Origin of the sequence: Paraburkholderia largidicola (assembly GCF_013426895.1) — a bacterium.
GTDB classification, from domain to species: domain Bacteria; phylum Pseudomonadota; class Gammaproteobacteria; order Burkholderiales; family Burkholderiaceae; genus Paraburkholderia; species Paraburkholderia largidicola.
The window spans coordinates 1,712,099-1,821,893 of record NZ_AP023175.1 but is presented as its reverse complement, the minus strand read 5'-3'; the positions used below and the strand labels follow the sequence as shown (position 1 = coordinate 1,821,893).

At 62.9% G+C, this 109,795-nt stretch carries 119 protein-coding genes (1 of these 119 only partly in view); 65 read left to right on the top strand and 54 right to left on the bottom strand.

Annotated elements, in window-relative coordinates; translation table 11 throughout:
- From PPGU16_RS24860 to hpnR, 3 genes are all read left to right on the top strand, one after another.
- Nucleotides 1-568: the 3' portion of a sugar efflux transporter gene (locus PPGU16_RS24860; RefSeq protein WP_180723058.1), read on the top strand. The gene continues 734 nt to the left of window position 1, outside the view; the window shows 568 of its 1,302 coding nt (coding positions 735-1,302); the start codon falls outside the window, past its left edge; it ends in the stop codon at nucleotides 566-568.
- 212 nt (nucleotides 569-780) lie between these two features.
- Entirely contained in the window at nucleotides 781-1,263 is a 483-nt protein-coding gene (locus PPGU16_RS24855; protein ID WP_180723057.1) for a cupin domain-containing protein, read from the top strand.
- A gap of 261 nt (nucleotides 1,264-1,524) precedes the next feature.
- Nucleotides 1,525-3,066, top strand: a complete 1,542-nt coding sequence (gene hpnR, locus PPGU16_RS24850; RefSeq protein WP_180723056.1) for a hopanoid C-3 methylase HpnR — start codon at nucleotides 1,525-1,527, stop codon at nucleotides 3,064-3,066.
- A gap of 42 nt (nucleotides 3,067-3,108) precedes the next feature.
- Here the strand turns inward: hpnR and PPGU16_RS24845 are convergent, their stop codons facing one another.
- Nucleotides 3,109-3,849 carry an SDR family NAD(P)-dependent oxidoreductase gene (locus PPGU16_RS24845; protein ID WP_180723055.1) on the bottom strand — a complete coding sequence of 247 codons (741 nt, stop codon included), beginning with the start codon at nucleotides 3,847-3,849 and terminating at the stop codon, nucleotides 3,109-3,111.
- Nucleotides 3,850-4,217: 368 nt separating this feature from the next.
- On the opposite strand from PPGU16_RS24845, the gene PPGU16_RS42715 reads away from it, so the two are divergent.
- Nucleotides 4,218-4,766 (top strand): diguanylate cyclase domain-containing protein, encoded by a 549-nt coding sequence (locus PPGU16_RS42715; protein ID WP_243460610.1) that lies wholly within the window; start codon nucleotides 4,218-4,220, stop codon nucleotides 4,764-4,766.
- On the opposite strand, the gene PPGU16_RS24835 is transcribed toward PPGU16_RS42715, so the two are convergent.
- Nucleotides 4,763-5,047 carry a DUF6723 family protein gene (locus PPGU16_RS24835; RefSeq protein WP_405033030.1) on the bottom strand — a complete coding sequence of 95 codons (285 nt, stop codon included), beginning with the start codon at nucleotides 5,045-5,047 and terminating at the stop codon, nucleotides 4,763-4,765. The genes PPGU16_RS42715 and PPGU16_RS24835 overlap by 4 nt on opposite strands.
- 384 nt (nucleotides 5,048-5,431) lie before the next feature.
- On the opposite strand from PPGU16_RS24835, the gene PPGU16_RS24830 reads away from it, so the two are divergent.
- On the top strand, nucleotides 5,432-5,581 hold the full coding sequence (locus tag PPGU16_RS24830; RefSeq protein ID WP_165576559.1) for a DUF6496 domain-containing protein: 150 nt from the start codon (nucleotides 5,432-5,434) through the stop codon (nucleotides 5,579-5,581).
- Between the two features lie 73 nt (nucleotides 5,582-5,654).
- Here the strand turns inward: PPGU16_RS24830 and PPGU16_RS24825 are convergent, their stop codons facing one another.
- Nucleotides 5,655-6,056, bottom strand: a complete 402-nt coding sequence (locus PPGU16_RS24825; RefSeq protein ID WP_180723054.1) for a GFA family protein — start codon at nucleotides 6,054-6,056, stop codon at nucleotides 5,655-5,657.
- Between the two features lie 158 nt (nucleotides 6,057-6,214).
- On the opposite strand from PPGU16_RS24825, the gene PPGU16_RS24820 reads away from it, so the two are divergent.
- Nucleotides 6,215-8,002 (top strand): hybrid sensor histidine kinase/response regulator, encoded by a 1,788-nt coding sequence (locus PPGU16_RS24820; RefSeq protein ID WP_180723053.1) that lies wholly within the window; start codon nucleotides 6,215-6,217, stop codon nucleotides 8,000-8,002.
- A gap of 393 nt (nucleotides 8,003-8,395) precedes the next feature.
- A complete protein-coding gene (locus tag PPGU16_RS24815) occupies nucleotides 8,396-9,382 on the top strand; it encodes a zinc-dependent alcohol dehydrogenase family protein (RefSeq protein WP_180723052.1) in 987 nt (328 codons plus the stop codon).
- A 22-nt stretch (nucleotides 9,383-9,404) separates the two neighbouring features.
- Here the strand turns inward: PPGU16_RS24815 and PPGU16_RS24810 are convergent, their stop codons facing one another.
- The 4 genes from PPGU16_RS24810 to PPGU16_RS24795 form a co-directional block, all read right to left on the bottom strand.
- Nucleotides 9,405-10,274, bottom strand: a complete 870-nt coding sequence (locus PPGU16_RS24810; RefSeq protein WP_180723051.1) for a LysR family transcriptional regulator — start codon at nucleotides 10,272-10,274, stop codon at nucleotides 9,405-9,407.
- Nucleotides 10,275-10,608: 334 nt separating this feature from the next.
- The gene (locus PPGU16_RS24805; RefSeq protein ID WP_180723050.1) at nucleotides 10,609-11,136 is read right to left on the bottom strand and encodes a hypothetical protein; all 528 of its coding nucleotides are present in this window, start codon (nucleotides 11,134-11,136) and stop codon (nucleotides 10,609-10,611) included.
- Nucleotides 11,137-11,347: 211 nt separating this feature from the next.
- On the bottom strand, nucleotides 11,348-11,824 hold the full coding sequence (locus PPGU16_RS24800) for a nuclear transport factor 2 family protein (RefSeq protein ID WP_180723049.1): 477 nt from the start codon (nucleotides 11,822-11,824) through the stop codon (nucleotides 11,348-11,350).
- A gap of 22 nt (nucleotides 11,825-11,846) precedes the next feature.
- The gene (locus PPGU16_RS24795; RefSeq protein ID WP_180723048.1) at nucleotides 11,847-12,479 is read right to left on the bottom strand and encodes a TetR/AcrR family transcriptional regulator; all 633 of its coding nucleotides are present in this window, start codon (nucleotides 12,477-12,479) and stop codon (nucleotides 11,847-11,849) included.
- A 118-nt stretch (nucleotides 12,480-12,597) separates the two neighbouring features.
- Here PPGU16_RS24795 and PPGU16_RS24790 point away from each other — a divergent pair, with 118 nt between their 5' ends.
- Nucleotides 12,598-13,236: a YceI family protein gene (locus PPGU16_RS24790; RefSeq protein WP_091780846.1), complete on the top strand. Its 639-nt coding sequence runs from the start codon at nucleotides 12,598-12,600 to the stop codon at nucleotides 13,234-13,236.
- A gap of 30 nt (nucleotides 13,237-13,266) precedes the next feature.
- Here the strand turns inward: PPGU16_RS24790 and tdh are convergent, their stop codons facing one another.
- Both tdh and PPGU16_RS24780 read right to left on the bottom strand, forming a co-directional pair.
- Nucleotides 13,267-14,295: an L-threonine 3-dehydrogenase gene (gene tdh / locus PPGU16_RS24785; RefSeq protein ID WP_180723047.1), complete on the bottom strand. Its 1,029-nt coding sequence runs from the start codon at nucleotides 14,293-14,295 to the stop codon at nucleotides 13,267-13,269.
- Nucleotides 14,296-14,313: 18 nt separating this feature from the next.
- Nucleotides 14,314-15,513, bottom strand: a complete 1,200-nt coding sequence (locus PPGU16_RS24780) for a glycine C-acetyltransferase (protein ID WP_180723046.1) — start codon at nucleotides 15,511-15,513, stop codon at nucleotides 14,314-14,316.
- Nucleotides 15,514-15,656: 143 nt separating this feature from the next.
- Between PPGU16_RS24780 and PPGU16_RS24775 the strand changes: the two genes are divergently transcribed.
- The 3 genes from PPGU16_RS24775 (at nucleotide 15,657) to PPGU16_RS24765 (ending at nucleotide 17,971) form a co-directional block, all read left to right on the top strand.
- Nucleotides 15,657-16,271 (top strand): helix-turn-helix domain-containing protein, encoded by a 615-nt coding sequence (locus tag PPGU16_RS24775; protein WP_180723045.1) that lies wholly within the window; start codon nucleotides 15,657-15,659, stop codon nucleotides 16,269-16,271.
- 86 nt (nucleotides 16,272-16,357) lie between these two features.
- A complete protein-coding gene (locus PPGU16_RS24770; RefSeq protein ID WP_180723044.1) occupies nucleotides 16,358-16,756 on the top strand; it encodes a DUF2471 family protein in 399 nt (132 codons plus the stop codon).
- 156 nt (nucleotides 16,757-16,912) lie between these two features.
- Nucleotides 16,913-17,971: a tyrosine-type recombinase/integrase gene (locus PPGU16_RS24765; protein WP_180723043.1), complete on the top strand. Its 1,059-nt coding sequence runs from the start codon at nucleotides 16,913-16,915 to the stop codon at nucleotides 17,969-17,971.
- Between the two features lie 82 nt (nucleotides 17,972-18,053).
- On the opposite strand, the gene PPGU16_RS24760 is transcribed toward PPGU16_RS24765, so the two are convergent.
- Entirely contained in the window at nucleotides 18,054-19,259 is a 1,206-nt protein-coding gene (locus PPGU16_RS24760; RefSeq protein ID WP_180723042.1) for a DNA-binding protein, read from the bottom strand.
- 1,941 nt (nucleotides 19,260-21,200) lie between these two features.
- Here PPGU16_RS24760 and PPGU16_RS24755 point away from each other — a divergent pair.
- Complete coding sequence (locus tag PPGU16_RS24755; protein ID WP_180723041.1) at nucleotides 21,201-22,550, top strand: replication initiation protein; 1,350 nt, start codon at nucleotides 21,201-21,203, stop codon at nucleotides 22,548-22,550.
- A 44-nt stretch (nucleotides 22,551-22,594) separates the two neighbouring features.
- Here the strand turns inward: PPGU16_RS24755 and PPGU16_RS24750 are convergent, their stop codons facing one another.
- Nucleotides 22,595-23,659: a ParB/RepB/Spo0J family partition protein gene (locus PPGU16_RS24750; protein WP_180723040.1), complete on the bottom strand. Its 1,065-nt coding sequence runs from the start codon at nucleotides 23,657-23,659 to the stop codon at nucleotides 22,595-22,597.
- Between the two features lie 24 nt (nucleotides 23,660-23,683).
- Complete coding sequence (gene parA, locus PPGU16_RS24745; RefSeq protein ID WP_180723039.1) at nucleotides 23,684-24,346, bottom strand: ParA family partition ATPase; 663 nt, start codon at nucleotides 24,344-24,346, stop codon at nucleotides 23,684-23,686.
- Between the two features lie 695 nt (nucleotides 24,347-25,041).
- Here parA and arsC point away from each other — a divergent pair.
- Complete coding sequence (arsC, locus tag PPGU16_RS24740; protein ID WP_180725201.1) at nucleotides 25,042-25,413, top strand: arsenate reductase (glutaredoxin); 372 nt, start codon at nucleotides 25,042-25,044, stop codon at nucleotides 25,411-25,413.
- A gap of 54 nt (nucleotides 25,414-25,467) precedes the next feature.
- Here arsC and PPGU16_RS24735 read toward each other — a convergent pair whose 3' ends face one another.
- Nucleotides 25,468-26,433: a sulfonate ABC transporter substrate-binding protein gene (locus PPGU16_RS24735; RefSeq protein ID WP_180723038.1), complete on the bottom strand. Its 966-nt coding sequence runs from the start codon at nucleotides 26,431-26,433 to the stop codon at nucleotides 25,468-25,470.
- A gap of 259 nt (nucleotides 26,434-26,692) precedes the next feature.
- On the opposite strand from PPGU16_RS24735, the gene PPGU16_RS24730 reads away from it, so the two are divergent.
- Nucleotides 26,693-26,983, top strand: coding sequence for a DUF1272 domain-containing protein (locus PPGU16_RS24730; RefSeq protein ID WP_180723037.1), 291 nt, complete (start codon nucleotides 26,693-26,695; stop codon nucleotides 26,981-26,983).
- 256 nt (nucleotides 26,984-27,239) lie between these two features.
- Nucleotides 27,240-27,371, top strand: coding sequence for a hypothetical protein (locus PPGU16_RS43105; RefSeq protein ID WP_274599982.1), 132 nt, complete (start codon nucleotides 27,240-27,242; stop codon nucleotides 27,369-27,371).
- A 66-nt stretch (nucleotides 27,372-27,437) separates the two neighbouring features.
- Here PPGU16_RS43105 and PPGU16_RS24725 read toward each other — a convergent pair whose 3' ends face one another.
- Entirely contained in the window at nucleotides 27,438-27,644 is a 207-nt protein-coding gene (locus PPGU16_RS24725; protein ID WP_180723036.1) for a hypothetical protein, read from the bottom strand.
- 350 nt (nucleotides 27,645-27,994) lie between these two features.
- Between PPGU16_RS24725 and PPGU16_RS24720 the strand changes: the two genes are divergently transcribed.
- Entirely contained in the window at nucleotides 27,995-28,546 is a 552-nt protein-coding gene (locus tag PPGU16_RS24720; protein WP_180723035.1) for an NADPH-dependent FMN reductase, read from the top strand.
- An 85-nt stretch (nucleotides 28,547-28,631) separates the two neighbouring features.
- Here PPGU16_RS24720 and PPGU16_RS24715 read toward each other — a convergent pair whose 3' ends face one another.
- Entirely contained in the window at nucleotides 28,632-29,756 is a 1,125-nt protein-coding gene (locus PPGU16_RS24715) for a hypothetical protein (protein WP_180723034.1), read from the bottom strand.
- A 223-nt stretch (nucleotides 29,757-29,979) separates the two neighbouring features.
- Complete coding sequence (locus PPGU16_RS24710) at nucleotides 29,980-32,262, bottom strand: hybrid sensor histidine kinase/response regulator (protein ID WP_180723033.1); 2,283 nt, start codon at nucleotides 32,260-32,262, stop codon at nucleotides 29,980-29,982.
- A 724-nt stretch (nucleotides 32,263-32,986) separates the two neighbouring features.
- Between PPGU16_RS24710 and PPGU16_RS24705 the strand changes: the two genes are divergently transcribed.
- The 3 genes from PPGU16_RS24705 to PPGU16_RS24695 are packed head-to-tail and all read left to right on the top strand — an operon-like array spanning nucleotide 32,987 to nucleotide 34,906.
- Nucleotides 32,987-33,355: a response regulator gene (locus tag PPGU16_RS24705; RefSeq protein WP_180723032.1), complete on the top strand. Its 369-nt coding sequence runs from the start codon at nucleotides 32,987-32,989 to the stop codon at nucleotides 33,353-33,355.
- Entirely contained in the window at nucleotides 33,348-33,971 is a 624-nt protein-coding gene (locus tag PPGU16_RS24700) for a chemotaxis protein CheC (RefSeq protein WP_180723031.1), read from the top strand. Before PPGU16_RS24705 ends, PPGU16_RS24700 begins: the two co-directional genes overlap by 8 nt.
- The gene (locus PPGU16_RS24695) at nucleotides 33,968-34,906 is read left to right on the top strand and encodes a GGDEF domain-containing protein (protein ID WP_180723030.1); all 939 of its coding nucleotides are present in this window, start codon (nucleotides 33,968-33,970) and stop codon (nucleotides 34,904-34,906) included. The genes PPGU16_RS24700 and PPGU16_RS24695 overlap by 4 nt, the downstream gene beginning before the upstream one ends.
- Before the next feature lie 57 nt (nucleotides 34,907-34,963).
- Here the strand turns inward: PPGU16_RS24695 and PPGU16_RS24690 are convergent, their stop codons facing one another.
- On the bottom strand, nucleotides 34,964-35,386 hold the full coding sequence (locus tag PPGU16_RS24690; protein WP_180723029.1) for a nuclear transport factor 2 family protein: 423 nt from the start codon (nucleotides 35,384-35,386) through the stop codon (nucleotides 34,964-34,966).
- 546 nt (nucleotides 35,387-35,932) lie between these two features.
- On the opposite strand from PPGU16_RS24690, the gene hpnD reads away from it, so the two are divergent.
- The 5 genes from hpnD (at nucleotide 35,933) to PPGU16_RS24665 (ending at nucleotide 41,435) form a co-directional block, all read left to right on the top strand.
- Nucleotides 35,933-36,781 (top strand): presqualene diphosphate synthase HpnD, encoded by an 849-nt coding sequence (gene hpnD, locus PPGU16_RS24685; RefSeq protein WP_180723028.1) that lies wholly within the window; start codon nucleotides 35,933-35,935, stop codon nucleotides 36,779-36,781.
- Entirely contained in the window at nucleotides 36,781-38,067 is a 1,287-nt protein-coding gene (gene hpnE / locus PPGU16_RS24680) for a hydroxysqualene dehydroxylase HpnE (protein ID WP_180723027.1), read from the top strand. Before hpnD ends, hpnE begins: the two co-directional genes overlap by 1 nt.
- Nucleotides 38,064-40,097, top strand: coding sequence for a squalene--hopene cyclase (gene shc, locus PPGU16_RS24675; RefSeq protein ID WP_180723026.1), 2,034 nt, complete (start codon nucleotides 38,064-38,066; stop codon nucleotides 40,095-40,097). Before hpnE ends, shc begins: the two co-directional genes overlap by 4 nt.
- Entirely contained in the window at nucleotides 40,097-40,807 is a 711-nt protein-coding gene (locus PPGU16_RS24670) for a phosphorylase (protein WP_180723025.1), read from the top strand. The genes shc and PPGU16_RS24670 overlap by 1 nt, the downstream gene beginning before the upstream one ends.
- Nucleotides 40,808-40,952: 145 nt before the next feature.
- Complete coding sequence (locus PPGU16_RS24665; protein WP_180723024.1) at nucleotides 40,953-41,435, top strand: acyl-CoA thioesterase; 483 nt, start codon at nucleotides 40,953-40,955, stop codon at nucleotides 41,433-41,435.
- Nucleotides 41,436-41,544: 109 nt separating this feature from the next.
- Here PPGU16_RS24665 and PPGU16_RS24660 read toward each other — a convergent pair whose 3' ends face one another.
- On the bottom strand, nucleotides 41,545-42,510 hold the full coding sequence (locus tag PPGU16_RS24660) for an MlaA family lipoprotein (protein ID WP_180723023.1): 966 nt from the start codon (nucleotides 42,508-42,510) through the stop codon (nucleotides 41,545-41,547).
- Between the two features lie 10 nt (nucleotides 42,511-42,520).
- The gene (hpnN, locus tag PPGU16_RS24655) at nucleotides 42,521-45,133 is read right to left on the bottom strand and encodes a hopanoid transporter HpnN (protein WP_180723022.1); all 2,613 of its coding nucleotides are present in this window, start codon (nucleotides 45,131-45,133) and stop codon (nucleotides 42,521-42,523) included.
- A gap of 191 nt (nucleotides 45,134-45,324) precedes the next feature.
- Here hpnN and PPGU16_RS24650 point away from each other — a divergent pair, with 191 nt between their 5' ends.
- A complete protein-coding gene (locus PPGU16_RS24650) occupies nucleotides 45,325-45,930 on the top strand; it encodes an MlaC/ttg2D family ABC transporter substrate-binding protein (RefSeq protein WP_180723021.1) in 606 nt (201 codons plus the stop codon).
- Nucleotides 45,931-46,032: 102 nt separating this feature from the next.
- Here PPGU16_RS24650 and hpnH read toward each other — a convergent pair whose 3' ends face one another.
- The 3 genes from hpnH to PPGU16_RS24635 all read right to left on the bottom strand — a co-directional run bounded on the left by hpnH (nucleotide 46,033) and on the right by PPGU16_RS24635 (nucleotide 48,535).
- Entirely contained in the window at nucleotides 46,033-47,190 is a 1,158-nt protein-coding gene (gene hpnH, locus PPGU16_RS24645; protein ID WP_180723020.1) for an adenosyl-hopene transferase HpnH, read from the bottom strand.
- Between the two features lie 10 nt (nucleotides 47,191-47,200).
- Entirely contained in the window at nucleotides 47,201-48,145 is a 945-nt protein-coding gene (gene ispH, locus PPGU16_RS24640) for a 4-hydroxy-3-methylbut-2-enyl diphosphate reductase (RefSeq protein ID WP_180723019.1), read from the bottom strand.
- A 231-nt stretch (nucleotides 48,146-48,376) separates the two neighbouring features.
- Nucleotides 48,377-48,535, bottom strand: a complete 159-nt coding sequence (locus PPGU16_RS24635; protein WP_180723018.1) for a hypothetical protein — start codon at nucleotides 48,533-48,535, stop codon at nucleotides 48,377-48,379.
- Between the two features lie 92 nt (nucleotides 48,536-48,627).
- Between PPGU16_RS24635 and PPGU16_RS24630 the strand changes: the two genes are divergently transcribed.
- Together PPGU16_RS24630 and PPGU16_RS24625 are read left to right on the top strand one after the other, a co-directional pair.
- Nucleotides 48,628-49,806: a glycosyltransferase gene (locus PPGU16_RS24630; protein WP_180723017.1), complete on the top strand. Its 1,179-nt coding sequence runs from the start codon at nucleotides 48,628-48,630 to the stop codon at nucleotides 49,804-49,806.
- On the top strand, nucleotides 49,803-50,474 hold the full coding sequence (locus tag PPGU16_RS24625) for a lytic transglycosylase domain-containing protein (RefSeq protein WP_180723016.1): 672 nt from the start codon (nucleotides 49,803-49,805) through the stop codon (nucleotides 50,472-50,474). The genes PPGU16_RS24630 and PPGU16_RS24625 overlap by 4 nt, the downstream gene beginning before the upstream one ends.
- A 55-nt stretch (nucleotides 50,475-50,529) precedes the next feature.
- Here PPGU16_RS24625 and PPGU16_RS24620 read toward each other — a convergent pair whose 3' ends face one another.
- Nucleotides 50,530-51,060 carry a hypothetical protein gene (locus tag PPGU16_RS24620; RefSeq protein WP_180723015.1) on the bottom strand — a complete coding sequence of 177 codons (531 nt, stop codon included), beginning with the start codon at nucleotides 51,058-51,060 and terminating at the stop codon, nucleotides 50,530-50,532.
- 140 nt (nucleotides 51,061-51,200) lie between these two features.
- Nucleotides 51,201-52,211 carry a hopanoid-associated sugar epimerase gene (hpnA, locus tag PPGU16_RS24615; protein ID WP_042304378.1) on the bottom strand — a complete coding sequence of 337 codons (1,011 nt, stop codon included), beginning with the start codon at nucleotides 52,209-52,211 and terminating at the stop codon, nucleotides 51,201-51,203.
- 202 nt (nucleotides 52,212-52,413) lie between these two features.
- Here hpnA and PPGU16_RS24610 point away from each other — a divergent pair, with 202 nt between their 5' ends.
- Nucleotides 52,414-52,710 carry an acylphosphatase gene (locus tag PPGU16_RS24610; RefSeq protein WP_180723014.1) on the top strand — a complete coding sequence of 99 codons (297 nt, stop codon included), beginning with the start codon at nucleotides 52,414-52,416 and terminating at the stop codon, nucleotides 52,708-52,710.
- A 72-nt stretch (nucleotides 52,711-52,782) separates the two neighbouring features.
- Here the strand turns inward: PPGU16_RS24610 and egtD are convergent, their stop codons facing one another.
- On the bottom strand, nucleotides 52,783-53,763 hold the full coding sequence (gene egtD / locus PPGU16_RS24605; protein ID WP_180723013.1) for an L-histidine N(alpha)-methyltransferase: 981 nt from the start codon (nucleotides 53,761-53,763) through the stop codon (nucleotides 52,783-52,785).
- 476 nt (nucleotides 53,764-54,239) lie between these two features.
- On the opposite strand from egtD, the gene rarD reads away from it, so the two are divergent.
- Nucleotides 54,240-55,130: an EamA family transporter RarD gene (rarD, locus tag PPGU16_RS24600; protein ID WP_180723012.1), complete on the top strand. Its 891-nt coding sequence runs from the start codon at nucleotides 54,240-54,242 to the stop codon at nucleotides 55,128-55,130.
- Nucleotides 55,131-55,169: 39 nt separating this feature from the next.
- Here rarD and PPGU16_RS24595 read toward each other — a convergent pair whose 3' ends face one another.
- On the bottom strand, nucleotides 55,170-55,715 hold the full coding sequence (locus PPGU16_RS24595; protein WP_180723011.1) for an Mpo1 family 2-hydroxy fatty acid dioxygenase: 546 nt from the start codon (nucleotides 55,713-55,715) through the stop codon (nucleotides 55,170-55,172).
- Between the two features lie 98 nt (nucleotides 55,716-55,813).
- Here PPGU16_RS24595 and PPGU16_RS24590 point away from each other — a divergent pair, with 98 nt between their 5' ends.
- The gene (locus PPGU16_RS24590) at nucleotides 55,814-56,527 is read left to right on the top strand and encodes a Crp/Fnr family transcriptional regulator (RefSeq protein WP_180723010.1); all 714 of its coding nucleotides are present in this window, start codon (nucleotides 55,814-55,816) and stop codon (nucleotides 56,525-56,527) included.
- A gap of 32 nt (nucleotides 56,528-56,559) precedes the next feature.
- Here PPGU16_RS24590 and PPGU16_RS24585 read toward each other — a convergent pair whose 3' ends face one another.
- The 3 genes from PPGU16_RS24585 to PPGU16_RS24575 form a co-directional block, all read right to left on the bottom strand.
- A complete protein-coding gene (locus PPGU16_RS24585) occupies nucleotides 56,560-56,817 on the bottom strand; it encodes a hypothetical protein (RefSeq protein ID WP_180723009.1) in 258 nt (85 codons plus the stop codon).
- A complete protein-coding gene (locus PPGU16_RS24580) occupies nucleotides 56,810-57,559 on the bottom strand; it encodes a DNA/RNA non-specific endonuclease (protein ID WP_180723008.1) in 750 nt (249 codons plus the stop codon). Before PPGU16_RS24580 ends, PPGU16_RS24585 begins: the two co-directional genes overlap by 8 nt.
- 227 nt (nucleotides 57,560-57,786) lie before the next feature.
- Nucleotides 57,787-58,146, bottom strand: a complete 360-nt coding sequence (locus PPGU16_RS24575) for a DUF3564 domain-containing protein (RefSeq protein WP_180723007.1) — start codon at nucleotides 58,144-58,146, stop codon at nucleotides 57,787-57,789.
- A 220-nt stretch (nucleotides 58,147-58,366) separates the two neighbouring features.
- Here PPGU16_RS24575 and PPGU16_RS24570 point away from each other — a divergent pair, with 220 nt between their 5' ends.
- The 3 genes from PPGU16_RS24570 (at nucleotide 58,367) to PPGU16_RS24560 (ending at nucleotide 61,102) form a co-directional block, all read left to right on the top strand.
- A complete protein-coding gene (locus PPGU16_RS24570; protein WP_035998670.1) occupies nucleotides 58,367-58,789 on the top strand; it encodes a rubrerythrin family protein in 423 nt (140 codons plus the stop codon).
- Between the two features lie 371 nt (nucleotides 58,790-59,160).
- Nucleotides 59,161-60,498, top strand: coding sequence for a heterodisulfide reductase-related iron-sulfur binding cluster (locus PPGU16_RS24565; protein ID WP_180723006.1), 1,338 nt, complete (start codon nucleotides 59,161-59,163; stop codon nucleotides 60,496-60,498).
- 22 nt (nucleotides 60,499-60,520) lie between these two features.
- Nucleotides 60,521-61,102: a DUF3501 family protein gene (locus PPGU16_RS24560; protein WP_180723005.1), complete on the top strand. Its 582-nt coding sequence runs from the start codon at nucleotides 60,521-60,523 to the stop codon at nucleotides 61,100-61,102.
- Here PPGU16_RS24560 and PPGU16_RS24555 read toward each other — a convergent pair.
- Nucleotides 61,099-61,560: a GNAT family N-acetyltransferase gene (locus PPGU16_RS24555; RefSeq protein ID WP_180723004.1), complete on the bottom strand. Its 462-nt coding sequence runs from the start codon at nucleotides 61,558-61,560 to the stop codon at nucleotides 61,099-61,101. The two genes, PPGU16_RS24560 and PPGU16_RS24555, sit on opposite strands and share 4 nt — an antisense overlap.
- A 102-nt stretch (nucleotides 61,561-61,662) precedes the next feature.
- Between PPGU16_RS24555 and pdxR the strand changes: the two genes are divergently transcribed.
- The 6 genes from pdxR (at nucleotide 61,663) to PPGU16_RS24525 (ending at nucleotide 66,824) form a co-directional block, all read left to right on the top strand.
- The gene (gene pdxR / locus PPGU16_RS24550) at nucleotides 61,663-63,132 is read left to right on the top strand and encodes a MocR-like pyridoxine biosynthesis transcription factor PdxR (RefSeq protein ID WP_180723003.1); all 1,470 of its coding nucleotides are present in this window, start codon (nucleotides 61,663-61,665) and stop codon (nucleotides 63,130-63,132) included.
- A gap of 51 nt (nucleotides 63,133-63,183) precedes the next feature.
- Nucleotides 63,184-63,516, top strand: a complete 333-nt coding sequence (locus PPGU16_RS24545) for an ArsR/SmtB family transcription factor (protein ID WP_180723002.1) — start codon at nucleotides 63,184-63,186, stop codon at nucleotides 63,514-63,516.
- Nucleotides 63,513-64,049 (top strand): SRPBCC family protein, encoded by a 537-nt coding sequence (locus PPGU16_RS24540; RefSeq protein WP_180723001.1) that lies wholly within the window; start codon nucleotides 63,513-63,515, stop codon nucleotides 64,047-64,049. The genes PPGU16_RS24545 and PPGU16_RS24540 overlap by 4 nt, the downstream gene beginning before the upstream one ends.
- A gap of 83 nt (nucleotides 64,050-64,132) precedes the next feature.
- Complete coding sequence (locus tag PPGU16_RS24535; RefSeq protein WP_180723000.1) at nucleotides 64,133-65,221, top strand: alpha/beta fold hydrolase; 1,089 nt, start codon at nucleotides 64,133-64,135, stop codon at nucleotides 65,219-65,221.
- An 85-nt stretch (nucleotides 65,222-65,306) separates the two neighbouring features.
- Nucleotides 65,307-66,434: a 3-deoxy-7-phosphoheptulonate synthase gene (locus PPGU16_RS24530; protein ID WP_274599981.1), complete on the top strand. Its 1,128-nt coding sequence runs from the start codon at nucleotides 65,307-65,309 to the stop codon at nucleotides 66,432-66,434.
- A 66-nt stretch (nucleotides 66,435-66,500) separates the two neighbouring features.
- A complete protein-coding gene (locus PPGU16_RS24525) occupies nucleotides 66,501-66,824 on the top strand; it encodes a thioredoxin family protein (protein ID WP_180722999.1) in 324 nt (107 codons plus the stop codon).
- 255 nt (nucleotides 66,825-67,079) lie between these two features.
- Here the strand turns inward: PPGU16_RS24525 and PPGU16_RS24520 are convergent, their stop codons facing one another.
- The 6 genes from PPGU16_RS24520 to PPGU16_RS24495 form a co-directional block, all read right to left on the bottom strand.
- Complete coding sequence (locus PPGU16_RS24520; protein ID WP_180722998.1) at nucleotides 67,080-67,331, bottom strand: PAAR domain-containing protein; 252 nt, start codon at nucleotides 67,329-67,331, stop codon at nucleotides 67,080-67,082.
- Complete coding sequence (locus PPGU16_RS24515) at nucleotides 67,328-67,999, bottom strand: hypothetical protein (RefSeq protein ID WP_180722997.1); 672 nt, start codon at nucleotides 67,997-67,999, stop codon at nucleotides 67,328-67,330. The genes PPGU16_RS24520 and PPGU16_RS24515 overlap by 4 nt, the downstream gene beginning before the upstream one ends.
- Nucleotides 67,986-69,386, bottom strand: a complete 1,401-nt coding sequence (locus PPGU16_RS24510; protein WP_243460609.1) for an N-acetylmuramidase family protein — start codon at nucleotides 69,384-69,386, stop codon at nucleotides 67,986-67,988. The genes PPGU16_RS24515 and PPGU16_RS24510 overlap by 14 nt, the downstream gene beginning before the upstream one ends.
- A gap of 40 nt (nucleotides 69,387-69,426) precedes the next feature.
- Entirely contained in the window at nucleotides 69,427-72,255 is a 2,829-nt protein-coding gene (locus PPGU16_RS24505; protein ID WP_180722996.1) for a type VI secretion system Vgr family protein, read from the bottom strand.
- 724 nt (nucleotides 72,256-72,979) lie between these two features.
- Nucleotides 72,980-73,261, bottom strand: coding sequence for a hypothetical protein (locus PPGU16_RS24500; RefSeq protein WP_180722995.1), 282 nt, complete (start codon nucleotides 73,259-73,261; stop codon nucleotides 72,980-72,982).
- A gap of 53 nt (nucleotides 73,262-73,314) precedes the next feature.
- Complete coding sequence (locus PPGU16_RS24495) at nucleotides 73,315-74,295, bottom strand: glutathione S-transferase family protein (protein ID WP_180722994.1); 981 nt, start codon at nucleotides 74,293-74,295, stop codon at nucleotides 73,315-73,317.
- 161 nt (nucleotides 74,296-74,456) lie between these two features.
- Between PPGU16_RS24495 and PPGU16_RS24490 the strand changes: the two genes are divergently transcribed.
- The 5 genes from PPGU16_RS24490 (at nucleotide 74,457) to PPGU16_RS24470 (ending at nucleotide 79,835) form a co-directional block, all read left to right on the top strand.
- Nucleotides 74,457-75,371 (top strand): LysR family transcriptional regulator, encoded by a 915-nt coding sequence (locus PPGU16_RS24490; RefSeq protein WP_180722993.1) that lies wholly within the window; start codon nucleotides 74,457-74,459, stop codon nucleotides 75,369-75,371.
- 227 nt (nucleotides 75,372-75,598) lie between these two features.
- On the top strand, nucleotides 75,599-76,219 hold the full coding sequence (locus tag PPGU16_RS24485; protein ID WP_180722992.1) for a cytochrome b: 621 nt from the start codon (nucleotides 75,599-75,601) through the stop codon (nucleotides 76,217-76,219).
- A complete protein-coding gene (locus PPGU16_RS24480) occupies nucleotides 76,219-77,757 on the top strand; it encodes a glycosyltransferase family 2 protein (protein WP_238270181.1) in 1,539 nt (512 codons plus the stop codon). Before PPGU16_RS24485 ends, PPGU16_RS24480 begins: the two co-directional genes overlap by 1 nt.
- A gap of 283 nt (nucleotides 77,758-78,040) precedes the next feature.
- Entirely contained in the window at nucleotides 78,041-79,165 is a 1,125-nt protein-coding gene (locus PPGU16_RS24475) for an aromatic ring-hydroxylating oxygenase subunit alpha (RefSeq protein ID WP_180722991.1), read from the top strand.
- A 205-nt stretch (nucleotides 79,166-79,370) separates the two neighbouring features.
- Nucleotides 79,371-79,835 carry an SRPBCC family protein gene (locus PPGU16_RS24470; RefSeq protein WP_180722990.1) on the top strand — a complete coding sequence of 155 codons (465 nt, stop codon included), beginning with the start codon at nucleotides 79,371-79,373 and terminating at the stop codon, nucleotides 79,833-79,835.
- Between the two features lie 148 nt (nucleotides 79,836-79,983).
- Here PPGU16_RS24470 and PPGU16_RS24465 read toward each other — a convergent pair whose 3' ends face one another.
- Nucleotides 79,984-81,099, bottom strand: coding sequence for a porin (locus PPGU16_RS24465; protein WP_180722989.1), 1,116 nt, complete (start codon nucleotides 81,097-81,099; stop codon nucleotides 79,984-79,986).
- A gap of 596 nt (nucleotides 81,100-81,695) precedes the next feature.
- Nucleotides 81,696-81,881 (bottom strand): glycine zipper 2TM domain-containing protein, encoded by a 186-nt coding sequence (locus tag PPGU16_RS24460; protein WP_042304357.1) that lies wholly within the window; start codon nucleotides 81,879-81,881, stop codon nucleotides 81,696-81,698.
- 229 nt (nucleotides 81,882-82,110) lie between these two features.
- Here PPGU16_RS24460 and PPGU16_RS24455 point away from each other — a divergent pair, with 229 nt between their 5' ends.
- The 4 genes from PPGU16_RS24455 (at nucleotide 82,111) to PPGU16_RS24440 (ending at nucleotide 84,772) form a co-directional block, all read left to right on the top strand.
- Nucleotides 82,111-82,467, top strand: coding sequence for a YciI family protein (locus PPGU16_RS24455; protein ID WP_180722988.1), 357 nt, complete (start codon nucleotides 82,111-82,113; stop codon nucleotides 82,465-82,467).
- 139 nt (nucleotides 82,468-82,606) lie between these two features.
- A complete protein-coding gene (locus PPGU16_RS24450; RefSeq protein WP_180722987.1) occupies nucleotides 82,607-83,020 on the top strand; it encodes a YciI family protein in 414 nt (137 codons plus the stop codon).
- Between the two features lie 31 nt (nucleotides 83,021-83,051).
- On the top strand, nucleotides 83,052-83,471 hold the full coding sequence (locus PPGU16_RS24445) for a VOC family protein (RefSeq protein ID WP_180722986.1): 420 nt from the start codon (nucleotides 83,052-83,054) through the stop codon (nucleotides 83,469-83,471).
- Between the two features lie 8 nt (nucleotides 83,472-83,479).
- A complete protein-coding gene (locus PPGU16_RS24440) occupies nucleotides 83,480-84,772 on the top strand; it encodes an RNA polymerase sigma factor (RefSeq protein WP_180722985.1) in 1,293 nt (430 codons plus the stop codon).
- Nucleotides 84,773-84,789: 17 nt separating this feature from the next.
- Here PPGU16_RS24440 and PPGU16_RS24435 read toward each other — a convergent pair whose 3' ends face one another.
- The gene (locus PPGU16_RS24435) at nucleotides 84,790-84,966 is read right to left on the bottom strand and encodes a DUF1427 family protein (protein WP_180722984.1); all 177 of its coding nucleotides are present in this window, start codon (nucleotides 84,964-84,966) and stop codon (nucleotides 84,790-84,792) included.
- A 30-nt stretch (nucleotides 84,967-84,996) separates the two neighbouring features.
- On the bottom strand, nucleotides 84,997-85,953 hold the full coding sequence (locus PPGU16_RS24430; RefSeq protein ID WP_180722983.1) for a quinone oxidoreductase family protein: 957 nt from the start codon (nucleotides 85,951-85,953) through the stop codon (nucleotides 84,997-84,999).
- A gap of 170 nt (nucleotides 85,954-86,123) precedes the next feature.
- Here PPGU16_RS24430 and PPGU16_RS24425 point away from each other — a divergent pair, with 170 nt between their 5' ends.
- Nucleotides 86,124-86,858 carry a DUF429 domain-containing protein gene (locus PPGU16_RS24425; protein WP_243460608.1) on the top strand — a complete coding sequence of 245 codons (735 nt, stop codon included), beginning with the start codon at nucleotides 86,124-86,126 and terminating at the stop codon, nucleotides 86,856-86,858.
- Nucleotides 86,859-86,915: 57 nt separating this feature from the next.
- Here PPGU16_RS24425 and PPGU16_RS24420 read toward each other — a convergent pair whose 3' ends face one another.
- From PPGU16_RS24420 to PPGU16_RS24410, 3 genes are all read right to left on the bottom strand, one after another.
- Nucleotides 86,916-87,209, bottom strand: coding sequence for a DUF1330 domain-containing protein (locus PPGU16_RS24420; RefSeq protein WP_180722982.1), 294 nt, complete (start codon nucleotides 87,207-87,209; stop codon nucleotides 86,916-86,918).
- Between the two features lie 128 nt (nucleotides 87,210-87,337).
- Nucleotides 87,338-88,141, bottom strand: a complete 804-nt coding sequence (locus PPGU16_RS24415; protein ID WP_180722981.1) for an AraC family transcriptional regulator — start codon at nucleotides 88,139-88,141, stop codon at nucleotides 87,338-87,340.
- 3 nt (nucleotides 88,142-88,144) lie between these two features.
- Nucleotides 88,145-88,609: a low affinity iron permease family protein gene (locus PPGU16_RS24410; RefSeq protein ID WP_180722980.1), complete on the bottom strand. Its 465-nt coding sequence runs from the start codon at nucleotides 88,607-88,609 to the stop codon at nucleotides 88,145-88,147.
- A gap of 177 nt (nucleotides 88,610-88,786) precedes the next feature.
- Between PPGU16_RS24410 and PPGU16_RS24405 the strand changes: the two genes are divergently transcribed.
- The 13 genes from PPGU16_RS24405 (at nucleotide 88,787) to PPGU16_RS24345 (ending at nucleotide 96,680) form a co-directional block, all read left to right on the top strand.
- Entirely contained in the window at nucleotides 88,787-89,089 is a 303-nt protein-coding gene (locus PPGU16_RS24405; protein ID WP_180722979.1) for a YXWGXW repeat-containing protein, read from the top strand.
- Nucleotides 89,090-89,111: 22 nt separating this feature from the next.
- The gene (locus tag PPGU16_RS24400) at nucleotides 89,112-89,216 is read left to right on the top strand and encodes a lipoprotein (RefSeq protein ID WP_180722978.1); all 105 of its coding nucleotides are present in this window, start codon (nucleotides 89,112-89,114) and stop codon (nucleotides 89,214-89,216) included.
- A gap of 177 nt (nucleotides 89,217-89,393) precedes the next feature.
- A complete protein-coding gene (locus PPGU16_RS24395) occupies nucleotides 89,394-89,960 on the top strand; it encodes an RNA polymerase sigma factor (protein WP_180725196.1) in 567 nt (188 codons plus the stop codon).
- Entirely contained in the window at nucleotides 89,957-90,400 is a 444-nt protein-coding gene (locus tag PPGU16_RS24390) for a hypothetical protein (protein ID WP_180722977.1), read from the top strand. The genes PPGU16_RS24395 and PPGU16_RS24390 overlap by 4 nt, the downstream gene beginning before the upstream one ends.
- A complete protein-coding gene (locus tag PPGU16_RS24385) occupies nucleotides 90,397-90,894 on the top strand; it encodes a periplasmic heavy metal sensor (protein ID WP_180722976.1) in 498 nt (165 codons plus the stop codon). The genes PPGU16_RS24390 and PPGU16_RS24385 overlap by 4 nt, the downstream gene beginning before the upstream one ends.
- A gap of 94 nt (nucleotides 90,895-90,988) precedes the next feature.
- Nucleotides 90,989-92,506, top strand: coding sequence for a DUF1800 domain-containing protein (locus PPGU16_RS24380; RefSeq protein ID WP_180722975.1), 1,518 nt, complete (start codon nucleotides 90,989-90,991; stop codon nucleotides 92,504-92,506).
- Between the two features lie 2 nt (nucleotides 92,507-92,508).
- Entirely contained in the window at nucleotides 92,509-93,669 is a 1,161-nt protein-coding gene (locus PPGU16_RS24375) for a DUF1501 domain-containing protein (protein WP_180722974.1), read from the top strand.
- A 54-nt stretch (nucleotides 93,670-93,723) separates the two neighbouring features.
- Nucleotides 93,724-93,957 carry a YXWGXW repeat-containing protein gene (locus tag PPGU16_RS24370; protein ID WP_180722973.1) on the top strand — a complete coding sequence of 78 codons (234 nt, stop codon included), beginning with the start codon at nucleotides 93,724-93,726 and terminating at the stop codon, nucleotides 93,955-93,957.
- A gap of 149 nt (nucleotides 93,958-94,106) precedes the next feature.
- Nucleotides 94,107-94,595 carry a VOC family protein gene (locus PPGU16_RS24365; RefSeq protein WP_180722972.1) on the top strand — a complete coding sequence of 163 codons (489 nt, stop codon included), beginning with the start codon at nucleotides 94,107-94,109 and terminating at the stop codon, nucleotides 94,593-94,595.
- A gap of 93 nt (nucleotides 94,596-94,688) precedes the next feature.
- Nucleotides 94,689-95,165, top strand: coding sequence for a VOC family protein (locus PPGU16_RS24360; RefSeq protein WP_180722971.1), 477 nt, complete (start codon nucleotides 94,689-94,691; stop codon nucleotides 95,163-95,165).
- 107 nt (nucleotides 95,166-95,272) lie between these two features.
- Nucleotides 95,273-95,797 (top strand): GNAT family N-acetyltransferase, encoded by a 525-nt coding sequence (locus PPGU16_RS24355; protein ID WP_180722970.1) that lies wholly within the window; start codon nucleotides 95,273-95,275, stop codon nucleotides 95,795-95,797.
- Nucleotides 95,798-96,054: 257 nt separating this feature from the next.
- Nucleotides 96,055-96,327 (top strand): AbrB/MazE/SpoVT family DNA-binding domain-containing protein, encoded by a 273-nt coding sequence (locus tag PPGU16_RS24350; protein WP_180722969.1) that lies wholly within the window; start codon nucleotides 96,055-96,057, stop codon nucleotides 96,325-96,327.
- Between the two features lie 8 nt (nucleotides 96,328-96,335).
- Entirely contained in the window at nucleotides 96,336-96,680 is a 345-nt protein-coding gene (locus tag PPGU16_RS24345) for a type II toxin-antitoxin system PemK/MazF family toxin (RefSeq protein WP_180722968.1), read from the top strand.
- 22 nt (nucleotides 96,681-96,702) lie between these two features.
- Here PPGU16_RS24345 and PPGU16_RS24340 read toward each other — a convergent pair whose 3' ends face one another.
- Entirely contained in the window at nucleotides 96,703-97,422 is a 720-nt protein-coding gene (locus PPGU16_RS24340) for a GNAT family N-acetyltransferase (RefSeq protein WP_180722967.1), read from the bottom strand.
- A gap of 222 nt (nucleotides 97,423-97,644) precedes the next feature.
- Here PPGU16_RS24340 and PPGU16_RS24335 point away from each other — a divergent pair, with 222 nt between their 5' ends.
- From PPGU16_RS24335 to PPGU16_RS24325, 3 genes are all read left to right on the top strand, one after another.
- On the top strand, nucleotides 97,645-98,859 hold the full coding sequence (locus PPGU16_RS24335; protein ID WP_180722966.1) for a DUF2252 domain-containing protein: 1,215 nt from the start codon (nucleotides 97,645-97,647) through the stop codon (nucleotides 98,857-98,859).
- 248 nt (nucleotides 98,860-99,107) lie between these two features.
- A complete protein-coding gene (locus tag PPGU16_RS24330) occupies nucleotides 99,108-99,434 on the top strand; it encodes a hypothetical protein (protein WP_180722965.1) in 327 nt (108 codons plus the stop codon).
- Between the two features lie 166 nt (nucleotides 99,435-99,600).
- A complete protein-coding gene (locus PPGU16_RS24325; protein WP_180722964.1) occupies nucleotides 99,601-100,185 on the top strand; it encodes a flavin reductase family protein in 585 nt (194 codons plus the stop codon).
- An 8-nt stretch (nucleotides 100,186-100,193) separates the two neighbouring features.
- On the opposite strand, the gene PPGU16_RS24320 is transcribed toward PPGU16_RS24325, so the two are convergent.
- The 10 genes from PPGU16_RS24320 to PPGU16_RS24275 form a co-directional block, all read right to left on the bottom strand.
- Nucleotides 100,194-101,039: an AraC family transcriptional regulator gene (locus tag PPGU16_RS24320; RefSeq protein WP_180722963.1), complete on the bottom strand. Its 846-nt coding sequence runs from the start codon at nucleotides 101,037-101,039 to the stop codon at nucleotides 100,194-100,196.
- Nucleotides 101,040-101,129: 90 nt separating this feature from the next.
- On the bottom strand, nucleotides 101,130-101,489 hold the full coding sequence (locus tag PPGU16_RS24315) for a nuclear transport factor 2 family protein (protein ID WP_180722962.1): 360 nt from the start codon (nucleotides 101,487-101,489) through the stop codon (nucleotides 101,130-101,132).
- Nucleotides 101,486-102,955 (bottom strand): DHA2 family efflux MFS transporter permease subunit, encoded by a 1,470-nt coding sequence (locus PPGU16_RS24310; RefSeq protein ID WP_180722961.1) that lies wholly within the window; start codon nucleotides 102,953-102,955, stop codon nucleotides 101,486-101,488. Before PPGU16_RS24310 ends, PPGU16_RS24315 begins: the two co-directional genes overlap by 4 nt.
- Before the next feature lie 131 nt (nucleotides 102,956-103,086).
- Nucleotides 103,087-103,758 (bottom strand): glutathione S-transferase, encoded by a 672-nt coding sequence (locus PPGU16_RS24305; protein WP_180722960.1) that lies wholly within the window; start codon nucleotides 103,756-103,758, stop codon nucleotides 103,087-103,089.
- A 115-nt stretch (nucleotides 103,759-103,873) separates the two neighbouring features.
- A complete protein-coding gene (locus PPGU16_RS24300; RefSeq protein WP_180722959.1) occupies nucleotides 103,874-105,097 on the bottom strand; it encodes a dienelactone hydrolase family protein in 1,224 nt (407 codons plus the stop codon).
- Nucleotides 105,098-105,172: 75 nt separating this feature from the next.
- A complete protein-coding gene (locus PPGU16_RS24295) occupies nucleotides 105,173-106,813 on the bottom strand; it encodes an AMP-binding protein (RefSeq protein WP_180725195.1) in 1,641 nt (546 codons plus the stop codon).
- A 67-nt stretch (nucleotides 106,814-106,880) separates the two neighbouring features.
- Complete coding sequence (locus tag PPGU16_RS24290; protein ID WP_180722958.1) at nucleotides 106,881-107,279, bottom strand: RidA family protein; 399 nt, start codon at nucleotides 107,277-107,279, stop codon at nucleotides 106,881-106,883.
- Nucleotides 107,276-107,719, bottom strand: a complete 444-nt coding sequence (locus PPGU16_RS24285) for an acyl-CoA thioesterase (protein ID WP_180722957.1) — start codon at nucleotides 107,717-107,719, stop codon at nucleotides 107,276-107,278. Before PPGU16_RS24285 ends, PPGU16_RS24290 begins: the two co-directional genes overlap by 4 nt.
- Entirely contained in the window at nucleotides 107,716-108,912 is a 1,197-nt protein-coding gene (locus PPGU16_RS24280; protein WP_180722956.1) for an acyl-CoA dehydrogenase family protein, read from the bottom strand. The genes PPGU16_RS24285 and PPGU16_RS24280 overlap by 4 nt, the downstream gene beginning before the upstream one ends.
- Nucleotides 108,913-108,914: 2 nt before the next feature.
- Nucleotides 108,915-109,766: an enoyl-CoA hydratase family protein gene (locus PPGU16_RS24275; RefSeq protein WP_180722955.1), complete on the bottom strand. Its 852-nt coding sequence runs from the start codon at nucleotides 109,764-109,766 to the stop codon at nucleotides 108,915-108,917.
- Between the last annotated feature and the right edge of the window lie 29 nt (nucleotides 109,767-109,795).

The following is a 109,795-nucleotide window of genomic DNA, read 5'->3' as shown; positions in this document are numbered from 1 at the left end:
CGCGCTGACGCTGATCGGCCTCGCCGCGAACGCGACGATGATCGTGCTGCCGCTTTACGTCGTGCATGGCCTGAAGGGCACGCGGCTCGATGTGTCGATCATGCTCGGGCTCGGCGCATTCCTCGAAATTCCGATGATGCTCGCACTCGGCGCGCGCGGCTCGACGCTCAACAAGCTGAACTGGCTCGCGGCGTGCGCGGCCGTGCATGTGGTGTATTTCATCGCAGTCGCGGCAGCGGGCACGGTCAACGTGCTGATCCCCATGCAGGCATTCAATGCATTCGTCGTGGCCGTGACCTCGTGTCTGGGCATGACGTATATGCAAGATCTGATTCCGCGGTCGCCCGGCGCGGCGACGGCATTGTTCTTCAACGCTTCGCGGGTTGGGTCGATTCTGTCGGGGGTGTTGTCGGGTGTGCTGGTCGCGGGTCTTGGGTATCGCGGGACGTTTCTCGTCTGCGGATGCCTCGCGCTCGGGGCGCTGATTCTGTTCGCCGATCCGCCGTGGAAGCGCATTGCGCTGCGGGTGCGGGATGCGTGGGAGGATTGGCGGCATCCTGCCCAGTGACGGCGGGAACGCTGGCGTTACCTGCGATCGTGCTGCGATGCATAAGGCGCTGATCCGGCGCAGCGCGAGCCCGGTCCCGTGGTTTCTCAGTCCACATCGCGGTGCGATATCTCACCATCCTGACCCGCACGCACGACGCCACGCCCGACGAACGCGTTGTGTCCTTTCTGCCACCCGCTATTATCGATATTCAATCCAAAGGAGAGAACCTGATGAACCGACCGGATTTCATCAAGCACTGGACTGAACTCGAAGAGCCGGATGCGCATAGCTATGCCGGCGATACCGAGCCCATGGCGCTGGACGCGCCGCTTTCCGCCGCACTCGGCATTTCGCGTATCGGCATTCACCACATCAGGCTTCTGCCTGGCCGCAGGACGTCCTATCCACATGCCGAAAGTACCGAACAGGAGTTCGTGTACGTGCTCGAAGGCAAGCCCGACGTATGGATCGACGGCACGCTTCATCCCATTGCTGAGGGCGATTCCGTCGCGTTTCCGGCAGGCACGGGCATCTGCCATACCTTCATCAACAACACGAAGGAGGAAGTCCGGCTGATGGTGATCGGCGAGCGTCCGCGCGACGATAACCGTATTCGTTATCCGCTCAACGAAGCGCATGAACTTACCCGCCGGGACCGCTGGGTGGACTGGCCGACCCGACCGCTCGGCAGCCATGACGGGAAGCCGGACTGAGCTTGACGCGAAGGGCTGCCGTGCCGGCGCCCGCCGCATGCCAGTCATCTTTTGACTCCCGAAAACCCTCACCTTCCCCCGACCCGCCCGCCACCGAGCACACCCACCCGATGACAAGTAGAATCGGGTAGAGCCCACTGCGGTGAGGTCCGGCAGGACGCACAGGCTCAGCAGTCGACCCGTACCAGGGATACCAGCACGAAAGCCCGGCACGCAGCGTCCCAACACGCAAGCGCGCCCTTTCCGCCGCAAGGAGATCTCATGAAGGTGCTCGCTGTTCACCCCAGTGGCCTGATGTACACCCGCGTGTATCTGCGCCTCGAGCCGCTCGGACTCGAAACGGTCGCCGCCGTGATACGCGAAGCCGGCCACGATATCCGCCTGATCGACCTGCAAGTCGAATCCCATCGCGCGCTGCACAATCTCGTGCGCACCTGGCGGCCCGACGTGGTCTGTTTCTCCGCCAACTATCTCGCCAATATCCCCGAAATCATCGATCTGTCGAAGGCGATCAAGGCGCATTTACCCGGCTGCTTCGTATTCGTCGGCGGACATAGCGCATCGTTCACCGCCGGCGACATGCTGAGACACGCGGAAGGCGCGATCGATTGCGTGCTCAAAGGCGAGGGCGAAGCGAAGGTCGTCGAGTTGCTCACGGCCGTCGCACGCAAGGGCGAGCTGTTGCGCGTTCCGGGCGTCGTCACGCGCGAGGGTGAAGGGCCGCCGCCCGGCTTCACCGAAAGCCTCGACCAGATTCGACCCGCACGCGATCTGCTGCGGCATCGGCGCAAGTACTTCATCGGTGTGCTCGACCCGTGCGCGTCGATCGAATTTGCGCGGGGCTGCCCTTGGGACTGCACGTTCTGCAGCGCGTGGACCTTCTATGGACGCAGTTACCGTTCGCGCAGCCCCGAAGTCATCGCCGACGAACTGGCGTCGATTCGCGAGCCGGGCGTGTTCATCGTCGACGACGTCGCCTTCGTGCATGCCGATCACGGCATGGCGATCGGACGCGAAGTGGAGCGGCGCGGCATCCGCAAGAAGTATTACCTCGAGACGCGCGGCGACGTGCTCCTGCGCAACAAGGAAGTGTTCGAGTATTGGCGCAAGCTCGGTCTGCAATACATGTTCATCGGACTCGAAGCCGTCGATGCCGAAGGACTGAAGGCGTTTCGCAAACGCATCGACGTCGACAAGAACTTCGAGGCGCTCGCGTTCGCGCGCTCGCTCGGCATCACGGTCGCGATCAATCTGATCGCCGATCCCGACTGGGATCACGAGCGCTTCGAAACGATCCGGCAATGGTGTCTGGAAATTCCCGAGATCGTGAACATCAGCGTGACCACGCCGTATCCGGGCACGGAAATATGGTTGCGCGAACAACGGCGACTGACGAGCCTCGACTATCGGCTCTACGACATCCAGCACGCCGTGCTGCCGACGAAGCTGCCGCTAGCCGAGTTCTACGCGGAACTGGTACGCACGCAGCAGGTGCTCAACCGCAAGCATCTCGGCTGGGGCGCGCTGTATCGCGCGGCGGGCGAAGCCGCTTCGCTGCTGTTGCGCGGACAGACGAACTTCGTGCGCATGCTGTGGCGCTTCAACTCGGTGTTCAATCCGAATCTGCAATTGAGCGATCACGCGCGCGAAGTGCGCTACGAGATGACGCCGCCGCCCGCACATCGGCCGGAAGACAGCAACGTCAAGGTACTGTACGTGCATGGCCCGGCGGGACGAAAAGGCCGCAAGATCGACGATGCAACCGAAAAATTCGTCGATCAGACCCGCATGGGGACGGGCTGATCGCAACGCGGCGCGCCCGTCGGGCACGCCTCGCCGCTGCGGTCAGAACGGCTCCTTGAAAGGACGCAGATCGATTTCGTGCGTCCATGCAGACGGATGCTGAAGATGAATCTGCCAGTACGCTTCGGCAATGGCATCGACGTTCAGCAAGCCGTTTTCGCCGCGCTCGGCGGCAGCCTGCGGACGGGAGACATGCAAGCGCTCGCCGTCGATGCCGCCGTCGATCACCACATGCGCGACATGCAGCCCGAGCGGCCCGAACTCGCGCGCCATGCTTTGCGCGACCATCCGCAGCCCGGCTTTTGCCGCGGCGAAATGCGCGAAGCCCGGCTTGCCGCGCAAGCTCGCCGATGCACCCGTGAACAGCACCGTGCCACGGCCGAGCGGCGCGAGACGCCGCGCCGCTTCGCGCCCCACCAGAAAACCGCCGACCGGCCCGGAGCGCAAAAAGTCCTGCATCTGCGCTTCCGTCAGGTCGCAAAACGGAACGTGGCGGTTGTTGCCGACGTTATAGACGACGAGCGAAGGCACGTCGATATCATCGGGCGGCGACATTGCCCGGTCGTACAGACGCATGATGTCCGCTTCGGACGTGCCGTCCATCGCGAACGATTCGGCCGAGCCGCCGCTGCTCGCAATCCCGTTCGTCACGATGTCGAGTTTGGCCTGCGTGCGCCCCGCGACATACACGTGATACCCGTTCGCGGCGATCTTCCTGCACAGCGCCGCGCCCAGTCCGAGTTCGGCGCCGACGCCGATCACCAGTGCGCTGTTTCGCTTCATCGTGTGTCTCCGTTGTCCTCTCGCGCGTGTGGCGCGGGAATCGTCGCGTGATTATAGGCAGCGGTTGCAGGCGGTTGCCCGTGGACTGCACGGCGGGTCCGCGGAAGTGACAAAAATCATGGAACGCCACCTGATTTTTCGTCAATCTGATGCTTGCTCGATGCCGTCCGCGCCTGTTCGCGGGGCAATGAAAGGGCCAACTCGCCGAGGCCCTCACAAGCGGCACGATCGCAATACGAACCGCGGCGCTCTCTCGCCGCCTTGCTTCATACGCAATGACACGCTGTCCTTTTCGACGGTACCGACGCAAGCCGCGAGCGGACTGCGCGCCGCCGCGCACCGTATTGCCCTCGCCTTTTAGATATTGCATGAAAACCATCACGCGTCTCTACCGCTTCCGGATTGCCAGCCTACTGTTCGCCAGCGTCGCCGTCCTGATTGCACTCGCCAGTTGCGGCCTGGCAGGGCTCACCAGACTCGACGCGTACACGCGCACGCTATATCAGCGGAACATGCTTCCCATCGCGCAATTGCACGAACTCCGCACGGCCTCGCTCGGTGCGCGCCGCGAATTCCGGAAAAGCGTTCGCGAAAGCGATACGGTTGCGCGCCTTGGCGGCGACGAGTTCGTCGTCGTTCTCGAAGAGGTGGGCGGTATGCAGCAGATCGAACTCGTGGCGCGTGCCGTGCTCACGGCAGTCAACCGGCCGATCTCGCTACGCAGCGGCGTAGTGAGCGTCACGCCCAGCATCGGCATCAGCCTGTTTCCCAATGACGCAGCCAACGCGAAACAACTGCTTCTGCGGGCGGACCGTGCGATGTATGTCGCGAAGAACACGGGCAAGAACAACCTCTGCTTTTTCTCGACCCTCGAAGCGGCCAGTCATCTACAGCCGGCAATGACTGCGACGGCCTAGGGTTCAGGATTGTCGAGATCCGACTGCACGACGGTTTCGCCATGACGTTGCGCGGCTTCGCGCGCCAGGTCGCCGTCGGTGAACGGACCGATATCGGGCGCGCCGGTAAACGGAAACAGCAACCGGCCATCCGTCTTGCGCACGACCTTCAACTGGCCCATATACGAACCCTCCGTCGTGCGGCGGTAGGTGGCGTAGATCTGATAGTCCTCTGCCGACTCGGGTCTAGAGGCCACAGCATTGCGCGCTTTCGGGAAAATCATCCGTGGCCTTGTCATCATGCAACTCCCTGCTATGGATGCCGGACTCGGCGCTTTCGCCGGCATACCGGTTGAAATGACGCATTTTTCCGCGCACTGATACGCGCGAATGCGTGACGGTTTCATGCCAACGCGGCAAAAATTGCCGCTGTTGCGACGCCCGCTGTCGAAGCGGTATTCACGAGGTGCTCCTGTCCTCGACGTCCCTTTAGCTCCTGACTTCCTTTCAGCAAGCGACGTACCGCTTTTCGGCCAACCTTCATGGGCACGGCGCGCAGCACGTCTGGCCGCATAGGGAACGGGCGCGCGACGCCTCGGGAACAGTGCATGCTCGGCTACACGAGACGTGGCGATTCATTACGGGCGCCACGCCACGCATCCTGGCAACGGAAAAAGGAGAGCGACATGCCACTCAAGCGAGGCACATCGAAGGAAACCATCGGGCACAACATCAAGGTCGAGAAGAAGGCAGGCAAATCGCAAAAGCAGTCTGTCGCGATCGCGTTGAATCAGGCGCGCAAGTCAGGCGCAAAGATTCCGAAGAAGCACAGCTAGACCATCCGATGCGACGCTGCGCGGGCGGATCGATCCGTCCACGCAACGCCTGTCTGCAGTTGTCCCGCACCTGCTAGTGCGCGCGCTCCTCGTCGTACTCCGGACGCACGCCGCGCGGCAGCCACGGTTCCTTGTGCTTGCACCAGAGTTCGTACGCGGGCTCGAACAGTCCCGTGTCGTCGAAGGCGCCGATCGGCAAAGCGATTTCCTCGCGATCGACGTACATCATGAACGCCACCGATCCGCACAGCGGACAGAAATGACGCCGGCCTTTTTCCGAGCTTTGCCATTCGCGCGTGTTACCCGTCAGCGTGACGGCGCTGCGGTCGAACATCGCGTACGAGCCGAAGGCCGATCCGTGCACCTGGCGGCACGTCATGCAGTGACACATCCCGACGCGCATCGGCGGCCCGTTCGCGCGAAATCGCACGGCGCCGCATGCACACCCGCCTTCATACGATTGTTGCTGATTCATTGCTCACCTCCTCGAGACTGATCCTTGTCGGCACGCAGGGAACATACCCACGACGAAGACGCGAAATTCCGGTCGCAACGCCTATACTGCTTCGATAACGTCAGGTTCGCCGCGTGCCGGCGCGACGGCACCCGGCGAACCATTCTCCATCGAGCACCATGAGCGACGGTATCGAAAGTGCCCGCCGGGCGGGCGTACTGCGTACGGACGATCTGAAAGACCGGCCGGCGCGCGCACCCGATCATGCCGCCGAAGTCCGCACGCTCGTCACGGTTGCAAGCGCGCAAACGGGACGCCGCGACGCCTTGCTGCAAGCCATCGCCGATGCGGCACTCGGCGCGTGCCACGCAGGCAGCGCGGGCATCAGCCTGCTCGAAACGACGAGCGAAGGCGCAGCCGTGTTCCGCTGGCGCGCGGTGGCGGGCGCCTGCGCGGGCTTCGAAGGCAGAACCACGGCATGGGCCGAGTGTCCGTGCGGGATGACGCTCGAACTCGGCGCGCCGCAGCTGTTCGTCGAGCCGCACACTTACTTCAAGAGCCTGCGCGACACGGGCGCCGTCATCACGGAAGGCATCATCACGCCGATTCCGATTCGTTGCCCTGCGTCGAAACAGCTTGGCGCGATCTGGGTCGCGTCGCACGATGCACATCGTTTCGATCGCGAAGACCTGCGCCTGCTCGGCAATCTTGCCGTGCTCGCGGGCGCGGCGCTCACGCTGCTCGACGCGCAACAGGCCGCCGAAGCGGAAACCGAGGCCGCACAACAGGCGCGGCGCGCGCTCGAAGACGCAGCGCACCGGCGCGACGAATTCATCGCGATGCTCGGCCATGAACTGCGCAATCCGATGGCACCGATCGACAGTTCCATTGCCGCGCTCAAGGTGCTGTGCGCAGGCCAGGAGCAGGCCAACGATGTGCTCGCCATCGCGCAGCGGCAGATGCGCCAGTTGCGCACGCTGGTGGACGATCTGCTCGATGCGGCGCGTCTGCGGCACGGCAAGCTCGCGATCAAGTACAGCCGCACATCGCTGAACGAAATCGTGTACGACGCGATCACGGCGCTCAAGCATCACATCGACGCGCGCAAGCATCGCCTCGTCATCGAAGGGCTGGACCAGCCCGTGCAGGTACGCGCCGATCATGTGCGCCTGAGTCAGGTGGTCGGCAACCTGTTGTCGAACGCGGCGAAATACACGCCTGCGGGCGGCACGCTGCAACTGCGGGTGCAAACGGAAACGGACAGCGCAGCCGATGGGGCCGCGGTGGGCGGCATGGTGTCGATCGTCATCGAGGACAACGGCGTCGGCATGAGTCCCGAAGCGCTCGATCACGTGTTCGAACTGTTCGCGCAGTCGCCATCGAGTGCGCGCCGCTCGGAAGGCGGACTCGGCATCGGGCTCGCGGTTGCGAAGCGGCTCATCGAACTGCATGACGGCACCATTGCGCTCGACAGCCAGGGCGTCGGGCTCGGCACGCGCGTTCTGCTGCGCCTGCCGATACTCGACCGCGAGACGCGCACCGCGCACGATGCGACGGCGGCGCCGGCCGCTACGAGCGCCGAGCCGAGCCGTATCCTGCTCGTCGACGACAACGCCGACGCGCTCGACGCGCTGCACCTGCTGCTCGAACTGGAAGGTCACGATGTGATCGTCGCGCGCAGCGGCCGCGATGCGTTGAAGGTCGCGGCGCAGACGTTACCCGAAGTGGGCATCATCGATATCGGCATGCCGGAGATGGACGGCTTCGAAGTAGCACGCGCCATCCGCTCGAACAAGGCGCTGGCGCACATGTTCCTGATCGCGCTGACGGGCTACTCGTCGGAGTCCGACAAGTCGCGCGCGCTCGCGGCAGGTTTCGACTATCACCTGACCAAGCCTGTTTCAATGGAACGGCTCGCCGACGTGCTGTCGCATCGCGACGGCCGGAACATCAGCGGTCTTGTCTGACGTTAAGCTCGCATGCAGCAAAGGTGAGCCGAAGCGTGCGCGCCGACGTCACTTTCACGAGGTCCCGCAAACTCTCACCATTGATCGCTCCGCACTCTTCGCAGCATCTTTGACGATGCCCGCAAAGCCTTATCCATCAATGGCTTGCACTTCGTGATGGTGCGCACTTCGACGGCTTTTCGCTCACTCCCGTAAGTTCTCACCTTTAGGTCACGCGGCTCGCTCAACGCTGTCTTCTGTTCGCAGACCCAGGTAACGAACCGTGCTTCCACTTGCTTGTCCACGGCCATGCATTTCTGTTTGGTCATCGTGCTAAATCGTTGATTTACCAGGGTTCTGCATTCGCACATCATGTATTCCGTCAACTGCGTTCATCTTCTGCCGGAGCACACCATGTCCATGCAAGCCCTCGTTCTCAGCCAATACAAAGGTCCCCTCGTCCCGACGACGATGCCCATTCCCGAGCCGGCACGTGGCGAAGTGCTCGTGCGAATCAGCGCAAGCGGCCTCAATCCGCTCGATACGAAGATTCGCGCGGGCAGCGCCGCGCATGCGCGTCATCCGTTGCCGCTCGTGCTCGGCATCGATCTCGCGGGCGTGGTCATCGCGCTCGGCGCGGACGTGACACGCTTCAAGGTCGGCGACGAGGTCTATGGGATGACGGGCGGCGTCGGCGGCATTCAGGGTTCGCTTGCGCAATACGCAGCCGTCGATGCGCAACTGCTCGCACACAAGCCGTCCAATCTGTCGATGCGCGAAGCCGCCGCGTTGCCGCTCGCGTTCATCACGTCGTATGCGGGTATCGTCGATCGCGCACATTTGCAGGCGGGTCAAACCGTGCTCGTGCAAGGCGGAGCGGGCGGCGTCGGCCACGTGTCGGTGCAGTTGGCGCGCGCGCTCGGCGCGCAAGTCTTCGCGACGGCGAGTGCGCGCGATCAGGATCTCGTCGCGCGATTCGGTGCGACGCCGATCGACTACGCGGCGCGCACGGTCGAACAATATGTTGGTGAGCTGACAGCGGGTGCAGGCTTCGATCTCGTCGTCGATACGGTCGGCGGGGCGACGCTCGATGCGTCGTTCGCGGCCGTCAAGCATTTCGGGCATGTCGTGAGCGCGCTTGGCTGGGGCACGCATGCGCTCGCGCCGCTGTCGTTCCGCGAGGCCACGTATTCAGGTGTGTTCACGCTGCATCCGTTGCTCACCCGTCAGCATCGCGCGCATCACGGCGAGATGCTGGCCGAAGCCACGCGCCTTGCCGAACAAGGCAAGCTCGCGCCGCATCTCGATCCGCGCCGCTTCGATCTCGGATCGGCGGAGCGCGCCTACGACGCGATCACGGAGCGCACCGCGCGCGGCAAGATCGTCGTTGAAATCGAATGAGGGTGTCGGTTGTCGGGCCCGTTCATACGTTAGCGAGCCGCTCGATCACGACGTCGAGCAATGCGCGCAGACGCCCGAGGCGTTTCAGATCGCGATGGTAGCCAAGCCATACGTCACGGCCCGGCGGCGCTTCGCCCAGATCGATGCGCCGCAGGCCCGGCGTGTTGTCACCGAGCGGACACGGCAGCACCGCAAAGCCGCCGCCTTCGGCGCACATGCGCGCCTGTACGCCACGGTTGTTGCTGGCGTACGCGATGTGCGCGTTCGGCAACATCTGCCGGACCCACGCGACATCGGGCAACTCGCCGAACGCGGTATCCATGGTGATGAGCGACTGGCCCGCGCCATCACCGCGCACGGGCGCGACGAGATCGATGCGTCCATAGAGCGCGTAATCCATGTGCATCAGCTTGCGCTGGATGACGTCGGGTTCGTCGAACGGCGTGATGCGGAACACCAGATCGGCTTCGCGGCGCGCGAGGTTGTAGCGACGCGAATCGGTGATCAGCTCGATCGACATCTGTGGATGACGTGCGAGAAACCCCGCGAACACGGGCGTTAGCACATGAATGCCGTACCAGTCCGATGACGACACCCGCAGTCCGCCCGTTAGTTGCTGCTCGTTGCCCGCAAGCGAACGCATAAACGCGTGCGCTTCTTCTTCCATGCGCTCGGCGTAGGTCAGCACGGCATGACCTTCGTCGGTGAGTACGAAGCCTTCCGCCGTGCGCTGAAAGAGCGTGTGGCCGACGGCTTCTTCGAGTGCGCGCAGACGCCGGCCCATGGTCGGCTGGGTCTGCCCAAGCTGGCGCGCAGCCGCGCCCAGCGTGCCGCAGCGGGCGACGGCAAGGAAGATCCTCACGTCGCTCCAGTCCAGTTTCGAATCGTTCATAGACGCCTTTCAGCCGCATGTGATGGGTCGCGTTGCCTGCGATTATGAACGGCGCAGGCGGGCTTGCGGTGATCGTCGTGCTCGCTGGATTGGCACGGTTGCGCCGTCAAGGTGAGAGCTTTCGGGAGCGGGTTGTGTTGCTGCCTGGCATCCCGCAAAGCCTCACCTTTGATGCGCGAGTCTTCGTTGCGGGGCTACCTGTTTGAATGCCGGACACGCTTTTCGAGCCTTTATGGCGGTGTTTTGGCGCTTCAGGTGATGCGACGATCCGTTCTCTGTTCACCGAACGCGTGACTCCCGAAAAGCCTCACCCATTACGACGAGTGAAGCGCTCTCAGAACTTCACCTTCACCTGAAACCCGATCGTGAACGGCAGGTTATCGGAAGGAATAGGCGGAATCAGAATGAAGTTCGCACCGACGCGCTTGTACTCGACCATCACGATCGGCGCAGCCACAGGTCCAATCGTGTGATCGTGGCCGAGTCCCCAATTGCCGTAGTTGTAGCCGGAGATGATGCCGCCCATCACGGCAAGGCGGATGAAGCCCCAGTGCACGAACTCGGGCGCCCACACACCGCCGCCGTACCACGATGGACGACGCAACGAATTGCGGAAGCCGCCCGCCGTCAGCGCCCATTGCCCGTTGAGCCAGCACTCGACGCCAAGGCCAGGATTGAACTGCTCGAAGTCGGTGCCCGGGTCCGGGTCGATGTGATAGGAGCCGAGCATGGCATCGACCCATACGCCGCCGCTGCACCAGTCGGCCGCCTGCACGCCCGATGCGCCCATCAAACCAACGCCTGCCACCGCTGCCGCTACGCACGCTCGACGAATCTTGTTCTTGATCTTTCCAAACGGCATGTGCTCTCCGCAACCGGTCGCGTGCCGGCGTCTGAATGTCGCGATTAGGTCGAATTCCTCTCCAGTCGCGCACTCTACCCCACAAATCTTGCAGTGAGATGGAGTGTGCGCTCGGAACGACAACACGCGTGCAAACGTCGACGATAGCGAACAAACGGTTACGGTCCGGTGAACGCGCCGCGCGCGCGTTCACCGTCGATATGACTATCGATTACAGACCGAGCTCCGACAGCCCCGGATGATCGTCCGGACGGCGGCCCAGCGGCCAGCGATACAGCCGCTCTTCTTCGCGGATCGGCTTGTCGTTGATGCTCGCGTGGCGAAACGCCATTAGTCCGTTCTCGTCGAATTCCCAGTTCTCGTTGCCGTACGAACGGAACCAGTTGCCGGAATCGTCGTGCCACTCGTAGGCAAAACGCACCGCGATGCGATTGTCAGTGAAGGCCCACAGTTCCTTGATCAGCCGGTAGTCGAGTTCCCTCGCCCACTTGCGCTGCAAGAACGCGACGATCTCGGGACGCCCCGTGGGGAAATCCGCACGGTTGCGCCATTTGCTATCCGGCGTGTAAGCCAGCGACACGCGCTCGGGCTCGCGCGTGTTCCATGCATCTTCAGCGGCGCGCACTTTCTGGATGGCCGTCTCGCGCGTGAACGGCGGGACGGGAGGACGTCTTTCGATATCGGCCATGATGGTTCCTCGTTGAACTGCGTCAGGTGGACGCTCGCCCAGTGGACGAGCGGGTACTTGCACTGTTGGAATCGAGCAGATGCCCGGCTGCGGCGCGTGCGTCGAGCGCGGCATCGGCGTCGCCGCTCACGAGCGCGACGCCGATCGCGCCGTCGATCAGGATCAGCCACTGCCGAGACAGCCGCGCCGCGCGCCGACTGTCGCCGCCCGTCGATGCGACGTACTCGTCGCATTGCGTGCGCACGAATTCGAGCAGGCGCTCCTTGTGTTCGCGCGCGACGACGCGAATCGGATCGTCAGGTGAAGCGATCTCGCCCGCGGCGTTGAGAAACGCGCAGCCGTGAAAGTCTTCCGATACGAACCATTCGCGCAAGACGTCGAACATGGCGAGCATGCGCGCGCGCGGATGCTTGCCACGGCGTAATGTTCCTTCGATGAACCATCTCATCCAGCGTTCGTCGCGCCGCGCGAGCGCGGCCGCCACCAACGCATCTTTCGATTCGAAATGCGTGTAGAAGCTTTTGCGCGCCGTGCCCGATTGCCGGACGATCGCATCCACGCCCGTTGCGTGAATGCCGCCCGCGTAAATCAACGCTTCTGCGGCGTCGAGCAGCCGCTCGCGCGCGCTGCCAGTCGTGTCGTCGAGAGTAGCCATGCGCGAAGGGTAGAACGATCATTCTCCTTCGTCAAGTATGGGATCGCTTCGCATTTGCTGTCACTTCGGCGCTTCAGGCATTATCGTGTTCGAGAATCGTTTTAAAAGGATGAGTGTCATGAGCATCATTTTTCGCCGCGCCGTGGCCGCGATTGCGATTACGGCGGCGCTAGGCGCATGTACGCCGTTGCAGGTCGTCACGCACACGGTCACGCAAACGGAAGCGCGCGTGCCCGTCGGCCAGTACAAGCTCGATCCGCATCACACGAGCGTCACGTTCAACGTCGATCACTTCAAGTACACGCGCTTCACGATGCGCTTCGATCGCGTGGCGGGAGAGATCGACTGGAAGGAAGGTGGGCTGGACAAGAGCCAGGTCGCGGTGACGATCGACGCGGCGAGCATCGATACGAATGTCCCGCAACTGGACAAGATGGTGAAGGGGACGGATATGCTCGATGCGGAGCGCAATCCGCAGATCCGCTTCGTCAGCACGCGTTTCGAGCGCACGGGCGACGCGCGCGGCAAGCTGACCGGCGATCTGACGATACGCGGCGTGACACAGCCCGTGACGCTCGATGTGACGTTCAATGGCTACGGCGTCGATCCGCTGACGAAAGCCGATACGCTCGGCTTTTCAGCGGACGGCCAGTTCAGCCGCTCGAAGTTTGGTCTGACGACGTGGTACCCCGCCGTGGGTGACGATATTCACGTCATCATTCAGGCAGAGGCTGAGCGGCCGCGCGCTGCGAGTTGATTCTGTTTGTACGCGCGCGGCGAGACGCGGTCAGACGGTCCAGTCGAGAATGACCTTGCCGCTTTCACCTGACAACATGGTCGCGAACGCCCGTTCGTAATCGTCGACGGCGAAGCGGTGCGTGAGAATCGGCGAGAGATCCAGTCCGCTTTGCAGCATCGCAACCATCTTGTACCAGGTCTCGAACATCTCGCGGCCATAAATGCCCTTGATTTCGAGGCCCTTGAAGATGACCTGCGTCCAGTCGATCGCCGTTTGCGCGGGCGGAATGCCGAGCAACGCGATCTTGCCGCCGTGGTTCATCGCTTCGAGCATCGACGTGAACGCGCTCGGCACGCCCGACATTTCGAGGCCCACGTCGAAGCCTTCCGTCATGTGCAGATCGCTCATCACGTCGCGCAGCGATTCGCGCGACACATTCACCGCGCGCGTCGCGCCCATCTTGCGCGCGAGTTCCAGACGGTAATCGTTGACGTCGGTAATCACGACGTTGCGCGCGCCCACGTGCTTCGCGATCGCCACGGCCATGATGCCGATCGGCCCCGCGCCCGTGATCAGCACGTCTTCGCCGACGAGATTGAACGACAGCGCCGTGTGCGTCGCGTTGCCGAACGGATCGAAAATCGCGGCGAGATCGTCGGAGATTTCAGGCGGAATCTTGAACGCGTTGAACGCGGGAATCACGAGGTATTCGGCAAACGCGCCTTCGCGATTCACACCGACGCCGACGGTATTGCGGCACAAATGCCGGCGTCCCGCACGACAGTTGCGACAGAAGCCGCACGTGATATGCCCTTCGCCCGACACGCGGTCGCCGATCGAAAAGCCGCGTACTTCCTGACCCATTTCGACGATTTCGCCAACATACTCGTGACCGACATGCATCGGCACAGGAATGGTTTTCTGCGCCCAGTCGTCCCACTTCCAGATATGAATGTCGGTGCCGCAAATGGCCGTGCGCGTGATGCGGATCATCACGTCGTTATGTCCGACTTCGGGTTTCTTCACTCGGGTCAACGTGAGGCCCGGTGCGCGTTCGAGTTTTGCCAGTGCTTTCATTGCTTGTGATGCCCCGTTTCAGATCACGCCAAGCGAACGGCCGACGCGTGCGAATGCATCGACGGCCCGATCGATCTGTTCCGCCGTGTGCGCGGCGCTCATCTGCGTGCGAATGCGCGCGCGGCCTTTCGGCACGACGGGATACGAAAAGCCGATCACGTACACGCCTTCCTTGAGCAGCGCGTCGGCCATGTTCGATGCAAGTTGCGCATCACCGAGCATCACGGGAATGATGGGGTGTTCGCCCGGCACGAGCGTGAAGCCGTGCGCGCTCATCGCCTGACGGAAACGCGCGCCGTTTGCGCGTACGCGTTCGCGCAACTGCTTGCCTTCTTCGCTGGCGAGCAGCTCAAGCACCTTCAGCGATGCGGCGGCGATACTCGGCGTGAGCGTGTTCGAGAACAGATAGGGACGCGAGCGTTGCCGCAACAGATCGACGATCTCCTGGCGCGCCGCGATATAGCCGCCCGACGCGCCGCCGAGCGCCTTGCCCAGCGTTCCCGTGATGATGTCGACGCGCTCGAGCACGCCACAATGCTCAGGCGTACCGCGTCCGTGTTCGCCGATGAAACCGACCGCGTGCGAATCGTCGACCATCACGAGCGCGCCATAGCGGTCCGCGAGATCGCAAATGCCCGCGAGATCGGCAATGATGCCGTCCATCGAAAACACGCCGTCCGTTGCAATCAGCTTGAAGCGTGCGCCCGCTGCGTCGGCTTCGCGCAGCTTCGCTTCGAGATCAGCGAGGTCGTTGTTCTTGTAGCGGTAACGCTTTGCTTTCGACAGCCGCACGCCGTCGATGATGCTCGCGTGATTCAGTTCATCGCTGATGATGGCGTCGTTATCGTCGAGCAGTGTTTCGAACAGGCCGCCGTTTGCATCGAAGCAGCTCGAGTAGAGGATGCAGTCGTCCGTCTTCAGGAATGCGGACAGCGCGCGTTCGAGTTCCTTGTGCACGGTCTGCGTGCCGCAGATGAAACGCACCGACGCCATGCCGAAGCCGTCCTGGTCGAGTCCGTCTTTCGCGGCGGCGATCAGACGCGCGTCATTGGCGAGGCCAAGATAGTTGTTCGCGCAGAAGTTCAGCACGTCGGCGCCGCTCTCGAGACGAATATCCGACGATTGCTGGCTCGCGATCACGCGCTCGGTCTTGTGGAAACCATCGGCGCGAATCTGGTCGAGCGTGCTGCGCAGATGCGCGAGGAAGGGGTCACGCATGAAACGGCTCCTTGAATGGCCGGCTTTGCAGCGCACCATGCGGCGCGGCGGCCTGTTATAGTCGGCTTCAGTTTTATCGGAAATATTCGTTTTTTCGAACTAAAGTTCGATATGTCGAACAACTTTAATCGATAGGTCAGGAAATGGCAAGTTCGGGAACGCGCAGGAGTTCGTCGTCTACAGCGGCCACGGCAGCGCAGTCGGTGGCGGCGCCGCCGCGCGTGGGTGAGCAGATTCAACGATTGCGCACTGAACGCAAAATGACGCTTGACGACCTGTCGCGCGCGGCGGGGGTGTCGAAATCGATGCTGTCGGAAATCGAACGCGACAAGGCGAATCCGACGATTGCCGTCGCATGGCGGCTAACGAATGCGTTGGGCGTCAGTCTCGATTCGCTATTCGCACCGCAAAAGGCGCCCGAGCCGATTGCCGTGTCCGGTCCGCATGAAATTCCGACGCTGAGCGGGCACGACGCGCGATATCAGTTGCGAGTATGGGGGCCGATCGATCTGGCGGGGAAATTCGAATGGTACGAACTGACGCTGCAGCCGGGTGGTGCGTTGGTGTCGAGCGCGCACGAGCCTGGAACGCGCGAACATCTGACCGTCCTGCACGGCGCTATCGATATCGAAGCGGCGGGCACGACGAAGCGCCTGAAGGTGGCAGACACCGCACGCTACGTCGCCGACGAGCCGCATGCGATCCGCAACGCGGGGAAAGGCGAGGCCAAAGCTTTGCTTGTCGTCATTCACGGCTAGCCCGAATCGCAAATCTTTGGCGTGTGATTGGCTTGCGGCCAATACTGTATGTTTGTACAGTATACGCAGTCCGATGGAGCCGAAGAATGAACGAACTGAACAAGGAACAGGATCTGGCTGCGCTGCGCTTCAAGTCCGCGGCGCGTGACCTCGAACACATCGTCCGGCACATTGCGGCGCGATACATCGTGCAGGAGGTGCCGCTCACTTGGCGGCTTCTGCATGCGATCGAAGCGGAGGCGCTCGCGGATCTGGGGTTTGCCAGCCGGCATGACGCCGTGATGCTCGGGTTGTTCCAACGGCCCGCCGACTTTCAATTCCCCGAGACCGATGATCCCGTCGACTTTGGCCGCTCGAATGCATTGCCGGCCGTGTTTGCGTTTGCAGTTTCGGCTTATGACGCCGCGGAGAAGTCGAAGGCTTCAGCGACAAGGAGCCGGACTCCTAGCGATGATCGCGGCGTTGGGCGAGCATGGGGTGGATGACTGTTGACGAGGCGCTCTGATCCTGCGGGGGGCAGGAGTTTATGCGCGTAAAGTCTGCGTGGCCTGCCGAACCGGGACGCCAGAAGGTTCCAACAAAAGAATCCCGCCCGTTGACCGACTACAATCGATTCCATGCAACTAACGGAAAAACAGACTATGGTCTCCGTCGATCCCGTTGGCCCCACTGATCTATCCGCCGCTGGCGCGGATCTCTTCGATAGCGAACGTCAAGACTGGCTGGTCGATCCGCGCACTGCATTCGATGCGTGGCTCGCCAGCCAAAACTTTCGCCATTCGTCGGCGGAAGTCTATCGGGCGCAGTGGGGACTCTTTCTCGAATGGCTAAAGGCGCGTCACAAGAATCTCGTCACGGTCGATATGGGTTCGATTGCCGAGTTCGTCGGCGGACTGTCGATACGAAAGCCGCAGCGCGCCCGGTATCTCCGGTTGATCGAGCGCGTACTCGACCACGTACGCGAGATCGAGCTTGCATCGACCAATCCCGCGCGATTCATCGCTCAGGATGGCGAAGCAGAATGGCGCAACGCGCGCGACAACGAGCCGACAGGATTTCTGACCATCGCAGAGCGTTCAGCCTTGATCGCGTATCTTTCTTCGCCCGTGACGAATCTGACGTCGGCTCAACGCTGGCGTGAGCGTCGCGATCGCGCGTTGATTGCTGTTTTTCTTGGCGGCGGCATCAAGACCGGCGAAGCCCGGACGATGTCGGTTGATTGCGTGACAGCGGGTTCGCCTTGGGTGGTGATCGAAGCGTCGAATCCATTGTTCACGCGGAGAACACGGCTCGCGCCGTTTGCCGTTTCCGTCCTCGACGCCTGGCTCGACGAACGTAAGCAGGCGGAACTGTCCGGCGAACTGGTTTTCCCCGCTTCGCCGTCCGGACGTCCGATGCATAAGGCCACGATGCTTCGCGCGGTCGATGCGCTCGTCGAAGCTGCCGGAATCAGTCGATCGCGTGAAGCACGTGCCAGTCCGCACACTTTGCGTAACTCGTTCGCGGCCGATCTGTTCGAAAGCGGAGTGGAACCGGAGGTCGTCGGGCAATGGCTTGGATTCGCGCAGGCGGTTTCGGCGAATCGGTTGCATCGCGCGTGGAAAACGTGGAATGAGCAGGAAAAATTCGACGCTGAAACGCGCCTCGAGGAAACCTCGACGTCTTCTGAAGATCCCGACCAGACACGGGAGCGCGGCTGAACGGCTCCCGTAAACCTTCACCTTCGAAGCCCCGAAAACGCTCACCTCGAGCGATTTTCGGAGAACCAAACCCGTTTCGCGATCAGGTCGCCGTCGACGTTTGCGTCGCAGACATGAAGCGTGTCACCGCGGCCAACCGCGAATTGCCTGTTCCCGACGAGTGCTCGCATTCGGGACAAAGCAGCTCGTAGCGGTGATCAACCTGCGAAAGCTCCGGCTCACCTTCGGTGCATTTTGGACAGCGTGCCGGCACCGCGACGTGCCCATCGACGGCTGTTCCGATCGATTCCAATTCCTGCACGCTCAGCCTGCCGGCACTTGCCAGCTGACAAAGCAATTCCGCGACGGCAGGGTCGATGCCTTGCTGGGCCCGCAGCGCGGTCATCTGGCGCGTCAGCAGATCGAGTTCGTCCGATTGTTCGCGCAATTGCGCGTCAAGTCTGTCTCCGCGTGCCTTGGAAGCCGCTAGTTGCTGGATGAAATCGAATTCCTTCCGGCTCGCGTCGCGCACCCCGGTCTGGTACGTCGCAGCCATTGCACGCAAGGAGTCCAGTTCTACGAGCATCGGCTTGACGCGACGCTCAGCCTCCGCCACGGCATCCTTGATCTGTTGCGCATAGTGCTCGGCGTTTTGGCGCATTTCGGCATGCAACCCGTCTAGCCGATCGCGCAGCCCCGCGTTTGTCGACTGCTCGGTGTCGAGACGCTTGTGCAACGATTCGTTCTCGGCTTCCAGTCGACGCACGGACGCCTTCAATCCTTCCTGATGTGCCGATCCGCTGGTGTTCATCGCGGCAAGCTGAGTCTCAAGAACACGGACGCGTTCCCAGGCAGTGTCAGCACGTGCCTCGCTGCGCTGTATCGCTTCTTCGGAGACTTCTTTTCGGATCTTGCCTTCGTGAGAATCGCGCTCGGCCGCGGCACGCAATGCTTGAAGTTCCTGGCGCTCGTCATCGAGCGATGCCTTTGCGTGTGACAGCGCGTCTTCGAAGAGCGCACCTAATAGTTCGCCTGCTTTTTCCTCTAACGCTTTGGGGATGACCCCAGCGCCGACACGCACGCGTGAGGCGGAGCGAATGCGTTCCCAGAAACTGTCGATGTCTTTCGGGATATCGCTGGCACTGCCTGTTTGCGTCAAGTCACGTACGGCCGCCATGGACGGTCGAATACCGAGATCGAAAAAGAGGCGCTTGCAGGCGTGAAGCGATAGTTCCTGACGACGCGCACCGTTGGCACGCAGCGTATCGAGTTCTTTTCGGATGGCTTGGCGTTCTTCGTCCAGATTCATGATTGTCTCTGTGCAGCGTGATTTCGACGAATCATAACAATTTACGTAGTGTTTGATACGTTTTTAGATTTGGGTGAGACTTTCTTGCCACAGATGGGTTAAAGGCGTGAAATTCAGTACGTATGCGTGAATGGCAGAGGCCGTTCCGTGAAACAAATCGAAGAATACCTGCTAAGCCGTTGTTAACAAATATATTTACGTGTCCTCCAGATGTTTTGGCACTGTTTCACGCACATGGTGAGAGCCTTCTGCGCGGTTGGTTGCTGGTTTTTTCGGAAGCTCACGGGTATCTCGTTGAGAGTAATAAAAGTAAACACCTTTGAACCTTAGTTAAAAACGTTAACGCCTGGCGAAAGCCTTACTGGACAAGGCGTAGCGTCCGGTCAGGTGAAGCTTTACGGGATGGATGGTGAGCTTCGGCAGGATAGCGCAGTGATGGGGTTCGGGGACACGGGTGAGCCGACCCGGGAGAGATCGTGAGTGGCTTCGGGAACACCCGGATGGAGACCGCTGACGATAGGTGAAGGTTTTCGGGAGCCATGGGGCGCTTGTGCCCTGTATACGCGGGCTGCTTCGATTTTGGACTGGCGGGAGCTCCGTGAGGGGATTCAGGAGAGGGAATCGTGTGGGATTTGAGCCGATTTTACGAGCTCGAAGCGTGCTTGGTGAGCGATCTCGGGAGAAAACAGGACTCGAAGGTGAGACTTTTCGGGGCCGGGAGGGTGTTTTAGCTCATTTTGTTGCATGCGATGCACAAAGGTGAGGTTTTACGGGAGCTGAAAGCGCTCGTGATATCCAGAGAAAGTGAGGAAAAGGGCAATTCGGTATACCTGACTCTCATAGGTGAGCGGATTCAGGATTCGTCAAACGCACGCATATCTTGCGCCAGATTTGTCGTGCGAAGTGGAAAGGTGAGACGTTACGGGAAGCATTTGACGTCATTTGGCGTGTAAAGGTGAGGGAATGCGGGACCATTTCTGCAAAAACCACCGTGGAAGGCAGCACCGGTGCGGCCCGATGTAAACCTTCGATCACCCTGAAATCTTGCTTAGGTGAGGTTTTGCGGGAGAAGATTTCGTCCAGTTTTTAGGCATCGTTGCAGATCGAGATTAGCTAGAGGTGAGGTTTTTCAGGAGGCAATGGTCTCGTCGGCCGACCCGCTGGATAAATGAGCAAGAGCTAAGTACTTAAATTGATTGATTTTTTGTCGATTGTTGTCAAAAGGTGAGCATATTCGGGAGCACACGGTCTGGTGCCGACTGGTCCGTTCTTTGTGTGGAATCGCTGCTTAAGGTGAGAGCATTCGGGACCATTTTTTCGCGTCCGATTTATCCATATCGCGTGAAGTGCCGTCAGACCTCGGCTCGCGCGATGCCAAAGGTGAGAATATTCGGGGGCAATGTTTGCGTCGCGTTCTGATGACCCTCGTCAGGGCTGCCGTGCTACGCGCGGATTTAACATTCCACCTTCTCGATACGCTTCACGCGTGGTGAATCGCTCCGCCCTTAGGGATGGAAGCTCGCAGATCCGACTTCGCATCGAACCGTGCGTCTCCTTTGCTTGCGACCGTAATTGGAGTTGGGACGTCGAGGGAAAGCACGTGCTACGAGCGTGCCCAGGCGTTTGCCCGCGTTACGTCCGGTGAAACTGGCGGGCCGCGCAACCTGCGCCATTTATTTACGACGCCCGCAATGGTGAGAATCTTCGGGAAGCCATTCGCGGGCTTCCGAATCGGCCAGTTCGACGCCGTTTACGCCTGGTCCGCGACCACCAACGTCGCCGGAAGATGCCTGTCGCAGCGAACGGTGAGCGTTTTCAGGACTCGCTCCTGGTGAGTCGGGCAGGGTAAACTGATTTCACCCAACGTAGGTGAGAGAGGTGCTATAGACGCGCATCACCACAGCCGGTATGCTTTCGCAAAATCTCTTCCTGACTCGACGCATGGCCACGAAGCGCGCGAAAAAAACCGATGTGGTGAGCCCAAGCTCCGCCGAATTGCGCAAAGCCGTCGAGGCGATCGCCATTCAGCCCAAGAGCGGCAAGATCACGCTGCTCACACGTAAGCTGTTCAACGTCTTGCTCACGGTTGCCCAGCAAGCGGACGAATCGGGCGATACCTACCGGGCGTTGTTATCGGACATCGTCGCAAACTCGGCGTTCGATTCAAACGACACCGCTCTCGTCAAGGAACATTTGCGTCGCATGGTCTCCGTGCAGGTCGAATGGAGCCAGGGAACGTCGAGCCAGAAACCCGGCCGCAAATGGGGCATCTCTACGCTTATCGCCGACGCCGAAATTCTCGAAGATCCGACGACGCGTCGGGTCTGGGTCGAATTCTCGTTCGCGCCGAAGATTAAAAAGAAGCTGCTCGATCCCGTGCAATACGCGCGGTTGAGTTTGCAATTCCAAAGCCAGTTGCGCAGCAGCGCGGGTCTCGCGCTATATGAAATCTGCGTGCGTTACCTGACCAATCCGAGCCATCTGACGATGCGCGAGGCGTGGGAGTGGTGGCGCCCCATCCTGTCGGGTACGCCCGACACCGAAGCCGGCGATGAAGCCAAGCGCGAGTACAAGTATTTCAAGCGCGATTACCTGCGTCCGGCGATCGCGGAAGTGAATGCCGTCACGAACATCTTCGTCGAACTGATCGAACATCGCGAAGGCCGCCGGGTCGCCGAAATCCAGTTTCGGGTGACCGAACGCAAGCAGCCGATGCTCGCCCTCGATGAGCATCCGAACGTGTTCGACAGCACGCTCGTCGACCGGATGGTGAAGATCGGCATTCCGCTCAAAGAGGCGCAGACGCTGTACGCCGATAGCGAGGAAAACCGCATACGTGCGGCGCTGCAAATGACCGAGCAGCGCATGCGCAGCACGACCCTGCCGCCCGTGCGCAGCGCGCCGGCGCTGTTCAAGGATGCACTGAAGAAGGGTTATGCGCCGCCCGTCGATGCATTGCCTTCAGCGGCGGCTGTAAAAGGTTCGGCGGGCGCGCCTGCCGACGATCCGAAGGCAAGGCTGCTGGACGAGTACATGGCCTATCGGCGTAAGGAAGCGCAGGCGCTGTACCAGGAGCAGGGCGAAGCGGAGCGCGAGCTGGCTCGCCGTTCGTTTGAAGATGATGAATTGCCGGGTCTCGGCGCCCACATGCGCGACGATTGGCGTCGACGGGGCCTGGAGTCGAAGCTGACGGAAACCGCATTCTTTGACTGGCTCGCGCGCAAGACCTGGGGCGAGCCGACGGATGGCGATCTGCTTTCGTTCACGTTGAGCCAATCGCGAGCCGCTTGAATCTGTGAAGCGCGCCATCGTCGGCGCGCTATTCCTCGTGTAACTTATTTCTGATCCGACAGCATTTGCTCGATCTGTCGGAGAATTTCATCGCGCTTCTCACGCGTCAATCCCCGCAGTTTCAGCTCGAGCCTGTCTTCACCGTAAGACTTCAGGTCGCCAACCGATACTCCAGCTAGCTTGATATCGAGTCGCTGCGCGTAACGCTGGCGTCCTGCCGGCTTCGCGCTTTCCTGCGCCGTCGCCCTGCCCTTCACGATGTCGGCGACCTGGCGCGTGCTCAGATCGTCGGAGAGGATCTTGTTGATCAGACGCAGCGTGGAATCCGTGCCGCGCGCCGAGTGATACCGGCCGACCTGATACGCCATATTCGAGCCGAAGCGATCCGGTCGCGCGACCATCTCCTGCATCACGGTCTCAGGCAGTTTTGCAATCGAGAGCGCCACCGCGATCGTCGATTCATCGAGTCCAAGGTGTTCAGCGAGTTCCTTCTGACTCTGGAAGTGCTTCTCGTCCAGAAAGCGTCGCCATACGATCGCGTTGTCGAATACCGTCTGTGAATCGCGCTGGACGTTGAGGTCGTAGCCGAGTTTGTAGCTCTGAATACCGATCGGGAGATCGATGACGATCGCCTTCACCGTCTCCTTGTTCGCTTCTTTCAATGCCCGGACACGCCGGCCGCCGTCGCTGACGAAATAGCTGCCCGGATTGTCGTAGTCGGGGATGACGTGGATGGCCTGCTGCTGTCCTTGCTTTGCGAGATTGACCGCGAGTTCGGCAATCGACGACTTCAGATAGAAATATCGCGGATTGAACGGACTCGGTTTGATCGCTTTCAGCGGAAGCTCAACGATCTGTCCGGCGCGATAGCTGTGCTCAGCTCGCCACGCGCGGTATTCAGAGGATTCGTTCGCGGAATCGGCCAGCTCCGCTTCGCTCGGTGAAGTGGGCGCTGCAACGGGACTCTTGAATGCGGCGATGTTCGTGTTCTTCGGTGCGTTTTGCACCAGCCCGTCGATCGCGTTCAGCCGATCGAGCGCCGTGCGCTTTTCGCTGCTGGTCGTATCGGGACGTGCCTGGAAGCCTTTGGCGAATTGGGACGGTTTCATTCAAGTACCTTTATGCGCATAAATTCAGGGAAGCAGGGCGGCGATCTCGTCAGCACAGGCGCGAACTTCGAGAGCGGCCAGCTTCGCGCCCCGATCGCTCATCTGCAAGACGGTTTGACCAAGCGCCATCGCCTGTTTATAGGCCTCGCGCGTGGGGATCTGGGTGCGCAGAAGCGGGAAGCCGAGTTCTTCCAACGCACGCTTCAACTCACGCGTCAGCATTCGCTTCTCTTCGGTCTTGTTGAGGAGAAAGACGGCACGTAGGTCTTCGTTCATGACCTGTGCCTGCTGGACCAGCTTGACGAGACCCACGCTCGACCAGTAATCCGCTGGCGACGAGGACGTCGGCATCACGGCGACCGTCGCGGCGAGAAGGACGACACCAGAGACCTTCTCCGTGATCGACGGCGGGCAGTCGACGACGATCAGGTCGTAGTCTGCGACGAACTTCTTGATCTCGCGATGGATCTGCGAGCCCGCCTCGGAGAGATTGACGACGGGGAATGGAATGCCGGACTCACTATCCGAGGATGCGCTTGCCCAGTGAATGAGAGTGTTTTGGCCATCGGCGTCAACGACGAGGACGCGCTTGCCTCTTTCATGGAAGGCAGCGCCGAGGTGCATCGCAATCGTGCTCTTGCCGACCCCGCCTTTCTGTTGTGTCACTGCGATGATTTCTGCTGCCAATGTTCACCTCCTCTTTTTGGACGCCGCTGAATTTTACCTTGGCGTTTTTCTAATTCAAACATTTTTGGTTACATGCAACAGTTATAAGCCGTTTGACGTGGCTTTATGCGCATAAAGCTGGTGGGCCGAATGGCTAAGGCGGATGCGTGGAAGGAGGCGGCGCCGTTTTCGCGGGCAATCGGGCATTGAGGGTTGAGCCGAATTAAAGGGAGCAGCGCGTCGCGTGACGGTTCGAGCAGGCGAGCGGAAACGCGCCCTGTCGTAGACCATTGAGCGATGGCGAATTGCGTTGCCTTCGTGTTGGGATTCATTGCCGGTTTATGCGCATAAACTCGGTTGAGCGCAACACCCCGCCGACCGGTTATGACGTACCGCTACAGCCGGCGAAGTTATGCGCATAAACCCGATCAGGCAAGGAGACGTGTGGTGCGGGAAGCACCGTCAGTTCGGACCGTGCCGCCCATCGTTACTGCCTCAACGCCGCAGGCAGATACTGACCACACACAGCCAATGGCGATGAAGCCCCGAGCAGCTTGAACAAACAGATAGCCCCGGCAAGCTACGCAGCGCCGCCGCGGACCCGCCCCGAAACACGAGCCGGACTGCTCACCCGCCAGTTGAGCGACGCCTGCAACGCCAGACTCACGCAGCAGCTAAAATTCTCAACCTCTCCCGCTCACGTCCTGCATAACGCCATGATCACCGTCTACCACAACCCGCGCTGCTCGAAATCCCGTGGCGCATGCGAACTCATTAACGACGTCTACAACCCGTCGAACGAACCTGTCGAGGTGGTCGAGTATCTTCGTACGCCACTGTCCGTGGCGCAGTTGAAGGAACTGAATCGAATGCTGGGGTGCCCCGTTCGCGAGATGGTTCGAGACTCAGAAGCCATCTACAAGGAACTGGGTCTGGCTGACGCCTCGTTGACGGACGATCAGTTATACGAAGCGATCGCTGCGAATCCGATCCTGCTTCAGCGTCCGATCGTCGTTCGCAACGGACGCGCCGTGGTCGGTCGGCCGCCCGAGAACGTCAAGGCGCTGTTTCCCGATCTGGCGAAGTAAGACAGAGCGCGCGAAAAGGGGAGTCCATATCGCGCGCAGAGTTTAGACGGGCACTTACGCTTTGACTCCGAGGACCGCTTCCTTCGTCACGATCTTCGTCGGGATGATGCGAAGCTCGGTGAACGCATCGGCAATCCTCTGCTGCTCGGCGAGCACGCCAGCATCGATCGGCTTGTAGACGTGCGCATAGTGTCGCAGGCTCGCGTCGATCACGCTGGCGTCGAGTCCCTGAATCGGGGCGAGTTGTGCGGCCGCCTCCGCGTAGTGCTCACGAACCCAGACGCCTTCCTTGCCAACCTCGGCGACCACGGCATCGATCAGTTCGGCATTTTGCTGAGCAAACGGACGCGCGCTGAGAAAGAACTGGTGATGGCTGACGATGCCCGCTCCGTCGGTCAACAGTCTCGCATTCGACTGGCGCTTTGCTGCTTCGAGAAACGGATCCCAGACAGCCCACGCATCGATTGCGCCGCGCTCGAAAGCGGCACGCGCGTCAGCGGGTGGCAGAAATACAGTTTGAATATCGGTGTACTTCACCCCCGCCTTCTGAAGCGCGGCGACCAGGAACCAGTGCACGTCGGAGCCCTTGTTCAACGCCACCCGCTTTCCCTTCAGATCCGCAACGGACTGAATCGGCGCATCGCGATGGACGAGAATGCCTTCGGCTTGCGGCGTCGGGATCTCGTACGCGGTGTACACGAAGTTGGCGCCAGCAGCCTGCGCGATGACAGGCGGTGCTTCGCCGACGTAGCCGAAATCGATCGAACCCACATTGAGTCCTTCCAGCAACTGCGGACCCGCTGGAAATTCCGTCCACTTCACACCGACACCCAGCGGCGCGAAGCGTTTTTCAAGCGTCCCATGTGCCTTCAGCAACACAAGCGTGCTTGCGGCCTTTTGATAACCGATACGGATTTCTTTTGCGCGCGTCTGCGCAAATGAGGGCAAGGCGCTCGACGCGAGGAGTGCGCCCGCTCCCGCCAGGAAAGCGCGGCGTGTGAATGTTGAATGTTGAGACATGGACAGATTCGATGTAGCGAATACGGTCGCAACAGGGACCGATTGCGCTCAACGATAAGCCGCTGACGAATCTCCGCGAACCGATAAATTCGCATAAGCAAATCACATTGGGTTTATCGCGTAGCGCAGTTCATCGGCGTGGCAGGAATTGATGCCGCGCTGACACTTTTGCCGACTCCAGCTTCCATACACTTCAACCAATCGTTCCCCCCAACGGGGCGAAAGGAACCCCACATCTCGTCGATTCTGGAGATCCGACATGCTCGAACTAAGACCGTCGTGCGAGGGTTGTGGCAAGGCACTGCCACCCGACTCGAAAGACGCAATGATCTGCAGTTACGAATGTACGTTTTGCGAGATCTGCGCGCTCACCGCGCTTCGCAACGTGTGTCCGAACTGCGGCGGAAATTTCCAGCATCGGCCGATTCGTCCCTTAGCCATGCTAGCGAAACATCCTGCCTCGTCTGAGCGGCATCCTGTCAGCGTGGATGAAGTTGCACACAGTGCATACCTGGCGCGCTATCGCGATGTCCCGCCGTCAGAGCGCTAGCCGACTGGCAACGGCATCGCAAGACACAATTGATTGTTGCCAATCTTGAAAGACCAGAAATAAACCGAAGCCGGCGTCAGACGAACCTGCACGCCGTCTACATCACTACTCGGCCGCCTCAGCGTTCCATCGATTATTACCGCCGCGGAAAAAACTCTTGGCAATCCGGCTATTCCTGGACAGGCGCTGCGTGGATATTCTCCGCCACAACGATCGCGAGGCGATCGCATCAACGCTGAGAATCCCAGGAGTCACCATGAAACGCCTTCTTTCCGTCCTCGTTGCATCCGTTGCGCTTCTGGCCGCTGCGACGGGTGTTGCCCATGCCGACAGCAACCAGAAGTGCGAAGGTCCTGCCTCGTACTGCAATGTGTTCTTCGGCAACTAAGTCTGCAATCGCAGTCATATAAAGAAAGGGCGCTTCAAAGCGCCCTTTCTCATCTGTAGCCAGCGATCAGACCTTTCCACCTCCATCCATTCCACTGCCCGTCCGCCAGACCTGCTTTCCGCGCTCGGAAAGTTCACCGCAGCTGTGTGTTTCATCCGCCTGTGTGCCCTCGACGGCCATTTCGCCGCCCGGCTGTTCCAGCGCGCGCGGTTTATGCTCCTTTCGCGCGGCGACGGCTTCATCATGGGACTTGCCAGAGTGATGCAAAGTCATGATTTCCCTCCTGGTTGATCTGCAAACGTCAGAGCCACTGCGAGCACGCCGCCCAGCACGTGCCAAACCTCAAAGCAAGGCCTTAACGGCAAGCGAGACTGCACGCCGTTTGTTGCATATCGCGACAGACCGACGACGCGCTTGATTGATAAGGCAAAGATTCGACCTATCCACAGGGTTATCCAGAAAATCTGTGGATAACTTTTGCGTGCCTCGGCTTATCCACCGACGGTAACAAAAGCGCCATACGAAGGACGCGCAGACCGCGTGTCAGGACGCCCGCTCGACCGTTATGATTGGCAGGCCGTATCCCCTTTTTGCGCGTTTCGCGCCAACCGAGGAAGGAACACATGGCCTATCACATTGCTGTGGTCGTCGGCAGCCTGCGCCGCGACTCGACCAATCGCCAGCTGGCGAAGGCGTTCGTCTCGCTTGCGCCTTCAGACTTTTCTTTCGAGTTTCTCGACATCGGTTCTCTCCCGCTCTACAGCCAGGACTACGACGAAGACTTCCCAGAAGTCGCGCGTAACTTCAAGCAGCAGATCCATGCTGCGAACGGGCTGCTGTTCGTCACGCCCGAATACAACCGCTCGATGCCCGGCGTACTGAAGAACGCGCTCGACTGGGGTTCACGCCCTTGGGGCCATAGCGTCTGGGGTGGCAAGCCGGGCGCGGTGCTCGGCACATCGCCGGGTGCGACGGGAACGGCGCTCGCGCAACAGCATCTGCGCAACGTGCTGGCGTATCTCGATGTGCACACGCTCGGCCAACCCGAGATGTTCATCAAGCATACGGCTGGCCAGATCGACGAGAACGGCAACATCGCGAGCGACGACACGCGCAAGTTCCTGCAGAAGTTCGTCGATCGGTATGTCGAGTGGGTGAAGCGGCACGCGGCCTGAACGCGCCCTCATCTCGATGCATACAGCGGCGCCCGATCGAGGGCGCCGCACTATTTCTGGACCTTTGTCAGTAGAGGCGCGAAGCCTAGCGATGGTGATGAGGATGTCCCGTCACGCGATCCCATCCATGCTGCACGGCGGACTTGAAACGCTCCCAGCTACCGACAGCCTTCTCGCGCTCCCAATCGTCCCGCACTTCCGGCTCGACCTCGTCCCACGACTTGTCCTGATAGCGGATTTCGCGGGCCATCGTCGCGCCGTAGTGATAGGCGGGAACGTACTCGTCGTAGCGCAGACCTTCGTGCGCGTACTCCTCGTCATAGTGGGTGCGGAAATCCTCTTCGTATTCGAGGAATTCATCCGGCACCTGTTGCGGCATCGCTCGCACGGGCGCAGCAGTGTCGGGCGTCATCACGGCGCCTGAACCGGCGATGCCCGCCGACGCGATTGCCGCGGCCGCGGGCGTATCGGCCGCAGGCGCAACCGGACGGCTGGCGGACGTAGGCACGCCATAATCGGGAACCGGCTCGACGGGACGCGCCGTCAAGGGTTCCGGCGGCGGCACGTCCGGGCGCATCACCGCTCCGGCGCCCGGCACACTCGCGGCGGCGAGCGCTTGCGCAGACGGTTCGTCAACGGGCGGCACGCCGTGCAGCGCGTCCATGCGCGCACGGTTGCGGGCTTCTTCCTCAGCGAGCAGCGCGTCGCTCGAGGGCTGCGCTGCTGCCGGCGTTGCTGCCGGTTTGCCAATACCCAACTCGTCGAGCACCGAGTGCTCGCGTCTCACTTCAGTTGCGGGCGTCCCGGCTGCGGGCGTCCCGGCTGCGTGCATCCCGGCCGCAGTCATTCCGGCATCTGGCGCCCGTTCGCTCACTTCCATCGCGCCAAGCTTGCTCAACGAATTGCGCGCCAGTTCCGCATGTGACTCGCTCGCAGCGTTCACGGCCACGAGCACTGCGCCGCGGCGCACCGCATCCGTATAGCGCTCGGCTTCAGGCGCGGTCGGGCCGGAGGTCGAGAACAGGCTCGACAGGAATCGTTCGATGTTGGCGATCACGCCGGGAGACTCCTCAGCGGCTGCGTCGGCGGGCGTTTCGGGGTTCGCCTGCAAGTCGATGTCGGTGGACGCGAAGCCGGTCTGCACGAGCATGTTGCGCGCGCTTTCGGCCTGCGCGTAGGTGGCGAAAAGACCAATCACGGTGTGTCGCATAGCTGTCTCCGTCGGCTTTATGGGCGGATGCGGCGATGCACCACCGCATCCTCTGTGACGGTACAGCCGCAACGTTCATGCCGGAGTTCGCCAGGGCGGATCGGCACCGACTGTCGGCGGAGACGGGCGACGGCAACAGTGGGCAGCCGTCGCCTAGTGCAAGCGCGCCTGCCGCATGGCGCGTTTTTTACAAACAGCTGGTAATCCCCGGCAAAACGGGCGTTCAGCCGGCCGGATGAGTCGGCGTGTGCGCGAGATCGCGCTGCAGCGTCTGCAGGAATTTGTCGAGCAGCGCGATATCGAAGGGCTTCGACAGCACGCGCACATCGACGTGACGCGCGCGCTCCAGTTCTTCCGCATAGCCGGTGACGAGAATCACCGGCAGCTTCGTCTCGAAAGCCTGCACGCGCTCGGCGAGATCGATGCCGTTCAGCGTGCCGGGCATATGGATGTCGGAGATCACGAGATCGAAGGGCAAGGGCTCGCCCGTTTCCTTTTGCCTTGCGTGCGCGGCGTCGAAGCGTTCCATCGCTGCGTCGGCGTTGAACACGCAGGTGACTTCATGGCCCATCATCTGCAGCAACGCTTCCGTGCCCGCCGCGACTTCGTCGTTGTCTTCGACGAGCAGAATGCGCAGGCCCTGCGGCGCGCCCCTCTCTTCGGCGATGGGCTCGGCAGGCCGCTCGACTTCGGGCGCCTGCGTCGCGCGCGGCAAGTAGAGCCGCACCGACGTACCCGCGCCGATCGCGCTATCGATCGCCGCCAGCCCGCCCGAGCGCTCGCAGAACGCGAACACCTGAGGCAGGCCGAGACCCGTGCCCATGCCTTTCGGCTTGGTCGTGAAAAGCGGCTCGAACGCGCGCGACAGGATTTCCGGCGGCATCCCGACGCCCGTATCTTCCAGCGACAACTGCACGAACGCGCCCGTGATCGGAAAGCCGTCTTCGTGACGGAAGGTCACGTTGTTCGCGCGCACCGTGAAGCGGCCGCCGTTCGGCATCGCATCGCGGGCGTTGACGGCGACGTTGATCAGCGCGAGTTCGAGTTCGGCGACGTCGACCTGCATCGGCCACACGCCCGTGCCGACGTCCATCACCAGCGCGACCTTCGCGCCGAGCGACGCGCGCAGCAGATCGCGGCAACCCGGCAACCAGCGTTCGACGTCGAGCGTCTCGTTGCGCAAGGGCTGCTTGCGCGCCACGCCGAGCAATTGCCGCGTAAGCGACTGGCCGCTCTTGAGCGCACGCTCGACGGCCGACAGCTCGCGATCGAACGCCGCCGCGCCGCGCCGTCGAACGATCTGCACATTGGCCGAGACGATCATCAGCAGGTTGTTGAAGTCGTGCGCGACGCTGCCGACCAGATTGCCTAGCGCTTCCATCTTGCGCGACTGCCGGTACGCGGATTCGATCGAGCGACGCATCGATGCTTCCGCCTGCCAGCGTTCCCACGCCTCCTCTTCCGCGCCGAGCCGCCGGAGCGACAGCCAGATCACGCACCACAGCACGATGGACGGCACGAACGTCGACAGGATGAGCACGCTCAGATGGCGATACCACGCAGCCCAGATCGCGGAGGTCCGATAGCCGACTGTCACGTAGACGGGGTACGAGCCGACGCGGCGAAACGCAACGATCAGCTTCTCGCCGTCGACGGGCGAGCGCACCCGTACGACGCCCGCGCGCCGGCCTTCGGCGAGCGCGTCGGTGTAGGCGTTGTGACGGATCGGCTCTTCCGCCTTCGACGGCATGCCGACCGGATAGCGTGCGAGCACGGCGGCGTCCGAGCGCGTCAGCGCCATCGTCATCGGCGAGTCGCTGCCGCCCAGCAACTCGCGGTAGAACGCGGCAAAGTAGCTGGGCCGCAGCGCCACCGACACCACGCCCGCGAACCCGCCGTCGTCGCCGCGCCGCGCGACGCCCGTGTTGAACACGATCTCGCCCGCGACATGCCCCACCATCACCTTCGACACATGTTCGAGCACCTGGCCGTCGCGAATGCCGACAAAATCTTCGCGATGATCGATCGACACGGGCGGCGCCGGATAGAAACGGCTGCTCGCGAGCAGCGTGCCGTCATGCCCGAAGATCGAGACGGCCGCGACCTGCGGGTACCCGCCGCCCATCGTCTGCAACTTCTCGTGGATCGCCGCTTCGCGTTCGCGGATGCCGTCGTCGTCGAGTCCCTGCACCAGATCGACGACCCGCGCGTCGAGCGCTTCGTTCATGTCGAACACTTTCAACGCGTGCTCTTCGGCGACGCGCACGGTGCGCAGCGTGAGATCGGTGGCGTCGGCCTCGCGCGTACGCAGGTCGCTGAACGCCATTGCCGCGACGAACACGCAGGGCACCACGACGGCCGCCACCAGCAGCGCGATCAGCGTCATGCGGCGAACGGCAAAGTTCTGCTCGGGTACGGCGGGAAACAGCGCTTCGTCGGGCCGCGTGCCGGTGGCACGTTCGACCGGGGCACTCGCGTCGGCGGAATCGGGCCGGTCAGCTTTCATGGCGCAAGCCGCGCGCGCGGCGGGTGAAATACGTGGGTGTTCTCATCATAGGTTTAGTGGACCATCCGCTCGCGCCCAATGCAACAAAGCGGACGCAGCGGCCGCGCCTTGGAAGGCTGGACGCTTTCGTCATACGAGTTCGCGAATCAGCGACGAATCCGGAAGCGCAAACGTACACAAAAGTATAAAGATCATCTTTTATCTGACGAATGCTTACGTTTCGACTCGAATCTGACTCAAACGAGTTAAATTCGTTCGACGAATGCATTCTGGCGAGTTGCCTTTCCGCCAATTTGATTCGAAAATTGCGCCCAGATAAATAATCAGCCCGCCATGATCGGGCGAATTTCGCGCGAGGGACCGGGCATTGCATGACATGCAAGACCGGACAGACCCTCGCGTAGACCAGCGGGGCACCACGGAGCCATGAACGCCGTCTTGCCGCCGCAGCACTATCTACGGGGTAGGCTTCGAAAATGCCGGTCATTGCCGTTGTCCATTGCGTGCACGCTGCAGCGGTTGCACGCCGCGCGCGCAGCACCAGCCGTTGGGTGCGCCTGTCGCCGCGCCGTATGGGGTCCGCATCGCTCGTGCCGGCCGCTTCGGGTTCCCGCTTCGTCGCTGGCGGAGAGGCTGCGTCGCGCAACTGCGCGAGCCGCCGCTCAAGTTCGCTCGCGCAGCGCCGTTAACACGAAAGAACCCACTCCGTTTCCAGCCCGCCGCCATGTCTTTGCCCATTGTGATCGCCGATGATTCGCTGCTTGCCCGCAAGGTGCTCACGAAAGCATTGCCGCAGGACTGGGACGTCGACATTACCTACGCGTCCAACGGACGTGAAGCGCTCGAGCATTATCGCAAGGGGCGCGCATCGGTGATGTTTCTCGACCTGACGATGCCCGACATGACGGGCTATCAGGTTCTGGAGGCCCTGCAGCACGAGGACCTGAATACCTTCGTGATCGTCGTGTCCGCCGATGTCCAGCCGATGGCAAGGGAACGCGTGCGCACGCTTGGCGCGGTCGCTTTCATCGCCAAGCCCGTGACGACCGAGGCGGTGCTTCCCATCCTCAAGGAGTACGGGTTGTATGTCTGAGCCAGTCCTCAACGAAGGTCAGCGCGACGCGCTGCAAGAGGTCGCCAACCTGGCGATGGGCCAGGCCGCAACGCGCCTCGCCCTGCTCCTGGATGCGTTCATCGAACTGTCCGTGCCGCGCGTGCGCGTGGTCGCCGTGCGCGAGGCCGCGTCGGCGCTGCGCGAGATGACGGGCATCAACGAGCCCGTGAGCGCCGTGCGACAAGGCTTCCGCTCGGACATCAAGGGCGAGGCGCTGGTGATCTGCCGCAGTGGCAGCATCGAACAGTTGTGCTCGCTGGTGAGCGACCCGTATGCGAAGTCCGCGTATGAAGCGACCACCCAGGAAGAACTCGTGTTCGACGTTGCGAATATCCTGACGGGCGCGTGCGTGTCGTGCATTCTCGACCAGCTCGGGCGCATGCCCGTGTTCTCGCAGCCGGGCCTGCTCGGCTCGGCGATGTCGCTCGACGACGTGTTCCAGCCGAACGTGCTCGCCTGGGAGGTCGCACTGCTGGTCGAAGTGAATTTTGCGTTAGAGGATCAGAGTTTCCGCGCCCACCTCGTGATGCTGATGGCGGAAGACTCGATCCGTCATCTCAGTTCCGCGCTGGACGCGCTGCTTTCCAGCATATGAATGCCCCGCTTCCCACGCTGAGCGATCTGGTTGTCGAACGGGTCGGCTTCGGCATTTTCGTGCTCGACCGGCAGATGAACGTGCTGATGTGGAATCGCTTCATGCACGATCACAGCGGCCTGTCGGCGGAACAGGTGGTCGGCAAGTCGATTTTCGCGAGCTTTCCTGAACTGCCACGCGTGTGGTTCACGCGCAAGCTCGAAAGCGTGTTCCAGCTTGGCAGCTTCGCGTTCAGTTCGTGGGAGCAGCGTCCCTATCTGTTCAAATTCGATCACGACCGGCCGATCACGGGCGGCGTCGATTTCATGCAGCAGGACTGCACGTTCATGCCGATCATGCGCGATCGCGAGGTCGAGGCCGTGTGCGTGACGGTCTCCGACGTCACGCACGTGAGCATCATGCAGCGCGAGCGCGAAGAGGCCGTGGCGAAACTGCAGGAATATGCGGACCGCGATGGGCTGACGGGCATCGCGAACCGGCGTTACTTCGAAGCGCGCCTGCGCGACGAGTACACGCGCTGGCAGCGTTATGGCGGCGAGCTGTCGATCCTGCTGTTCGATCTGGATCACTTCAAGAAGATCAACGACCAGTTCGGCCACGTGGTCGGCGATACCGTGCTGCGCGAGATGGCGCAGCGCGTGTCGCACGTGGTGCGCGCGCAGGATACGTTCGGGCGCTTCGGCGGCGAGGAGTTTGCGCTGTTGCTGCCGTGCACGCCGCTGGAAGACGCGATGCTGGTCGCGGAGAAAATCCGCAATACGATCGGCGACAGGGCCGTTGACGTGCAAGGCGTCGATGTGCCCGTGACCGCGAGTGTCGGCGGCGCATCCGCGCGGGTGGGCGTGCCGGCCTACGAGGCGCTCATCAACGAGGCGGACGCGGCGCTGTACAGCGCGAAGCGGCAGGGACGCAACCGGTCGGTTGCGTTCATCTGAAGGCGTTTCCGGGGTTTTTGCCGGGGAGCGGTGCTTGGCCCGCTGCGGCCAGGCGATTTATCGGGCGGTCATCCACGATCGAATCACGCGCCACTGCCCATCGCGGCGGACGAAGTCGTCCTTGAAGGCGAACACGGCTTGCTGGCCGTCCGGCGCCATGAATTGAGTCTCGCCAATCGCGACGGCGCGGTCGCCATCTACACGAACCTCGAGGTCCCGAAGCGTCTGCCGGGAGCCCGCCGGCGCGGGCGGTGTGCTGAGAACGTCGCGCTTCGAGCGGGCCGCACCCGACGGCGTAACGCCGCGATACGAGTCGTCGAGCAGTGCGTCGAGCGTGTCCAGGTCGTGATGCATGCTCGCCTGGATCCATATTTTTTCCATCTGGCGGATCACGGTTTCGTCGACGCGGGAGTCGCAGGCGTGGTCCGATAATCCAAAAGTCGCGAGCAAAGGAGCAGCACACAGCACATACAGTTTCATTTACTCTTCCTTGAATAAAAATAAATTAATAATCGCGTCGATTGATTTTTGACGATATTTTCGGGGTAATAGAAAATCGCGATTTGGTAGTGAATTGATAATTTTTGTGATTTATGTGGATTTGGCTGAGGCGTGCTGGATCGGCTTCTCGCGGCCGTCCGGTGCCGTGCCGTGCGTCGTCGTGAGATAAAAGATAATCTGAACTTATATCGAGGTATCTCAGATAACTCTTAATTTGAGATAGCGTGTCCGATATTTTCAGAAAATCGACGGACACCCAATCTGTGTTTTTTTGTTTGCCAAGCGATTGGACGTGGTCCACACGACAGGCCGCGACGCCCTGCGTTCTTCCTTCGGTAAATGGCAATGGCGCGCCGCCCCGGCTTCCGCCGTTCCTGCGTCCGCTATGAAAGGTTGGTATACTTTTCGCCGTTTTCCGGTCTTTCGGCCGGCGTTTCGCGCGTGTCCGCGCGCGCGGGCGGCTTGCCCTGCGGGTAGGCATGACTTCTTGATCGCCCTTTCGGGGGTGTCTCAGCGGAGATCGTCTTGGCCGTTTCCAATCTCGTCGTGGACGACACACAAACTGACGCAGCTGCCGCCAGTTCAGGCAGCTCGTTTTATCTCGCGATGCGCATCTTGCCGCCTGCGCAGCGCGATGCGATGTACCAGGTCTACGCTTTCTGCCGCGCCGTCGACGATATCGCCGACAGCGACCTGCCGCGCGCCGAGCGCGACGCGGGTCTCGAGCGCTGGCGGGCGGACATCGACGCGTGCTACGCCGGCTCGCCGCGCGCGTCGCTGCTCGAGCTGACCCGGCACATCCACACGTTTCATCTGCAGCGCGAAGACTTCCACGCGATGATCGACGGCATGGCGATGGACGCCGCCGCCGACATCTGCGCGCCCGACGAAGCCACGCTCGACCTGTACTGCGACCGTGTCGCGAGCGCAGCCGGCCGGCTATCGGTGAGGATATTCGGGATGGAGGAGCAGCCGGGCATCGACCTGTCGCACCATCTGGGCCGCGCGCTGCAACTGACGAACATCCTGCGCGACATCGACGAAGACGCGGAAATCAACCGCTGCTATTTGCCGTACGAGCTGCTGGCGCGCGAAGGCATCGCGGCGACGAATCCGCTCACGATCGCCGACGATCCTTCGCTGCCGCGCGTCTGCGCGACGCTGGCGGAGCGCGCGAAGCAGCACTTCGCCGCCGCCGATGCGATCATGGACGCGCAGCCGCGCGCGCAGGTCAAGGCGCCGCGCATCATGTCGGGCGTCTACCGCTTGCTGCTCGAGCGCACGCTGGAACGCGGCTTCGACATTCCGCGCACGAAAGTCAGCAAGCCGAAGCTGCGCATGCTGGCGATCGTGGCGCGCTTCGCGTTCTTTTGATGCGAAAGCTGGTTCACGTGATCGGTGCTGGGCTGGCCGGTCTTGCCGCCGCCGTGCAGCTGCAACGGCGCGGCGCGCAAGTGGTGCTGTACGAGGCGGCTGAACAGGCGGGCGGCCGCTGCCGCACGTGCTACGACCGCACGCTGGCCGCAACTGTGGACAGCGGCAACCATCTGGTGCTGTCCGGCCAGCAGGCCACGTTGAACTACGTGCGCGCGATTGGTTCCGCCGATGAACTCGTCGGGCCGACGCAGCCCGAATACCCGTTCGTCGATCTGGCAACGAACCAGCGCTGGACCGTGCGCATGTCGCCGGGACGGTTTCCGGGGTGGATTTTCGAAGCCGGCGCGCGCGTGCCGGACACGCGATGGACGGACTACCTGTCCGTCGTGCCGCTGCTGCTGGCGAAGCCCGGCCGCACGGTCGCGCAGTCGATGCGCAGCAACGGCCCGCTGTGGGACCGCATGCTGCGTCCGCTGCTGCTGGCCTTGACGAACATCGAGCCGCGTCAGGCGACGGCCGAACTGGTGAGCGCGGTGTTGCGCGACATGCTCGCGGCGGGCGGCCCTTCGAGCCGGCCGCTCATCGCGCGCAACGGCCTGGGTTCCGCGTTCGTCGAACCCGCGTTGCGGCTGTTGCAGCATGGCGGCGCGGCGATCCGGCTCGGGGCGCGCATCGACGCGCTGGAGTTTGCCGATAGCCCGGACAGCCGCGTTGCCGCGCTGCGTCTGGACGGCGGGGAGCGCGTCGAAATCGGCGCGAGCGAAGCCGTCGTGCTGGCCGTGACGCCCGATGTCGCGCAGGCGTTGGTGCCCGGCACGCAGGCGCCGCGCCGCTTTTCGGCCATCGTGACGGCGAATTTCGCGGTCGAGCCGCCGCTGGGCCATCCGCCGCTGATGGGGCTGGTCAATGCGAGCGCGAGCTGGCTGGTGGCGTCGGACGGACGCCTGTCGGTGACGGTCTACGACGCGGCGAACCGTACCGCGAACCTCGCCGACATGCCGCGCGACGAACTCGCGCGCAAGCTGTGGGCCGACGTCGCGCAAGTGACGGGTTTGTCGGCCGATCTGCCGCTGAAGTGGCAACTGAACGTCGAGCCGCGCGCGACCTTCGCCGCGCAACCCGACGACGAGATGCGCCGCCCGGCCACGCGCACTCGCTGGAACAACCTGATGCTCGCGGGCGACTGGACGGCAACCGGTCTGCCGCCGGGCATCGAAGGCGCGATTCGCTCCGGCCAGAAGGCCGCCGATACGCTACTGAACGAACCGATGGAACGCCGATGAATGATTTATCCATGACCCAGACGCTGGGCGACGCACTGCCTCAAACGCTGATCGACGACCACGCTCCCGTGGCCGCCGCGCTGGCGGCAGGCGCCACGCCCGTCGATGCGCTCGACGCCGCCGTCACGCGCGCGACGGACGCCATCCTCGCGGCGCAAAAGGACGACGGCCACTGGGTCTACGAACTCGAAGCCGACGCGACGATTCCCGCCGAATACGTGCTGCTCGTCCACTACCTGGGCGAAACGCCCAACGTCGAGCTCGAACAGAAGATTGCGCGCTACCTGCGCCGCATCCAGCTGGCCGACGGCGGCTGGCCGCTCTTCACCGACGGCGCGATGGACGTCAGCGCGAGCGTGAAAGCCTACTTCGCGCTGAAAATGATCGGCGATCCCGTCGACGCCGAGCACATGGTCCGCGCACGCGAGTGCATTCTGGCGCACGGTGGCGCGGAAGCGGCGAACGTGTTCACGCGCATCCTGCTCGCGCTGTTCGGCGTCGTCACGTGGTACGCGGTGCCGATGATGCCCGTCGAAATCATGCTGCTGCCCAAGTGGTTCCCGTTCCACCTGTCGAAGGTGTCGTACTGGGCGCGCACGGTGATCGTCCCGCTGCTGGTGCTGAACGCGAAGCGGCCGGTCGCGCGCAATCCGCGTGGCGTGCGCATCGACGAACTGTTCCGTGGCGCGCCCGTCACGACGGGCCTGCTGCCGCGCTCGGGCCACCAGAGCAAGAGCTGGTTCGCGTTCTTCCGCGCCGTCGACGGCGTGCTGCGCGTGACGGACGGCCTGTTCCCGAAGCGTTCGCGTGAGCGCGCGATCAAGGCAGCCGTCGATTTCGTCGATGAACGCCTGAACGGCGAAGACGGCCTCGGCGCGATTTTCCCGGCGATGGCGAACTCCGTGATGATGTACGACGTGCTCGGTTACCCCGCCGATCACCCGAAGCGCGCGATCGCCCGCCAATCGATCGACAAGCTGCTCGTCATCGGCGAAGAAGAAGCGTATTGCCAGCCGTGCCTGTCGCCTGTGTGGGACACGTCGCTCGCGGCGCATGCGCTGCTCGAAACCGGCGACACGCGCGCCGAGGAAGCCGCCGAGCGCGGTCTCGCGTGGCTGCGTCCGCTGCAGATTCTCGATGTGCGCGGCGACTGGATTTCGCGCCGTCCCGACGTGCGTCCGGGCGGCTGGGCGTTCCAGTACAACAACGCGCATTACCCCGACGTCGACGATACGGCCGTGGTCGCGCTGGCGATGCATCGTTCGGCGGCGCTGACGCAATCGGATGTCGACGCGAACGCGATTGCCCGCGCCCGCGAATGGGTGGTCGGCATGCAGAGCAGCGACGGCGGGTGGGGCGCGTTCGAGCCGGAGAACACGCAGTACTACCTGAACAACATTCCGTTCTCCGATCACGGCGCCTTGCTCGATCCGCCGACCGCCGACGTGTCCGGCCGTTGCCTGTCGATGCTCGCGCAACTCGGCGAAATGCCAGCGACCAGCGAGCCCGCGCGCCGCGCCTACGACTATCTGCTGAAAGAGCAGGAAGACGACGGCAGCTGGTACGGCCGCTGGGGCATGAACTACATCTACGGCACGTGGACGGCGCTGTGCGCGCTGAACGCCGCGGGCATCTCGCATGACGACGCGCGCATCAAGCGCGCCGCGCAGTGGCTCGTATCGATTCAGAACGCGGACGGCGGCTGGGGCGAAGACGGCACCAGCTACAAGCTCGACTATCGCGGCTACGAGAAGGCCGAAAGCATTCCGTCGCAAACGGCGTGGGCGCTACTCGGCCTGATGGCCGTCGGCTATGTCGATCATCCCGCCGTCGCGCGCGGTATCGAATATCTGCAGGGCGAGCAGCGAGATCACGGCCTGTGGGACGAAACGCGCTTCTCGGCAACAGGCTTCCCGCGCGTGTTCTATCTGCGCTATCACGGGTATCGCAAGTTCTTCCCGCTGTGGGCGCTCGCGCGCTACCGCAACCTGACGCGCGCGGATCAGAAGCGCGTCGCCTTCGGCTTGTGATGGCGGCCCGGCCTGGTCTGATGAACGCCATGCCCGTCATCGCCGTGACGGGCATGGCGTTCGAAGCGCGCATCGCGCGCGGCAAGGGCGTCGAAGCGGTGTACGCGGCGCGCGCCGATCTGCTCGAGCGCGCGCTGAACCAGGCGATCGCGCGCGGTTGCGCGGGCATCATCAGCTTCGGTACGGCAGGCGGACTGGCGCCCGATCTCGCGCCCGGCACCTTGATCGTCGCGAGCAGCGTGCACAGCCCGCTCGGCGTCGTCGAAACCGATCTGCGCTGGGCGGGACGCATCGCCACCGCGCTCGGCGCGGCGCCGCTGGCGTCGAAGCTGCGGCGCGGGCCGATCGCGGGCGTGACGGCGCCGCTTGTCGGCGCTGCCGACAAGGCGGCGCTGCATGCATCGACGGGTGCGCTTGCCGTCGATATGGAATCTCACCTTGCAGGCGCGATCGCCGAGGCGAACGGCCTGCCGTTCGTCGTCTGCCGGGCGATCGTCGATCCCGCCTGGCGCACGCTGCCGTCCGCGGCGACGGCCGGTCTGCGCGACGACGGCACAACGGCCATCGGCCCCATCCTGCGCGAACTGGCGCGTCAGCCGTCCCAACTCGGCGGTCTGCTGCAAGTGGCCGCCGACGCCCGCGCTGCGCGGGCTTCCCTTGTCGCCGCCCGTCAGGTGCTGGAGCGCTCGGGTGCGCTCCTCTCCATTTGAGCTGGGCGCGCCGGTTACTTAGAAAGCGAAATAGTGTGTTGGTCTTGAAGACCTAGGGAAAACCCTTATCTCTGATATAGTGCTAGGTGTTAACCCTAGGTCGCGCCGCTGAGCGCGACCGCGCTATTTCTAAAGAGGGACCGAAATGAATTTCCACACACGCAAATGGGTCAAGCCCGAAGACCTGAATCCCAACGGCACGCTGTTCGGCGGCAGCCTGCTGCGCTGGATCGATGAAGAAGCCGCCATCTACGCAATCTGTCAGCTCGACAACCAGCGCGTCGTGACCAAGTTCATGTCGGAGATCAACTTCGTCAGCTCGGCGCGTCAGGGCGACATCATCGAACTGGGGATGACGGCGACGCACTTCGGCACGACGTCGATCACGCTGCGCGCGGAAGTGCGCAACAAGATCACGCGCAAAAGCATTCTGACCGTCGAAAAGATGGTGTTCGTGAATCTCGACGCGAACGGCGATCCGGCGCCGCACGGCCGCACGAAGATCCGCTATTCGGATGAAGCGTTCGAGCGATACAGCGAAAGCCTGCGCGCCATGCAGCAGCAGCCGGTTGTGCTGGCTGCGGAAAGCGCTGAAGACGTGGATCAGGAAGCGGACGCGGCGCATTGACGCTTTCGGACGGCGGCATCGGCTGCCCTGAAAAGCGCCCGGAAAGACAAAGCCCCGGCTGGTCGAATGACCAGCCGGGGCTTCTGTTTTCTGTACCGGTGCGGACGGCTTACTGCGAAGCGGGAGCGGGCGTTCCCGTGGCAGGCGCGGGCGACGGCGCGGCGCCTTCGCCCGGATCTTCGTACTTCGGCACGCTGTCGTCGTTGGTCGGCGCGGGCTTCGCGCCGCCCGCGCCCGACGCCCCTTCCGCCGGAGCCGCTTGTCCCGGATCCGAGTAGTTCGGCAAGCCGAGCGGCGCCGCGCCCGGCACGGTGGTCGGCGCCGTGCCCGATGCACCTGAAGGCGCCTGCGCGCCCGATTCGTCGTCGTCACCGTAATCGGGCAACGCCGATGCCGGCGCATTCGCGCCGCGCAGCATCGATTTGCGCTGCTGCGTATAGGCGTCGCGAACGAACGAGTATTTGTCGAGGGCCGCCTGTTCCAGCAGTGTCGTCGCGCCGAGCAGATCCGACCGCACGCTGACGAACTGTACGAAGAACAGCGGATACTTGTACTCCCAGCCCATGTACGTGATCGGATTGGCGCGGAAGTCGACCAGATAGCCGAGGCCGTCGCGGAACGAGCTCGGGCCGAACAGCGGCAACACCAGATACGGGCCCGACGGCACGCCCCAGCGGCCGAGCGTCAGGCCGAAATCCTCCTTGTGCTTCGGCAGGCCGGCGGGCGTCGCGAAGTCGATCAGGCCGCCAAGACCGAACGTCGAGTTCATCGCGAAACGCATCAGGCTTTCGGTTGCGTCCTTGATGTGCAACTGAAGCAGGCTGTTCGCAAAGTTGTCGAGATCACCGAGGTTCGAGAAGAAGTTGCTGATGGCCTGACGCAGCGGCTGCGGCGTGACCTTCTGATAACCCTTCGCAATCGGCACGGCGACCGTGCGATCGAGCGCGTCGTTGAAGTTGAAAATCGCGCGGTTCATCGGTTCGAGCGGATCCCCGGGCTTCCGGTCGGGTCCCGTTGCACACCCCGTTGCAAGACTCGCGGCGGCCAGTGCCAGCGCGGCTGTACGCATCTTCATGCGGCGTTCCTTATTGTTTCTTCGATGCGCGTCGAACGCGCGGTTTGCCCATCAATACCGGTTGAAATACCACAGCGCCAATCAGCGTGCAGAGGAGGGACAGCGCCAGCAGACGCCCCATGCTCGACGTGCCCGGGTGATGCGACAGCCACAGGCTGCCGAACGCCGTAGCGGTGGTCGCCGCGCTGAACAGCACGGCGTGGGTGAGACTGGATTGCAGCAGGCCCGTTTGCCCTCTGCGCCAGGCCATCACGAAGTAAATCTTGAACGCGACGCCCACGCCGAGCATCAGCGGCAACGCGATGATATTCGCGAAATTAAGCGGCATGTTGAACACGACGCACAACTCCAGCGTGACGACGGCCGACACCAGCAGCGGCACGAGCGTGCGCAGCACGTCGCCGAACCGGCGCAGCGTGAGCCAGAGCAGGGCGCTGATTGACAGGATGGCCCACGCGCCCGCCTGTACGAACGACTTGATGATCACATTCGCCGAATGGAGGATCGAGATCGGGCCGCCGATCGCGCCCGGCTCCGCCGTTTTCACGGCCCTGGCGAAATTGCGCAGCATCACGTCGTCGCCGGGATCGGTGCCGGGCGGCACTTTCGGCGAAATCTCGACGAGCGCCTGGCCTGTCTTCGATACCCAGCTGTCGGCGATGTCCTTCGGCACGTTGTCGCGGGTGATTTCCGACGGTTGCAGCAGGGTGGCCAGCTGCTTCAGCGAAATCTTCAGCGGGACCGACATCGCGCGCTCGGCGCGATCGCGCGTCGAGACATCCGCGCTCGCGAGCTTGGCCAGCGTTTCGGACAGATGTTTGGCTTCCGCGGCACCCGGGCCGGGGTGATCGTCGGCGGCGAGTGAGAGTTGCGCCGACGTGCGCTTGAGCGCGGCGACGCGCACGGCGTCGGTGGCGGGCGGCGCGGGCGTCTGCGTCAGCGCGGGCAGCAGTTGTTGCGCCGCGGCGGCAACCAGCGCGAGCTTTTGCGGCTGGTCGGCAGGAATGAACGTGGTGAGGGTCGTCGTGCGGCCCACTTCGGGCAGTTTCGACAGACGCGCGGCGATCTTATCCGCATCCGCCAGCGACGGCGCCAGTGCCCGCACGTTGTTCACGGCCGCCTCGGGCGCGTCGTTCAGCGAGATCAGCGTCGCCATCGACTCCGTGTTCGGGTCCTTCAGGTGCAGCGGATTGAAGTCGAAGCGCAGATGCAGCAGCAACGGCGACGCGCCGATGATCAGCACGGCCGTCGCGATCAGCACGGGGGTGCGGTTGCGGTCGAGGAAGTCGTCGACGGGCGCGAGGAACGTGAAGCCTGGCGATTCGGCCTCGCCCGGCGGGTTGAAGACCTTGATGAGCGCGGGCAGCAGCGTCATGTTGGTCAGATACGCGACGAACATGCCGACGCCCGCGATCTTGCCCAGCTCCGAGACGCCGCGATACGCGGTCGGCAGGAACGAGAAGAAGCTCTCGGCGACGGCCACGGCGGCGAGCGTCAACGGCACGCCGATGCTGTATGCCGTGTGGATCAGCGCGGCGGCGAGCCGGTCGTCGCGGTTGCGCTCTTCGCGGTACTTCACGCCGAACTGCACGCCGAAGTCGACGCCAAGCCCGACGAACAGCACCATGAACGCGACGGAAATCATGTTCAGCGCATCGACCATCATCAGGCCGAGCGCCGCCGTGATGACGAGGCCAACGAAAAGCGTGATGAACACGGCGACGATCAGGCGGCCCGAGCGCAGCGCGAGCCACAGGATGCCGAGCACGACGAAGAACGTGACGATGCCGTTGATCTCCGCGCCGTCCTGCACCGAGGCGAATTCGTCGTCCGCGAGCGGCTGTTCGCCCGTCAGGCGGATGCGCGCGCCGTATTGCGAGTCGAGATCGAGCGAGTCCGCCGTCTTGCGAACCTCTTCCGAGGCCCGCGCGCCCGCCTGCAGCGCCGCATAGTCCAGCTTCGGCTGCACGACGATGAACGCGCGCGCGGGCACCTTGGCGGCATCCTTGTCGACGAGCGCGCGCCACGAGAACACAGCGGGCTCGTTGGCCAGCACGTGATCGATCACGGTCGCGCTGCGCGACAGCAGGTTGCTCATGTCGCCGAGCTTCACCTGGCCGATCTGCAGCGGCAGCAGCAGGCTCGTGGTCAGCGTGCCGGCGAGGCCCGTCAGACTCGGATCATGCGCGAGCGAGTTGATGAGCGGGCGCGCCTTGACCAGTTGCGAGGTGGTGGATTGCACGTCGGCGAGCGACGGGAACAGCAAGCCTTCCTTTTCGAAGAACGGGCCGCTGCCCGGCTGCATGACGGAACTGAATTCCTTCGTGTTCTTTTGCAGCTCGGTGGCCAGCGTGTTCGCGGCGGCATCCGCGTACTCGGGCGCACCGGCCTCGACGACGACCAGCAAGGTCTGTCCGCGATCGGGGAAGGCCTTGTCGATTTGCTGTTCGAGCGCCGTCCATTTCGCATCGTTCTCGACGAGGCGGCTGATGTCGGTATTGATCTTGAAGTGATGAACGACGTAAATGGTGCTCAGCACGGCGAGCACGAGCGACAGCCCGATGACCTGCAGCGGGCGGCGCACCGACCAGACAACGAGGCGAACGATAGATGACTTCAGCATGTACGCGAGCGGGGCCTTGTCACGATTGGCGTTATTGGTAAAGGGCACAAGTATACCGACGCTGCCGCCGCCGGGTCGCCTTAGTGAACCCTGTGCAGCCCTTCAAAGTCTTAAGTCGGTATACTGGCCCGTAATCGTGCCGGATGCGGCCTGTCCGGCGCGGGTTCATTCTCAACTGTCCCGATGAGCGTATGAAACGTTATCTCTCTGCTTTTCTGGCAGCCGCCGTGGTGTCCACCGCGGCTTTCGCACAAACCGCGCCTGATGCGATCGTGAAGAGCGCAGTCGAAGGCACCGTCAATGCGATGAAGGCCGACCCGCAGGCTCGCGGCGGCGACATGAAAAAGATCACGCAAGTGGTCGAGTCGCACTTCGTGCCCGCCACCAACTTCCAGCGCACGACGCGCATCGCCGTCGGTAAAGCCTGGGCCACGGCCACGCCGGAGCAACAAAAACAACTGTATGAGCAATTCACGAAGCTGCTCGTCGGCACCTATGCGGCATCGCTGTCGCAACTGCGCGATCAGGACGTGAAGTTCAAATTCGCGCCGTCGAGCGCGGCGGCGGACGCGAAAGATACTGTCGTTCAGTCACACGTGCTGAGCAACGGCGGCGACGACGCCATCGACTATCGCCTGGAAAAAACGGCGAACGGCTGGAAGATTTACGACATCAACATGATGGGCGCATGGCTGATCCAGGTGTATCAGACGCAGTTCCAGGATCAGCTGAACAAGGGCGGCGTGGACGGTTTGATCAAGTTCCTCACCGAGCACAACGCGCGTAGCGCGGGCTGACCCATAGCGCTGCCCGGGTCTGGCAGCGTTCAGCAGCGGCACCAAACAAAAGAGCGCAACGGTTAAACCGTTGCGCTCTTTTTCATGCGGCTTGGATGCGTATTAATTCAACGCAGCGGCCGACGTCTGCACCTTCTTGCCCGTGCCCTTGACCTTGATCTCTTCGAGCTTGATCTCGACGTGGCGCGAGAACACGTATTCTGCCGGGCGCTGCTTGTCGAGCGGGATGTCCTTGGCGAACGCACCCGTTGTCCGCGCACCCTTCAGGCTGACCTTCAGCGCCTTCAGCGGATGCGCGACCGTGTCCATCACGGCCGTCGCTTCGAAGCCGCAGTGGACCATGCAGTCCGCGCATTTCTCATACTTGCCGGTGCCGTACTTGTCCCAGTCGGTGGTTTCCATCAGTTCCTTGAAGGTCTTCACGTAACCTTCGCCGACCAGATAGCACGGCTTCTGCCAGCCGAACACGGTGCGCGCCGGGTTGCCCCAAGGCGTGCATTCGTAGCTCTGATTGCCGGCCAGGAAGTCGAGAAACAGGCTCGACTGGCTGAACGACCACTTCTTGCCGTTGTTGCCGCGCTTGAAGATTTCGCGGAACAGGTTCTTGGTCTTGTCGCGGTTCAGGAAGTGCTGCTGGTCCGGGGCACGCTCATACGCGTAGCCGGGCGACACCGTGATGCCGTCCACACCAATCTCGCCGACCGTGTCGAAGAACTTCGCCACGCGCTCGGGCACGGCATCGTTGAACAGCGTGCAGTTGATGTTCACGCGGAAGCCGCGGCGCTTGGCTTCCTTGATGGCCGCGACGGCCTTGTCGTACACGCCTTCCTGCGAGACCGAGTGATCGTGCGCTTCGCGGTCGCCGTCGAGGTGCACCGACCAGACGAAGTACGGGTTCGGCTCGTAATCGTCCATCTTCTTTTCCATCAGCAGCGCGTTCGTGCACAGGTACACGAACTTCTTGCGCGCCATGATGCCCTTGACGATCTGCGGCATTTCCTTGTGCAGCAGCGGCTCGCCGCCCGCGATCGACACCACGGGCGCGCCGCACTCGTCGACGGCTTCGAGGCATTCCGCCAGCGACAGACGCTGGTTCAGGATGGGATCCGGATAGTCGATCTTGCCGCAGCCGTTGCAGGCCAGGTTACAGCGGAACAGCGGCTCGAGCATCAGCGCGAGCGGGTACCGTTTGTTGCCCTTGAGGTGGTTGCGCATGATGTAAGCGCCAACCCGGACTTTTTGTAGCATCGGAATAGACAAACTGTCCTCCTTAAACTTCGCGTGCAGCGAGTTGTTGCGTCAGCTTCGACGGCAACTTGAATTCAACTTTTTCTTCACGTCCCGCCATCGTCGTAACGTCGACGGGGCCCAGTGCGCGTAGCGCATCGATTACGTTCTCGACCATTTCTTCCGGTGCCGACGCGCCGGCCGTGATGCCGACCGTCTTCACGTTGGCGAACCACTCCGGCTTCACTTCGGAACCGTCGGCGACCAGAAAGCTCGGCACGCCCGTTTCGCTGCCGATCTCGCGCAGGCGATTCGAGTTCGAGCTGTTCGTTGCGCCCACCACCAGCAGCACCTCGACCTGCGTGCTGAGTTCGCGCACGGCCGCCTGGCGGTTTTGCGTCGCGTAGCAGATGTCGCGCGTATCCGGACCGACGATGTCGGGGAAGCGGCGCTTCAGCGCATCGATGATGCCGCGCGTGTCGTCCACCGACAGCGTGGTCTGCGTGACATAGGCGAGCGGCGTGTCGATGGGCAGTTCCAGCTTCGCGACTTCGGCTTCGCTTTGCACGAGCAGCACCTTGCCCGGAATCTGGCCGATCGTGCCTTCGACTTCCGGATGGCCCGCGTGCCCGATCAGGATCAGCGTGCGGCCCCCGCCCACGTACTGACGACCTTGCACATGAACCTTCGTCACCAGCGGGCAGGTGGCATCGAGCACGTCGAGACCGCGCTGCTCCGCGTCGCGTTCGACGCTTTGCGAAACACCGTGGGCACTGAAAATAGCAACTGCGCCCTGCGGCACCTCGTCGAGTTCCTCGACGAAGCGCGCGCCTTTACGGCGAAGGTTATCGACCACGTGCCTGTTGTGGACGATTTCATGACGCACGTAAACAGGTGCGCCATGTTGCTGCAAAGCGCGATCGACAATTTCGATCGCCCTCACGACTCCCGCACAAAAGCCGCGGGGTTGGGCAAGGATGACTCGCATATGCGGCGAACTCCGACTGACGCGGGATTCCGGGCAGGTCGGTAAAAACGACCTGTTCGCCGCGTCTGTATATTAGTTGATGTCTTAAATCCGACGGAAGTCGATACTCGAGACCAAACGCGCATTCTAACGCTATCGCTGTCTGTTTGCTTTTCAGGCGTCCCGCACTGTGGCGTTTGCGCGCCGCCTGGCGTGGCAAAAATGACTCGCTGCGCCTGTTGACAGGAACCCTTAAACTATCGGCCTTTTGCTGCGCCGACGCATCGCCTGCGGTTCCCGGCCTGCAGCAATTGAATTTTCTGCGGCGTCTTTCGTCGGCGGCGCATTCTTGAACGTATCGAAAACGCGGTCTATCACATAGTCGATGGCCGGCTGGTGCTCGATTTCCACGATTGGCGCAGCGTCGCAGGTAGTGCTGGCGCGCCGCGTCCGTCGCCGCGCCCTGGAGACGCAAAGCGCGCGGCTTTCATAGAGGGCAATGCATGATTGCGGCGGTTCTGTTTCTGTTGGCGTGTGTGTCGCTGTTGATCTGGTGTGTGCTGCTGTTCGCGCGCGGCGGCTTCTGGCGCGCGCAGCCCGCCGCGCCGCTTGCGCCCGAGTCGCGCGACGCATGGCCGGGCGTCGCCGCCGTCGTCCCGGCGCGCAATGAAGCGGACGTGATCGCGCGGGCTGTCACGTCGCTGCTCAAGCAGGACTATCCGGGCGAATTTCACGTGATCGTCGTCGACGACCACAGCACCGACGGCACCGCCGACGCCGCCCGCGCTGCCGCGCTCGCGCTGCAGTGTCCGGACCGGCTGACCGTGATTACCGCGAAGCCGCTGCCCACGGGCTGGTCGGGCAAGGTCTGGGCGCAATCGCAGGGCATCGAGGCGGCGCGCTCGCTCGGCTACACGCCGGAATACCTGCTGCTCACCGACGCCGACATCGGTCATCCGTCCGACGCGCTGACGCAACTCGTGATGCGCGCCGACGCCGAAAAGCGCGACCTCGTTTCGCTGATGGTCCGCCTGCGCTGCGACTCGTTCTGGGAAAAGGCGCTGATTCCCGCTTTCGTGTTCTTCTTCGCGAAGCTGTATCCGTTCGCGTGGGTCAACAACCCGCGCAACCGTACGGCGGGCGCGGCGGGCGGCTGCATGCTGGTGCGCCGCACGGCGCTCGAAGAAGCGGGCGGCATCGAATCGATCCGCGCCGAACTGATCGACGATTGCAGCCTCGCCGCCCGGATCAAGCATCGCGGCGAAGGGCGTCATCCGATCCGCCTCGACGTGGCGGCGCGCAGCGTCTCGCTGCGCCCGTACGACAGCTGGCGCGAAATCTGGAACATGATCGCGCGCACCGCGTTCACGCAATTGCGCTACTCGGCCTGGCTGCTGGCGGGCACGCTGCTCGGCATGACGATCATCTACCTCGCGCCGCCCGTCGTCGCCATCGTGCTCGGGGCGAAAGGCTGGCCCGCGTGGCTCGCGTGGGCCGCGATGTGCTGCGCCTATGCGCCGATGCTGCGCTACTACCAGCGTTCGCCACTGTGGGCGCCGTTCCTGCCGCTGATCGCGCTGTTTTATGTCAGCGCGACGTTCGGTTCGGCCGTGCGCTACTGGCGCGGCAAGGGCGGGCAATGGAAGGCGCGCGTGCAGGCGCCGGCCGGGACGAATCAATGAAGCGGCTCGTCTGTCTGGTCGTCGTCGCGCTAGGTTTGATGCAAGGCGCTTTGGCCGACGATCAGACCCGCCAGGACCGCACCTCAGACTATCTGCGCCAGAAGTTCGGCCTCGCGAAAGAGAAGGCCGAGCAGATTTCGAACGCCGTGCGCGCCGCCTCGGAGAAGTACGCGCTGCCGCCTGCGCTCATTCTCGCGATCATCTCGATCGAATCGCGCTTCAAGGAAAAGGCCAAGGGCGGCAACGGCGCGACGGGTCTCATGCAGGTCGTGCCCGGCGCGCACAAGCGCATGCTGAAAGACGTGAAGGATCTGACCGATCCCGAGACCAACATCGAAGTCGGCTCCGCGATTCTGTACGGCTACATGAAATCGGCGGGCGGCGATCTGAATGCCGCGTTGAAGAGCTACGGCGGATCGCAGGCGTATGCGGAGAAGGTCAACGGCCGCGTGAAGACGTTCGCGGAAGTCGTGGAGGCGGATGCCGGTACGGGATCGGGCGCGGATCAACCGCTGCCGTCGCGCGACGGCGGATGCGACGCGCGCTACACGTCGCTTTGCATCGGGCCAGTGGTCTACATGAGCCCCATCCCCGAAGCGGCGAGCAGCCCGAGCGTCACGCAGCGCGCAACCAGTCTGCTCAATTCGTTGCTGCCGCTGTCGCACTGAACGGCGGGCGTCGCGGCGTGCATGGCACGCTGCCGACGGCCCGCGCCGTCGCGCATCACTTCTGCGTCAGCATCATGTACATCTGGATGACCGTTTCCGGCGAGAACTGGAACGGCACCCAGCCGTGTCCCGTATGGCGCATCACGAGCAGACGGTCGCCGTTGGATTGCTTCTGCACCGCCATGACCGGGTCTTTGGTCGACACGAAACGCCAGCCGGGAGGCAGGTTCGGCGGAACTTCGGGCTGCATCGACGCGCGCGCGTTCGACAGTTCCTCGATCAGCTGACCCAGTTGCAGCGGATGCAGCGTGACCGACTTGCCGCCGATCGTCATCGTGATTTCGTTCTGGCTCGGGCGCTCGATATGCAGCGTCGGCTTTTCGGCCGCGGCTTCCTGCGTTTGCGGCTCCGCCGGCGCTTCTTCGACTGCCGTTTCGACGGCGGCCGGCGCGGCGATGACCGCCTGTTCGCCGTTCACATGTCGATCGGTCGCGGCATCGGCATCGGCCTCGCGCGAAGCCGTGACAACCCGGATGAGCTGATCGACGCCCATTTCGAGTGCGCCAATCTGTTCCTTAAGATTCATGCGTAGTTCTCTGGTAAGACCCGCGATTTTACCTTCTGCACGCAGGCGGTAGCCTTCGCGTCGGCATGGCGAGTTGTAACAAAGCGTGTGCGGGTCACGCACGAGGCGCGAACCAATGCGCTCGCCGCTTTACCCAGACGTCACGCTTTCAGATAGCCCGCCTCGCGGAACCAGTCGAGCGCGTCGCGCAGGCCTTCGCGGTACGGCCGCGCGCTGTAGCCAAGCTCGCGCTCCGCTTTCGCTGACGTGAAGTACATCTTGTTCTTCGACATCTTCAGCCCGTCGACGGTGACGAACGGCTCGCGCTTCGTGAACTTCGCGACGGCCTCCGCGCCCATCGCGAGCGGATACAGCGGCCAGCGCGGCAGCGCAATGGTCGGCGCCTTGCGTCCGACGATCCCGGCAATATCCGCGAGCATCTGCTGCAGCGGCAGATTTTCGCCGCCGAGAATGTAGCGCTCGCCGATCTTGCCGCGTTCGAGCGCGAGGAAGTGACCCATCGCGACGTCGTCGACGTGCACCAGGTTCAGCCCCGTATCGACGAACGCGGGAATCTTGCCAAGCGCCGCTTCGACGATGATGCGGCCCGTCGGCGTGGGCTTCACGTCGCGCGGGCCGATTGGCGTCGACGGATTGACGATCACGGCGGGCAGGCCGTCGTTCGCGATCATCCGTTCGACGGCGCGCTCGGCGAGCACCTTGCTGCGCTTGTACACGCCGATCGCCTGCTGCGGCGTCATCGGCGAGGTTTCGTCGACCGACGCACCCGAGCCCGTCACCTTCAGCGTCGCGACGCTGCTCGTGTACACGATGCGCTCGACGCCTTCCTTCAGCGCGGCGCGCATCGTCGCTTCCGTGCCTTCCAGATTCGAGCGCTCGATCTCCAGCGGGTCCGGCGCCCACAACCGGTAATCGGCCGCGACGTGCAGCAGATAACGCACGCCGCGCAGCGCGGCGCGCATCGACGCCTCGTCGCGCATGTCGCCGACCGCGATCTCCGCATCGAGCGATTCGACGTTGCGGCGCGGACTGGTCGGACGCACGAGCACCCGCACCGCAAAGCCCTTTTGCTGCGCGATGCGCGCGACGGCCGAGCCGACGAATCCGGATGCGCCGGTGACGAGTACGAGATCGCGAGTCTGATCGGTCATTGCTTGCCGTGTTCCTGATTGCTGCCTGACGGGCGCATGGTTGAAGGTTTGCAGAGGTCGGATTGTACGTGCTGCCGATCGCGCGCGCCGTGCTCGCGGCTGTCGCTGGTTAAGACTCGCGCGAGCAAAGCGCGCGCGGCGCGACTAGAATGCCCGCGTAAACGGATTAAAAGCGGCACGAACGGCATAAAGGAGGAAAAGCATGTCCGGCACGGATCTCGATTCGCGGATCGAAACGTATTACGTGCGGGTGCGCGGCATGGTGCAGGGCGTTGGCTTTCGTCACGCGACGGTGCGCCAGGCGCATGCGCTCGGTATCCGGGGATGGGTGGCGAATCTGGAAGACGGTTCGGTCGAAGCGATGTTGCAAGGTCCGGCGAACCAGCTCGACCGGATGCTGTCGTGGCTGCGTCACGGGCCGCCGATGGCGCGCGTGACGGAAGTGACGCACGAAGAGCGCGCCAACGACAAACGTTTCGAGCGCTTCGAGCAGCATTGACACGAGCGGCTCGAAAAAAAGCGCGTGAGCTTCGACGCCCGCGCGCTTCTCGCTCACCTCACGCGACGCCCCTCAGCGCGCTACCAGCAGGCTTTCCGCAAAGCCCCAATCGCGCTCGATCCATTGATGACTGCACGTGAAGCCTGCGTCGTCGGCGATCGCATGCAGTTCTTCGGGACGATATTTGTGGCTGCTCTCCGTCCAGATCGTCTCGCCTTCCTGTAACTCGACCGTCAGCTTGGCCGCGCGCACGTGTGCGCTCACGCGCCGTTTCGCGCGCAGATGCATTTCAATGCTGCGCACGTCCGGATTGAAGCGCGCGACGTGTTCGAACGCATCGAGCGGAAAATCGCCGTCCAGTTCGCGGTTGATTCGCGCCAGCAGATTCAGATTGAACGCGGCCGTCACGCCGATGGGATCGTCGTACGCGGCGATCAGCACAGGCACGGGCTTTTCGAGGTCGGTGCCGAGCAATAGCGCGTCGCCGGGCGCAAGCATGTTGCGGATCTCGCGCAGAAAGCGCGTGGCCGCCAGCCGCCCGAAATTGCCGATGGTGCTGCCGAGAAACAGCACGAGCAGCGGCTCGTCTTTTGCACGGCGCTTGCTCACCTCGGCGAGCCCCGCGAGATAGTCGCGCTCGTAGCCGACGATCGAAATGCGTTCGATATCACCCAGTTCACGGCGACACAATTGCAATGCGGTGCGCGAAATTTCAATCGGGCTGTAAGTCGTGGGGCGCTTTTTACAGAGCGCTTCGAGGATGCGGCGGGTCTTGCGGCCGCTGCCGCTGCCCAGTTCCGCGACGATCGCGTCGTGCGGCAACTGCGCGACGATGTCGCCCGCGTGCTTCGCGAGCAGACGTTCTTCAGCGCGCGTGACGCCGTATTCGGGCAGCGCGGTGATCACTTCGAACAGCGCCGAACCCACTTCGTCGTAGAGATACTTCGACGGCAATTCCTTCTGAGGCTGCTTGCTGAGGCCAGCGCGAACGGCGGCGGCGAACTCCGGCGATACGTCGTGCGATAGGTGTTGCGATACGGCTGGCTGAGTCATGTTGGCTCCGTGTTGTCTCGTTCCAGTGATGACTTGCGGACTGCGGAAGAGCGAATGCGTTGGAGTGAGTGGACCGGCAAGCGTTCAAGCGTGAGCGCGTTCGATGACGGGCGCGTGTCTGCGTTCGGCGCCTGATCGCGCAACAGCGGATTGAAAGCCGGGCGGCGCGGACATGAACGGAACACGGAAGCAAGAAGCAGGCTAAAACGGCAGCCCCGTGTTTCCGCCGATGAATCGCCGACGGCATGCGGCGTGGATATGAAACTAGTTTTTATAGTGCATCGGGCGTGAATATGCACGGACGCAATGTGGCGGAAAAAGACGGACCGTTCCCGCACTACCGCTAGAATGCGCGATTCGCGCGACGAAGCGGGCCTCACATCGGGCAACGCCTGCGCCGCGCTGTTAAAACAAGACTTAACTATGGACGACACCTTTCGCGACATCGCGCCTGAATTCCCGCAGCGGACGGGCCGATGAACGCCTATCAACCGGGACGCGGCATCGCGTTGTCCGTGAGCGCATCGACGCTGTTTGCCCTGATGTCCGTGTACGCCAAGCTGCTCACGCCGTTGACGGGGCTCGATATCTTCGCGTGGCGCGTGATCTGGACCGTACCGGGCGCGTTCACGCTGATCGCCCTGCGTTCGCGCCTGCCGCACCTGGTGGCGCTAGCGCAGCGCGTGATCCGCGAGCCGCGCACGGCGCTGTTGCTGGCCGTCAGCGCGGCGTTGCTCGGCGCGCAGCTATGGGTGTTTCTGTGGGCGCCGCTGCATGGGCGGATGCTGGAAGTATCGCTCGGCTATTTCCTGTTGCCGCTGACGATGGTGCTGCTCGGCCGCTTCTACTATCACGAGCGGCTGGAGCCGTTGCAGTGGCTCGCCGTCGGATGCGCGGCGCTCGGCGTGTTGCACGAGCTGTGGGTGACGCGCGCGTTCTCGTGGCCGACGCTGCTGGTGGCGATCGGTTATCCGCCTTACTTCGTGTTGCGGCGCAAGATCAATGCCGATTCGCTGACCGCGTTCGCGCTCGAGATGTCGCTACTGCTGCCGTTCGCGCTCGCGATGGCGCTGCACGGCGGCTCGCTCGCGCTGCTGTCGGGCCGTGTCGATATGTGGCTGCTGTTGCTGCCGGGCCTGGGCGCGCTGAGCACTATCGCGCTCGCGACCTATCTGAAAGCGAGCCGTTTGCTGCCGATGGCGCTATTCGGCATTCTCGGCTACGTAGAGCCGGTGTTGCTGGTGATCGTGTCGGTGACGCTGCTCGGCGAGTCTTTGACGGCGCAGCAGCTTGGCACTTATGTGCCGATCTGGATCGCAGTGGGGCTGACCGGCTTGCATAGCGCAAGGCTACTCGCGCCGCGTTGAAAGCGCTGAGCCCGTCGCGCAGCGCGGACGGCCGCTGCCTCACGACGGATGACGCGTCACCTCATGCGCGGCATCGACCCGCGTCGGACCCGCCTCGACTTCGATTGCCGCGCGCAACGCGGGCCGCCAGCCGAATGCGAACAGCGCTTCGGCGAGCACGAACAGCGGGCCGATCAGCAGGCCGATCACATCGTCGATGAATGCGGGCTTGCGATGCTCGTACGCGACGTGTCCCACGAACTGGAACACCCAGCCGACCACGAAAAGGCCGATACCCGCCGCAAGCCACGTCAAGGTGGGCTGCTGCGCCAGCCACGCGCCGCACGCTACGCACAGTACCGACACGACGGTCATCATCAAACCGAGCGGCACGTCGAGCACGAAGTAGTAGATCACGCTCAGGCCGAACAGCAGCCACGCCGGCGATACCGCTAACGGCAACCCGGCCACTGTCCACGCGGGCCGGCTCAGCAGGACGGCGAGCGCGAGCACGATCATCGGAATGCCGATGAAGTGCGTCGCGATGTTGCGGCGGTCGCGATGGTAGGCAGCGTATTGCCCAAGCTGGTCAGTGAGCGTTCTCATGGATGCCGTTCCTCGTCGAAAGTCATCATAATCGCCGGCGGCGCGCCGCGACACTTTCGGCTAGCCGACAATTCAACCGCCAAAGCGCGCTTCGAACGATGACATCGACTGAGCTGATCACGCTGCTCGACGGCAGCGCCTGGTTTCGCGCCGCGCCCGACGCATTGCGCGCGCAATTGACGGAGCTTGGCCGCATGCGACAGCTGTCGGCGGGCCAGCGCCTCTTCAGCCGTGGCGATGCCGACGACGGCTTCTACTGCGTGCTCGACGGATTGATGCGGATTGGCTCGATTACCGTGAGCGGCAAGGAAGCGCTGCTCGCGGTGATCGAGCCGGTGAACTGGTTCGGCGAGATTGCGCTGTTCGACGGCCAGACGCGCACGCACGATGCCTATGCCGAGCGCGATACGCTGCTGTTTCATGTGCCGCGCGAAGCGCTCGCGGCGCTGCTCGAACGCACGCCCGCGTTCTGGCATGCGTTCGGCCTGCTGCTCACGCACAAGCTGCGCCTCGCGTTCGATGCGATCGAAGAGGCCGCGCTGCTGCCTGCCGCACAACGCATCGCGCGGCGTCTGTTGCTGATGGCGGGTGGATATGGCGGCGGCGCGGGCACGCTGCGGCAGGTGCTCAAGGTGCCGCAGGAAGATCTCGCGATGATGCTCGCGCTGTCGCGTCAAACCACGAACCAGATTCTCAGGCAGTTCGAAACGCAAGGCGCGCTCGCGCTGCGCTACGCGGAGATCGAGATCGTCGATGCGGAGAAACTGCGCGGCTTCGCGGCGTCGACGAACGACGATGCCGCGCGTGCATGATCGCAACGTCGCGCCGCCTTTCGCCCCGTACGCTAGAACGGATTGTCGATCACGCCCGGCTTCGCGTCGGGCTCTTCCTTCACTTGCTCCGGCAGATGCGGCTCCGCCTGAAGCGCGGCGACGATGCCGTCGAGCGTTTCCTTCAGGGCCAGCGCCGCTTTCAGGCCGCGCTTGTCCTTCGTGATTGCGAGCGTGCCGTTCACGACGACGCGCGTGGTGCCATTGGACACCGTCAGCGCGTCGCCCTGGATGTTGAGCACGTCGTCGTCGTTCGAATATGCTTTAAACACCTTTCAGCCCTCCCGGACGCTGGTCTTTCAGGTTTTCCGGAATGCCCGGAAAGCGGATGCCGCTCATTGCTTCGAGTTCATGCACGGACTTCACGTCGTAGCGGTCGGTGGCGACGTTGTCCGCGACGATTGCAAACGCGAGCTTCTTCGACGGCACGTAGACGACCTTGAACAGCTGCGTCGGCACGAACACACGCGTCGGTCCGATGGTCTGCAACTGTCCGCCGGTGAACATCGGGCCGGTGACCACGTAGATGTCGTCGTATTTCATCGACAGCTTGCGCACGGCCGTTTCGATGCGCGACCACATGCGCTGATTATTCTCGCGGTTCTGCGGCACGATGTTCGCGAGCGAGAACGATTGTGCCATCGCCTCCGCATTCCATCGATTGCCAGCCGGGCTCATATGGCCGCGATCGAAACCGCTGCGCTTGTAGTCGGCGAGTGTCGCGCCTTCGCCTTCGGGCAGGCGCGCGTCCTCGAAGAACTTGTTGGTGCGCACCATGTCTTTCGCGGCTTCGATATGGTCGCGCGTCAAATGCTCGGCGGACCACAGCGGACCATGCGTGATGCCTGAATGCAGAACAGCGAAATCCGAATAGCACAGCATGCGCGACTTCGGCGTCATTTTTGCGTTCGTCAGCACGGGCCATTGAGCGTTGGGCGTGAAATCCGTGCATGACGTTGCTGCTGATACGTGACTCGCGGCCACGATAAGCAGGCTGACTAACCACTTCTTCATAGATCGGAAAAGCGAAATGAGGGGCCGCAAGTATAGCCGCGCGACCTATGCACAAAGCAAGGGCTTACATGCGGTTACGCGACATCGAGCCGACATATCGGCAAAACTGTCACGACGCATTGCCGCACAGCAAATTCTGCGCGTTCGGCGGTGAGAGAGGGGAGTGACAGAGGAAAGGCCCGCGTCGGGCAGGGGGTGAGCGACGCGGGCGCAAATACGAAGCAGGCTTAGCGTCCGAACACGCTGTGCTCGGCGTTGACAGGCAAGCGGTCAACCGCCTGCAAGCGCCAGTAGCCATTCATCCGCGCGTGCGTACGGTCCGACGACCACGCCGCGCTGCCCTGCGCCGAGCTGACCCGCTGACGTCCGTCCACGTGCAGGCCATTCAGTGTGCATAACGGCGCTTCTGCGCTCGGCGCGCAGAGCTTGGTGACGCCGTTCTCATCATGGAGTTCGCCCCATGGGGGCAGGTCGATCCCATCGTGTGCTTCTCTCGACCAGCGACGCTCGTCGGTATCGAGCCAAAGCACGGCATAGTCGTGATTGACGGTGGGGTCCGAACCATTGATCAATATCGTCAGCCGCATGCAGAAATCCCCCGGTGAAAGATTGAGTATGTGCGCTTCCTCAGTCTACTTCGGGCCAACGGTTATGCAAGGCAAACAGCTATCGGGCGGATTGAAAAACCCAATTGGGAACGCATCACCGAACTCCTAGATTTAATGCACGGCTCAGGTGCGCGCGTCTGGCCGGTCGTTGCCATCAGAAACGCGCGTTCCCACATACAGGCTTTGGATGGAGGCTCAGATGGCGCAACTCAAGGGTTCGAAGACGGAGGAGAATCTGAAGGCCGCATTTGCGGGTGAATCGCAGGCCAATCGCCGCTATTTGTATTTCGCAGCGAAAGCCGATGTCGAGGGACAGAACGACGTCGCGGCGCTATTCCGTTCGACGGCGGAAGGCGAAACGGGCCACGCGCATGGCCACCTCGAGTATCTGGAAGTGTCGGGCGATCCGGCGACGGGGCTGCCGTTCGGTTCATCGCGTCAGAATCTGCAGGCGGCGATTGCCGGCGAGACACACGAATACACCGACATGTACCCCGGCATGGCTAAGGCCGCGCGAGAAGAAGGCTTCGACGAAATCGCGAACTGGTTCGAAACGCTGGCCAAAGCGGAACGCAGTCATGCGAATCGCTATACGAAGGCACTGGAGGCGCTGGTCGATTGAATTGCACGCGCCGGCTGCGCGGCTGGCGCGTGTCGTCGCTTCCGTTCGATGCAGGCTTGGCATGCGGACGGATGCGATAGTGCGGTACAAACGCGAGATGAAGTGAGACGATCACGATTTCGCGCGCTGCATGCGCAAAAAAGAATGAATGCGCTTACGAGAACGTGGCGCATAAAACAACCCCACAGCATTGCATGGGATGGGAGTCAACTTGCCCGCCATGCCATCTGATCGGAGTGAGGCGCGCACGCGCAACGCTGGTCGACCGCCATGGGGCAGGAGTAAGCGCTAAAGCGCTAACTCCTGCCGTCATGCCATCGGACCAGAGTAGGCGCTAAAGCGCCAACTCTGGTCGAGAGGAGACGCACGCCATGCCTCACAAGGAAGGCAGTCTCGAAGCGCCTATTCGCCATCCGCTCGACTGGCAATCGGACGCGTTCTACGATCCCGATGCGATCGATCAGGAATTGACGCGCGTGTTCGACATCTGCGCCGGCTGCCGCCGATGCGTGTCGCTATGCGGCGCATTTCCCGCATTGTTCGACCTCGTCGACGAAACGGATACCGGCGAGGCGCACGAAGTCGACAAGAAGAAGTTCGGCGCCGTCGTCGATCAATGCTATCTGTGCGACCTGTGCTACATGACGAAATGTCCCTACGTGCCGCCGCATCAATGGAACGTCGATTTTCCGCACCTGATGCTGCGCGCGAAGGCTGCCGCCTTCAAGCGCGGAGAAGTCCAGTTGCGCGACAAGTTCCTGTCGAATACCGACGCGCTCGGCACGTTCGCCGGCATTCCCATCGTCACTCAGACAGTCAACGCGGTGAATCACACGCACATGGCGCGCGACTTGATGGAAAAAGCGCTCGGCGTCGATAAGGACGCGTGGCTGCCTGATTTCGCAACGCGCAAGTTTCGCAGCGCCGCGAAGAAGTCGCCGCAAGTGCAGGCGAAGGACGGCGAGCGCACGCCCGGCAAGGTCGCGATCTACTCGACCTGCTACGTGAATTTCAACGAGCCGGGCATCGGTCACGACCTTCTGGCCGTGCTCGCGCACAACGATATTCGCTACGAACTGGTATCGAGCGAAGCGTGCTGTGGCATGCCGTTGCTGGAGCAAGGCAATCTGCAAGGCGTAGCGGCGAAGAAAGAGAAGAACATGCCCGTGCTCGCGCGTTATGCACGCGACGGCTACGCGATCATCGGCGCGATTCCCAGTTGCGTGCTGATGTACAAGCACGAACTGCCGCTGATGTTTCCCGACGACCCGGACGTGCGCGCCGTCAGCGAAGCGTTCTGGGACCCGTTCGAATACTTCATGGCGCGCCATCGCGATGGCCTGCTGAAAACCGACTTCAATACGCCGCTCGGCAAGGTGTCGTATCACGTGCCGTGTCATGCGCGCGTGCAGAACATCGGGCGCAAGACGTCGGAGACCTTCGCGCTCGTGCCGGATACGCAGGTAACCGTCGTCGAGCGATGCTCGGGTCACGCGGGCACGTTCGGCGTGAAGAAGGAATTTCACGCGATGGCGATGAAGATCGGCACGCCCGTCTTCAAGGCGATGGCGCAGCCGCAGCCCGATTACATCTCGTCCGATTGCCAGCTTGCCGGTCATCACATCGAACAGGGTTTCGACGAAAACAGCTTGCCGAAGACGCCGCTCGCGCATCCGTTGACGCTGCTGCGCAAGGCGTACGGCCTTTGATCTTCAAATTGCGAGGATAACGATGAGCATCGCGAGGAACTCCCTGTTGTCGCTCGAAAACTATGCGAAGCAGCGCAAGACGATGCGCGAGCGGATCATCGAGCACAAGAAGAACCGCATCGTCCGGCTGGGCAATCACCTGACGTTCCTGTTCGAAGACGAACTGACGATCCGCTACCAGATCCAGGAGATGCTGCACATCGAAAAGATCTTCGACGAGGAGGGCATTCAGGGCGAACTCGAAGCGTATCTGCCGCTCGTGCCCGACGGCAGCAACTTCAAGGCGACGATGCAGATCGAGTACGAAAACGAAGTCGAGCGTCGTGCAGCGCTCGCACGGCTAATCGGCATCGAAGACAGCGTGTTCGTGAAGGTGGACGGCGACGAGCCTGTCTACGCGATCTCCGACGAAGACCTCGAACGCGAAAACAATGAAAAGACCTCAGCCGTGCATTTCGTGCGCTTCGAACTGACGCCTTCGATGAAAGCGCGGTTGCGCGACGGCGCAGCGTTGCATATCGGCTGCGACCACCCCGGCTATCCCGTCGACTCGCAGCCGATCACCGACGACGTGCGCCGCTCGCTCGTCAAGGACCTCGCCTAAAGCGGCTTCCGATACACGACGAAGCCCGACAGGTCAGCGACCTTGTCGTAGAGCTGCATGGCCGTTTGATTCGTCTCGTGCGTGAGCCAATACACGCGTTCGGCGCGCGCGGCCTTCGCCGCCGCATAGACGGCTTCGATCAACGCGCGGCCCACGCCCTTGCCGCGTTCCGAATCGAGCGTGAACAGATCGTGCAGATAGCACGTCGGTCCCGCCATCAGCGTGCTGCGGTGATACAGATAATGTACGAGGCCGACAAGCGAGCCGTCGCGCTCGGCGACCATCGCATGCATCGGTTCGAGTCCGTCGAAGAAACGCGCCCACGTGAGTTGCGTGATGTCTCGCGGCAGTGCCGTTGCGTCGAAGCGGCCGTAAAAGCGGTTATAGCCGTCCCACAACGGCAACCACGCTTCGTAGTCGGCGGGAACGACGGGGCGGATCTTCACAGCTTGCGTCATGCGTAACGCTCCTTTCCTGGATCGACGGGTATCGACGAAGCATAGGGTTTCTGTGGCACCATTGTTAGCTCCACGTCGAATGCAAAATCTGGAGCCACGCAATTGGACTACGGGCTGTTGATGTCGAGCTTCGCGAACCAGGCCGCGGGACGCAGGCTCACGCAGCAAACACTGCTTTACGAAAGCCTGCGGCACGCCATCCTCAACGGCCACATTCGCCACGGCAGCCAGCTCGTGCCGACACGCGCGCTCGCCGAGCAACTCGGCATCGCGCGCAACTCGGTGCTGTACGCGTATGAACGGCTCGCTGAAGAAGGTTTCATCGCGGCGAGCCGTCACGGGTCGATCGTCAGTTGCGTCGCGCTGCCTTCGGCGAGCGCGGAAGACGCCAGCGTTGCGCCCGTCAGCCGTCTGTCGCGGCGGGTCGCCAGTCTGCCGCGCGATCGCGGCACACGCGGCATGCGTTCGCCGTTTCAGGCGGGTGTGCCTGCGCTCGACGAATTTCCCGTCGCGCAATGGCGAGCGTCGATGGAGCGCGCCTGGCGATCCGTCGATGCCCGCGACCTCGGTTACGGGTACCACGCGGGTCATCCGTCGCTGCGCCGCGCGGTGGCCGAGTACGTGCGCGTGTCGCGCGGCGTGCGCTGCACGGCCGACCAGGTGTTCATCACGTCGGGCACACACACGAGCCTCGACCTGTGCGCCCGCATGCTCGCCGATCCCGGCGATACCGCGTGGCTCGAAAATCCGGGCTATCAGGGCGCGCGGATCGCGTTCCAGGCCGCGGACCTGAACATCGTGCCGATTCCCGTCGATGCCGCGGGACTCGCGCCCACAGAGGCACACTGGCAGCGCACGCCGCCGCGCCTCGTCTACATCACGCCGTCGCATCAATACCCGCTTGGCAGCGTGCTGAGCCTGGAGCGGCGCTGGTCGATCATCGACAACATCGTCGAGCGCGGCGCGTGGATCATCGAGGACGACTACGACAGCGAGCTGCGCCACAGCGGTCCGCCGCTGCCGTCGGTTCAAGGCCTGCGCGACGCGGCGCCCGTCGTCTATCTCGGCACCTTCAGCAAGACGATGTTCCCGGCGCTGCGCATCGGTTTCATGATCGTGCCCGCGAGCCTCGCACCGGAGATCGGCGGCGTGATCGGCGAGATGTCGCGGCAAGGGCGGGTCGCGGATCAGGTCGCGCTGGCGGACTTCATCGAAAGCGGCAAGTACGCACGTCATTTGCGACGCATGCGCCGCATCTACCAGCAGCGGCGCGAAGCGGTGGTCAGCGCGATTTACACGCACATGCTCGATCTCGTGACCGTTTCGTCCGATGGCAGCGGCATGCATCTGACGATGCGGCTCGATGCGCCGCTGCAAGACCGCGACGTGAGCGCCGCGTTGCGCGAGCAAGGCATGTCGGTTTCGCCGTTGAGCACGTACTGCCATCAAGGCGAGGATGCCGAACGCTATAACGGTTTCATGCTCGGCTACGCGGGCGTGCGCCCCGAGAAGGCCGACCGGCTCGTCGCCGAACTCGGCGTGGGGATTCGCACCTTGATGCGCGGCAAATAATATTCAACTGAATGGTTGAATAACGTCGAGACCCTGCCTATACTCGGGCGAATGAACGAGTCCGCTCTCGACGGCGTGTTTCGCGCGCTGTCCGACCCCACCCGGCGCGCGATGCTCGCGCAGCTCGCCACGGGCGAGCGCAGCATCGGCGAACTGGCCGCGCCGTTCGCGATGTCGTTCGCGGCGGCGTCGAAGCACGTCAAGGTGCTCGAAGGCGCGGGGCTGATCCAGCGCCGTGTGGAAGGGCGCTCGCATATCTGCCGGATCGACCCGGCTCCGCTCGCCGCCGCCGACGCGTGGCTGCGCTTCTACGAACGCTTCTGGAACAGCCGGCTCGACGCGCTCGAAGACCTGCTGCGCAATTCCAAGGGAGATACACGATGAACCAGAACGAACAACTCGGTGTTTTCGACGGCACGCAGGTCGTGCGCTTCGAACGTCTGCTACCCGGCCCGATCGAGCGCGTATGGGCGTATCTGACCGAGTCCGACAAGCGCAGCCAGTGGCTCGCATCGGGCGCGATGCCGGCACAGCCCGGCGGCGACTTCATGATGCGTTTCGATCACTCGCTGTTGTCGGCGTCGCCTGAGCTTCCGCCGGAGCCGTATCGACAGTACGCGGGCGGACATGATTCGCTGCATCGGCTGTTGCGCATCGAGCCACCGCATCTGCTCGCGTTCACGTGGGGCAGCATTCAGGACAACCTGTCGGAAGTGACCTTCGAGCTGTCGGAGGCGGGCGATCAGGTGAAGCTCGTGCTCACGCATCGCAACCTGTCGGGACGTGACGAGCAACTCGACGTCGGTCCGGGCTGGCACAGCCATCTCGAGGTGTTGCGCGAGCGCCTGAACGGCACCGCGCCCGCGTCGTTCTGGACGATGTTCGAGGGAATCAAGGCGCGCTACGACGCGCTCTGATTTCCGCGAGGCACGTCCGCACGTTTATTTCCGTCATCGTGTACGATCGCAACCCATCGCGTGCACGTTGACGGAGACCAACAGTGTTTCGTTCGATTCTCACCCGCCTTGCATTACTGACGGCTTTCGCATTCGCGCAGACCTTGCCTGCTGCCCACGCCGCCGACGCTTCTACCGATCCCACCGAACATGCAGCCGACTTCATCGCGCATGACTTCCATTTCTCCGACGGCACGATCTTTCCCGAACTGCGCATCCATTACGTCACGCTCGGCACGCCGCAGCGCGACACGCACGGCGAGATCACGAACGCCGTGCTGCTGCTGCACGGCACGACGGGCACGGGCAAGGCATTCCTCACGCCGCTGATGCGCAAGGAACTGTTCGCCGCCGGCGAGCCGCTCGACACGCAGCGCTACTTCGTCGTGATTCCCGACGGCCTCGGGCGCGGCGGCTCGTCCAAACCGAGCGACGGCTTGCGTACGAAGTTTCCGCATTACGGCTACGGCGATGTCGTCGAAGCGAATCACAGGATGCTGGTCGAAGGGCTGAAGGTGCGGCATCTGAAGCTCGTGCTCGGCACGTCGATGGGCGGCATGCAGACGTGGATGTGGGGCGAGCGTTATCCGGGCATGGCCGACATGCTGATGCCCATCGCCAGCCAGCCGATCGCGATGGCGGGGCGCAACTGGCTGTGGCGGCAGATGATCGTCGGCGCGATCCGCAATGACCCGGGCTGGCAGGACGGCAGCTATACGACGCCGCCGACGCAATGGACGCGCGTGATGCCCGTCTTCACGCTGATCACGGGCAACGCGGCGCGCATGCAGGAACAGGCGCCCGACCGCGCGGCCGCGACGCGCATGACGGAATCGATCGTCGCGGATGCGGCGAAGACCGATCCCAACGACGTGCTGTACTGGTTCGAGTCGTCGTGGGATTACAACCCGGAGCCGGATCTCGGCGCGATTCGCAGCCGCCTGTTCGCCGTCAATTTCGCCGACGACCTGATCAACGCGACGGATCTGAACGTGATGCAGCGGCTGATCGGCAAGGTGCCGCAAGGGCGTTACGTCGAGATGCCGGAGACGGCGCAATCGTACGGACACCAGACGCTCGCGCACCCAGAGGTGTGGAAGCCTTATCTGATCCAGTTGATGAACGGCGCTTGAGGCCCGCTCGGGAGGCCGGCTGCGTCTCCCGCACGGCGAGTGCGATAATCCTCAATCGCCCCAAAATGCAGAGCTGGAGAATAACGTGAGCCGCATCGACAACCCCACACGCGACCAGGAAGCCGGCGTCGCCGATTCCACCCAGGACATCACGCGCATCGACGACACGCGCATCGGCGCGGTGCGTCCGCTGATCTCGCCGGCGCTGCTGCTCGACGAACTGCCGTGCTCGCCCGACGTGCAGACGCTGGTTGAAAAGAGCCGCGTCGAAATCGCCGATATCCTGCACGATCGTGACGACCGGCTGGTCGTCGTCGTCGGTCCGTGCTCGATTCACGACCACGATCAGGCGATGGAATACGCGCACAAGCTGAAAGCCGCCGCCGATTCGCTGCGCGACGATCTGTTGATCGTGATGCGGGTGTACTTCGAGAAGCCGCGTACCACGGTTGGCTGGAAAGGCTATATCAACGATCCGCGTCTGGACGGCAGCTTCCGGATCAATGAAGGGCTTCGCCGTGCGCGTGAATTGCTGCTCGAGATCAGCGGCCTGGGTCTGCCGACGGGCACCGAGTTTCTCGATCTGCTGAGCCCGCAATACATTGCCGATCTGATCGCCTGGGGCGCGATCGGCGCGCGCACGACTGAAAGCCAGAGCCATCGGCAGCTTGCGTCGGGGTTGTCGTGTCCTATCGGATTCAAGAACGGCACCGACGGCGGCGTGCAAATCGCTGCCGATGCGATCGTTGCTGCGGCCGCGAGTCACGCGTTCATGGGCATGACGAAGATGGGCATGGCCGCGATCTTCGAGACGCGTGGCAACGATGACGCGCATGTGATCTTGCGTGGCGGCAAGAAGGGACCGAATTACGACGCAGCAGGCGTCGAGGAAGCGTGTGCCGCGCTGCGCAAGTTGGGCTTGCGGGAACAGGTGATGGTCGATTGCTCGCATGCCAATTCGAACAAGTCGCATGAGCGGCAGATCGAAGTCGCTCAGGATCTCGCTAACCAGTTGACGGGCGGCGATAAACGGATCGTCGGTGTGATGATCGAGAGCCATCTCGAAGCGGGGCGACAGGATCTGAAGCCGGGTGTGCCGCTTGCTCGTGGGGTGTCGATTACCGATGCCTGCATCGGTTGGGCGCAGACTGAGCCTGTGCTGCATACGCTTGCGCAGGCTGTTCGCGCGCGGCGGCAGGCTGTTGCTGAGTGACGATTAAGCAGGGTTTCTTTCGCTACGCGCGTGTGAGGCGCTGCGTTGCCCGGCTCATGGAGGCTTATGACTACCGCGAATCAATACTCGAAGATTGCGCCGACGCGCGCGGATGTTGATGCTATGCCTGGCGTGACCGTTGTCGAGTTTGGGACCGACTGGTGCGGGTATTGCCAAGGGGCGCAGCCTGTGATCGGTCGGGCGTTTAGCCAGCATCCCGGCACGCGGCATCTGAAAATCGAGGATGGGCCGGGAAGGCCGCTTGGGCGTTCGTTCAAGGTTAAGTTGTGGCCGACGCTGGTGTTTGTGCGCGATGGCCTTGAAGTGGCGCGGGTGGTGCGGCCTACCGATGCCGCGCAAATTGAAGAGGCTTTTGCCAGCGTGGCGTGATTAGTGGTGTTTCTGCTTTTTTGCTGGCATCCGCGATACGGACTTACTTGGGCACGCGTTGTCCCTGTGCAAGGCATTTCTCGGGGACAGCCGAATGCCGTACCGCTTTCGCGCTACGGATTCGTGCCGTCGTCTGATTTGCGACCGTCACGTTCCTGCCTTACGGAGATGGCCTGAATCGCGTCGGGGAACCGGCAGATAACGCTACGCGCCCGGTCGGTCAGGCATCAGTCGAGTACCGCGCACTGCCGACACCTATGCAAGGCTGGACATGAGGTGACAGCCGCATGTCACCTTGTGCCCGTGACGCGCGGCGGGTACGCCTCCGTCCGTGATGCTTGCATCGCCCTCGAGAATGACATTCGGATTGACACTGGGATGCTGCGGGCACGTCACCATGTCGCCCTTTCGGGCAACACGGCGACCGTCGTAGCGCATCGTGTCGGATGCGGTGACGACTTCACCGCCGTGGTCGGTGGTGTCGCCGAGTCGGATGAGATCGATCATTGTTTGCCCGCTGGCGGAAAGGGGTCCACGAGGTCCGTAGAACGTACCCAACCTGTAGTGATATGCCTCTTATCATCATCTTCTATGAGCATATCGGGATTTACATATCGGACATATGAGTAGTTATTTTTTTGCTTAATCACGGCGACTGTATCGCCGGCTAAAAGATATCCCCTTTTTTTAATTTCATCCGGATTTATGTATATAACCGTCTTTCTGGTTGCCACGCCGAATCCCAATCCGGCGATTCGCTTTACTTCCGTGTAGGGTACTCCTCCATCTGAAAACAGCCCCGCCGCACTCTGACATCCTCCGCGTGGATTTTCGGTGGTTATCGTTATAGCGGATCCTTGCTTCGTCAACGCCCCCTGGATAGAGGAATCAGATTCGCGTCGTGAATACGTGTACTTATTCTTACGATAATTCAGATCGAATGTTTGGATTGGGATTGTTTTATCTGAATCATGCACTGGCCCATCGGACATAAAAAAGAATTCACAATAGAACAGTTCATTGTGCGCCGCATAGTGTCCGTATGTCTTGTGTCCATTCGAAAATGTTATAATCCGAGATTCATCGTATAGAGAAATAATTCCCGCTATTGCCGATTGGCAAAATAGAAAACCTAAAGCAGAGCCAATCAATCGAGGCAGTTTACTTGAACTCATTGTAGTATTTTTCCATCTGTGCCGGATAGGCCGGCGGATAGCCACCTCCGTTGTAGGCCCTCGCAAACTTATCCCAATCCCTTTTTTGAAGGGCATCCAAAGCTCCAGCGCTAACTTTTGTCATGTAAGCCACAAATATGTCGAACTGTTCATCCACCCCTATCATCGCCTTGCCTGCCAGTTCCATTGGGGTTGAGTATCCCATTCGATAATAAAAAAAGCCCATAACCTGAAACGCTCCCCACGAACAGGCCATTAGTGACGCAGGAAGATTCAAATTCGCTGCTCTGGCCAACCGCTCGTACTGGTACATCACGTCCCCATCCTCGTGTCCCCAACCACCATCTTCCCCCTTCGACTTACCAATCGAGTATCCACCCATTTTCGGAAAACAAAGATCGGGATATTGAGGAAATAAATTCGGAAAATTTGAAATATCTCGATCCTCCCAATGGGATTTATCTTGAATCGCACGAAAAAAATAATGTCGCTCGTATCTAATTTTCGGAAGACCATTGTTGCAGAAAGGGGCGCCTGATGATTCTGTCGCGGCAACGGCTTTAAGTGCGGCCACTTCAATCTTTAACTCACGGGCGACAGCCTCGAATTTAGATTTTGATATTTCGGTTGTTTTGGGATAATTTAGTCGCGATCCCAGCACATTAAATGCAATGGTCGTCGGCTTGCCCGTGTCGACAACCTTGTAGTGATGTTCGATCGTGATTTTGGCTTTCTTCTTGTCGGTCTGTTCATCTTCAGTCACTTCTTTCTTGCGTATTGGCGTGTCTTTCCTCATCTTGCCCTGCTCGGTGACCTTCTGCGACCAGCCGATATATGGTCCGAACTCCTTCACAAGCCGCTCGATGGTCATCACTTCGCCCGGCTTGACGACGGGAAGATTCAGTTCCTGCTCGAATTCCTCCGTGGGCGTGAGTTTCGTTGTCGCTTCCAGATGGTATTCGGGGCTGACAATCGTGAAGACGCTGATGTCTTTCCTGGGTTTGACGGTCGCTTTCCACACGTACTCGGCACGCCGGTTCTTTACCTGCACGTCAATCGGTTGATCGCGGGCCGCGTTACGGATTGTCACGAGATAGCCGTTGGCGTCCGTTGTGCCTTCTCCCTTGTTCGGAACCTGAGCAAGAGAACCGGCCGCAGGTATTGACGCGCCTTCCGTGGCCGATGCGAGCGCGTCTGGCTGATCGTCGCTGTCAGGTCCATATTTCCACGCGGGCGCCGGCGGCGCGCCGGCGCCGGCTATCAGTCGTACAGATAGCCCCGCAATGGGCTTTTGCAGCACGTCGCGAAACAGGAAAGTCACTTCGACATACGGAGATAACGGGGCTTTTGCGGCCTTGGGTTGAGGCGAGTGATGCTGATGTGTCATTTGTTACCTTCGCAAGTCGCGTTGCAAGGAACCACGGTTTTCAAGCCGGTCCGGCATCGTCTTCGAGTTCGTGATGATCGTAAGCGTCTTCAACTGTTCCCCAATCGCCAGCGCCAATCTTGCATTTCAGTCTGGTTGATTCGGGCGTGCTGACTGTCACCGTAGAGCCTTCGGTTAGCATGCCCTGCTGCTGGATCGTGCCGTCGGGCAGATAGATGCGATACGGCTGGTTTGCCAATGCCGGCCCGATGCCGGGATTCGCGGTAACCGTGCTGACGTCGAAGGTCTGCGAATAGACATGGGCTGGGTCCTGCACGAGTGGCGTCACCGGCATGGCCGGAAGCGGCATGCGCTTCACGTCAGCCCCCGACTTGTCCCAAGAAGGCGTCTTTTCGAGAATCGGCCCCGGCGAACCATTAGTGATGCCGCTGCCGTTGATCTGGACGTACGAACCGCCCGCGCCGATCCAGACTTCCTTTGATGCGGTGATGACAATCCGGCCGTCCGTGCTGCTGACCGTCACGTCACCGAGTGCCGCCAGCGACATCGGCCCGCTCTGCGCCTGCGCGACCCACGCACCCCTCGCCGCGATGAACTTCATGCCCTGCTGGTAGGCGAACAGCGATACTGCGCCCCGCGCGGCAACGTGGTAGGAGCGTCCCGCCGAATAGCTCACGTCACGGCCCGCCGTGATCGCGTGGTCGTTCTGGCTCGCCATGTGCGTGCTGTCGGTTGCCATGGTGGCGATGCCCGCCGCGCTCGCCAGCACCATGTCCGGTCGCGTCAGTTCGGGAAAGTCGTTTCCGGCACGGCCGCCGTTGCCCCGGATCGCTTCGTTTTGCGTCTTGATCGTGCTGGCCGCATTCGCCTGGCTCGCGTCCAGCGTCTGCGCGTTGTGCTGCTGCGCGAGCCGCGACAGGTCTTCGTGTTGCGCGCGGGCCTGCGTGAGTCGCGCCACGGTCCCGGCCATCTCCTTGACCTCGCCCGCCGCGCCGGACCGCCCGAAGGTCGTAACGAGCAGGCCCATCGCCGCGCGAAGAGCGCCCCACAAGTCGGTACGCAGTTCGAAACCTTCGCCGCGCGCATCCTGCCGTCCCGCGTTGCCATCGATGCGCGTGTTATAGCCGACGCTGAGGCTCGACTTGCCGTGATCGCTCGCCAGTTGCGCCTGCTGCTTCCCCTTCGTATCGTCCAGCACCAGGTGATTGGAAGACACGCCGCCCTGCATGCGGCTACGCAGACCCGACAGCCACTGGTTCGCGGGCAATTGCCACCCGGGCTGGTTGTTCGCATTAACGGTGCTGCCGAGCAGGACCGGCATGTCGGGATTGGAGTTCACATAGCCGATATAGACCTCGCTGCCAATACGCGGCACCGCCGCCGTCCCCGTCTGACCGTGCTGCCACGGCTGCATGGGTGACACCCAGATGAACGAGTTTTCGTCAAAGTTGCCTTCCCGGTCGGGGACCACCTGGCACTTGATCCGGCCGTAGGCATCGGTCCAGATTTCCTGTCCGTCCGGCCCGGTCACGATCGCGCGCTCGACGCTCACCTGCGGCCACGGTGTCTCATGTGGCATGCGGAAATACTCGCGTACAGGCTGGACCTCGAAATCCGTTTCGCAACTGAACTCCTGCGCGGTGCCGCTTGCCTGACCGGCATCCGTGATCCGCAGCGTGGTCGACACCACCACATACTCCTGGTTGGCCTTTCCGTACGGATGCCCGGCCAGTTCGAACGTGAAGCCCGTCGTCAGGCCGCGCATGTTGCCGTGTCCCTTCGCCCGCAGCCCCTGGCAGCGCAGCGCCTGCATCCGCACCAGCGCCGCGAACTGCGCTTCCTGATCCACCTGGTTCGGCGTACCGCTCAGCCCCTGCGCGCCCTGGCGCGGCTGGCTCACGTTCGCGTAGGTGTAATACTCCTGATCCGCTTCGGCGGTGTCGCGAGGGTCTTCGCTTTCCTCACTCAGCGGGAAGTTGTGGCGCGCGAGGCGGGGCCGCGTGTAGTCGTGATCGACGGCGGTGACCTTGCCTTCCGTCTGCCGGCTGATGACTTCGAACCTGTCGATGTGCTCTTCATCGATACGGTCGGCCGTGCTGAACAGGATCGTCTCGTAGGCTTCCCCATGTGGGTGGAACGCGCCCATCGTGTCCGCAATGACGATCCGGTGATACGTGTTCGAATGTTCAAACCAGTAAAACAGGCCGTAGTGCTCGCATAGGCGCTGAAAGAACGCAGCATCACTCTCGAAGTGCTGCCGTATCAGGTCACGCGTGGGATAGTGGTCGATGACAGGCGGCCCGGCAATCCGCCAGTCAATCGACATGGGGTAGGCGGCCAGAATGGACTCGATGACGTCGATGACCGTGCTGTTCTGGAAGATGCGGTAATTGCGACCTTTGCGCGCCTTGGCCAACGCCGGTTCGATCACAAACTGGTAGACGATTGCGCGGTCGTCATGCCGCACGTACCCGGCCTCGGTCACCATGCCGGAAATCTCACGGACGCCGAAACCGATATTGCCGCGGCCCGTATCGCCCGGCATGGCGGGAATGAATGTGCCCTTGCCCGGAATGTCGATGGATACCGTGACGGCCGTGCCGACAATGCGATCGAGGTCGAGCGTGATGACGTCGGGATACCCGGGAACGTCAATGTCCGTTCTGCACTGCACGACATAACGATACGGCTGCCCGATCGCCTCATGACCTTCCAGGCTGACCGGAATGAGGACGGCCCGGGTATCTTCGCCCTCTGACAGCATGTCGAGATAGGGCGGCGTCCAGCGTGGCAGCGCCGGCCCGGCGATCTCAAGCGTGCGTGCGGGCCTTCTGTAAACATTTGGGGAGTTGCGCCGGTAGTTCTTCATGGCGCTCCTATCGAACAACGTGCGAGCCGTTGGGAATCGTGGCGCTACAGTCGGCTATCACTTCTGGGCGTGCGGCGTCGCGGCCCTCGGCGTCTCTCATGTTATTTCTCAACATTCGTTAGCTATGCCAATCATCAAGTATGGAGTGGCAATGTCCTGCGCGCGGTAGTGTCAGATATCGCAAGGTTGCCCGGTATCAGAAAAATTCGAAATGCCCGCGGAGGGCCGAAAGTCACGCGGACTGGTTGATCTGCAAAAATCCCGCCCAGGACAGGTGGCCCAGAAACGTCGGGAATGTTGATGTGCCCGGGAAAACCGTCAATATAGATCGAAGTCCTCATGATGTTCCTTGAGGTTTGTCCGAAAATGGTCGCACTCGTTACTTCAATGTGAGCATCCTGACCCGCGCTGGCGCAACGCCTGGCGATAAATCAGTCTTGTCGGATTGCAGCGGGCGAAAGCGGGCGCCAGGCGGAGGCGATAAAAAGCCCGCTCGGGGGCGGGCTGGAAAATGGCCGCTCATGTCGGGCATGACATCGCTGGCCGGACCACGTATGGCGTCGCGTGGTCGGACCCGGTAGCCTACTAATTGATGTTCGTCGCCAACGCTCTAGCTGAACGCCTCACCCGCTTCAAGCGCCCGCGTACGAGCTACCGTCGCCGAACGGTTGAGGCCGCGTAGCGACCAGCTGTGCAGGCCCTCGGGGTTTCCTGGCCAACCCCTTTAACCTTTCGGGTCGCCGAACAGGCTGTTCAGATCCTTCGTGTCTTCCGACAGGTTGTATTCCTTCTGCACGGCCTTGAGCGCTTCGTCGACTGTGCGCTCGAAGCCGATCGCGTTTCCGAAATGCTTCATCGTCCAGTTGCAGCCGTTTGAATCCGGCTCCTGCATCTGCGGACGCGGCACGCGGATCTTCACGCCGTCCTCCACCACCTCCGGCGCGCGCTCGATGCGCCGCCTCACCTCGTCCTGTAGTTGGGATGCGGTGCGTGTCTTGCGTAGCATGAGCGTCTCCTGCACTGTTGGCTAATGTCGCCGGACAGTCTAGCGCAACGGTTTCACTCAAAACGCTTGCGATCGTGCGGCGCGCTGAAATCCTGCACCGGGCCGAGCGGTACGATCCCCGTCGGGTTCACCGAGCGGTGGCTCTCGTAGTAGTGCCGCTTGATGTGCTCGAAGTTCACCGTCCTCGCCACGCCCGCGTGCTGATAGATGTCGCGCGTATAAGCCGACAGATTCGGATAGTCCGCGATGCGTCGCAGGTTGCACTTGAAGTGGCCGAAGTACACGGCGTCGAAACGGATCAGCGTCGTGAAAAGCCGGATGTCCGCTTCCGTCAGCCGGTTGCCCGTCAGGAAACGCTGCGTCGACAGCTTGTGCTCCAGCCAGTCCAGCGTGTCGAAGAGCGGCACGACAGCCTCTTCGTACGCCGACTGCGTGGTCGCGAAGCCCGACTTGTAGACACCGTTATTGACCGTGTCGTAGACGCGCGCGTTGATCGCGTCGATCTCGGCGCGCAGCGGCGGCGGATAAAAGTCGCCCGGCTCCGCGCCGAGTTCGTCGAAGGCCGAGTTCAGCATGCGGATGATTTCCGACGACTCGTTGCTGACGATCGTCCGTTGATGCTTGTCCCACAGAATCGGCACGGTCACGCGGCCTGTGTAGTGCTTGTCCGCGGCGATGTAGACGTCGCGCAGATACTTCGCGTGATTCAGCGTGTCGGGCACGACGCCAGCACCGTCGGCGAAAGTCCAGCCGTCGCCGAGCATCAGCCAGTGCACGACGGAGACGCTGATCATGTCTTCGAGGCCCTTCAGCGCGCGCACGATCAGCGTGCGATGCGCCCACGGACACGCGAGGCTCACGTACAGGTGGTAACGTCCCGCTTCCGCTTCGAAACCGTCGGTGCCGCTCGGGCCGGCTTCGCCGTCGGGCGTGACCCAGTTGCGGAAGATGGCGTCCGTGCGCACGAAGCGGCCGCCCGTCGACGCCGTGTCGTACCATTTGTCCTGCCATTGACCGTCGACTAACAATCCCATTTCGCTGCTCCTTCTATCCCGCGTTCCCAGCCCGCGCCACATGCGCCTCGCCGCTGCGATGTCAGCCGCGCGGCAAGACATCGGCATAAGACCCTATGATGGACCGCCGTTCGCGTTTTGCCGTACGATTTTCCCGTTGATCTCATTCGACAGGTTCGCACATGTTGACGGATGAAGAGCTTGCGCTGCTCGAAGCGATTCGCGAAAGCGGCAGCTTGTCGCGCGCCGCGGCGCGGCTCGGCAAGGCTCCGTCGACGGTGTCGCACGCGGCGCGCCAGCTCGAAACGCGGTTCGATGCGCTGCTGTTCGACCGCCGTCGCTACCGGCTGCAACTGACGCCCGCTGGCCAGCTGCTCGCCGAAGAGGCCGCACGTCTGATGCAGGACGTGTCGCGCATGACGCAGCGCGTGCGGCAGATCGCCAGCGGCTGGGAAGACAGGCTGTGGATCGTCACCGACGAACTGATGGAGTTCGAGAGCTTCATGCCCGTCGTCCATGCGTTCGATGCGCTGCAATCGGGCGTCAAGCTGCGTCTGACTACAGAAGTGCTCAGCGGCACGTGGGAAGCGCTGCGCGACGGCCGCGCCGATGTGATCGTCGGCGCGACCAACGAGCCGCCCGCCATACCCGGCTTGCGCTGGTTCGAGCTGGGCGTGGTCGACTGGGTGTTCGCCGTGTCGCCGCGGCATGCGCTCGCGGGTATCGAGGAACCGCTCAGGCGCGAGCAGATCGCGAAGCAGCGCGGCATCGTCGTCGCGGATTCGTCGCGCGCGAGCGGCCGCGCGTACGGTCTGCTCGGCGGGCAGACTTCGCTCGCGGTGCCCAGCATGCGTGCGAAAATCCTGGCGCAGCGCGATGCACTCGGCGTCGGCTGGCTGCCGCGCCAGCGCGTCGCGTCGCTGCTCAAGCGCGGCGAGCTCGTCGAGAAGGAAACCGCCGATCCTCGGGAACCGAATGTGCTGTACGTTGCCTGGCGCGGCGATCAGGAGGGGCGGGCGCTGAAGTGGTGGCTCGACCAGTTGCGCGAGCCGCGCTTTGCGAAGCGTCTGGTGCAGGGAATCGACCAGTTCGCGTGACGGCCGCCTCGCGTTGCTGAAAGCTTTCCGGATGGCGATTGAACCCTCGACAGCCACGCGAAACAAACGGAAATACGACGGAAACGCGCGACTTGCACGTTGAAGGAATAAAGCGGCCGGATGGGGCGTTCTGTTGATAAGACGATTGCGGTGCGCCGCTTGTACGAAGGCACGCCGGCTTGCACATCGCTTTCGCCGTCCCTACCGACTCCCAACCAGAACGGCTCATGAACACTTCGACAACTTCCCGCACGGCCTCGCGCGACGGCATCGAGACGCTTTCGACGCCGGCGCACGCGTCCCGCTACACACGCACCGCGATGATCCTGCATTGGCTGATTGCCGTGCTCATCATCGTGAACGTGGTGCTCGGGCTTTCCGCCGATGCGCTGCCGGACGACTGGGTGCGCCCCGTCATCGATACGCACAAGTCGATCGGCATCACGGTGCTCGGCCTCGCGCTGCTGCGCCTGCTATGGCGCGCGTCGCACCGGCCGCCGCCGTTGCCGCGCGAGTTTCCGTCGTGGGAGCGGATGGCCGGGCATGTTGCGCACTTCCTGCTGTATTTCGTGATGATCGCGCTGCCGCTGTCGGGCTGGATGCACGACTCCGCGTGGAAGGCGGCGGCGACGCATCCGATGCATCTGTTCGGCGTGATTCCGTTTCCGCGCATCGGCTTCATCATGAATCTCGATCCCGCCGTGAAGGAACCGCTGCACGACAAGTTCGGCGCGCTGCACACGTATCTCGGTTATGCGCTGTACGCGTTGCTCGCGATGCATATCGGCGGCGCGCTGAAGCATGAGCTGCTCGACCGTCATTCCGTCATCAAGCGGATGGTGCCGTGATGGACATCGATGTGATCGAAGACGCCACGCTGACGAACCACACCCTGTCCGCCGAGCCCACGGTCGTAGCGGGCGAGCGCCCGCGGCCGTCGCTGCGCGAAGCGCTCGCCGCCGCGTCGCCGCGCATCAATCCGCGCAAGGGCACCTGGCAGAGCGCCGTGATTCATGGCAGCGTGACCGCGCTGTGGCTGCTGCTGTTCGCGCGTGCTTTCTTTCTGCATGGCGCGCTCGCGTGGTCGACGGGGATTGCTTATGTGCTGTACGACACGCTGCTGCTCGCGTTCGTCACGGTGAAGACATGGCCATTGATCCGCCGCTCGTTGCCTGCGCACCGGTCGGTGGATAGTGCGACATTGCCGAGCATGGGCGTGATCGTCGCCGCGCACAACGAGGCAGGCGTGCTGCCCGTGACGCTCGCCGCGCTGCTGCGGCAGACGCACGGCCCGGCGCAGATCGTGATCGCCGACGACGGCTCGACCGACGGCACCCGCGATCTGCTGACTGGCCGCTTCGGTCTGACGGAGCCGGCGCTGGGCGTGCTGAGCGCGCCCAGCAGCCGCTATCCGAATCTGCACTGGCTGCGCGTGCCGCACGGCGGCAAGGCGCTGGCGCTGAACGCCGCGATCGACGTGATGACGACGGACACCGTGATGACCGTCGACGCCGATACCTTGCTCGCCGACGACGCCACGCTCGCGATGCGCGCGTCCTTCGCGCAGTCGCCGAAGCTGGTCGCGGCGACGGGCATTCTCGTCCCCGTCTGCAACCGCACGGCGAGCGGGCGCGTGTTCCAGTGGTTCCAGACTTACGAATACATGCGCAACTTCATCGCGCGCTTCGCATGGATGCGGGCCGACAGCCTGCTGCTGGTGTCGGGCGCATTTGCGTCGTTCCGGCGCGACGCGCTCGTCGCCGTCGGCGGCTTCGACGCGCAATGCCTCGTCGAAGACTACGAACTGATTCACCGGCTGCGGCGCTACTCCGTCGATCACGACCTCGGCTGGGACGTGCGCGTAGTCGGCGACGCGCACGCGCAGACGGAAGCGCCCGCGACGCTCGGCGCGTTCCTGCGCCAGCGCCGCCGCTGGTTCGCAGGCTTCCTGCAGACGCAATACTGGAATCGCGACATGACGGGCAACGCGCGATACGGCACGCTCGGCCGGCTGATGCTGCCCGTGAAGGCGTTCGACACGATGCAACCGGTCTACGGCCTGACCGCGTTCGCGTTGCTGCTCGGCTTCGTGGCCGGCGGACACGGATTGATCGTCGTGTCGATCTTCAGCGTGATCGGCCTGAAGACGGCGATCGACCTCGCGTTCTATCTGTGGAGCATCCATCTGTACCGCCGCTGGACCGGGCTGACGAGCGGCACGAGTCTGCCGATGGCCGTCGCTGCCGCGATCGCCGAGCCGTTCACGTTCCAGCTGCTGCGGCACACGGGCGCGGTGCTCGGCTGGCTGCAATTTGTACGTGGTGGCAAAGCGTGGGGCAAGCAGCATCGGTCGGGTCTGGTCGGTGCGACGCAGAGCACGCGATGAGCGTCGTTGCCATGCATATCGGCGACGTATGAGGTTGTTGCTGGTTTATTGAGCGTTGCGACTGCAACAAAATGGTTGGGCGGTGCTTCGGCACCGCCCTTTGTTTTTGGTGCGGCGGCGGGTGTCGACGGCCGTTCGGTAATGGCTACCGGCTCGTCTACTGCGGTCAGCCCTCATGATTCTCGGGCGCGACTTCTAGTAGACTGACCGGACATCGGTTTCTAACTATCAAACCCGCTCGGTCCCGGCGACCGGCCGACCGTTGTGCCAGGAGGCCACATTCATGCACGTAGTCGCTCCGTTGGACAGCAATTCCGTCGATAACCCTCCCAAGGCTGCTGTGCGCGATCTGCGCCGCGTCGATATTCATCCCGATCATTGGTATCCCCTCGCGTGGTCGCGCGAAGTGAAGCGCGGTAAAACGCATGCCGTGCGCTTTGCCGGCGAGCCGATCGTGCTGGCGCGCACCGAATCGGGCAAGGTGATCGCGCTGGAGGACCGCTGCGCGCACCGCCAGGTGCCGTTGAGCGGCGGCGTGGTCGATGGCGAGGCTATCCGTTGCGGCTATCACGGCTGGACATACGACTGCTCGGGCAAATGCATCGACGTGCCGTATCTCGGCCGCGAGCGTCTGCCGAACGGCGTGCGCGCGTATCCGTGCCGCGAATCCGAAGGGCTGATCTTCGTATTTCCCGGCGACGCCGCGCTCGCCGAGACGATGCCGCTCCCGCCGCTGGGCTCCGTGGCCGACAAGGCGTACAAGACCCGGCGCTTTGGCCGCGAAGTGGCGTGCCACTACTCGTTCATGCACGAGAATCTGATGGACATGAACCATCAGTTCCTGCACCGCAAGCAGATGGGCAAGATGCGCGCGCGTTCGCTGGGCCGGCGGCGCGGCGACGACTGGGTGGAAGTGGACTACACGTTCGCGCGCGAAGCGGGTCAGCAGCCGATCGGCGAAGCGCTCGTGTTCGGGCAGAGCCGCAAGAGCGAAAGGGCCGACCATAAGGACGTGATGACGATCCGCACGCAGTATCCGTTTCAGACGCTGCGGATTCGCACGTCCGACGGGACGATCGTGATGGACCTGTGGATCTGCTACGTGCCGCTCGATCGCGAACAGCGCACCAATCGCACGTTTGGCCTGCTGTCCATCAAGCGGCCCAAGATCGGCGCGTTGCTCGACGTCGCGTGGCCGCTGCTGGTGTGGTTCACCGAGCGCATCTTCAAGGAGGATCGCTGGATCGTCGAGCTCGAGCAGGCGGCACACGACGCGCAAGGCGCCGACTGGAATCACGAAGTCTTCCCGGTGATCAACGACCTGCGCGATCTGCTGCGTGAATGCGGCGCGCCCGTGGCGCGGCGGGTGATTCCGATCGAGCCTTCTGCCGAGTCCGTTGCCGTCTGACTTTACGTGCGGCGCCTGGAGTGGCCGCATCACACGGCTATTGATCGGACGTTAGGCGTTCGAACGTTCGGCCCCTCTCATTCGCCGCGACTTTCTGTCCGTGCTGCGCGCGCCGCAGGCGCGCGATCTTTCGACAATGCGTTATGCTTGATTTGTCCGCCCGGCTTCGGGCGGACGCGATGCATTGTTCGAAGGAGGCTGTCTCATGTCCGAGGATGGCGACGCAACTCCGCCGATCGCGGATCTGCAAATCGTATCGACGCGCGTGTTCGATTTTCCGCGCGATCTCGTGTTCAGGGCGTGGACGGAGCCGGTACATCTCGCGCACTGGTGGGGCCCGAAAGGCTTTACCCATTCCTTCCACGAATTCGATCTGCGCCCGGGCGGCAACTGGCGCTTTGCGATGCATGGGCCGGACGGCGTCGACTACAAGAATCACAGCGTATTCGTCGAGATCGTCGCACCGGAGCGTATCGTGTTCGATCACGTGTCGGGGCCGCAATATCGCGTCACGGCGACTTTCGATGCGCTGAGCGACGAACAGACGCGCATCACGTTTCGCATGGTCTTCGAGACGCCTGCCGTCTGCGCGCAGGTGAAGACGTTTGCCGTCAAGGCCAATGAAGAGAACTTCGACCGGCTGCAAAAAGAGTTGAAGCGCATGGCCTGAAGGACCGCGCTGACTAGCAACGCAATCCCAACCATTCAATAGACAACGCCCTCACGCTCCGAAGAACGTGAGGGCGTCGTGGTCGCCTCGCAGGCCCGAGCGCTTACGGCGGGTGGATCGTCATCGACCCGCCGCGCTTCGTGTTCGATTAGAAGCGGTGACGCATGCCGACCGACGCGACGCCTTGACGACGCGAGCTGGAGAAACCCGACACGTTGCCGTTGTCGATGATCGCCGGGATCACGTTATCAGGCGAGCTGACCAGTTGATACACGCCTTGCACGTAGACATCCGTGCGCTTCGACAGCGAGTAGTCGCCTTGCAGGCCGATCTGGTTGGCGTGGAAGTGGAAGTCACCCGCTGCGCCGTTCGAGTAGGTGTAGGCGACACCCAGGCCCAGGGCCGGCGTCAGGTTGTACTTCGCGTTGGCTTCGTAGTTGTTGACGTGAGCCGAAGCCGACGAACCCGAAAAGTTGTCGATGCGCGCTTGCGTCCACAGCAGGCCGACGAGAGCCGGACCGAAGGCGTAGCTCGCGCCGACACCGAATTCGCGTTGACGGAACGACAGCTCGTCCGTCGGCAGGCCGAGACCACCCAGATCGAATGCGGTCGTCGCGCCAGCGGCATTGCTGTTCGGATTGTTTTGCTGTGCATAGCCGGCGCCGAAGCGCAGACCTGCGTTCTCATAGCCCGCGCCGAAGCTGTACGCGCGATTGTTCGCGAACTTTGCGTTGTTCGAGAAGCCGTACGTGCCGCCAAACGAAAGGCCAGCGTAGTTCGCGCTCTTGAACTTGATCGAATTGCTGGTCGCGTTTTCGCTGTTCTTGTCGAGATTGTCGAGGTTGCCGAAGTGCGCGAAGTTCGTGCCGCCCCAGCTGCCCGTTGCCGACAGCGGCGCGAGGAAGTCTTGCGACGCATCGTACTGGCGGCCCAGCGTGACCGTGCCAGCCTGGCTCGACAGACCGACGAACGCCTGACGCGAGAACATCTTGCCGCTGTTCGCCTGCGAGCCGTTGTTCAGATTGAAGCCTTGTTCCAACTTGAAGACGGTCTTCAGGCCGCCGCCGAGATCCTCGACGCCACGCAGGCCGAAACGGTCTTCATCGATTGCGCCGCTGCCCAGCGCCCACTGGTGGCCGCCGTTGACGTTGCTCGTGTAGGTGAGGGCGGCGTCCAGCGTGCCGTACAGCGTGACGCTGCTCTGAGCGTGGGCGACCGAGGCGAACGAGGCAGCCACTGCCGTCGCGATCAGAATCTTCTTCATCTGTGCTTCCTTCAGTTCATGGGGCAATACGAGGCTTGAATACAAACGGACAAGCTAGGCATGCCACGTCCTGTACGAAGCAAGACCACTTACCTTGCCCGGTTTGGGGAAGCGCAAGTATAGAAAGGTACCCTAACTATCGATTTATATAGAAACTGGAAATGGTCCATTTCCAAATAGGAAAAGAAAGGCCTAGAAGATTGATTTTGTTTGTATTTAAATTGGGATGAATTTCGATCTTTTTATTGGTATAAATTTTATTGTTGTGATACGACAACGAAGTTTGGCTTTGACTTATTTGAGATAAGACGTATCTGAAAATGCGGAAGATGTACTTGCCGTAAAACGACGTGAGCGTTACTGGAGAGGGAGATTGGGCATCAGAGGTGATTTCAAAAGCGTGTCATCAATCAGGGAGGATGAGTGAACTTTCTGGAGTGGTTGCGATCGCTATTAAAGCGAATTAATTTGATAAGCGAAAAATATTTACAGTTAAGCTATTCAAATGAGCAATGACAATTTCTGAAAAATATTAAGGCGGCGATTGAACGTCAATCGCCACCCCTTTCAAGCTTTTGAGGAATTTCCACCCGACGTCACTTGCCCAGTTCGTGACCGATGATCCCGCCCGCGACGGCGCCGCCCACCGTGCCCACCGTGCTATGCGTCGTCTCATGGCCGACATAGCCACCCGCTGCCGCGCCGCCGACGGTGCATCCGCTCACGAACGGCACCAGGGCCGCTGCTGCGATTGCGACGCGGACGATATAGCGCTTCAACATGTCATGCTCCTGCCTGATTGAAGAATGTAGCTTCGTCAGCAAACGTCGTGCCATTTCCCTCAGCGGAATCTCCATTCGCACGGCAGACCTTTCCGCCCGCGTGGCCACTTTGCTAGACTGCCTTCGCCAGCAGAAACAACCTTTGCTGCCATCGCCGCTGCGCCACCCGTCCCACGAAGTACGGCACCCCTCGAACGCTGCGGCCCGACAACCGGAACACGGAGTCACCATGTCTTACATGCTGCTCATCGTCGAACCCACCGAGCAACGCGAACAGCGCGGCGAAGTCGCAGGCCGCGCCGTCTACGACCGTATGCTCGAATACCGCGCCGGGTTGCAGTCGCGCGGCCAGTTGATTGCCGCCGAATCGCTGGCGCCTGTCAAAACGGGTGTGCGCCTCGAAAAGCGCGACGGACAGACGCGCCTGATCGACGGGCCGTTTGCCGAAGCGAAGGAAATGGTCGGCGGCTTCTTTCTGCTGAACGTCGATACCTACGAAGAAGCGCTCGCGCTCGCTAGAGATTGTCCGGCCGCCGAGTGGTGCACGATCGAAATCCGCAAGGTCGCGCCTTGCTACGAGTATTGATGGCGCCCGCCGGCTGAACCGTTCTGCACGGCCGCAAGGGTTTTCCCTGGCGGCGCCGGCTGTCGATCTGACTGCGCGCCGCTCGTCGTGGAAGTAGAAGCCGCCACGGGGCGTCCTTCATCCACGAGGAGAGACGGCGATGCGATTCATGATCATGGTGAAGGCCACGGCCGACAGCGAAGCCGGCAAGATGCCCGACGAGGCACTGATGGCGTCGATGGCGACGTATCACGAAGCCTTGCAGAAGGCGGGCGTGCTGCTCGACGCATCCGGCCTGCAGCCGAGCGCGAAGGGCTGGCGCGTGCGCTATGCGGGCGGCAGGCGCACCGTCACGGAAGGGCCGTTTGCGGAAACGAAAGAGCTGATCGCAGGCTACACCGTGATCCAGGTGCGATCGCGCGAAGAAGCGATGGAATGGGCGCGGCGCTTTCCCGCGCCGTTCGGCGAACAGGCCGACGGCGAAATCGAAGTGCGCCAGATGTTCGACCTCGACGACTTCGAGCCGAGCCGGTCGACGGAACGCTTTCGCAAGATCGAAGGCGCCAACCATTGACATCACATCTGCCAGCTTTCGAGGAACGATCATGCACAAGCAAATTTATGTGAATCTCGCCGTGAACAGCGTGGAGAAATCGAAGGCATTCTTCGCGCAACTCGGCTTCACGTTCGATTCCAGATTCACCAACGAGCAGGCCGCCTGCATGGTGATCGGCGAAAACATCTACGCGATGCTGCTCGCGAAAGACTTCTTCCAGACCTTTACGAGCAAGACGCTGTGCAATCCCAAAGAGAGCACGGAAGCGCTGATCTGCCTGTCGTGCGATAGCCGCGCGCAAGTCGACGATCTCGCCGACAAGGCGCTCGCCTCGGGCGGCGCATCGGCGCGCCCCGCAAAGGATCATGGCTTCATGTACGAGCGCAGCATCGAGGATATCGACGGGCATATCTGGGAACTCGTGTACATGGACCCGAACGCCGCGATGCCAGCGGCCGACGCGTCTTGAGGCCGGCCGTGACGACGGCTGCGACCCATCGTGCCATCGAGGCAGTCTGGCGGATCGAATCCGCGAAGGTCATCGCTCACGTCGCGCGGATCGTGCGCGATGTCGGCGTGGCCGAAGAACTCGCGCAGGACGCGCTGGTGGCCGCGCTCGAAACCTGGCCGGACGCCGGCGTGCCAGACAATCCTGGAGCATGGCTGATGGCGACCGCGAAGAACCGCGCGCTCGATCGCTGGCGCCAGGATGCGCTGCACGCGCGCAAGCACGAAGAGCTCGGCGCCGACATGGACGCGCGGGAGGCGCATATCGTGCCGGATTTCGTCGATGCACTCGACGCCGCCCGCGCCGACGACATCGGCGACGATCTGTTGCGGCTGGTATTCACTGCCTGCCATCCCGTGCTGTCGAAAGACGCGCGTGTCGCGCTCACGCTGCGCCTGCTCGGCGGCCTGACGACGGATGAGATCGCGCGCGCGTTCCTCGTGCCCGAGCCGACCATTGCGCAACGTATCGTGCGCGCCAAGAAGACGCTGTCGGCGGCGAAGGTGCCGTTCGAAGTGCCGCAGGCGAACGATCGCGCGGTGCGGCTCGCGTCGGTGCTCGAAGTGATTTATCTGATCTTCAACGAAGGCTATTCGGCGACGGCGGGCGACGACTGGATGCGCCCGACGCTGTGCGAGGAAGCGCTGCGCCTCGGCCGCGTGCTCGCCGGTCTGATGCCCGACGAAAGCGAAGTGTACGGACTGGTCGCGCTGATGGAGATCCAGGCGTCGCGCATGCATGCGCGCGTCGATGCGCAGGGGCGGCCCGTGTTACTGCCCGATCAGGACCGCAGCCGTTGGGACCCGCTGCTGATCCGTCGCGGGCTGAGTGCGCTTGCACGCTCGGAAGCGCTCGGCGGGATGAGCGGTCCCTATACATTGCAGGCCGCGCTCGCCGCGTGCCATGCGCGCGCCCGCACGGCGGCGGAAACGGATTGGGCGCAGATCGTCGCGCTCTACGATGCGCTCGCCGAAGTCGCGCCGTCGCCCGTGGTCGATCTGAACCGCGCGGTTGCCGTCGGCATGGCGTATGGCCCGATGGCTGCGCTCGAACTCGTCAATGGGCTTGCCGACGAGCCTTCGCTGAAAAACTATCACTGGCTGCCGAGCGTGCGCGGTGATCTGCTCGCCAAGCTCGGCCGCAACGACGAGGCGCGCGGGGAGTTCGAGCGCGCCGCATCGATGACGCGCAATGCTCGCGAACGTGAACTGTTGCTCGAGCGTGCGCGCGAAATGCGGGGCGCGCACGGACGCTTGCAGTAAGCGCCGCGTGTTGCGCTTCAGCTCGCCACGTGAGCGAGCAGCGAGCGCACGAACGGAATCGCATGCTCGCCCGCGACCATCCCGAGCAGGCCGAGCAGCGCGACGATGGGCGGCGCGGGCGATTTCACATCGACGATGTTGTACAGCAGTCCGACGACGACACCCGCCGCCAGCGACACGATATACGGCTTCATACGAGTCTCCGGTTGTAGGGATCGGGTTGGTCACATCGTGATGACGACGCGCCCGCGCGTGCCGCCCGCGACGGCCACGTAAGCGTCGCGCGCGTGGTCGAGCGGGAAGGTCTGCGCGATCGACGGCGCCTGCAATGCGCCGCTGTCGAACACGCTGGCCAGTTCCGTCATCAGGCGCGCGGAATCCGCGGCGCCGAGCTTGGCGCTGTCCGCGCCGAACAGCTGCGTCTCGTTGTGATAGAAGTCGATCACGTCGAACTCGACGCGCCGCTTGCCCGTCGCGCTGATTTCGACCACGCGGCCGCGCCACTTCGCGAGTTTCAGCGCCGTTTCGAACGCAACGCCGCCGACGGCGTCGTACACGACATCCGCGCCGCCGAGTTCCTTCACACGTTCCGCGGCGTGCTCGTCGAACGGCACATAGTGGTCGAGCAGACGCCCCGCGGGCGAGTCCGCGTCGGGCGCATGGCGATCGACGGCGATCACCTTGCAGCCGCGTGACTTCGCGATCTGCACGACCGCGCCGCCGACGCCGCCGCTCGCGCCGATCACGGCAACCGTTTCGCCCGCGACGAGCTGTGCATAATCGACGACGCCGAGCCACGCGACCACGAAATTCACGCCGATCGCCGAGGCCTGTTCGTGCGTGAGCGTGCGCGGCTTGCGCGACAGCGCGCCGACGGGAATCTTGATGAACTGCGCGTGCGTGCCGTCGCGCGTGAAGCCGATGTCGCCGCCCGTGCCCCATACTTCCGCGCCGATCCATTCGGCGGGGCCTTCCGTGACGACGCCGCTGAAGTCGCGGCCGGGGATGCGCGGCAGCGTCGTGTGGCCGAAATGGCCCGAGAGGTTTTTCACGTCGCTCGGATTCACCGAGGCGGCTTTTTCCTGCACGATCGCGCTGTCGGCGTCGACGGTGGGTGTCGGCAGGTCGACGAGGTCGAGGACTTCGGGACCGCCAAATGCATTGAACTGGATCGCTTTCATTGCCGCTCCTGCGGAAACTGTCGGATTCGATGGGGTTCGCCTGTTGCTTCACGTTACGTGAAGCAGCGTATGAAGGCAGTCTAAGTGACCGGCGCGGCGTGGTTCAGACAAGTGCTTTCGAATATCGGACAGCGCCCGGCGCTGGTTCGGAACGATCAATCGGGAAACGTGTGAAGCACGAAGAGACAACCGACCTGCTCGGCGTGGACGGCTGCAAGGGCGGCTGGTACGCGGTCAGGCAGCACGCCCGCACGGGCGAGATCGAGACGCGCATCTGCGCATCGTTTACCGCGTTGCTCGCGTGGGCGCCGGCGCCCGCCATCGTGGCCGTCGATATGCCGATCGGTCTTTCATCGACGGGATACCGTGCGTGCGATGCCGAAGCGAGGAAGCGGCTGAAGTGGCCGCGCAGTGCGTCGGTGTTCCAGACGCCCGTGCGGCAGACGCTTGGCATCGGGGATTATCGAACGGCGTGTGATCTGAACCGCGAAGCAACGGGCAAGGGAATTTCGCAGCAGGCCTTCAACGTTCTCGGCAAGATCGCCGAAGTCGATGCATTGCTACGCGATAGCAGACGCGATGCTTCGCGTGTGTTCGAGGTCCATCCGGAGCTTGCCTTCATGCAGCTTCGGATCGAGCAGGGCGGTGAGGCGGCCGGACTCAAAGAGGGCAAAACGTCGGAAGCCGGGCATGCGGAAAGACGAGCCTTGCTTGCTCCTGTCTTCGGCGCCGAGTTGCAGACTGCGCTTGACGGTCGTGTTGCGAGGCACGCGCAGAAAGACGACGTGCTCGATGCTTTTGCGGTGCTATGGAGCGCGCGCCGCATCGCGGCGGGCAGCGCCGTCATGCTGCCCGATGACGATCCGCGCGACAGCGCGCAACTGCCGATGGTGATCCGCTACTGAGCGAACGTTGCGGCCCGCGCTGTTCCGCAACGTCTCACCCATGCTGCTGCTACGAAATTATTCCGCGCCGCGCACGATGCGCAGATCGCGCTCGACGCCATTCCCGAGCGCAGCCAGAGCCTTCTTGTAGTCGTCGCTGTCGTAGGCCGCGACGGCCTGCTCGTAGGTCGGGAATTCGATCACGACGGTGCGGTCCTTCAGACCTTGTTCACGCACTTCTTCGGCAAGGCCTCGCACGAGGAACTTGCCGCCCGCCGCCGTGACGGCCGGCAACGCCAGTTGCGCGTATGCGGCCAGCGCCGCCGCATCGTTTGTCTTGCGGTACAGAGTGACCCAGTATCCCTTGCTCATTTCACGTTTCCTCACGTTAAAGATTTGGCGATGGCGACATCGACCGATAAACATCCGCGTCGCCGACGCCCACGATTCTCGCTCAAGCGCAGCGAGCGCGCTTGCGCGTGATGCGATGCGTAACTGATTCAGGACTTTAACGCAGCCGACGCGGCCAGCGTCGCGTGAGGATCGAAGTCGGTCGGCGGCGCGCCGAGCTCGCGGCGGAACATATCGCTGAAACTGCTCGGCAGATAGCCGAGCTCCCGCGCGATGGTGCTGACCGCGCGTCCTTCGGCGAGTCCCGACACGGCGACGGCCAGCTGCACCTGCCTGCGCCACTCCGCAAAGCCGATACCCAGCGCGCGCGTGAAGAGCCGCGACAGCGTGCGCACGCTCGCGCCCACCGACGCCGCATGCTGCTCGAAGCTGATCGCATTCGACGGATTGTCGATCACGGCGCGGCACAGCGCGTCGAGCCGCCGGTCCGATGCATCGGGCAGCGGAATGCGCAGCGACGAGCGTGGCGCCTGTTCGAGTTCGAGCATGGCGAGCCGGTACGCGGTGCCCAGATAGTCTTCGTCGCGCGTCTGTGCCTCTTCATGTTCGGCAATCGACGCAATCAGTTCGCGCAACAGGCCGTTGATCTCGAACACGTCACTGCGCGCGCTCAGATGGCCGATGCTGCGCTCATGGAAATACAGATTGCGCATCTCGACGTCGCTCATCATGTGGATCGAGTGCTCGGTGCCCGCGGGCAGCCACACGGCGCGCTGCGGCGGGACGACGAGCGCCTCGCGTCCGGCTTCGACCCACATCACACCCGACACGGCATAGAGCACCTGCGCCCACGTGTGCGAATGCGGGTCGATGCGCAGCCCGCGTGGATAGCGCCGCGCGAGCGAATGGCCTTTATCGGCGTCGCGCAGGACGGGAGGCGTCGCTTGGGTCATTTCTCAGTGCGCGTCCTTACGAGGCTTGCGGCCCTTGTCGTCATCGCTGTCGCTCTGGTCGATGAACGGCGAGTCGGTGTCGGTGCCGCCCGAGCGCAGCGCGCTGCGCGCTTCTTCGGCGAGCTGCTCATAGCGGCGGCGAAAGCGCCCAAGATCCTTCTCGTTCAGTTCTTCGAGATCGAGTAGCGCGTTGTGCGCGCCGTCCAGCGCGCGGATCAGTTCGTCGAGCTTGATCTGCATCGCGGCCGTGTCGCGGTTTTGCGTGTTCTGGATCAAAAAGACCATCAGAAAGGTGACGATCGTCGTCGATGTATTGATCACCAGTTGCCAGGTGTCGCTGAAATGGAACATCGGCCCGCTGATGGCCCACACGACGACGAGCGCCACGGCAATCACGAACGTCGCCGGCTTGCCGGCCATCGTGGAGAGACCCGTCGAGAACTTCGAGAACCAGTTGTTGTTTGTCACTCGGCACTCCTGTCGTGTGAAGTCCAGCCTTGACGATACCCATTCCCCCGAGCCCGCGCCAGCGTGCCCGGCGTGTCCCCGAACCGCGAAAAATTCCGCGACGGATTTTCACGGCTCGCGCGTTTAACCCCTAAACCGGCTGATTCGAGACCGGCAACGGATTCAAGGGAGAACGCAATGAATACGCAAAAACTGGTCCGCATGCTTGCCGCAGGCGTGGCCGCGCTGAGCACGTCGGCCGCTTTCGCACAGGCAGTGATCGTCGCGCCGATGGCGCCGCCCGCTCCGCGCGTCGAAGCCGTGCCGCCGCCACGCGCCGGCTATGCATGGGACCCCGGCCACTGGCGCTGGGCGGGCGGCCGCTACGTGTGGGTGGCGGGGCACTGGCAGACCCTGCATCCGGGCTATCGCTGGGTGCCGGGACATTGGGTCGCGCGTGGCCCGAACTGGCGCTGGGTGCCCGCGCACTGGGCGCTGTGAACGTGGCGACGGAGACTGCGAGATGAAGAAGCTACTTTTACTGGCGTTGCTTGCCGCGACGCTCGCGGGTTGCGTGGTGGTGCCGGCGCGCCCTTACTACTACAGGCCGGCCGTCGTCGTATATTGAACGGGCTTGAATGGGCATGGATGGAGCGCATCGCGAAGTTCGAGGCGTTCCCGTGAAGTCACTCGATCAGAACAACAGGGAGCGACAGCAAGTGACGACAGCACATCCCGTCGCGACGGGTGCCGCGCGATACACGCGACATGCGTGGAACCTGCGGCATATCCGGAGCCGCGCGCGTTGAGCGAACGCGATCCGGACGCGGAACTGGTGGCGGGCGTCGGCAGGCAGGAGCCCGCCGCCGTCCGCACGCTCGTCGCGCGCAAGTTGCCGCGTCTGCTGGCGCTCGCCACGCGGATGCTGGGAGACCGTATGGAAGCGGAAGACGTCGCGCAGGAAGCGTTCATGCGCATCTGGAAGCAGGCGCCGCGCTGGCGCGAGGGCGAGGCGCGTTTCGACACGTGGCTGCATCGCGTTGCGCTGAATCTTTGCTACGACCGGTTGCGCGCGCATCGCGAGGAACCCGCCGACGAGCTGCCCGACGCCGCCGATCCCGCCGCCGCGCCCGACGCGCAACTCGAAGCGCAGTCGCGCGAGGCACGCGTGCGCGCGGCACTCGCCGCGTTGCCGGCGCGCCAGCGCGAGGCGCTCGTGCTCAATTACTACCAGGAACTGTCGAACATCGAGGCGGCCGCGCTGATGGGCATTACCGTCGATGCGCTCGAAAGCCTGCTGGCCCGCGCGCGCCGCAATCTGCGCGCGCAACTGGCGGGCGACGATCTTTCCGGAACGAGGACCAGCCGATGACACCCGAGAGATTTCGCGCAATCGTCGATGCGTATGGCGCCGATGCGCGCCATTGGCCCGACGCGGAGCGCGCGGCCGCGAGCGCGTGGGCCGCGCAGCATCGCAGCGAGGCGGACGCGCTGCTCGCGCAGGCCGCGCTACTCGACGCATGGCTCACGAGCGATGCTGTCGCTGCGCCCGAGCGGGCGCTGACCGAGCGGGTAATTGCTTCGGCGCCCAGAAGCCGCCGGCCGCACTGGCTGTCGTTGGCCAGGCCGGGCGCGCGCGCGGGCTGGTGGTGGTCGGGCGCGGCGTTCGCGGGCGTCGGGTTGATCGGCGGATTGGCTGGCGCATTCGCGGTGTCGTTTTTTCTGGTGACGGGCAACCCGTCGACGGGACCGGAGTCTTCCTATCTGACAACTGGATTTGGCGGCACAGCCGCAGACTGGAGTGATGAATGAGCGGACGCGCCTGGAAGTTTCTGTTGGTCGGCTCGCTGGTGCTCAACGTGTTTCTGATTGGCGGCGTCGCGGGCGGCGCGTATCAGTGGTTCGTCGCGCATGGCGGCGCGGCGGCCGCCGCGCAAGCGCAACCGCGCGCGCTGCGTTTCGCGGCGGCAGGGTTGTCGGTGGAGCGCCAGCAGCAGTTCGTCGATGCCTTGAAGACCGCACGCCGCGAAGCGCGCGAGTACGCGCGTGATGGGCGCGAGGACCGGCGCGAGGTGCTGCGGCTGCTGGCCGCGCCGCAACTGGACCGCGCCGCGCTCGAGGTCGCGCTCAACCGCACGCGCGAAGCTGATATCGCGCTGCGCTCGCGGGTCGAGCAAAGCGTCGCGGATTTCGCCGCGACCTTGTCGCCCGACGAGCGCGTGAAGTTCGCGGAAGGCTTGCGCGAGCGGGGAAACTGGCGGCTTCCGCAGGCGCAGCAGCCGGTCAATCGGCCCGCGAGCGACTGATCGACCACGCCCGGGAAAAGCAGCGACGGAAAAGCGCCGCTCGCTCCGTTTAATACACATCGAACCACGCACGACAGGCGAAACAGGGGCGAGCATGGCCAATTCACCCGCTGCAATGACGGCGCCGCCGATGAGCGCCGCCGCGATCGCGCTGAACCGCTTCGGCCTCGGCGCACGCGCCGACGAAGCGCCGCCGGCGAATCCGAAGAACTGGCTGCTCGCGCAGTTCGACGCCTATCAGCCGATGCCCGCGGCATGGGCTGCGCAGCCGACGTCGCTGGCCATTGCCGCGGATCTCGAAGACGAACGCCAGCAGGCGATGGCAAACCCGGCAACGAACGCCACGAATTCCACGGCGAGCGGCGCGAATACAGCCAGCGCGCCGAACCTCGCCAGCAACGCGGACGATGCGCGCAAAGCCGCCCGTCAGGCCGCGAACAAGGCGCTGCGCATGGAATCGCGCGACACCTACCGCGCGGCCGTGAACGCGCGCGTCGCGAGCGCGCTGACGACGCCCGCGCCGTTCGTCGAACGGCTCGTGCACTTCTGGTCGAACCACTTCGCGGTATCGATCGACAAAGGCCGCGTCGCGCCGTTCGCTGGCGCGTTCGAAGCGGAGGCGATCCGCCCGCACGTGCTCGGGCGCTTTGAAGACATGCTGGTGGCTGTCGAGCGTCATCCCGCGATGCAGCTTTTTCTCGACCAGACGCGCTCGGTCGGACCCAACAGCGTCGCCGCGCTGCGTGCAGCGCAGCGCAATCCGAACCGCAAGCCCGGACTCAACGAAAACCTCGCGCGCGAGATCATGGAACTGCATACGCTCGGCGTGCGCAGTGGCTACACGCAGGACGACGTCACCGAGTTCGCGCGCGCCATGACGGGCTGGAGCATTGCGGCCGCGCAAGGTCCGCAGGCCAACAACGCAGGCACCGCGCCGCCGGGCGCGTTCATGTTCCGTCCGCAACTGCACGAGCCGGGGACACGGACCATCATGGGCCGCCGCTATGACCAGCCGGGCGAAGGGCAAACGCTCGCGGTGCTGCGCGATCTGTCGAGCGCGCCCGCCACCGCGACGCATATCGCGACCAAGCTAGCGCGCCACTTCGTAGCGGACAATCCGCCGCCGGAGGTGGTCGACCAGTTGGCGACAGCTTTCATGCGCAGCCGCGGCGATCTGCCGACGGTGTATCGCGCGCTGATCGACAGTGATGCCGCGTGGTCGCCCGTGGCCGTCAAGTTCAAGTCGCCGTGGGAGTGGACGATTTCGTCGATGCGCGGCCTCGGCATGCACAACCTGAACGACGGCGCGAATACCGTCCAGATGGCGCCCGTGCTGACGCAACTCGGCCAGCAGGTGTGGCGTCCCGGATCGCCAGCCGGCTATGACGACATCGCCGCGAGCTGGGCCGCGCCCGATGCACTCGTGCGGCGCGTCGAGATCGCGCAGCGTTTCGCAGCGCGCGTCGGCGACCGGCTCGATGCGCGTTCGCTCGGGCAAACGCTGACGGCGGGTTCGCTGAGCGAGCCGACGCAACTCGCCGTGTCGCGCGCGGAAAGCGCATCGACGGCGCTCGCACTGCTGCTCGTCTCGCCTGATCTTCAACGGAGATGACCATGCTCACTCGCCGCAGTTTCGTGCGCATCGCAGCCGCCGGCGCGGGCGCGATGCTCGTCGCGCCGCAGATGGTGTTCGCGCGCGCCGCGACCGACCGCCGCTTCGTGTTCGTGATCCAGCGCGGCGCCGCCGATGGGCTGAACATCGTCGTGCCGTATGCGGAGCCCGCGTACGCGTCGCTGCGCGGCGCGCTGGCCGTCGATACGTCGGCTTCGACGAAGCTCGACGGCACGTTCGCGCTGCATCCGTCGCTCGTGCAGATTGGGCAGATGTACGGGCGGCGCGAGGCGCTTTTCGTGCACGCCGTCGCGTCGCCGTATCGGGACCGCTCGCATTTCGACGGACAGAACGTGCTGGAGACGGGCGGATCGTCCGCGTACCAGGTGAAGGATGGCTGGCTCAATCGCCTGGTCGGCATGATGCCCGGTGCGACATCGACCACGCGCGAGAACGCCATCGCATTCGCGCCGACCGTGCCGATGGCGTTGCGGGGCGCGTCGAACGTCGCGTCGTATGCGCCTTCCGGGCTGCCGCAGGCGCCCGACGATCTGCTCACGCGCGTCTCGCAACTCTATGAACAGGACGCGCAGTTGCGTCCGTTATGGGAATCGGCGATGGCGGCGCGCGGTCTCGCGGGCGATGCGGGCGCGCGCCAGGACCCGGCGAGTCTCGGCAAGCTCGCGGCCGGGTTTCTGTCGCGCGACGACGGGCCGCGCATCGCGATGATCGAAACGGGCGGCTGGGACACGCACAGTGCGCAGATGCCGCGCCTCGCCGCACAACTCAAGGCGCTCGACACGATGCTCGCTGCATTACGCGACGGACTCGGACCGGCGTGGAGCAAAACGACGGTGCTGGTCGCCACCGAGTTCGGCCGCATGGCGGCGGCGAACGGAACGGGCGGCACGGACCATGGCACGGCATCCGTTGCGATGGTGATCGGCGGGGCGGTGGCGGGCGGGCGCGTCGTCGCCGACTGGCCGGGCTTGCGGCAAAGCGATCTGTACCAGGCTCGCGATCTGAAGCCGACAGCGTCGCTCGATGCGCTGATTACGGGCGTCGCGAGCGAAAGCCTTGGGCTCGATCCGCACCGGACTTCGCGCACGCTGTTCGCGCAAGCAGGCAGCGCGCCGCCGATGACGGGATTGATCCGCGTCTAAACCGGAGTCGGATTTAACAATCGACTCACACTCAACAAGGAGATGAATGCAACGATGAATGCTCTGAATCTGAACTCCTCGAAGCTGCGTGCGCTGCTGGCGGCCGCGCTCTGCGCATCGACGCTTTCCGCCTGCTATGTCGTCGAACCCGCGCGGCCGGCGCAGCCTGCGCCCGTCGCGGAGGTGATACCCGCGGCGCCCGCGCCGGGGTATCGGTGGGTGAAGGGTCACTATCGCTGGGAAGGCAATCACTGGGCGTGGGTGCCAGGGCATTGGCGGCCGGTTTGATCCTGTTTGACCTCGCTCGATCCGGCTCGAAAAAAATAAACGGTTGCGTGTGTCGATCTGACGATGGCTTACTCGTCGTAGTGATGAAGACTCGCTAATCGGGCGAAACTTCGTCACTCATGAAACTCTTCACATCAGGAGACACGATCATGTCCACGCCAGCCGTCAAGCCCATCCCCGAAGGGATGCACACGTTGACACCGCACATCATCGTCGCGGGCGCGGCCGAAGCAATCGAGTTCTACAAGAAAGCATTCAATGCAGTCGAGCAGGTGCGCCTGCCCGGTCCCGGCGGCAAGATCATGCATGCGTCGCTGAAAATCGGCGATTCGACGCTGATGCTGGTCGACGAAATGCCCGATTGCGGCAACGGCGCGTCGTTCGGGCCGAAGGAACTGAAGGGCACGCCTGTCGTGCTGCACCTGTATGTCAACGACGCGGACGCCACCATCGCGCAAGCCGCGGCAGCGGGCGCGAAAGTCATCATGCCCGCCACCGATATGTTCTGGGGCGACCGTTACGGCCAGGTCGAGGATCCGTTCGGCCACCGCTGGTCCGTCGCGACGCATAAGCGCGACGTCACGCCCGACGAAATGAAATCGGCGATGGAGCAGATGATGGCGCAAGGCCGTCAATAACAGCCGTTGCGGGCGCGTGAGTCGATGCGCGGTGATGAATCGCGCATTTCGCCGCACGCTGCCGCGCCCGATACAGCAATCCAAGGAGATGTGATGGACAAGATTGCGACGTGCCTGTGGTTCGACGGCAACGCGGAGGAAGCCGTCCGGTTCTACACGGGCATCTTCAGGAATTCGAGCATCGGCGACATCACGCATTACGGCGAATCGATGCCTGGCAAGGCTGGGGAAGTCCTGACGATCACCTTCCATCTGGAAGGCCGTGAGTTTCTCGCGTTGAACGGCGGCCCGCAGTACAAGTTCTCTCCGGCGATTTCGATGTTCGTGAAGTGCGAATCGCAGGAGGAAGTCGACACGTTGTGGGACGGGCTGCTCGAAGGCGGCGGGTCACCGGTGCAATGCGGCTGGCTGACGGACCGCTTTGGCGTGTCGTGGCAGATCGTGCCGACCGCGATGATGAAGTTCCTGACGGACAAGGACCAGACGAAGGTCCAGCGCGCGATGCAGGCAATGATGCAAATGGTGAAGCTCGATGTGAAAGCGCTCGAAGCGGCTTTCAACGGGCAGTGATGTCTGTTGAGCGTGGCGCGCGCCGCGCGTGAATGGCTTTCGCGGCGGCGCGCGTATCTGCGATCATCGGCGCTTTCCTCCTTGCCGGCTCCTGCCGGATATGCGCGATGAATCCTTCCGTCTTTGAGCTTGAAACCGATCGTCTGATCTTGCGTCCTCATGTTCGTGAGGACTTCGACGAGAGCTACGCCTTGTGGTCCGATGAGACCGTTACGCGCTTTATCGGCGGAAAGCGATTTAGCCGCGAAGAGGTTTGGTCGCGGCTGCTGCGCTATGCCGGGCACTGGGCGCTGCTCGGCTACGGCTACTGGGTGATCCGCGAGAAAAACAGCGGGCGGTTCGTCGGCGAGATCGGCTTTGCGGACTACCAGCGGGACATCGAACCGCCGCTCGACGCACCTGAGATCGGCTGGGCGTTGATGCCGTCCGTGCATGGTCTCGGGTATGCCACGGAAGCCGTGCGCGGCGCGCTGGCATGGGCCGATGCCAAATGGCCGGAGCGCGAGACCGTCTGCATCATCGCGCCGGACAACACGGCGTCGCGGCGGGTCGCGGCGAAATGCGGTTACGTCGAAACGCGGCAGGCGACATACAAAGGGCATCCGACCGGGGTGTTTTGCCGCGCCGGCTAGGCCTTTTTCAGGCTTTTCCTAGGGTTCCTATATCTTCCGGCCGAATTGTTCGAAGCCGCCGCCGATGCGAAATTAACTACGCGAATGCATCGGTCCATCTGAACCACCCAATCGCACGTAGATACAGCGTTGACACATCAACCCGCGCCGCGTAGCATGACGGTATCTACATTGTAGATACGCGCGGCGCTTCTGCTCCCTCGTGGAGTTTCAAGGAGGCAATCGTGTATCTGGGTTTCTCGTGCGAAGGTGGTGCTATGGCTATTCAGACAATCAAGCGGTGGGGCAACAGCCTTGCAGTGCGCATTCCCGCAAGCCTGGCTGACGAACTGCACCTGCGCGAAGATCAGGAAGTCGACATGGTGGTAGCGGACGGAGCGCTCGTCGCCACGCCCACCATCAGGACGTTCAATTGGGACGAGTATCGCGAGCAGCTCGCGGCGCGGCCCGGCGACGTGCATCCGACCATCGATCATGGCGCGGCGGTAGGTTCGGAACTTGCCGATCCAACGGACCAGGACGACTGGTAAGGAGCAACATGAAGAACGGTGTTCCCGAAATCGGCGATGTGTGGTGGATGAGGCTCGAGCCCGTGGTCGGGCACGAGCAGGGCGGCAGTTATCCTCGGCCTGTGGTGGTGCTATCGCATTACGAGCACAACGGTCCGGCACAGCGCATTGTCGCCGTGCCGTGTACGTCGAAGATTCGCGGCTTTTCGACGGAGATTCCTGTCTCCGCTTTGCCAAAACCGTGCGTCGCGCTGATCGACCAGATCACCACGCTCGACTGGGTGGCGCGGCGCGGTGAATTCAGGGAAGAGCGGATCGCGCAGCCCGAACTGGATGCGATCCGCCGCAGTTTGAAAGCATTCCTGATGATGTGACGGCGCCGCCTCGCTACGTCGCTCAGGTGCGTGACGCCGCCATGCACGCCTGCAACGTGCGCCGCTGCGTGCCCTGCGCGTCGAAGTTCGCTTCGTCGAGCCATTGCGCGAAGCCGGCGCGCAGCGCCGGCCATTCGCTGTCGATGATCGAGAACCACGCTGTATCGCGGTTGCGGCCTTTGTAAGTTACGGCCTGACGGAAGATGCCTTCGTACGTGAAGCCGAAGCGGGCCGCCGCGGCGCGCGACGGCGCATTCAGCGAATCGCATTTCCACTCGAAGCGCCGGTAGCCGAGTTCGTCGAAGACGCGCTGCATCAACAGGAAGATCGATTCCGTCGCCATGCGCGTCTTTTGCAGACGCTGCGAAAACACGACGAAGCCGACTTCGATCACGCCGTTCGCCTTGTCGATGCGCATCAGCGAAAGCGTGCCGATGGCTTTGCCCGTCGCGAGATCGATGACGGTGTGATGCAGCGGGTCAGGGGAAGCCGCGCAGGACGCGAGGAAGTCGCGGTAGGCCTCGCGCGTGTCGAACGGGCCTACGGAGAGGTAGGTCCAGTCGCGGCCGTCGGGCGCGGCGCTGTAGGCGTCGTACAGATCGTCCGCGTGGCGTTCCACGTCGACCCGCTCCAGCCGGCAGTAGCGGCCTGTCATCGGCTGATCGCCTGGTGCCTTTGCGGCTTGCCACTGTGGCATGGGTTCGCCGATCGCCTGACCGTATTCGTTGACTCGTTGCACCACGTCTTTCTCCCGTCGCGTGTACCGTTGAAGTATGCCTAGCGGGCACGATACGGCAAAGGCTGCGCGCCCGTAAGAACCAGGTGGGCGCGATTCGATGGAGCCAGCATTGCGGCGCGCTCGCATACTCGTTCGCGAGCGTGGCGTGGGTACGGCGAACGTTTGGAAGTGAAAGGCTGTCGGTACAGAATGATCCCGATCATTCCCCATTCGTGAGAGGTCCGCATGCTCGACGTTGCTGATGAAATCGCCCGGTTCAATGCCGGCCGTGACCCCGACCGCCTCGCAATGAAATACGCGCGCATGCGCACGTCGCCATTCGTGTTTCTGCGCGGAACCTGTCATCTGTTCTACAAGCGTCTGTCCAAAGGCACGGTGCTGGACGGTTCGCCGCGAGCGTGGATCTGCGGCGACATGCATCTGGAGAATTTCGGCAGCTACAAGGGCGATAACCGGCTCATCTATTTCGACATCAATGATTTCGACGAGGCATGCCTCGCGCCCTGCCTGTACGAGATGATCCGGCTGCTGTCGAGCGTGCTGGTGGCGGCGGACGACCTTAAGCTCAGCCGCGCCGAGGCGCTCGCGCTGTGCCACACGGCCACCGACGCCTACGCCGCCGCGCTGCGCTTCGGCAAGGCGCGCTGGATCGAGGAGGAGACGGCTGAGGGCATGGTCGGCGAACTGTTCGCGGCGTTGCACCAGCGCTCGCGTGCCGATCACCTGAACCGGCGCACCGATCTGAAAGGCAAAAAGCGGACGCTGCGCGCTGACGGCAAGAAAGCGCTGCCTGTCACGGGCGACGCGCGCGCCAGGGTCGTCGCGTTCATGAACGATTTTGCGAAGCGCGAGCCGAATCCCCGGTTCTACGAGATCATCGACGTCGCGCGCCGCATTGCGGGTACGGGCAGTCTGGGCGTCGAGCGCTATGTGATTCTCGTCGAAGGCAAGGGTTCGCCCGACGGCAATTACCTGCTCGACATGAAGCTGGCTTTGCCGTCCGCCACCGCGCCGAACGTCCATACGCCGCAGCCCAAATGGGGCAGCGAGTCCGAGCGCGTGGTCGATATACAGAGGCGTAACCAGGTCGTGTCGCAAGCCTTTTTGCACGCCGTCGAGTTCGAACGGCGGCCGTTCGTGCTGCGCGGGTTGCAGCCATCGGAAGACCGCGTCGCACTCGACGCCTGGAACGGCAAGCTGCCACGGCTGGAGTCGGTCGTGCGCAACATGGCGGAGCTGGTCGCGTGGGCGCACTTTCGCAGCAGCGGACGGCAGACTTCCGCGATCGCCGACGACCTGATCGCGTTCGGCGAAGACAGCAAGTGGCAATTGCCGTTGATCGACCTCGCGACGCAGTGCGAAGCGCAGGTCGTCAGTGACTGGAAAACATACTGCGAAGCTTTCGATCGCGGCGCCTTCACGTTGAACGCGAAAACGTGAATTTTCGGGTTCGAACGTTTTGGACCGTACGTTCGAAAAATCCGAATATGTTGCCGGGCTTTACGCCGACAGGCGAGATGTGTAAATCTGGTGGTGCGTCGTGGTCAAAAAGTGCGTCGGTTTTTCCGGGGCTGTTCGCCCTGCAAGTCCCGGACCGCGCCATGATCCGACGCCGTGAGCGGGCGCGCCCCCCGTAAGGCATAAACAATGCCTCCCTATGAGTCACATCCGCGACAGGAGACGGCACTATGGAAATCGAAGCGACCGCATGGTTCCCGCTGGACGACTATGCGCCCGTGCGAGACGGGTGGTACGAAGTCCAGCTGGTGAGCGGCGACACGGCATTCGCAAAATTCATCGAAGGCGGATGGACCGAGAAACCGCTACTCGTGTTCACCCACTGGCGCGGTCTGAGTGAAGATCCCGCACGCGTGGACGAACCGGAAACCATCGACGCGGAAGCCACGGCAGCCGAGGGCGTGCGTGCCGCATGGAACGCATTCTTCCCGGGCGCGAACGGCGAGGCGCACAAACCGCTCGACGTCACGCACGGCAAGCCCCCGACGACGCACTGACTTTCGCATCCATGCGGATCTGCGGGCGGCGCATTGGCGCCGCCGTTTTTTTGTCCGGATTCTTGCATCCGCTTTCCCCCGCGCGCGGTCTGCTACCGCGGCACGTAAGCTTCGCGTTTTGCACGGCTTCGCTAGAATGCAGCGATCGATATCGCGAAGGTCTCTCATGCAATCATTCCGGCAACCCGTCGATCTCTCGCGCGCGACGCGCCTTCTGAACCACGGCCCCGTCACCTTGATCACGAGCGCGCACGACGGGCGTTCGAACGTGATGGCCGCTTCGTGGGCCATGCCGCTGGATTTCGTGCCGCCGAAAATCGTCGTGGTGATCGACGCGAAGACGTTGACGCGGCAGCTTGTCGAAGCAAGCGGCGTGTTCGGCCTGCAACTGCCTACACGTGGCTTCGCGCGCCATACGCTCGCCGTCGGTTCGAACGCGGGCGTCGAAATCGACAAGTTCACCGCGCTTCAGCTCGAGACGTTTCCGGCCGAGAAGATCGATGTGCCGATGCTGGAAGGGTGTGTGGCGTGGTTCGAATGCAAGGTGATTCCCGACGACGCCCAGCGGCACGATCTGATCCTCGCCGAAGTGGTCGCGTGCTACGCGGACGGCCGCGTCTACTCGGACAACCGCTGGCACTTCGGCGACGATCACGACATGCGCACCTGCCACTACGTCGCGGGCGGCACGTTCTTCGAAACGGGCGACACGTTCGAAGTCGAAGCCGCGCCGGTCGGCGGCACGCGCTGATTAGCGCTTCAGTTCCTGAGCGGCAGCCAGATTTCGACGCCGCCCATGCCCGTCACGGGATTGAACTGCTCGTTGTAGCGCTCGAAGTTGGGCGCATCGGCGGGCGTGTGCCCGGATTCCGGCAACCACTTGTTCCAGATCGTGTTCCACGTGCGGCGTATCGTCGAAATGTGCTCGCTATGCGTGAACACCGCATAGCGCTGCGCGCCGATGCGCACGCGGCTTAGTTCGTCGGGCAGGCCCGAGAAATCGGCGACTTCCACGCCGCACAGATAATCGAAATTGCCTGAGTCGTCGGCGTTGTAGCAGACACCGTACGCGACCTTGCCGACCTGTCCGGGCACCTTGCCGAAGATCGCGTTGAAGCGTTGCCATTGCGCGGGTATGCCCGAACTGCTTTCGCAGTGGTAGCGTTCGCTCGATCCTGCGACGAGCAAGGGTTTGCCGTCCACGAAACGCGGCGGCTCCAGATGGGCGAGAAGTGATTCATCCATTTTGATCGGCTCCACGAGTGCGAGGTTGTCGAGATGACCTTGCGCGCGCAACGCTTCGGGCGTGAGCCCGAACTGCTCGCGAAACGCGCGCGTGAATGCCTCGTGAGAGCCGTAACCCGCATCGACCGCAACGGCGAGGATATCCGGCGCGCCGCGCGCAAGCTGCCGCGCCGCTTCCGTCAGGCGGCGCGCGCGCACATAGCGCATCACCGCGTGGCCGGTTGCAGCTTCGAACGCGCGCGACAGATGAAAGCGCGAGACGCAACCGCAACTGGCGATATCGTCGAGCGACAGTTCCTCATGAAAGTGGCTTTCGATAAACCACAACGCTTTTCCCGCAGGGTTTCCGATCAGGCTCATACGGACTCTCGTTTCGGCATGAACCCAGCATATCGATTGGCCGCGTGATTCATTTGATCGCGCTTGCGGTTCTTGTCGCGCAGCCGTCAGTCAGCGCGAAGATACGTCTTTCGCGGGCGAACCGAAGTACACCTGCACCTCGACGATCTTGCCGTTCTCGACCCGAAAGAACTCGGTATTGCGAAACGCCTCGCGATTCACCGGCTTGCACGCATAACGCACGAACGCTTCGTTGCCTTCGCTGAACAGCTTCTCGATCCGAAAGAACTCGACCTGCTCGTTGAACGGCCAGCAGCGTTCGAAGTATTCGCGCCGGTCGATATGATCGTCACGCGGACTCGTGAAATGGAAATCGTCGGCGAGGATCGCTTCGATCGTCGCGCGGTCCTTGTGCTGATACGCCGCGAAGCAGCGGCGAACCAGTTCGGGCACATCCGTGGTCTTATTCATGGCGATTGCTCCATCTGCTGCTTCAACGTGTCGTCGTCGCGCTCCCGTTGCGCGGCGGGCGGTGAGCCGGGCCGCAGCAACGCGCCGCCAATCGTCGCAGCCATGGCCGCGAAGATCGCGCCGACGAGAAGCGCAACGTGATAGCCGCTCGCGAGCGCAGCGGGCATGTCGGCCTGCTGCGTGCCGCCGCTCGCCGATTGAGCGGCCGCGAGACTCGCCAACACCGCGAGTCCCAATGCGCCGCCCATCATGAACGACGTGTTGACGATGCCCGATGCGAGCCCGGAATCCGCGGGATCGACATCGCTCATTGCAGCGAGCAGCATCGGATTGAACGCGACGCCCGCGCCCACGCCGAGCAACACCATGCCAGGCAGCACATCGACGACGAAGTGCCCGTCAACGGGCGCGCGCGCAAACAGCAGCAGCCCGAGCGCCGCAAGAAACAGCCCGACAGCCAGCGGCCGACGAATGCCGAAGCGCATCACCATGCGCGCCGACAGGCCGAGCGAGAAGAAGCCCATGATGAGGTTCGCGGGCAGGAACGCGAGGCCGACCTGAAGCGGCGCATAGCCGAGCACACGCTGCAAATAAAGCGCGGAGATGAAGAACCACGCGAACATCGCCGCCGCCCACAACACGCCGACCACGTTGGCCGTCGCGACATTGCGCAACGTGAAGAGCTTGAGCGGCATCAACGGATGCGCGACGCGTGCCTCGATGATGAGAAACGCGCCGAGCAGCGCCAGCGCGACGACGATCAGGCCGACGGTCTGCGCGGAGAGCCAGCCCGCCTCGTTGCCGTTGACGATCGCGTAGACGGCCAGCATCAGCGATGTGGTCACGGTTGCCGCGCCCGCTACGTCGAGCCGTTCGCCGTGCGCGTGCCCACGGCCGGCCGGCATCAGCGCGAGGCACGCCCCATACACGGCGATCCCGATGGGCAGATTGACGAGAAAGATCCAGTGCCAGCTCAGCAGATTGGTCAGCAATCCGCCGAGCAGCACACCGATGCTGCCGCCGCCCGCGCACACGAAGCCGTAGACACCCATCGCCTTGGCGCGCTCGCCCTCTTCGGTGAACAGATTCATGATGAGCGACAGCGAAACGGCAGACACCACCGCGCCACCCAGACCTTGAATGGCGCGCGCGCAAACCAGCATGACCTGCGAGTTCGCGAGTCCGCACGCGAGCGACGCCAGCGTGAACAGCGTAATGCCCGCGAGGAAGAGCTTGCGGTGTCCGTACAGATCGCCGAGCCGGCCGCCGAGCAACAGAAAGCCGCCGAAGGTCAGCATGTACGCATTGACCACCCACACGAGGGCGGTTTCGGAGAAGCCAAGATCGGCCGCGATCGACGGCAGGGCGACGTTGACGATGGTCGTATCGAGAACGATCATCAGCACGCCCATGCATAGCACGATCAGTGCGAGCCAGCGTTTTTTCCCTTCGATGTTATGCGTCATGCGCGCGTTTCCTCCATGCGGTCGAAGCGCTTGCAGTCTAGCGAGCATCCGTGCCGGACGGCAACTGCCATTCCCGCGCGTGCCTGCCTCTACTTGACACGACGATCGAACGCAGCCGGAATCGACACGGCTCAGCTCAATAAATCGTACTTGCCGCCGCGTTCGAGCGCGCGCTGGTAGGCGGGCCGGGCATGGATCGTGTCGAGAAAACGGGCGACAGATGGATATTTCGTATCGCGGTTGCCGCGCGCGGTAGCGGCTTCGACGGGGAAGCTCATTTGAATATCAGCGGCTGTGAATTCGTTGCCCGCGAACCAGCCGGTCGCGCACAGCGAATCTTCGATAAATCCCATATGCAACGCGATCTGCGGATCGATGAAGGTGGATTGCAACGTCGACGAAATCTTCTTCGCAATCGGCTTCGCGAAGAAAGGCATCGGCGCGCTGCCGATCCGCAACGCGACCAGCTTGAGCAGCAACGGCGGCATCGCAGAGCCTTCCGCGTAGTGCATCCAGTATCTGAACTTCTGGCGTTCGGGCGTGCCGGCAGGCGGCTCGAAGCGGCCTTGTCCGTAACGTTCGAGCAGATACTCGATGATCGCGGCGGATTCAGCGAGGGTCTGACCATCATCCGTGACGACGGGCGACTTGCCGAGGGGATGAACGGCCCGCAGTTCGGGCGGCGCGAGCATCGTCTTCGGGTCGCGCTGGTAACGCTTGATCTCGTACGGCACGCCGAGTTCTTCGAGCAGCCACAGCACGCGCTGCGAACGGGAGTTGTTCAGGTGGTGGACGATGAGCATGAGCGGGCGGCGAGTCGCGTGAGGGGGCCGTGTATCGGCGGAGCGAACATCATACGAGGCCGCGCAAGAGGGCGGCCTCTATTCAATATGATGCTTCACGTTGCACGAGCAACCATCATGCCGACCACTTGTCGCCCATCAACTGATTGGACGGCAGCTTTTCGTCGAGCAGCTTGCGCGCGCTCTCGATGCCTGCAACGGGCAAACCCTTCGGATCGAGCAAGCCGACCTGCACGAGCACGGACGCCTGATCCCAATAGATATGCTCGTTGTACAGCTTGTCGCCGCGAAAGCACACGACAGCGAGCATCGGCACCTCGAAGTATTTGCCCGTCGGCACTACGCCCGGCAGCAGCCAGTCGATCTCGCAGCTATGCGTGCAGGCAAAAATGAATTCATCGACGATGCGATCGGAGCCGATGGTCCGCGAAATCGGAATCAGCTTTGTGTCCGGTGGATTCGAGTTGACGAAGTGATTCGTATAGAAGCGCTTGAGATTGTCATAACCGACGCCGCCCGTCATGGTCGGCACGTGGTTGACGTACGGTTGCGCGACCATCGTCGGCATCACGGCTTCGACGTCGCGCGTCGCGAACTCGAAATAGCAATGCTGTTCCCACAGCGTATTCAGATCGTAGATCGGGCCGAGTACCTTGCGCAGCAGCGCGAGCGTGCGCGAGTACGCCATCATCGCGGCGGGTTTGTCGTATTGCGGGCGTGCGGGCGCGGCGAACGCGTGATCGCAGCCGGGATACACATACTGCTCGATGTCGGGATGCGTGCGCAGCGCGGCCCCGATCTGCTCGCGAACGGGCGGCGGGCAGTACGCGTCGTTTTCGGGGAAGTGAAACACCATCGGGCAGCGAATGTTCTTCACTTCGTCGATATACGTATCGAGCCCGACACCGTAATAGCTGACCGCACAATCGACATCCGTGCGCGCGGCCGCGAGCATCGCGAGCTTGCCGCCGAGGCAATAGCCGACCGCGCCGACCTTGCCTTGTTGCTCGGGCAGCGCGCGCAACGCATCGAGCGTCGCGGCGATATCCTGCACGGCGAGATCGACGTCGAACTTCGCATGGAAGTCGAGCGCGCGCTTCATGTCGTCGCCGTCATAGCCGAGCACGACATTCGGTTGCATGCGCCAGAACAGATCGGGCACGAGCACGACATAGCCTTCTTCGGCGTAGCGGTCGGCCGTTTGTTTCAGATAGTCGTTGATGCCGAAAATCTCTTGCAGCAGCACGAGGCCCGGACCGGACCCCTGCGCGGGGCGCGCCATGTATGCGTTGAAACGGCCGCCATCGCGAGCGGCGACTTCGATAAAGGAACCGGCCATCAAATGCTCCTCGATTGTGGGACGACGGGGACTGCGCGCGTCACCGCTCACCGTTATCGAATGAAGCGTCAGGCGCTACATCGCACGCAAAGCGAACCGCTTGAGCTTGCCGGTTTCCGTGCGAGGCAGCGTGTCGATGAAGGCGACGACGCGCGGATACTTGTACGGCGCAACGGTATTCTTCACGAATTCCTGCAACTCCGCGACCAGTTTCTCATTGCCGCTGTAGCCGGCATTGAGCACGATGAACGCCTTCACGATCTGTCCGCGTGTCTCGTCGGGCACGCCGATGACGCCGCATTCGGCGACAGCCTGATGCTGCATCAGCACGCTTTCCACTTCCGGGCCGGAGATGTTGTAGCCCGCCGAGACGATCATGTCGTCGGCGCGCGCCTGATAGAACACATAGCCGTCTGCGTCGAGATAGACGGAATCGCCGGGCAGGTTCCAGCCGTCGCGCACGAACTTGAGCTGGCGCTCGTCGGCCAGATAGCGGCAGCCCGTCGGCCCGCGCACGGCGAGCTTGCCGAGCGTGCCGGTGGGCACGGGGCGCATGTTGTCATCGACGGCCTGCACGACGTAGCCGGGCACGGCCTTGCCGATCGCGTGCGGCCGTACGTCGTGTCCCGCCGACGAGATGAAGATATGAATCAGCTCCGTGCCGCCGATGCCGTCAATCATTTCAATCCCACTCGCTTCGCGCCAAAGCTCGCGCGTCGAGTCGGGCAGCGCTTCGCCTGCGGACACGGTCTTTTTCAGCGACGCAATGTCGAAACGCGGAATCAACGGCGCCATCTGCCGATAGAACGTCGGCGCGGTGAACATCACGGTTGCATGAAAGCGCTCGACGTTTTGCAGCAGCATTTCGGGCGTCTGCTTCTCGATCAGCACCGTCGATGCGCCTGCGCGCAACGGAAAGCACAGCAGCCCGCCAAGGCCGAACGTGAATGCGAGCGGCGGTGTGCCGCAGAAGATGTCGTCAGCGGTGGGTTTCAGGATGTGGCGCGGAAACAGATCGCACATCGCGAGCACGTCGCGATGAAAATGCATGCAGCCCTTGGGCGCACCCGTCGTGCCGCTCGTGAAGGCGATCAGGCAGACGTCGTCGGCGGCCGTGTCGCAGGCCTTGAATTCAGCGGGTTTGGATGCGGCAAGTGTTTCGAGCGAACCTGCTGCGTCGTCGTCGTGAAAGATCAGCGTGGTTTTGAGGCCTTCGCAGAAGTACTCGTCGCCTCGCGTCGTGCAGCGCGAGAGTTCTTCCGTCAAACGCGTGTCACACAGTGCCGCGCCGATTTGCGCCTTGTCGATGATCTGCTTGAGTTCTTTCGCGCGCAGCAGCGGCATGGTCGGCACGACGACGAGACCCGCCTTCAGCGCCGCGAGAAACGCGACGGCCATCTGCAACGTGTTCGGCCCGCGCAACAGCACGCGATTGCCAGGCCGCAAACCCATTTCGTCGATCAGCACATGGGCGCTGCGATTCACCATCGCCAGCAGTTCGCCGTACGTGGTCGCATGCGGCTTGCCGTCGATGTCGGACCAGATTGCAGGCCGATCGCGATGCCCATTGTCGACGGCGCGATCGAGCAGTTCAGTCGCGCAGTTGAATCGCGCCGGATACGCGATGTCCGGATTGTCGAGCAGGAACACCGGCCATTGATCCTGCGGCGGCAAGTGATCGCGCGCGAAAGTATCGACGTGAGCTGACGGTTCCATCATGAAACTCCCCTGCCATACGTGCGTTATCTGCGGAATAAGTGGGTGTGCGCGGCTCGAAGCGCGTCTAGTCCGTCACCACGGCGGTTGCTTCGATTTCCACTTTGGCGTCGTCCTCGATCAGCGCGACGACCTGCACGGCGCTCATCGCGATGTCGTAATCGCCGATCAGTTCACGGAACGCCTGACCGATCTCCTTCAGCGACGCGAGGTACTCGCGCTTGTCGGTGACGTACCATGTCATGCGCACGAGGTGCTCGGGCTGTCCGCCTGCCTCGCGCAGTACGGCGAGCACATTGCGCAGCGCCTGGATTGCCTGTTCGGCGAAGCGGTCGCTCGTCATGCGTGCTTCTTCGTTCCAGCCGATCTGTCCGGCGATGAACACCTGCGTGCCGCTCGCCGCGACACCATTGGCGTAGCCCTTCGGCTTGACCCAGCCCGCGGGCAGAAGCGATCGTTTCTTCATGAGCGTTGCTCCTCGGATCGAACGGCGTGCGGCGCGAATGCCGCGAGCGCGGCGGCGATGTCGTCGGGAATGTCGATTGACTGCCCGTTTTCCAGCGATGTCGTGACGAGCACTTGCGCCGAACGAAAGCGCACTTCATCCGCGCAACGGGCGACGATCGCGATCCCAATCGAACGGCGTCCGATGCGCGTGACGTCCAGCGAAAGCGTGATCGTTTCGCCCATGCGGCTTGGCCTTGAAAACTCGCAGTCGAGCTTCACGATAGGCAGGCCGACGTGGCGCGTCTGGATCATGTGCGCGTAGTCGATGGCAAGACGCTCGTTGAACCACTCTTCGACGAGCATGTTCGTCATCACCAGATACTGCGGGAAGTAGACGATGCCGGCCGGATCGCAATGCGCGAAACGGATGCGCATGGGCATGTCGAACGTGGCGCTCATGACGCGCGCTCCTGCTGCGCGGCTGCATGCGCCTTGAGCAGATCGCGTCCGACGATCAGTTGCTGCACTTCCGTCGCGCCTTCGTAAATGCGTAGCGCGCGTATCTCGCGATAAAGCCTTTCGACCGTCGTGCCGCTCTGCACGCCCATGCCGCCCCACAGTTGCACGGCGGCGTCGATCACCTGCTGCGCGCCTTCGCTCGCATGCCACTTCGCCATCGCGGCTTCGCGCGTGACGCTCTCGCCCTGGTCGCGCAGCCATGCGGCGCGGTATACGAGCAGCGCGCTGCTGTCGATCGTCAGCGCCATCTGCGCGAGTTTGGCCTGCGTCAACTGAAAATCGCCGAGCGTCTGGCCGAACATCTTGCGCGACGCGGCGCGTTCGAGGCCTTCCTGCAACGCACGTCGTGCAAAGCCCAACGACGCTGCCGCGACCGACGTGCGGAAGATATCCAGCGTGCGCATCGCGATCTTGAAGCCTTCACCGGGCGCGCCAAGCATCTGGCTGCGCGGCACGCGGGCCTTGGCGAAATGCAGACGCGCGAGCGGATGCGGCGCAATCACGTCGATGCGTTCGGCGATCTGCAGGCCCGGCGTGTCGGCATCGACAATGAATGCGGTGATACCGCGTGCGCCGGGTGCTTCGCCCGTTCGTGCAAACACCACATAGAAGTCGGCGATGCCGCCGTTCGAAATCCACGTCTTGTCGCCGTCGAGCACATAGCTGTCACCGTCCGCGCGTGCCTGCAAGGCCATCGCTGCAACATCGGAACCGGCCTCGGGCTCGGACAACGCGAACGCTGCGATTGCTTCGCCCTTTGCGACGCGCGGCAAATAGAGCGCTTTCTGTTCATGCGTGCCCGCCAGCGTGATCGCGCCCGAACCGAGGCCTTGCATGGCGAGCGCGAAGTCTGCGAGACCGTCGTGTTTTGCAAGCGTCTCGCGCAGCAGACACACGGCGCGCGTGTCGATCGTGTCGCCATGCCCGCCGTATTGCGTGCCGCCCACGCCGTACTTCAGCCAGCCCGCTTCGCCTAACGCGCGCACGAGTTGACGGCACGTCGTGTCGGCGTCGTCATGTGATACATGCGCGAGATGCTGCGTGGCCCACGTTTCGATTCCTTCTGCAAGTTCGCGGTGACGCGCTTCGAAGAATGGCCAGGCCAATGCGCCGTGCGGATCGTCGTGATTCAAGATCAGTCTCCTTCGAACACGGGGCGCGACTTCGCCGCGAACGCGCGATACGCACGCTCGAAATCGCGCGTCGTCATGCAGATGGCCTGTGCCTGCGCTTCGGATTCGATCGCTTCGTCGATGCTCATGCTCCATTCCTGGTGCAGCATCTTCTTCGTGACGCCATGCGCGAACGTCGGGCCCGCGGCGAGATCGGCGGCGAGTTTCGATGCTTCGTCGAGCAGCGCTTCCGGCGCGCACAAGCGGTTGTAGAAGCCCCATGCGTAACCTTCTTCGCCGCTCGCGGAGCGCCCCGTGTAAAGCAATTCGGATGCGCGCCCCTGGCCGATGATGCGCGGCAGGATCGAGCACGCGCCCATGTCGCAACCGGCAAGGCCCACACGCGTGAACAGAAACGCAAGCTTGCTGCGCGCGGTGCCGAGGCGCATGTCGGAGGCCATCGCGAGAATCGCGCCCGCGCCTGCGCAGACGCCGTCGACGGCCGCGATGACCGGCTGCGGGCAATGCCGCATCGCTTTGACCAGATCGCCTGTCATGCGCGTGAAGAGCAGCAGTTCGGGCATTGGCAGATCGATCAGCGGCGCGATGATGTCGTGCACGTCGCCGCCCGAGCAGAAGTTGTCGCCCGCGCCGTGCATGACGACGACCTTTACGTCGGTTGCATACGCGAGTTGCCGGAACAGATCACGCAACTCCGCGTACGACTCGAAGGTCAGCGGATTCTTGCGCTCCGGGCGATTCAGCGTGATCGTCGCGACGCCCGCGTTGACGGACCAGCCGAAGTGCTTCGCGTCGTAAGCGGCGAGTGTCGTGCGATTGCCGGCGAGCAGGGCATCGGCAGCGGAACGGGTCATCGTTGTCTCCTCTTTTGCAGATGTCGCGC

Bases quoted from the DNA above. Each gene is read 5' to 3' on its own strand.
- PPGU16_RS24855 (WP_180723057.1), top strand. From the start codon at position 781: ATGAACCGACCGGATTTCATCAAGCACTGGACTGAACTCGAAGAGCCG.
- hpnR (WP_180723056.1), top strand. From the start codon at position 1,525: ATGAAGGTGCTCGCTGTTCACCCCAGTGGCCTGATGTACACCCGCGTG.
- PPGU16_RS24845 (WP_180723055.1), bottom strand. From the start codon at position 3,849: ATGAAGCGAAACAGCGCACTGGTGATCGGCGTCGGCGCCGAACTCGGA.
- PPGU16_RS42715 (WP_243460610.1), top strand. From the start codon at position 4,218: ATGAAAACCATCACGCGTCTCTACCGCTTCCGGATTGCCAGCCTACTG.
- PPGU16_RS24835 (WP_405033030.1), bottom strand. From the start codon at position 5,047: ATGATGACAAGGCCACGGATGATTTTCCCGAAAGCGCGCAATGCTGTG.
- PPGU16_RS24830 (WP_165576559.1), top strand. From the start codon at position 5,432: ATGCCACTCAAGCGAGGCACATCGAAGGAAACCATCGGGCACAACATC.
- PPGU16_RS24825 (WP_180723054.1), bottom strand. From the start codon at position 6,056: ATGAATCAGCAACAATCGTATGAAGGCGGGTGTGCATGCGGCGCCGTG.
- PPGU16_RS24820 (WP_180723053.1), top strand. From the start codon at position 6,215: ATGAGCGACGGTATCGAAAGTGCCCGCCGGGCGGGCGTACTGCGTACG.
- PPGU16_RS24815 (WP_180723052.1), top strand. From the start codon at position 8,396: ATGTCCATGCAAGCCCTCGTTCTCAGCCAATACAAAGGTCCCCTCGTC.
- PPGU16_RS24810 (WP_180723051.1), bottom strand. From the start codon at position 10,274: ATGAACGATTCGAAACTGGACTGGAGCGACGTGAGGATCTTCCTTGCC.
- PPGU16_RS24805 (WP_180723050.1), bottom strand. From the start codon at position 11,136: ATGCCGTTTGGAAAGATCAAGAACAAGATTCGTCGAGCGTGCGTAGCG.
- PPGU16_RS24800 (WP_180723049.1), bottom strand. From the start codon at position 11,824: ATGGCCGATATCGAAAGACGTCCTCCCGTCCCGCCGTTCACGCGCGAG.
- PPGU16_RS24795 (WP_180723048.1), bottom strand. From the start codon at position 12,479: ATGGCTACTCTCGACGACACGACTGGCAGCGCGCGCGAGCGGCTGCTC.
- PPGU16_RS24790 (WP_091780846.1), top strand. From the start codon at position 12,598: ATGAGCATCATTTTTCGCCGCGCCGTGGCCGCGATTGCGATTACGGCG.
- tdh (WP_180723047.1), bottom strand. From the start codon at position 14,295: ATGAAAGCACTGGCAAAACTCGAACGCGCACCGGGCCTCACGTTGACC.
- PPGU16_RS24780 (WP_180723046.1), bottom strand. From the start codon at position 15,513: ATGCGTGACCCCTTCCTCGCGCATCTGCGCAGCACGCTCGACCAGATT.
- PPGU16_RS24775 (WP_180723045.1), top strand. From the start codon at position 15,657: ATGGCAAGTTCGGGAACGCGCAGGAGTTCGTCGTCTACAGCGGCCACG.
- PPGU16_RS24770 (WP_180723044.1), top strand. From the start codon at position 16,358: ATGAACGAACTGAACAAGGAACAGGATCTGGCTGCGCTGCGCTTCAAG.
- PPGU16_RS24765 (WP_180723043.1), top strand. From the start codon at position 16,913: ATGGTCTCCGTCGATCCCGTTGGCCCCACTGATCTATCCGCCGCTGGC.
- PPGU16_RS24760 (WP_180723042.1), bottom strand. From the start codon at position 19,259: ATGAATCTGGACGAAGAACGCCAAGCCATCCGAAAAGAACTCGATACG.
- PPGU16_RS24755 (WP_180723041.1), top strand. From the start codon at position 21,201: ATGGCCACGAAGCGCGCGAAAAAAACCGATGTGGTGAGCCCAAGCTCC.
- PPGU16_RS24750 (WP_180723040.1), bottom strand. From the start codon at position 23,659: ATGAAACCGTCCCAATTCGCCAAAGGCTTCCAGGCACGTCCCGATACG.
- arsC (WP_180725201.1), top strand. From the start codon at position 25,042: ATGATCACCGTCTACCACAACCCGCGCTGCTCGAAATCCCGTGGCGCA.
- PPGU16_RS24735 (WP_180723038.1), bottom strand. From the start codon at position 26,433: ATGTCTCAACATTCAACATTCACACGCCGCGCTTTCCTGGCGGGAGCG.
- PPGU16_RS24730 (WP_180723037.1), top strand. From the start codon at position 26,693: ATGCTCGAACTAAGACCGTCGTGCGAGGGTTGTGGCAAGGCACTGCCA.
- PPGU16_RS43105 (WP_274599982.1), top strand. From the start codon at position 27,240: ATGAAACGCCTTCTTTCCGTCCTCGTTGCATCCGTTGCGCTTCTGGCC.
- PPGU16_RS24725 (WP_180723036.1), bottom strand. From the start codon at position 27,644: ATGACTTTGCATCACTCTGGCAAGTCCCATGATGAAGCCGTCGCCGCG.
- PPGU16_RS24720 (WP_180723035.1), top strand. From the start codon at position 27,995: ATGGCCTATCACATTGCTGTGGTCGTCGGCAGCCTGCGCCGCGACTCG.
- PPGU16_RS24715 (WP_180723034.1), bottom strand. From the start codon at position 29,756: ATGCGACACACCGTGATTGGTCTTTTCGCCACCTACGCGCAGGCCGAA.
- PPGU16_RS24710 (WP_180723033.1), bottom strand. From the start codon at position 32,262: ATGAAAGCTGACCGGCCCGATTCCGCCGACGCGAGTGCCCCGGTCGAA.
- PPGU16_RS24705 (WP_180723032.1), top strand. From the start codon at position 32,987: ATGTCTTTGCCCATTGTGATCGCCGATGATTCGCTGCTTGCCCGCAAG.
- PPGU16_RS24700 (WP_180723031.1), top strand. From the start codon at position 33,348: ATGTCTGAGCCAGTCCTCAACGAAGGTCAGCGCGACGCGCTGCAAGAG.
- PPGU16_RS24695 (WP_180723030.1), top strand. From the start codon at position 33,968: ATGAATGCCCCGCTTCCCACGCTGAGCGATCTGGTTGTCGAACGGGTC.
- PPGU16_RS24690 (WP_180723029.1), bottom strand. From the start codon at position 35,386: ATGAAACTGTATGTGCTGTGTGCTGCTCCTTTGCTCGCGACTTTTGGA.
- hpnE (WP_180723027.1), top strand. From the start codon at position 36,781: ATGCGAAAGCTGGTTCACGTGATCGGTGCTGGGCTGGCCGGTCTTGCC.
- shc (WP_180723026.1), top strand. From the start codon at position 38,064: ATGAATGATTTATCCATGACCCAGACGCTGGGCGACGCACTGCCTCAA.
- PPGU16_RS24670 (WP_180723025.1), top strand. From the start codon at position 40,097: ATGGCGGCCCGGCCTGGTCTGATGAACGCCATGCCCGTCATCGCCGTG.
- PPGU16_RS24665 (WP_180723024.1), top strand. From the start codon at position 40,953: ATGAATTTCCACACACGCAAATGGGTCAAGCCCGAAGACCTGAATCCC.
- PPGU16_RS24660 (WP_180723023.1), bottom strand. From the start codon at position 42,510: ATGAAGATGCGTACAGCCGCGCTGGCACTGGCCGCCGCGAGTCTTGCA.
- hpnN (WP_180723022.1), bottom strand. From the start codon at position 45,133: ATGCTGAAGTCATCTATCGTTCGCCTCGTTGTCTGGTCGGTGCGCCGC.
- PPGU16_RS24650 (WP_180723021.1), top strand. From the start codon at position 45,325: ATGAAACGTTATCTCTCTGCTTTTCTGGCAGCCGCCGTGGTGTCCACC.
- ispH (WP_180723019.1), bottom strand. From the start codon at position 48,145: ATGCGAGTCATCCTTGCCCAACCCCGCGGCTTTTGTGCGGGAGTCGTG.
- PPGU16_RS24630 (WP_180723017.1), top strand. From the start codon at position 48,628: ATGATTGCGGCGGTTCTGTTTCTGTTGGCGTGTGTGTCGCTGTTGATC.
- PPGU16_RS24625 (WP_180723016.1), top strand. From the start codon at position 49,803: ATGAAGCGGCTCGTCTGTCTGGTCGTCGTCGCGCTAGGTTTGATGCAA.
- PPGU16_RS24620 (WP_180723015.1), bottom strand. From the start codon at position 51,060: ATGAATCTTAAGGAACAGATTGGCGCACTCGAAATGGGCGTCGATCAG.
- hpnA (WP_042304378.1), bottom strand. From the start codon at position 52,211: ATGACCGATCAGACTCGCGATCTCGTACTCGTCACCGGCGCATCCGGA.
- PPGU16_RS24610 (WP_180723014.1), top strand. From the start codon at position 52,414: ATGTCCGGCACGGATCTCGATTCGCGGATCGAAACGTATTACGTGCGG.
- egtD (WP_180723013.1), bottom strand. From the start codon at position 53,763: ATGACTCAGCCAGCCGTATCGCAACACCTATCGCACGACGTATCGCCG.
- rarD (WP_180723012.1), top strand. From the start codon at position 54,240: ATGAACGCCTATCAACCGGGACGCGGCATCGCGTTGTCCGTGAGCGCA.
- PPGU16_RS24595 (WP_180723011.1), bottom strand. From the start codon at position 55,715: ATGAGAACGCTCACTGACCAGCTTGGGCAATACGCTGCCTACCATCGC.
- PPGU16_RS24590 (WP_180723010.1), top strand. From the start codon at position 55,814: ATGACATCGACTGAGCTGATCACGCTGCTCGACGGCAGCGCCTGGTTT.
- PPGU16_RS24580 (WP_180723008.1), bottom strand. From the start codon at position 57,559: ATGAAGAAGTGGTTAGTCAGCCTGCTTATCGTGGCCGCGAGTCACGTA.
- PPGU16_RS24575 (WP_180723007.1), bottom strand. From the start codon at position 58,146: ATGCGGCTGACGATATTGATCAATGGTTCGGACCCCACCGTCAATCAC.
- PPGU16_RS24570 (WP_035998670.1), top strand. From the start codon at position 58,367: ATGGCGCAACTCAAGGGTTCGAAGACGGAGGAGAATCTGAAGGCCGCA.
- PPGU16_RS24565 (WP_180723006.1), top strand. From the start codon at position 59,161: ATGCCTCACAAGGAAGGCAGTCTCGAAGCGCCTATTCGCCATCCGCTC.
- PPGU16_RS24560 (WP_180723005.1), top strand. From the start codon at position 60,521: ATGAGCATCGCGAGGAACTCCCTGTTGTCGCTCGAAAACTATGCGAAG.
- PPGU16_RS24555 (WP_180723004.1), bottom strand. From the start codon at position 61,560: ATGACGCAAGCTGTGAAGATCCGCCCCGTCGTTCCCGCCGACTACGAA.
- PPGU16_RS24545 (WP_180723002.1), top strand. From the start codon at position 63,184: ATGAACGAGTCCGCTCTCGACGGCGTGTTTCGCGCGCTGTCCGACCCC.
- PPGU16_RS24540 (WP_180723001.1), top strand. From the start codon at position 63,513: ATGAACCAGAACGAACAACTCGGTGTTTTCGACGGCACGCAGGTCGTG.
- PPGU16_RS24525 (WP_180722999.1), top strand. From the start codon at position 66,501: ATGACTACCGCGAATCAATACTCGAAGATTGCGCCGACGCGCGCGGAT.
- PPGU16_RS24520 (WP_180722998.1), bottom strand. From the start codon at position 67,331: ATGATCGATCTCATCCGACTCGGCGACACCACCGACCACGGCGGTGAA.
- PPGU16_RS24515 (WP_180722997.1), bottom strand. From the start codon at position 67,999: ATGAGTTCAAGTAAACTGCCTCGATTGATTGGCTCTGCTTTAGGTTTT.
- PPGU16_RS24510 (WP_243460609.1), bottom strand. From the start codon at position 69,386: ATGACACATCAGCATCACTCGCCTCAACCCAAGGCCGCAAAAGCCCCG.
- PPGU16_RS24505 (WP_180722996.1), bottom strand. From the start codon at position 72,255: ATGAAGAACTACCGGCGCAACTCCCCAAATGTTTACAGAAGGCCCGCA.
- PPGU16_RS24500 (WP_180722995.1), bottom strand. From the start codon at position 73,261: ATGCTACGCAAGACACGCACCGCATCCCAACTACAGGACGAGGTGAGG.
- PPGU16_RS24495 (WP_180722994.1), bottom strand. From the start codon at position 74,295: ATGGGATTGTTAGTCGACGGTCAATGGCAGGACAAATGGTACGACACG.
- PPGU16_RS24490 (WP_180722993.1), top strand. From the start codon at position 74,457: ATGTTGACGGATGAAGAGCTTGCGCTGCTCGAAGCGATTCGCGAAAGC.
- PPGU16_RS24485 (WP_180722992.1), top strand. From the start codon at position 75,599: ATGAACACTTCGACAACTTCCCGCACGGCCTCGCGCGACGGCATCGAG.
- PPGU16_RS24480 (WP_238270181.1), top strand. From the start codon at position 76,219: ATGGACATCGATGTGATCGAAGACGCCACGCTGACGAACCACACCCTG.
- PPGU16_RS24475 (WP_180722991.1), top strand. From the start codon at position 78,041: ATGCACGTAGTCGCTCCGTTGGACAGCAATTCCGTCGATAACCCTCCC.
- PPGU16_RS24470 (WP_180722990.1), top strand. From the start codon at position 79,371: ATGTCCGAGGATGGCGACGCAACTCCGCCGATCGCGGATCTGCAAATC.
- PPGU16_RS24465 (WP_180722989.1), bottom strand. From the start codon at position 81,099: ATGAAGAAGATTCTGATCGCGACGGCAGTGGCTGCCTCGTTCGCCTCG.
- PPGU16_RS24460 (WP_042304357.1), bottom strand. From the start codon at position 81,881: ATGTTGAAGCGCTATATCGTCCGCGTCGCAATCGCAGCAGCGGCCCTG.
- PPGU16_RS24455 (WP_180722988.1), top strand. From the start codon at position 82,111: ATGTCTTACATGCTGCTCATCGTCGAACCCACCGAGCAACGCGAACAG.
- PPGU16_RS24450 (WP_180722987.1), top strand. From the start codon at position 82,607: ATGCGATTCATGATCATGGTGAAGGCCACGGCCGACAGCGAAGCCGGC.
- PPGU16_RS24445 (WP_180722986.1), top strand. From the start codon at position 83,052: ATGCACAAGCAAATTTATGTGAATCTCGCCGTGAACAGCGTGGAGAAA.
- PPGU16_RS24435 (WP_180722984.1), bottom strand. From the start codon at position 84,966: ATGAAGCCGTATATCGTGTCGCTGGCGGCGGGTGTCGTCGTCGGACTG.
- PPGU16_RS24430 (WP_180722983.1), bottom strand. From the start codon at position 85,953: ATGAAAGCGATCCAGTTCAATGCATTTGGCGGTCCCGAAGTCCTCGAC.
- PPGU16_RS24420 (WP_180722982.1), bottom strand. From the start codon at position 87,209: ATGAGCAAGGGATACTGGGTCACTCTGTACCGCAAGACAAACGATGCG.
- PPGU16_RS24415 (WP_180722981.1), bottom strand. From the start codon at position 88,141: ATGACCCAAGCGACGCCTCCCGTCCTGCGCGACGCCGATAAAGGCCAT.
- PPGU16_RS24405 (WP_180722979.1), top strand. From the start codon at position 88,787: ATGAATACGCAAAAACTGGTCCGCATGCTTGCCGCAGGCGTGGCCGCG.
- PPGU16_RS24400 (WP_180722978.1), top strand. From the start codon at position 89,112: ATGAAGAAGCTACTTTTACTGGCGTTGCTTGCCGCGACGCTCGCGGGT.
- PPGU16_RS24390 (WP_180722977.1), top strand. From the start codon at position 89,957: ATGACACCCGAGAGATTTCGCGCAATCGTCGATGCGTATGGCGCCGAT.
- PPGU16_RS24385 (WP_180722976.1), top strand. From the start codon at position 90,397: ATGAGCGGACGCGCCTGGAAGTTTCTGTTGGTCGGCTCGCTGGTGCTC.
- PPGU16_RS24380 (WP_180722975.1), top strand. From the start codon at position 90,989: ATGGCCAATTCACCCGCTGCAATGACGGCGCCGCCGATGAGCGCCGCC.
- PPGU16_RS24375 (WP_180722974.1), top strand. From the start codon at position 92,509: ATGCTCACTCGCCGCAGTTTCGTGCGCATCGCAGCCGCCGGCGCGGGC.
- PPGU16_RS24370 (WP_180722973.1), top strand. From the start codon at position 93,724: ATGAATGCTCTGAATCTGAACTCCTCGAAGCTGCGTGCGCTGCTGGCG.
- PPGU16_RS24365 (WP_180722972.1), top strand. From the start codon at position 94,107: ATGTCCACGCCAGCCGTCAAGCCCATCCCCGAAGGGATGCACACGTTG.
- PPGU16_RS24360 (WP_180722971.1), top strand. From the start codon at position 94,689: ATGGACAAGATTGCGACGTGCCTGTGGTTCGACGGCAACGCGGAGGAA.
- PPGU16_RS24355 (WP_180722970.1), top strand. From the start codon at position 95,273: ATGAATCCTTCCGTCTTTGAGCTTGAAACCGATCGTCTGATCTTGCGT.
- PPGU16_RS24350 (WP_180722969.1), top strand. From the start codon at position 96,055: ATGGCTATTCAGACAATCAAGCGGTGGGGCAACAGCCTTGCAGTGCGC.
- PPGU16_RS24345 (WP_180722968.1), top strand. From the start codon at position 96,336: ATGAAGAACGGTGTTCCCGAAATCGGCGATGTGTGGTGGATGAGGCTC.
- PPGU16_RS24335 (WP_180722966.1), top strand. From the start codon at position 97,645: ATGCTCGACGTTGCTGATGAAATCGCCCGGTTCAATGCCGGCCGTGAC.
- PPGU16_RS24330 (WP_180722965.1), top strand. From the start codon at position 99,108: ATGGAAATCGAAGCGACCGCATGGTTCCCGCTGGACGACTATGCGCCC.
- PPGU16_RS24325 (WP_180722964.1), top strand. From the start codon at position 99,601: ATGCAATCATTCCGGCAACCCGTCGATCTCTCGCGCGCGACGCGCCTT.
- PPGU16_RS24320 (WP_180722963.1), bottom strand. From the start codon at position 101,039: ATGAGCCTGATCGGAAACCCTGCGGGAAAAGCGTTGTGGTTTATCGAA.
- PPGU16_RS24315 (WP_180722962.1), bottom strand. From the start codon at position 101,489: ATGAATAAGACCACGGATGTGCCCGAACTGGTTCGCCGCTGCTTCGCG.
- PPGU16_RS24310 (WP_180722961.1), bottom strand. From the start codon at position 102,955: ATGACGCATAACATCGAAGGGAAAAAACGCTGGCTCGCACTGATCGTG.
- PPGU16_RS24305 (WP_180722960.1), bottom strand. From the start codon at position 103,758: ATGCTCATCGTCCACCACCTGAACAACTCCCGTTCGCAGCGCGTGCTG.
- PPGU16_RS24300 (WP_180722959.1), bottom strand. From the start codon at position 105,097: ATGGCCGGTTCCTTTATCGAAGTCGCCGCTCGCGATGGCGGCCGTTTC.
- PPGU16_RS24295 (WP_180725195.1), bottom strand. From the start codon at position 106,813: ATGGAACCGTCAGCTCACGTCGATACTTTCGCGCGCGATCACTTGCCG.
- PPGU16_RS24290 (WP_180722958.1), bottom strand. From the start codon at position 107,279: ATGAAGAAACGATCGCTTCTGCCCGCGGGCTGGGTCAAGCCGAAGGGC.
- PPGU16_RS24285 (WP_180722957.1), bottom strand. From the start codon at position 107,719: ATGAGCGCCACGTTCGACATGCCCATGCGCATCCGTTTCGCGCATTGC.
- PPGU16_RS24275 (WP_180722955.1), bottom strand. From the start codon at position 109,766: ATGACCCGTTCCGCTGCCGATGCCCTGCTCGCCGGCAATCGCACGACA.